General features: G+C 66.4%; 98 protein-coding genes, 1 tRNA gene and 1 other RNA gene (2 of these 100 cut by a window edge). 60 read left to right on the top strand and 40 right to left on the bottom strand.

What is annotated here, in order from left to right; genetic code table 11:
* The 4 genes from AC1PLA_RS19820 to zwf form a co-directional block, all read left to right on the top strand.
* On the top strand, positions 1 to 3,254 hold the 3' portion of the coding sequence (locus AC1PLA_RS19820) for an ankyrin repeat domain-containing protein (RefSeq protein ID WP_481105201.1). Its footprint begins 67 nt before the window's first position; only the last 3,254 of its 3,321 coding nucleotides appear in the window; its start codon lies off the left edge, out of view; its stop codon occupies positions 3,252 to 3,254.
* A gap of 26 nt (positions 3,255 to 3,280) precedes the next feature.
* Positions 3,281 to 3,610, top strand: coding sequence for a low molecular weight protein tyrosine phosphatase family protein (locus AC1PLA_RS19815; RefSeq protein ID WP_016902847.1), 330 nt, complete (start codon positions 3,281 to 3,283; stop codon positions 3,608 to 3,610).
* A gap of 63 nt (positions 3,611 to 3,673) precedes the next feature.
* Entirely contained in the window at positions 3,674 to 5,473 is a 1,800-nt protein-coding gene (locus AC1PLA_RS19810; RefSeq protein WP_481105200.1) for a glycoside hydrolase family 15 protein, read from the top strand.
* Positions 5,470 to 7,332, top strand: coding sequence for a glucose-6-phosphate dehydrogenase (gene zwf / locus AC1PLA_RS19805; RefSeq protein ID WP_481105199.1), 1,863 nt, complete (start codon positions 5,470 to 5,472; stop codon positions 7,330 to 7,332). Before AC1PLA_RS19810 ends, zwf begins: the two co-directional genes overlap by 4 nt.
* Positions 7,333 to 7,430: 98 nt before the next feature.
* Here zwf and AC1PLA_RS19800 read toward each other — a convergent pair whose 3' ends face one another.
* Entirely contained in the window at positions 7,431 to 9,242 is a 1,812-nt protein-coding gene (locus AC1PLA_RS19800; protein WP_054591201.1) for a monovalent cation:proton antiporter-2 (CPA2) family protein, read from the bottom strand.
* 548 nt (positions 9,243 to 9,790) lie between these two features.
* Here AC1PLA_RS19800 and mgtE point away from each other — a divergent pair.
* Positions 9,791 to 11,158 (top strand): magnesium transporter, encoded by a 1,368-nt coding sequence (gene mgtE, locus AC1PLA_RS19795; protein ID WP_046345028.1) that lies wholly within the window; start codon positions 9,791 to 9,793, stop codon positions 11,156 to 11,158.
* Between the two features lie 219 nt (positions 11,159 to 11,377).
* On the opposite strand, the gene AC1PLA_RS19790 is transcribed toward mgtE, so the two are convergent.
* The 3 genes from AC1PLA_RS19790 to AC1PLA_RS19780 form a co-directional block, all read right to left on the bottom strand.
* Positions 11,378 to 13,717 carry a TonB-dependent hemoglobin/transferrin/lactoferrin family receptor gene (locus AC1PLA_RS19790; RefSeq protein ID WP_481105198.1) on the bottom strand — a complete coding sequence of 780 codons (2,340 nt, stop codon included), beginning with the start codon at positions 13,715 to 13,717 and terminating at the stop codon, positions 11,378 to 11,380.
* Positions 13,718 to 13,856: 139 nt separating this feature from the next.
* Positions 13,857 to 14,756 carry an EF-hand domain-containing protein gene (locus AC1PLA_RS19785; protein WP_481105197.1) on the bottom strand — a complete coding sequence of 300 codons (900 nt, stop codon included), beginning with the start codon at positions 14,754 to 14,756 and terminating at the stop codon, positions 13,857 to 13,859.
* Positions 14,757 to 14,897: 141 nt separating this feature from the next.
* Positions 14,898 to 15,683: a DUF4198 domain-containing protein gene (locus AC1PLA_RS19780; RefSeq protein WP_104571097.1), complete on the bottom strand. Its 786-nt coding sequence runs from the start codon at positions 15,681 to 15,683 to the stop codon at positions 14,898 to 14,900.
* A 198-nt stretch (positions 15,684 to 15,881) separates the two neighbouring features.
* Here AC1PLA_RS19780 and AC1PLA_RS19775 point away from each other — a divergent pair, with 198 nt between their 5' ends.
* The 8 genes from AC1PLA_RS19775 to AC1PLA_RS19740 all read left to right on the top strand — a co-directional run bounded on the left by AC1PLA_RS19775 (position 15,882) and on the right by AC1PLA_RS19740 (position 27,750).
* Positions 15,882 to 18,590: a bifunctional acetate--CoA ligase family protein/GNAT family N-acetyltransferase gene (locus AC1PLA_RS19775; protein WP_039521122.1), complete on the top strand. Its 2,709-nt coding sequence runs from the start codon at positions 15,882 to 15,884 to the stop codon at positions 18,588 to 18,590.
* 106 nt (positions 18,591 to 18,696) lie between these two features.
* The gene (locus AC1PLA_RS19770; RefSeq protein WP_039814914.1) at positions 18,697 to 19,737 is read left to right on the top strand and encodes a DUF475 domain-containing protein; all 1,041 of its coding nucleotides are present in this window, start codon (positions 18,697 to 18,699) and stop codon (positions 19,735 to 19,737) included.
* Positions 19,738 to 21,031: 1,294 nt separating this feature from the next.
* The gene (locus AC1PLA_RS19765; RefSeq protein WP_024940692.1) at positions 21,032 to 23,530 is read left to right on the top strand and encodes a ribonucleoside-diphosphate reductase subunit alpha; all 2,499 of its coding nucleotides are present in this window, start codon (positions 21,032 to 21,034) and stop codon (positions 23,528 to 23,530) included.
* Positions 23,531 to 23,724: 194 nt separating this feature from the next.
* On the top strand, positions 23,725 to 24,768 hold the full coding sequence (locus AC1PLA_RS19760) for a ribonucleotide-diphosphate reductase subunit beta (protein WP_039521116.1): 1,044 nt from the start codon (positions 23,725 to 23,727) through the stop codon (positions 24,766 to 24,768).
* A gap of 81 nt (positions 24,769 to 24,849) precedes the next feature.
* A complete protein-coding gene (locus AC1PLA_RS19755; protein WP_181098571.1) occupies positions 24,850 to 26,088 on the top strand; it encodes a hypothetical protein in 1,239 nt (412 codons plus the stop codon).
* 94 nt (positions 26,089 to 26,182) lie between these two features.
* A complete protein-coding gene (locus tag AC1PLA_RS19750; protein WP_104575944.1) occupies positions 26,183 to 26,665 on the top strand; it encodes a flavodoxin in 483 nt (160 codons plus the stop codon).
* Complete coding sequence (locus tag AC1PLA_RS19745) at positions 26,637 to 26,963, top strand: thioredoxin family protein (RefSeq protein ID WP_104560576.1); 327 nt, start codon at positions 26,637 to 26,639, stop codon at positions 26,961 to 26,963. The genes AC1PLA_RS19750 and AC1PLA_RS19745 overlap by 29 nt, the downstream gene beginning before the upstream one ends.
* Before the next feature lie 379 nt (positions 26,964 to 27,342).
* Entirely contained in the window at positions 27,343 to 27,750 is a 408-nt protein-coding gene (locus tag AC1PLA_RS19740; RefSeq protein WP_104555676.1) for an acyl-CoA thioesterase, read from the top strand.
* Positions 27,751 to 27,756: 6 nt separating this feature from the next.
* Here AC1PLA_RS19740 and AC1PLA_RS19735 read toward each other — a convergent pair whose 3' ends face one another.
* From AC1PLA_RS19735 to AC1PLA_RS19720, 4 genes are all read right to left on the bottom strand, one after another.
* Positions 27,757 to 28,272, bottom strand: coding sequence for a hypothetical protein (locus tag AC1PLA_RS19735; protein ID WP_016903647.1), 516 nt, complete (start codon positions 28,270 to 28,272; stop codon positions 27,757 to 27,759).
* 380 nt (positions 28,273 to 28,652) lie between these two features.
* Positions 28,653 to 29,597, bottom strand: coding sequence for a 2-dehydropantoate 2-reductase (panE, locus tag AC1PLA_RS19730; RefSeq protein WP_181098573.1), 945 nt, complete (start codon positions 29,595 to 29,597; stop codon positions 28,653 to 28,655).
* A 5-nt stretch (positions 29,598 to 29,602) separates the two neighbouring features.
* Positions 29,603 to 30,406 (bottom strand): ABC transporter permease, encoded by an 804-nt coding sequence (locus tag AC1PLA_RS19725; protein WP_016903649.1) that lies wholly within the window; start codon positions 30,404 to 30,406, stop codon positions 29,603 to 29,605.
* Complete coding sequence (locus AC1PLA_RS19720; RefSeq protein ID WP_065048950.1) at positions 30,403 to 31,419, bottom strand: ABC transporter ATP-binding protein; 1,017 nt, start codon at positions 31,417 to 31,419, stop codon at positions 30,403 to 30,405. Before AC1PLA_RS19720 ends, AC1PLA_RS19725 begins: the two co-directional genes overlap by 4 nt.
* 35 nt (positions 31,420 to 31,454) lie before the next feature.
* On the opposite strand from AC1PLA_RS19720, the gene AC1PLA_RS19715 reads away from it, so the two are divergent.
* Positions 31,455 to 32,282: a ferredoxin--NADP reductase gene (locus AC1PLA_RS19715; RefSeq protein ID WP_481105196.1), complete on the top strand. Its 828-nt coding sequence runs from the start codon at positions 31,455 to 31,457 to the stop codon at positions 32,280 to 32,282.
* Positions 32,283 to 32,538: 256 nt separating this feature from the next.
* On the opposite strand, the gene dmeF is transcribed toward AC1PLA_RS19715, so the two are convergent.
* The gene (gene dmeF / locus AC1PLA_RS19710) at positions 32,539 to 33,534 is read right to left on the bottom strand and encodes a CDF family Co(II)/Ni(II) efflux transporter DmeF (protein ID WP_481105195.1); all 996 of its coding nucleotides are present in this window, start codon (positions 33,532 to 33,534) and stop codon (positions 32,539 to 32,541) included.
* Between the two features lie 65 nt (positions 33,535 to 33,599).
* On the opposite strand from dmeF, the gene AC1PLA_RS19705 reads away from it, so the two are divergent.
* Together AC1PLA_RS19705 and AC1PLA_RS19700 are read left to right on the top strand one after the other, a co-directional pair.
* Positions 33,600 to 33,872 carry a metal/formaldehyde-sensitive transcriptional repressor gene (locus tag AC1PLA_RS19705; protein ID WP_039514053.1) on the top strand — a complete coding sequence of 91 codons (273 nt, stop codon included), beginning with the start codon at positions 33,600 to 33,602 and terminating at the stop codon, positions 33,870 to 33,872.
* 62 nt (positions 33,873 to 33,934) lie between these two features.
* Positions 33,935 to 34,009: non-coding RNA, sX9 sRNA (locus AC1PLA_RS19700), on the top strand.
* A gap of 282 nt (positions 34,010 to 34,291) precedes the next feature.
* Here the strand turns inward: AC1PLA_RS19700 and AC1PLA_RS19695 are convergent.
* A complete protein-coding gene (locus AC1PLA_RS19695) occupies positions 34,292 to 35,857 on the bottom strand; it encodes a GH39 family glycosyl hydrolase (RefSeq protein ID WP_481105194.1) in 1,566 nt (521 codons plus the stop codon).
* Between the two features lie 330 nt (positions 35,858 to 36,187).
* Here AC1PLA_RS19695 and AC1PLA_RS19690 point away from each other — a divergent pair, with 330 nt between their 5' ends.
* From AC1PLA_RS19690 to AC1PLA_RS19670, 5 genes are read left to right on the top strand one after another with little or no spacing between them, the layout of a single operon-like run.
* Positions 36,188 to 36,775, top strand: coding sequence for a hypothetical protein (locus tag AC1PLA_RS19690; protein ID WP_047127769.1), 588 nt, complete (start codon positions 36,188 to 36,190; stop codon positions 36,773 to 36,775).
* Complete coding sequence (locus tag AC1PLA_RS19685) at positions 36,772 to 36,972, top strand: helix-turn-helix transcriptional regulator (RefSeq protein WP_016903655.1); 201 nt, start codon at positions 36,772 to 36,774, stop codon at positions 36,970 to 36,972. Before AC1PLA_RS19690 ends, AC1PLA_RS19685 begins: the two co-directional genes overlap by 4 nt.
* A 60-nt stretch (positions 36,973 to 37,032) precedes the next feature.
* Entirely contained in the window at positions 37,033 to 38,607 is a 1,575-nt protein-coding gene (locus AC1PLA_RS19680; RefSeq protein WP_481105193.1) for an alpha/beta hydrolase, read from the top strand.
* A gap of 31 nt (positions 38,608 to 38,638) precedes the next feature.
* Complete coding sequence (locus AC1PLA_RS19675) at positions 38,639 to 39,385, top strand: ABC transporter ATP-binding protein (protein WP_016903657.1); 747 nt, start codon at positions 38,639 to 38,641, stop codon at positions 39,383 to 39,385.
* Positions 39,382 to 40,575, top strand: a complete 1,194-nt coding sequence (locus tag AC1PLA_RS19670) for an ABC transporter permease (RefSeq protein WP_047127582.1) — start codon at positions 39,382 to 39,384, stop codon at positions 40,573 to 40,575. Before AC1PLA_RS19675 ends, AC1PLA_RS19670 begins: the two co-directional genes overlap by 4 nt.
* A 268-nt stretch (positions 40,576 to 40,843) precedes the next feature.
* Here AC1PLA_RS19670 and AC1PLA_RS19665 read toward each other — a convergent pair whose 3' ends face one another.
* The 5 genes from AC1PLA_RS19665 to AC1PLA_RS19645 form a co-directional block, all read right to left on the bottom strand.
* Complete coding sequence (locus AC1PLA_RS19665) at positions 40,844 to 41,863, bottom strand: energy transducer TonB (protein ID WP_481105192.1); 1,020 nt, start codon at positions 41,861 to 41,863, stop codon at positions 40,844 to 40,846.
* A 132-nt stretch (positions 41,864 to 41,995) separates the two neighbouring features.
* Complete coding sequence (locus AC1PLA_RS19660; protein WP_481105191.1) at positions 41,996 to 43,561, bottom strand: tryptophan halogenase family protein; 1,566 nt, start codon at positions 43,559 to 43,561, stop codon at positions 41,996 to 41,998.
* A 12-nt stretch (positions 43,562 to 43,573) separates the two neighbouring features.
* Positions 43,574 to 44,587 carry a cupin-like domain-containing protein gene (locus AC1PLA_RS19655; RefSeq protein ID WP_481105190.1) on the bottom strand — a complete coding sequence of 338 codons (1,014 nt, stop codon included), beginning with the start codon at positions 44,585 to 44,587 and terminating at the stop codon, positions 43,574 to 43,576.
* On the bottom strand, positions 44,577 to 45,278 hold the full coding sequence (locus tag AC1PLA_RS19650; RefSeq protein WP_181109061.1) for a SapC family protein: 702 nt from the start codon (positions 45,276 to 45,278) through the stop codon (positions 44,577 to 44,579). The genes AC1PLA_RS19655 and AC1PLA_RS19650 overlap by 11 nt, the downstream gene beginning before the upstream one ends.
* A gap of 176 nt (positions 45,279 to 45,454) precedes the next feature.
* Positions 45,455 to 48,469, bottom strand: coding sequence for a TonB-dependent receptor (locus tag AC1PLA_RS19645; protein WP_166773740.1), 3,015 nt, complete (start codon positions 48,467 to 48,469; stop codon positions 45,455 to 45,457).
* 252 nt (positions 48,470 to 48,721) lie between these two features.
* Between AC1PLA_RS19645 and AC1PLA_RS19640 the strand changes: the two genes are divergently transcribed.
* The 3 genes from AC1PLA_RS19640 to AC1PLA_RS19630 all read left to right on the top strand — a co-directional run bounded on the left by AC1PLA_RS19640 (position 48,722) and on the right by AC1PLA_RS19630 (position 53,985).
* Entirely contained in the window at positions 48,722 to 49,411 is a 690-nt protein-coding gene (locus AC1PLA_RS19640) for a glutathione binding-like protein (RefSeq protein WP_481106234.1), read from the top strand.
* 210 nt (positions 49,412 to 49,621) lie between these two features.
* A complete protein-coding gene (locus AC1PLA_RS19635) occupies positions 49,622 to 51,850 on the top strand; it encodes a S9 family peptidase (protein ID WP_481105189.1) in 2,229 nt (742 codons plus the stop codon).
* 344 nt (positions 51,851 to 52,194) lie between these two features.
* Positions 52,195 to 53,985: a DUF885 domain-containing protein gene (locus tag AC1PLA_RS19630; RefSeq protein WP_481105188.1), complete on the top strand. Its 1,791-nt coding sequence runs from the start codon at positions 52,195 to 52,197 to the stop codon at positions 53,983 to 53,985.
* Positions 53,986 to 54,097: 112 nt separating this feature from the next.
* Here the strand turns inward: AC1PLA_RS19630 and AC1PLA_RS19625 are convergent, their stop codons facing one another.
* Positions 54,098 to 54,568 (bottom strand): hypothetical protein, encoded by a 471-nt coding sequence (locus AC1PLA_RS19625; protein WP_481105187.1) that lies wholly within the window; start codon positions 54,566 to 54,568, stop codon positions 54,098 to 54,100.
* Between the two features lie 199 nt (positions 54,569 to 54,767).
* On the opposite strand from AC1PLA_RS19625, the gene AC1PLA_RS19620 reads away from it, so the two are divergent.
* The 3 genes from AC1PLA_RS19620 to AC1PLA_RS19610 all read left to right on the top strand — a co-directional run bounded on the left by AC1PLA_RS19620 (position 54,768) and on the right by AC1PLA_RS19610 (position 59,124).
* Entirely contained in the window at positions 54,768 to 55,010 is a 243-nt protein-coding gene (locus tag AC1PLA_RS19620) for a hypothetical protein (protein WP_172453327.1), read from the top strand.
* 259 nt (positions 55,011 to 55,269) lie between these two features.
* Positions 55,270 to 56,259: a porphobilinogen synthase gene (gene hemB, locus AC1PLA_RS19615; RefSeq protein ID WP_184353577.1), complete on the top strand. Its 990-nt coding sequence runs from the start codon at positions 55,270 to 55,272 to the stop codon at positions 56,257 to 56,259.
* Positions 56,260 to 56,604: 345 nt separating this feature from the next.
* Positions 56,605 to 59,124: a PepSY domain-containing protein gene (locus AC1PLA_RS19610; protein ID WP_481105186.1), complete on the top strand. Its 2,520-nt coding sequence runs from the start codon at positions 56,605 to 56,607 to the stop codon at positions 59,122 to 59,124.
* Positions 59,125 to 59,970: 846 nt separating this feature from the next.
* Here the strand turns inward: AC1PLA_RS19610 and AC1PLA_RS19605 are convergent.
* Positions 59,971 to 60,852, bottom strand: a complete 882-nt coding sequence (locus tag AC1PLA_RS19605) for a TolB family protein (RefSeq protein ID WP_481105185.1) — start codon at positions 60,850 to 60,852, stop codon at positions 59,971 to 59,973.
* A gap of 52 nt (positions 60,853 to 60,904) precedes the next feature.
* Between AC1PLA_RS19605 and aroE the strand changes: the two genes are divergently transcribed.
* The 14 genes from aroE to AC1PLA_RS19535 all read left to right on the top strand — a co-directional run bounded on the left by aroE (position 60,905) and on the right by AC1PLA_RS19535 (position 76,472).
* Positions 60,905 to 61,756 carry a shikimate dehydrogenase gene (gene aroE, locus AC1PLA_RS19600; RefSeq protein WP_481105184.1) on the top strand — a complete coding sequence of 284 codons (852 nt, stop codon included), beginning with the start codon at positions 60,905 to 60,907 and terminating at the stop codon, positions 61,754 to 61,756.
* Positions 61,746 to 62,120, top strand: coding sequence for a hypothetical protein (locus AC1PLA_RS19595; protein WP_016902791.1), 375 nt, complete (start codon positions 61,746 to 61,748; stop codon positions 62,118 to 62,120). The genes aroE and AC1PLA_RS19595 overlap by 11 nt, the downstream gene beginning before the upstream one ends.
* Positions 62,117 to 62,353: a hypothetical protein gene (locus AC1PLA_RS19590; RefSeq protein ID WP_104644674.1), complete on the top strand. Its 237-nt coding sequence runs from the start codon at positions 62,117 to 62,119 to the stop codon at positions 62,351 to 62,353. Before AC1PLA_RS19595 ends, AC1PLA_RS19590 begins: the two co-directional genes overlap by 4 nt.
* A 253-nt stretch (positions 62,354 to 62,606) precedes the next feature.
* Entirely contained in the window at positions 62,607 to 64,739 is a 2,133-nt protein-coding gene (gene dinG / locus AC1PLA_RS19585) for an ATP-dependent DNA helicase DinG (RefSeq protein ID WP_481105183.1), read from the top strand.
* 276 nt (positions 64,740 to 65,015) lie between these two features.
* The gene (locus AC1PLA_RS19580) at positions 65,016 to 65,525 is read left to right on the top strand and encodes a DUF6624 domain-containing protein (protein ID WP_481106233.1); all 510 of its coding nucleotides are present in this window, start codon (positions 65,016 to 65,018) and stop codon (positions 65,523 to 65,525) included.
* A 433-nt stretch (positions 65,526 to 65,958) separates the two neighbouring features.
* Positions 65,959 to 67,464: a catalase KatB gene (katB, locus tag AC1PLA_RS19575; protein ID WP_016902786.1), complete on the top strand. Its 1,506-nt coding sequence runs from the start codon at positions 65,959 to 65,961 to the stop codon at positions 67,462 to 67,464.
* Positions 67,465 to 67,521: 57 nt separating this feature from the next.
* Complete coding sequence (locus tag AC1PLA_RS19570) at positions 67,522 to 68,097, top strand: ankyrin repeat domain-containing protein (RefSeq protein WP_039512652.1); 576 nt, start codon at positions 67,522 to 67,524, stop codon at positions 68,095 to 68,097.
* Between the two features lie 867 nt (positions 68,098 to 68,964).
* Positions 68,965 to 69,189, top strand: a complete 225-nt coding sequence (locus AC1PLA_RS19565; RefSeq protein ID WP_016902784.1) for a hypothetical protein — start codon at positions 68,965 to 68,967, stop codon at positions 69,187 to 69,189.
* A gap of 452 nt (positions 69,190 to 69,641) precedes the next feature.
* Entirely contained in the window at positions 69,642 to 70,646 is a 1,005-nt protein-coding gene (dusA, locus tag AC1PLA_RS19560; protein WP_481105182.1) for a tRNA dihydrouridine(20/20a) synthase DusA, read from the top strand.
* 251 nt (positions 70,647 to 70,897) lie between these two features.
* Entirely contained in the window at positions 70,898 to 71,287 is a 390-nt protein-coding gene (locus AC1PLA_RS19555; protein WP_172641750.1) for a hypothetical protein, read from the top strand.
* A gap of 71 nt (positions 71,288 to 71,358) precedes the next feature.
* A complete protein-coding gene (locus tag AC1PLA_RS19550) occupies positions 71,359 to 72,042 on the top strand; it encodes a response regulator transcription factor (RefSeq protein ID WP_002808458.1) in 684 nt (227 codons plus the stop codon).
* Positions 72,043 to 72,116: 74 nt separating this feature from the next.
* A complete protein-coding gene (locus tag AC1PLA_RS19545; RefSeq protein ID WP_024939071.1) occupies positions 72,117 to 73,487 on the top strand; it encodes an ATP-binding protein in 1,371 nt (456 codons plus the stop codon).
* A 231-nt stretch (positions 73,488 to 73,718) separates the two neighbouring features.
* The gene (locus AC1PLA_RS19540) at positions 73,719 to 75,200 is read left to right on the top strand and encodes a DUF1800 domain-containing protein (RefSeq protein WP_481105181.1); all 1,482 of its coding nucleotides are present in this window, start codon (positions 73,719 to 73,721) and stop codon (positions 75,198 to 75,200) included.
* An 84-nt stretch (positions 75,201 to 75,284) separates the two neighbouring features.
* Positions 75,285 to 76,472, top strand: coding sequence for a DUF1501 domain-containing protein (locus tag AC1PLA_RS19535; protein WP_481105180.1), 1,188 nt, complete (start codon positions 75,285 to 75,287; stop codon positions 76,470 to 76,472).
* Between the two features lie 154 nt (positions 76,473 to 76,626).
* On the opposite strand, the gene AC1PLA_RS19530 is transcribed toward AC1PLA_RS19535, so the two are convergent.
* Positions 76,627 to 77,382, bottom strand: coding sequence for a M90 family metallopeptidase (locus AC1PLA_RS19530; protein WP_481105179.1), 756 nt, complete (start codon positions 77,380 to 77,382; stop codon positions 76,627 to 76,629).
* Positions 77,383 to 77,390: 8 nt separating this feature from the next.
* The gene (locus tag AC1PLA_RS19525; protein ID WP_016902777.1) at positions 77,391 to 77,705 is read right to left on the bottom strand and encodes a hypothetical protein; all 315 of its coding nucleotides are present in this window, start codon (positions 77,703 to 77,705) and stop codon (positions 77,391 to 77,393) included.
* Positions 77,706 to 77,745: 40 nt separating this feature from the next.
* On the opposite strand from AC1PLA_RS19525, the gene birA reads away from it, so the two are divergent.
* The 4 genes from birA (at position 77,746) to AC1PLA_RS19505 (ending at position 80,633) form a co-directional block, all read left to right on the top strand.
* On the top strand, positions 77,746 to 78,759 hold the full coding sequence (gene birA / locus AC1PLA_RS19520; RefSeq protein WP_481105178.1) for a bifunctional biotin--[acetyl-CoA-carboxylase] ligase/biotin operon repressor BirA: 1,014 nt from the start codon (positions 77,746 to 77,748) through the stop codon (positions 78,757 to 78,759).
* Positions 78,756 to 79,484 (top strand): type III pantothenate kinase, encoded by a 729-nt coding sequence (locus AC1PLA_RS19515; protein WP_039521061.1) that lies wholly within the window; start codon positions 78,756 to 78,758, stop codon positions 79,482 to 79,484. Before birA ends, AC1PLA_RS19515 begins: the two co-directional genes overlap by 4 nt.
* A gap of 153 nt (positions 79,485 to 79,637) precedes the next feature.
* Positions 79,638 to 80,525, top strand: coding sequence for an SPOR domain-containing protein (locus AC1PLA_RS19510; RefSeq protein ID WP_481105177.1), 888 nt, complete (start codon positions 79,638 to 79,640; stop codon positions 80,523 to 80,525).
* Between the two features lie 32 nt (positions 80,526 to 80,557).
* A tRNA-Thr gene (locus AC1PLA_RS19505) sits at positions 80,558 to 80,633 on the top strand.
* A 179-nt stretch (positions 80,634 to 80,812) separates the two neighbouring features.
* On the opposite strand, the gene tmk is transcribed toward AC1PLA_RS19505, so the two are convergent.
* From tmk to AC1PLA_RS19480, 5 genes are all read right to left on the bottom strand, one after another.
* On the bottom strand, positions 80,813 to 81,490 hold the full coding sequence (gene tmk / locus AC1PLA_RS19500; protein WP_016904521.1) for a dTMP kinase: 678 nt from the start codon (positions 81,488 to 81,490) through the stop codon (positions 80,813 to 80,815).
* A gap of 505 nt (positions 81,491 to 81,995) precedes the next feature.
* The gene (locus AC1PLA_RS19495) at positions 81,996 to 82,538 is read right to left on the bottom strand and encodes a GTP-binding protein (RefSeq protein WP_016904520.1); all 543 of its coding nucleotides are present in this window, start codon (positions 82,536 to 82,538) and stop codon (positions 81,996 to 81,998) included.
* The gene (locus AC1PLA_RS19490; RefSeq protein ID WP_481105176.1) at positions 82,535 to 83,452 is read right to left on the bottom strand and encodes a hypothetical protein; all 918 of its coding nucleotides are present in this window, start codon (positions 83,450 to 83,452) and stop codon (positions 82,535 to 82,537) included. The genes AC1PLA_RS19495 and AC1PLA_RS19490 overlap by 4 nt, the downstream gene beginning before the upstream one ends.
* A 94-nt stretch (positions 83,453 to 83,546) precedes the next feature.
* Entirely contained in the window at positions 83,547 to 83,906 is a 360-nt protein-coding gene (locus AC1PLA_RS19485) for a roadblock/LC7 domain-containing protein (protein ID WP_016904518.1), read from the bottom strand.
* A gap of 64 nt (positions 83,907 to 83,970) precedes the next feature.
* Complete coding sequence (locus tag AC1PLA_RS19480) at positions 83,971 to 84,423, bottom strand: roadblock/LC7 domain-containing protein (RefSeq protein WP_481105175.1); 453 nt, start codon at positions 84,421 to 84,423, stop codon at positions 83,971 to 83,973.
* A 475-nt stretch (positions 84,424 to 84,898) separates the two neighbouring features.
* On the opposite strand from AC1PLA_RS19480, the gene rocF reads away from it, so the two are divergent.
* The 7 genes from rocF (at position 84,899) to AC1PLA_RS19445 (ending at position 91,735) form a co-directional block, all read left to right on the top strand.
* Positions 84,899 to 85,822: an arginase gene (rocF, locus tag AC1PLA_RS19475; protein ID WP_026064823.1), complete on the top strand. Its 924-nt coding sequence runs from the start codon at positions 84,899 to 84,901 to the stop codon at positions 85,820 to 85,822.
* Between the two features lie 109 nt (positions 85,823 to 85,931).
* Positions 85,932 to 86,084: an entericidin A/B family lipoprotein gene (locus AC1PLA_RS19470; RefSeq protein ID WP_006451340.1), complete on the top strand. Its 153-nt coding sequence runs from the start codon at positions 85,932 to 85,934 to the stop codon at positions 86,082 to 86,084.
* Between the two features lie 82 nt (positions 86,085 to 86,166).
* Positions 86,167 to 86,301, top strand: a complete 135-nt coding sequence (locus tag AC1PLA_RS19465) for an entericidin A/B family lipoprotein (RefSeq protein WP_016904515.1) — start codon at positions 86,167 to 86,169, stop codon at positions 86,299 to 86,301.
* 252 nt (positions 86,302 to 86,553) lie between these two features.
* Entirely contained in the window at positions 86,554 to 86,763 is a 210-nt protein-coding gene (locus tag AC1PLA_RS19460) for a CsbD family protein (protein ID WP_016904514.1), read from the top strand.
* A gap of 182 nt (positions 86,764 to 86,945) precedes the next feature.
* A complete protein-coding gene (locus tag AC1PLA_RS19455; RefSeq protein ID WP_481105174.1) occupies positions 86,946 to 88,235 on the top strand; it encodes a tryptophan--tRNA ligase in 1,290 nt (429 codons plus the stop codon).
* Between the two features lie 57 nt (positions 88,236 to 88,292).
* Positions 88,293 to 89,237, top strand: a complete 945-nt coding sequence (locus tag AC1PLA_RS19450) for an MBL fold metallo-hydrolase (RefSeq protein WP_102255080.1) — start codon at positions 88,293 to 88,295, stop codon at positions 89,235 to 89,237.
* A gap of 845 nt (positions 89,238 to 90,082) precedes the next feature.
* Positions 90,083 to 91,735, top strand: a complete 1,653-nt coding sequence (locus AC1PLA_RS19445; RefSeq protein ID WP_481106232.1) for a M28 family metallopeptidase — start codon at positions 90,083 to 90,085, stop codon at positions 91,733 to 91,735.
* A gap of 125 nt (positions 91,736 to 91,860) precedes the next feature.
* Here AC1PLA_RS19445 and AC1PLA_RS19440 read toward each other — a convergent pair whose 3' ends face one another.
* The gene (locus tag AC1PLA_RS19440; RefSeq protein WP_102255078.1) at positions 91,861 to 92,277 is read right to left on the bottom strand and encodes a Rap1a/Tai family immunity protein; all 417 of its coding nucleotides are present in this window, start codon (positions 92,275 to 92,277) and stop codon (positions 91,861 to 91,863) included.
* A gap of 85 nt (positions 92,278 to 92,362) precedes the next feature.
* Between AC1PLA_RS19440 and yedA the strand changes: the two genes are divergently transcribed.
* A complete protein-coding gene (gene yedA / locus AC1PLA_RS19435) occupies positions 92,363 to 93,259 on the top strand; it encodes a drug/metabolite exporter YedA (RefSeq protein WP_481105173.1) in 897 nt (298 codons plus the stop codon).
* Positions 93,256 to 94,167, top strand: a complete 912-nt coding sequence (rarD, locus tag AC1PLA_RS19430) for an EamA family transporter RarD (RefSeq protein ID WP_039524771.1) — start codon at positions 93,256 to 93,258, stop codon at positions 94,165 to 94,167. The genes yedA and rarD overlap by 4 nt, the downstream gene beginning before the upstream one ends.
* A gap of 237 nt (positions 94,168 to 94,404) precedes the next feature.
* On the opposite strand, the gene AC1PLA_RS19425 is transcribed toward rarD, so the two are convergent.
* From AC1PLA_RS19425 to AC1PLA_RS19405, 5 genes are all read right to left on the bottom strand, one after another.
* Positions 94,405 to 95,526 carry an alpha/beta hydrolase family protein gene (locus tag AC1PLA_RS19425; RefSeq protein ID WP_481105172.1) on the bottom strand — a complete coding sequence of 374 codons (1,122 nt, stop codon included), beginning with the start codon at positions 95,524 to 95,526 and terminating at the stop codon, positions 94,405 to 94,407.
* A gap of 196 nt (positions 95,527 to 95,722) precedes the next feature.
* Positions 95,723 to 97,042 carry an ABC transporter permease gene (locus AC1PLA_RS19420; protein ID WP_039512617.1) on the bottom strand — a complete coding sequence of 440 codons (1,320 nt, stop codon included), beginning with the start codon at positions 97,040 to 97,042 and terminating at the stop codon, positions 95,723 to 95,725.
* A 13-nt stretch (positions 97,043 to 97,055) separates the two neighbouring features.
* Positions 97,056 to 98,216 carry an ABC transporter permease gene (locus AC1PLA_RS19415; protein WP_481105171.1) on the bottom strand — a complete coding sequence of 387 codons (1,161 nt, stop codon included), beginning with the start codon at positions 98,214 to 98,216 and terminating at the stop codon, positions 97,056 to 97,058.
* Between the two features lie 12 nt (positions 98,217 to 98,228).
* Positions 98,229 to 98,918 (bottom strand): ABC transporter ATP-binding protein, encoded by a 690-nt coding sequence (locus AC1PLA_RS19410; protein WP_024939051.1) that lies wholly within the window; start codon positions 98,916 to 98,918, stop codon positions 98,229 to 98,231.
* A 388-nt stretch (positions 98,919 to 99,306) separates the two neighbouring features.
* On the bottom strand, positions 99,307 to 100,551 hold the full coding sequence (locus AC1PLA_RS19405; protein WP_065048635.1) for an efflux RND transporter periplasmic adaptor subunit: 1,245 nt from the start codon (positions 100,549 to 100,551) through the stop codon (positions 99,307 to 99,309).
* Positions 100,552 to 100,842: 291 nt separating this feature from the next.
* On the opposite strand from AC1PLA_RS19405, the gene AC1PLA_RS19400 reads away from it, so the two are divergent.
* The 3 genes from AC1PLA_RS19400 to AC1PLA_RS19390 all read left to right on the top strand — a co-directional run bounded on the left by AC1PLA_RS19400 (position 100,843) and on the right by AC1PLA_RS19390 (position 103,682).
* A complete protein-coding gene (locus AC1PLA_RS19400) occupies positions 100,843 to 102,030 on the top strand; it encodes a sensor histidine kinase (RefSeq protein ID WP_102582085.1) in 1,188 nt (395 codons plus the stop codon).
* 91 nt (positions 102,031 to 102,121) lie between these two features.
* Positions 102,122 to 102,724 carry a response regulator transcription factor gene (locus AC1PLA_RS19395; RefSeq protein WP_126968646.1) on the top strand — a complete coding sequence of 201 codons (603 nt, stop codon included), beginning with the start codon at positions 102,122 to 102,124 and terminating at the stop codon, positions 102,722 to 102,724.
* A gap of 169 nt (positions 102,725 to 102,893) precedes the next feature.
* Positions 102,894 to 103,682: a ThuA domain-containing protein gene (locus tag AC1PLA_RS19390; RefSeq protein WP_047127546.1), complete on the top strand. Its 789-nt coding sequence runs from the start codon at positions 102,894 to 102,896 to the stop codon at positions 103,680 to 103,682.
* A 153-nt stretch (positions 103,683 to 103,835) separates the two neighbouring features.
* Here AC1PLA_RS19390 and AC1PLA_RS19385 read toward each other — a convergent pair whose 3' ends face one another.
* Positions 103,836 to 104,378, bottom strand: a complete 543-nt coding sequence (locus tag AC1PLA_RS19385; RefSeq protein WP_481105170.1) for a cytochrome b — start codon at positions 104,376 to 104,378, stop codon at positions 103,836 to 103,838.
* A complete protein-coding gene (locus AC1PLA_RS19380) occupies positions 104,375 to 105,472 on the bottom strand; it encodes a catalase family peroxidase (RefSeq protein ID WP_104560500.1) in 1,098 nt (365 codons plus the stop codon). Before AC1PLA_RS19380 ends, AC1PLA_RS19385 begins: the two co-directional genes overlap by 4 nt.
* A 162-nt stretch (positions 105,473 to 105,634) precedes the next feature.
* Between AC1PLA_RS19380 and AC1PLA_RS19375 the strand changes: the two genes are divergently transcribed.
* Together AC1PLA_RS19375 and AC1PLA_RS19370 are read left to right on the top strand one after the other, a co-directional pair.
* Positions 105,635 to 106,150 (top strand): RNA polymerase sigma factor, encoded by a 516-nt coding sequence (locus tag AC1PLA_RS19375; protein ID WP_016902644.1) that lies wholly within the window; start codon positions 105,635 to 105,637, stop codon positions 106,148 to 106,150.
* Positions 106,147 to 106,902 (top strand): anti-sigma factor family protein, encoded by a 756-nt coding sequence (locus AC1PLA_RS19370; protein ID WP_481105169.1) that lies wholly within the window; start codon positions 106,147 to 106,149, stop codon positions 106,900 to 106,902. The genes AC1PLA_RS19375 and AC1PLA_RS19370 overlap by 4 nt, the downstream gene beginning before the upstream one ends.
* Positions 106,903 to 106,958: 56 nt before the next feature.
* On the opposite strand, the gene AC1PLA_RS19365 is transcribed toward AC1PLA_RS19370, so the two are convergent.
* The 7 genes from AC1PLA_RS19365 to AC1PLA_RS19335 form a co-directional block, all read right to left on the bottom strand.
* A complete protein-coding gene (locus AC1PLA_RS19365) occupies positions 106,959 to 108,329 on the bottom strand; it encodes a leucyl aminopeptidase family protein (protein ID WP_481105168.1) in 1,371 nt (456 codons plus the stop codon).
* A 43-nt stretch (positions 108,330 to 108,372) separates the two neighbouring features.
* A complete protein-coding gene (locus tag AC1PLA_RS19360; protein ID WP_102255069.1) occupies positions 108,373 to 109,110 on the bottom strand; it encodes an HAD family hydrolase in 738 nt (245 codons plus the stop codon).
* A gap of 100 nt (positions 109,111 to 109,210) precedes the next feature.
* Complete coding sequence (locus AC1PLA_RS19355) at positions 109,211 to 110,317, bottom strand: AI-2E family transporter (RefSeq protein WP_481105167.1); 1,107 nt, start codon at positions 110,315 to 110,317, stop codon at positions 109,211 to 109,213.
* A 184-nt stretch (positions 110,318 to 110,501) separates the two neighbouring features.
* Positions 110,502 to 110,885: a hypothetical protein gene (locus AC1PLA_RS19350; RefSeq protein WP_016902649.1), complete on the bottom strand. Its 384-nt coding sequence runs from the start codon at positions 110,883 to 110,885 to the stop codon at positions 110,502 to 110,504.
* Positions 110,882 to 111,370 carry a hypothetical protein gene (locus AC1PLA_RS19345; RefSeq protein WP_024939695.1) on the bottom strand — a complete coding sequence of 163 codons (489 nt, stop codon included), beginning with the start codon at positions 111,368 to 111,370 and terminating at the stop codon, positions 110,882 to 110,884. The genes AC1PLA_RS19350 and AC1PLA_RS19345 overlap by 4 nt, the downstream gene beginning before the upstream one ends.
* A gap of 3 nt (positions 111,371 to 111,373) precedes the next feature.
* A complete protein-coding gene (locus AC1PLA_RS19340) occupies positions 111,374 to 111,736 on the bottom strand; it encodes a hypothetical protein (protein ID WP_006450942.1) in 363 nt (120 codons plus the stop codon).
* 115 nt (positions 111,737 to 111,851) lie between these two features.
* A complete protein-coding gene (locus tag AC1PLA_RS19335; RefSeq protein ID WP_039815026.1) occupies positions 111,852 to 113,291 on the bottom strand; it encodes a Do family serine endopeptidase in 1,440 nt (479 codons plus the stop codon).
* A 242-nt stretch (positions 113,292 to 113,533) separates the two neighbouring features.
* Between AC1PLA_RS19335 and AC1PLA_RS19330 the strand changes: the two genes are divergently transcribed.
* On the top strand, positions 113,534 to 114,352 hold the full coding sequence (locus tag AC1PLA_RS19330) for a histidine biosynthesis protein HisIE (RefSeq protein WP_481105166.1): 819 nt from the start codon (positions 113,534 to 113,536) through the stop codon (positions 114,350 to 114,352).
* A gap of 578 nt (positions 114,353 to 114,930) precedes the next feature.
* On the opposite strand, the gene AC1PLA_RS19325 is transcribed toward AC1PLA_RS19330, so the two are convergent.
* Positions 114,931 to 115,343 carry the 3' portion of a DUF3313 domain-containing protein gene (locus AC1PLA_RS19325; RefSeq protein WP_481105165.1) on the bottom strand. The gene runs 250 nt beyond the window's last position, so 413 of the gene's 663 nt are visible here — the last part of the coding sequence; its start codon lies off the right edge, out of view; it ends in the stop codon at positions 114,931 to 114,933.

Below are 115,343 nucleotides of genomic sequence, written 5' to 3'. Positions count from 1 at the left end.
TGTCGTTGCTGGGCGGCATCGGCGGCGGTGTCGCCGCGGTTACGTTGTGGCTGGCGCAGCCGGCGTTCGCGCTGGCGGTGTCGTGGGCGCGCGGTAGCCGCGCACTGCCCAGCCGGCCGCGTGCGGTTGCGCAGGCCTTGCCGCCGCTGCTGACGATCTGGGGTGTGGGCCTGCTGGCACTGGCCGCCCTGATCAGCTGGCCGCTGACCGCCCTGCGCGACAGCGGCAGCCTGGCCGCCGCATTGGCCTTGAGTGTGGCGGTCAGCGCCGCGCTGCTCGGGTTGTGGCGGACCTGGCCGCTGTGGGGCGAGGTCGAACGCGATGGCGGCCCCCTGGCCCCGCGCTGGCATGCGCTGGCGACGCAGGAGTTGCACGCCTGGCGCGGCCTGCTGGCCGCTGCTCTGGTGCTGGCGATGTGCACGCTGGTGGTGGCGCTGGCCTGGCCGGGCTGGTTGTCGAGCAGCCTGCGCTGGAGTCTGGCGATCGCGGCCAGCGTGCTGCTGCCCGCCGCCCACCTGCTGTTGCAACGCACCGCCGCCCCGGCGCGCAGCGATGCCCCGGCGGCCCTGCAGGCGGCCGATTTCTTTTCCGAAGCGGCGGCCGAGCCGCGTCCGCTGGAGCCGGTGGCCCAGCATCAACTGGTGCCGGAGCTGTTCGAGGCCGCGCGCAGCGGACGCGTGGACCGTGCGCTGCAGCTGCTCGACGCCGGCGCCGACCCGCAGGCGATGCCGCTGCCGGAATGGCGCGACCAACGCAGCCTGCCCGCGCTGGCCGCGGTGCTGCCGGATCTGCGCCTGCTGCGCGAGCTGATCGTGCGCCGCGTCGACGTCAACCAGCCGCATCGCGGCATGACCCCATTGCTGGCCGCCACCCGCGACAGCTGGCATGGCCGCCCGGATGCGGTGATGACGCTGCTGGCCAACGGGGCCGACCCGCGCGCCAGCGACAACGACGGCAATACGCCGCTGCACCACGCGGTGCGCAGTTCCGACCCAGGCGTGGCCGCGCTGCTGCGTGATGCCGCCGCCGAGCTCGATGCGCTCAACAACGAAGGCCACTCGCCGCTGGCGATGGCCTGCCAGGTCGGCAACTGGCGGCTGGCCAAGTTCCTGCTGGAACGCGGCGCGCACTCCGAACCGGAAGGCGGCGCGCCGGTGCTGCTGGCCGCGGCAGGCACCGAGGAAGACGACCCGGCCGGCGTGCAGCTGCTGCTCAAGCACAAGGCGCGCGTGGATGCGCGCGACCGCCAACGCCGCAGTGCCCTGCACGAAGCCGCGTTGGCCGGACATGGCGACATCGTCGAGGCGCTGCTGGCGGCCGGCGCCAATCTGGAAGCGCGCGACCTGCTCGGCCGTACGCCGTGGCTGGATGCGGCGCGGCAGGCGCGCAGCGGTGTGCTCGAACGCCTGGTCGCGCGCAAGGCCGATGTGCTGGCCATCGACGGCGAGGGCCGCAATGCGGTGATGCTGGCCTGCGCCGCCGACAGCGTGTCGCCGGCGCTGATCCGGCGCCTGCTCGAGCTGCAGGTGCCGGCCGACAGCGCCGACGCGCACGGCCGTCGCGCGGTGGATGTGGCCGCCGAAGCCGGGCGCTGGGCGATCGTGCAGTTGCTCGATCCCGGCTATCCCTTGCCGGCGGCGGTCAGCGACGCGCACGGCGAGAGCCCCGGCGTGGCGGTGCTGCCCGATCGCCCGCCACTGGTGCTGCTGCGCGAAGGCCTGCAGTTCGGCCAGCGCGACGGTCTGGTCGCACTGGCCCGCCTGTGCGGCCCGGAAGAACTCGGCGGCCTGCTGCACGACGCGCATCTGGCCTTGAACGCCGACGCGGTGGACTGGCTGCTGCGCCACGGGGCCGACGCCGAAGTGCGCGATGCCTGTGGCGATGTGCCGATGTTTGCGCTGCTGTCGCGGGGCGTGGAGGCGGTGCCGGCGCTGCAGGCGCTGCTGCGCCATGGCGTGTCGCCGGCCGGTGCCGGCGGCCTGACGCGGCTGCTCAGCGCCTGCGTGCAGCACGATGCGGCATCGCGCGGGCTGGAACAGTTCGCGCTGGAACTGCTCGAACGCGGCGCCGACCCGTTCGCCGCGTCGGCGGCCGGCGATCCGCCGTTGTCGCTGGCGGTGCGGCTGGGCTGGCTGCGCCTGCAGCAGTGGCTGCTGGAACACGGCGTGGACCGCGAGGCGCGCGACAGCCATGGCATGACCGCGCTGCACCTGGCCACCGCGCTGGGTCGCGAGGCGTCGCTGAAATTGCTGGTCAAGCAGGGCGCCTCGCCGGAAGCGCGCGCTGCCGACGGGCAGACCCCGCTGGGCGTGGCGCTGTCGATCGGCCGCCGCGATCTGGCCGACTGGCTGGACTGGCGCATCTGGTCGCTGCCGCAGCGCAGCCTGCGCGAGGCGGATGTGCCGGCCGCCGCAATGGTCGGCGACACCGATGCGGTGCGTCGCCTGATCGATCTCGGCCTGCCGGTCGATGCGATCGATGCCCAGGGCTGCACCGCGTTGCTGCGTGCTGCCGGTGGCGGCCATCTGGGCGTGGTGGCGCACCTGCTCGGTCGCGGCGCCGACCCGCAACGCGCGGCCAATAGCGGCGCCACGCCGTTGTCGGCGGCGGTGAGCATGCGTCAGACCGAGATCGTGGCCGCGTTGCTGCAGGCCGGCGCGCAGATCGAGCACCGCCTGCCCGGCGGCGTCACCGTGCTGATGCTGGCCTGCGCGCTGGGCCTGCCGGATATCGTGGCGCGCCTGCTCACCGCGGCGGCCGATGTGCACGCCAACGACGACCAAGGCCTGGCGCCGCTGCATTGCGCCGCGCTGTACGGCTTCACCGCGCGCGACAAGAGCCGCCTGCTGGCCTTGCTGGATACCTTGCTGCTGGCCGGTGCCGACCCGGACTACCTGGCCGGCGGCCGGGTCAGCCCCTTGCTGCTGGTGCTGGGCGCGCGCGCGGAACCGGGCACCGCCTGCGACGAGCAGGTGGTGCTGGCCGGCGTCGAACGCCTGCTCGACGAAGACGTCTCGCTGGACGTGGCCGATCAACGCGGTTTCGGCCCGCTGCACCTGGCCGCATTGCACGGCCTGCCGTTGCTGGTGCAGCGCCTGCTGCGTGCCGGCGCCGATGCCGACCGCCGCGACGCGCTCAACCGCACCCCGCGCGAAATCGCGATCATGCGCGGCTTCATCGATGTGGCCGGCCAGTTCGAACCCGCCTTGCCGGGGGTGTCCTCGATGGCGCGCTTCCTGCGCGAAGGCCGCTGAGCCAGCGCGCCGGCGCACCGCTGCGGGTGCTGTTCGTGTGCAGCCGCAACCGCCTGCGTAGCCCCACTGCCGAGCGCGTGTTCGCCGACTGGCCGGGCGTGCAGACGCAATCGGCCGGGCTGGCCGCCGATGCGGAGGTACAGCTCACCCCGGAGCTGTTGCACGAAGCGCAACTGGTGCTGGTGATGGAGCGTCGCCATCTGCAGTTGCTGCGCAAACGCTTCGCCGCCCATCTGCGCCATTGCCGGGTGATCTGCCTGCAGATTCCCGACGACTACGCGTATATGGATCCGGCACTGATCCGTCGCCTGGAACACACGGTGCCACCGTTGCTGCGTCTGCCGGCGCAGTCGTAACCTGATCCCGACACCGCGCATGCAAAACTTGGCGCTCCGTCGCACGAAGGAAGCGCCTCTACGATGAGCGTGCGTATCGAGGACCACGCCATGCTGGGCAATTGCCACAGCGCGGCCCTGGTCGACCACCGCGGCACCATCGACTGGCTGTGTCTGCCACGTTTCGATTCCGATGCATTTTTCGCATCCCTGCTGGGCGATGAGCAGCACGGGCAATGGGCGTTGTCGCCGGCCGGCGACTTTCGCAGCGAACGTGCCTATGAAGACGACAGCCTGGTGTTGTGCACGCGCATGCACACCGACACCGGCACGGTGGAACTGGTCGACTTCATGGTCGCCAGCGATGAAGGCGACGGCCACCAGCACCTGGTGCGGATCGTGCGTTGCGTGCAGGGCCAGGTGCCGATGCACATGCGCCTGACCTTCCGCTTCAACTATGGCCGCACCGTGCCATGGGTGACGCGCATCGACGGTGGCATCCGCGCCATTGCCGGCCCCGACCAGCTTGCGCTGCGCTCGCCGCAGGCGCTGCACGGCGAGGACATGGGCACCGAAACCGACTTCACGCTGCAGCAGGGCGAGAGCACCTGGTTTCTGCTCAGCCACGGCCTGTCGCATCAGCCCACGCCGACGGCGATCGATCCGGAACAGGCGCTGCAACGCACGACCGCGTTCTGGCATGGCTGGGCGCGGCGCTGCACCGATGTCGGCCCCTGGACCGAGCAGGTGCGCCGCTCGCTGGTGGTGCTGAAGGGGCTCAGCTATCTGCCCACCGGCGGCATCGTCGCCGCACCGACTGCCTCGCTGCCCGAGCATCTGGGCGGCAGCCGCAACTGGGATTACCGCTACTGCTGGCTGCGCGATTCGGTGTTCACCCTGATCGCCTTGCTGCAGGCCGGCTATCGCGACGAAGCAGAGGCCTTCCGCGACTGGGTGCAACGCGCCATCGCTGGTTCTCCGGATCAGTTGCAGGCGCTCTACGGCATCGCCGGCGAACGCCGCCTGCAGGAGTGGGAAGCGCACTGGCTGCCCGGCTATGAAAATTCCGGCCCGGTGCGGATCGGTAACGGCGCGGTGGACCAGTTCCAGCTCGACGTCTACGGCGAGTTGATCGGCGCGTTCCATTACGCGCGCGAAAAGGGCGTGGCGCCGCCGTCCGATGACGATGGCTCGTCGGCATCGTTGCTGGAAAAGGTGCTGGAGACGCTGGAAACGCTGTGGCGCCTGCCCGACGAAGGCATCTGGGAAATCCGCGACGAGCGCCGCCATTTCGTGCATTCCAAGGTGATGGCCTGGCTGGCATTCGATTGCGGCGCGCGCGATGGCATCACCAACGCCGATGCGGCCAAGCGCGCGCACTGGGGCCGCATCGCCGACGACATCCGCGCCGAAGTGCTGGAAAAAGGCGTGCACCCGGATGGGCACTTCGTGCAGAGCTACGGCTCCGATCGCCTGGATGCGGCGTTGTTGCTGATCCCGATCGTGGGGTTCCTGCCGGCCGATGATCCGCGTATCGCCGCGACCGCCGATGCGATCGCACGCGATCTGACCATCGATGGATTGGTCGAACGCTATCGCGCCGACGACAGCGCCGACGGCTTGCCGGCCGGCGAGGGCACCTTTCTTGCCTGCAGCTTCTGGCTGGTGGAAAACTACGCCCTGCTAGGGCGCACCGAGCAGGCACGCGTGCTGCTCGAACGTCTGCTCGGGCTGTGCAACGACGTGGGCCTGCTCGCCGAAGAGTACGACCCGCGCAGCAAACGCATGCTTGGCAACTTCCCGCAAGGGTATTCCCACGTGGCTCTGGTCAATGCGGCATTGCGCCTGCACGGACGCATGGGCAAAGAGGAAACACATCCATGAACGAACAAGCCACCACCCCGCCGTGCATCATCGTGGTGTTCGGTGCACGCGGCGATCTGACCAAGCGCCTGGTGATGCCGGCGCTGTACAACCTGCGCCGCTCCGGCGCACTGGGCGAGCAGTTCGCCATCGTCGGCATGGACCACGGCGATATCAGCGAGCGTTCGTGGCGCACCATGATGGGCCAGTCGATGGCCGAGCTGCTCAGCAGCCGCGATGCCGAATTCCAGACCGACGAATTCGACACCGATACCTGGGAGTGGCTGCGCGAGCGCATGCATTATCTGCGCGGCGATTTCACCGACCTGGGCGCCTATCAAACCCTGGGTGGCGCGCTGGAGAAACTGCACAAGCGCTACGGCACCCAGGGCAACGTGCTGTTTTACCTGGCCACCGCCGCGCGCTTCTTCGAGCCGGTCCTGCTCAACCTGGGCGAAGCCGGGCTGGTCAAACAACGCGAGGGCGAGGGCTGGCGTCGGGTGATCGTGGAAAAACCCTTCGGCCACGACCTGCCCAGCGCCGTCGCGCTCAACGCCACCGTCGCCAAGGTCTTGCACGAGGACCAGGTGTTCCGTATCGACCATTTCCTCGGCAAGGAAACCGTGCAGAACATCCTGGCATTCCGTTTCGCCAATGGCCTGTTCGAGCCGGTGTGGAACCGCGACCGCATCGATCATGTGCAGATCACCGCCGCCGAAACCATCGGGGTGGAAGGGCGCGGGCGCTTCTACGACCCCACCGGCTGTCTGCGCGACATGGTGCCCAACCACCTCTTCCAGTTGCTGGCGATGATTGCGATGGAGCCGCCGGCCGCGTTCACCACCGAAGCGATGCATCGCCGCCGCGCCGAGGTGATCGAAGCGGTGCGCCCGATCAAGCCCGAAGACGTGGTGCGCGGCCAGTACGCCTCCGGTGCGGTCAACCGCAGCGCCGTGCCCGGCTATCGCGAAGAAGACACGGTGCCGGACGATTCGGAAACCGAAACCTATGTGGCGATGAAGCTGCAGGTCGACACCTGGCGCTGGGCCGGGGTGCCGTTCTACCTGCGCACCGGCAAACGTCTGCGCGAGCGCACCACCGAGATCGCGATCCGCTTCAAGCCTGCGCCGCTGGCGCCGTTCCGCAGCACCGAAGTGGGCGGCTACGGCCCCGACTGGCTGGTGCTGCACATCCAGCCCGACGAAGGCATCTCGCTGCAGTTCGACGTCAAGCGCCCCGGCGCGCAGGTCAGCCTGGCACCGGTGCGCATGGACTTCCGCTACCGCGACTGGTTCCCCAAGGAATACACGGTGGGCTACGAGCGCCTGCTGCAGGACTGCATGAACGGCGAGGCCGGCCTGTTCCAGGATGCGGCGATGGTGGAAGGTGCCTGGCGCATCGTGCAACCGATCCTGGATGCCTGGAAGCAACCGCCCAGCGATTTCCCCAATTACGCCGCCGGCAGCGCCGGCCCCTCGGCCGCCGACGCCTTGCTGGCGATGAACGGTGGACACGCCTGGCGCGCGCTCACCCCCGGCCGCAAGCCACCGCCGCGCCGCGCACCGGAAGCGCGCAGCAGCGCCGCAACGCCGATCAAGAAAGCCGCCAAGAAGACGGTCAAGAAGGCTGCCAAGGCGCCGGCCAGGAGGATCACCAAGGCGGCAGCTGAAAAGGTCACCAAGGCGCAAGCCAAACGCGTATCTGCGGCTGCAGCAAGACCATCGCAGGATGCGGCTACGTCGCCGGGCAGTGCGGCAAAGAAAGTCGCGGGCAAACGCGCAACCGGCAAGGTCGCAAAGACCACCGGCAAAACCGCGGCTGGCAAGAGCACAGCGAAGAAGTCGGCCAGCAAGACCGCGGCGCGCACGCCACGCCGCTGACGGAGGTAGCCGCCGCAGCTCCACGTAAGAGCGTGCCTGCGCGCGACGGGCTTTATCGGTAATGCCCGGTCGCGCGCAGGCACGCTCCTACCAAGGGCTCAGCGATCCTGTGTGGTAGGCGCGGGCTCGCCGTCCACATCCGCCTTGATGTCGGCTTCGAACAGATTCATCAGGTCGGCGCGTGCGTCGCGCGAGGTCTGGATCACCTTGGCTTCGTCGTCGTAGACCAGGTGCTGGCGATGCAGCAACTCTTCGTCGTGCTGGCGGAAGCGTTTGACGTGATCCTTGGCAACCGCCTCGCCCAGGCCGAGCGAGGTCAGCACGCGTTCGCTCAGTTCCAGGCTGGAGGCGAACACCTCGCGGAACGGTTCGGCGCCCAGGTCCATCAGTTTCCAGGCGTGCTGGCGATTGCGTGCACGTGCCAGCACGGTGGCCTGCGGGTACAGGCGGCGGATCAGCCGCACCGTCTTGATGTTGGTGTCCGGGTCATCCACCGCGATCACGAACACCTTGATGCGGTCGGCGCCGGCGGCGCGCAGCAGTTCCGGTCGCGTGGGGTCGCCGTAGTACAGCTGGCTGCCGAAGCGGCGCAGATCTTCCACGGTGTCCGGATTGTGTTCCAGCGCCACGAACGGCACATGCCGCGCGGTGAGCAGGCGCGCGACCACCTGACCGAAGCGGCCCATGCCGGCGACCAGTACCTTGGGCGTCTGCGCATCGATGGTGTCGAAGGGGCGGTCGGACTTGGGCGCATGCAGCCGCAGCGGCCCGTTGAGGATGCGCTGCATGCCCAGCAGCAACAGCGGCGTCAGCGCCATCGACACGCCGACAACGGCCACCAGCCGGTCGTGGTTGGCGCGCTCGAGCAAGCCGACCCGATCGGCCTCGTTGAACACCACAAAGGCGAATTCGCCGCCCAGCCACAACACGCTGCCCAGCATCAGGCTGCTGCGCAGCGGCAACTTCGCCACGCTGCCGATGCCGACCAGCAGCGAGAACTTCACCACCAGCAGGATCGCCACGCCGCCGGCGATCAGGCCTGGCTCGGCGACCACCCGGTTCAGATCGATGCCCATGCCGACCGAGATGAAGAACAGCCCCAGCAGCAATCCTTCGAACGGCTCGATCTGCGATTCGAGCTCATGGCGGAATTCCGAATCGGCCAGCAGCACGCCGGCGATGAAGGCGCCCAGGCTGGCGCTCAACCCGGCTTCCTGCATGATCCAGGCGGTGCCCAGCACCACCAGCAAGGCGCTGGCGGTGAACACTTCCGGCATGCGCGTGCGCGCCACCACGTTGAACAGATGGCGCAGCACGAAGCGCCCGCACAAAATCACCAGCGCCAGTGCCGCGACCGCCTTGGCCACGTCCGGCCATGCCAGCGTGGCGTTCTTGCTGCCGCCGAGCAGCGGAATGGCCGCCAGCAACGGAATGGCGATCAGATCCTGGAACAGCAGGATGGCGAACGCCAGGCGCCCGTAGTCGCTATTGAGCGCCTTGCGCTCGGCCAGCAGCTGCAGGCCCACCGCGGTGGACGACAACGCCAGCGCCACGCCGACGATCAACGCGCTTTTCCAGCCCAGGTTGCCGAGCATCAGCAGCCCGCCCAGGATCAGCGTGGTCACCACCACCTGGGTGGCGCCGGCACCGAACACCGAATGACGCATCACCTTCAGGCGCGCCGGCGACAGCTCCAGGCCGATCACGAACAGCAGCATCACCACGCCGATCTCGGCCGCGCCGCTGATGCGCTCGGCATCCTGCACCACGCCCACGCCATCGGGCCCGAGCACCACACCGGCGACCAGATAGGCCAACACCGCGCCCAGGCCGAAGCGCTTGAACACCGGCACCGCCACGATGGCGGCCAGCATCAGCACCAGAGCCAGTTCCAGACCACCGCTATGCATGCACGTTCTCCGTTGAGGTTCGCATTATGCCGCCCGCGGTCGGCTGCTTGCCTGGATCGGCGTGCGCTGCGTGCAACTGTGTGGATTGGCGGTGTGCGCTGGTTCGGTGATGCAAGCCGGCAGCACCACATCGCGGGCAGCAATGCGCCACGTCGTCCGCATGACTGAGCTGCATGTCGCCACGTCGTTCCGCATTGCACGCGTGCACGCCGCCGCCGTTGCAGGCGATGACCCACGGTCCTGGTCGGTCGCGCACGGCCGGTCGTCGGGTGCGATGCAGTCGCTTGTCGACATGACAGGCTCGGCGTTATGGCGTCCGCCTGGACGCCCGCTGAGCATGGCCTGCGCAGGGCATTGACCAAGCGGGCGCAGGCGCGCAGACTGCGCCGCGCTGCCGCCCGGATCACCGGCCGGTACGCACCTTTCGGAGCCCTTACTCATGTCCAGCGACAGTCACCCTAGACCCGGGTCGATGACCCAGCTGGCGCACGCCTGAGGCTCAGGTTCGCTGGCTGTCATCGACGACGGTCGTCACCAGGCGAACCACCATGTACAACGAAACCCTGCGCCTTGCCCAAGGCGTCGATGCCTTGATCGCACCCATCGCCGACTTCAACACGGCCGATGCGGTGGAATACCTCAACACCCTCGACCGCGACGAGGCCGCACAGGTGCTGGCCGCGCTGCCGCAGCCGCGTGCGGTGAAATTGCTCGAACAGCCCGAGCTGCACGCCGCCAGCGCGCTGGTCGCGCTGCTGCCGGCCGAGCAGGCCGCCTCCCTGCTCGGGCAGATGGCCGACGACCGCGCCACCGACATCTTCCATGGCCTGGATGCCGAGCAGCGCCAGCCGCTGCTGTGGCTGCTCAGTGCCGAGGCGCGGCTGTCGATCCAGGCGTTGATGCGCTACCCGCCCAATACCGCCGGCGCGCTGATGACCACCGAGTTCGTGGCGGTGCCGGCCGACTGGACGGTGGGCCGCACGCTGCAGCACATCCGCGAGGTGGAGCGCAGCCGCGAGACGGTCTATGCGATCTATCTGCTCGACCCGCACAGCCGCGTGCTGACCCAGGTGGTCACCATGCGCCGGCTGATCACCGGCGCGCCGGAGGCGCCGATCCTGGAGGTGGCACAGGTCAACCCGCCGGTCACGGTAGACCCGGCGCTGGACCAGGAAGAAGTCGCCCGCCTGATCCGCCGCCACGACCTGCTGGCGATCCCTGTGGTGGATGCGCATGGCCATGTGCTCGGCATCGTCACCGTGGACGATGTGCTGGACGCGTTGATCGCCGAATCCACCGAGGACGTGCACAAGTTCGGCGGCATGGAAGCGCTGGACAAGCCCTACATGCAGATCGGCTTCGGCCAGATGATCAAGAAGCGCGCCGGTTGGCTGAGCGTGCTGTTCCTGGGCGAAATGCTCACCGCCAGCGCGATGCAGCACTTCGAGGACGAGCTGTCCAAGGCGGTGGTGCTGACCCTGTTCATTCCGCTGATCATGAGCTCGGGCGGCAACTCCGGCTCGCAGGCCACCTCGCTGCTGATCCGCTCGCTGGCACTGCGCGAACTGCGCCTGGGCGACTGGTGGAAGGTGGCGCTGCGCGAGCTGCCGACCGGGCTCACCCTGGGCACCATCCTGGGCCTCCTGGCGATCGTGCGCATCACCATCTGGCAGACCGCCGGCCTGTACGACTACGGCCCGCATTGGCAGATGGTCGCGCTGACCATCGGCGCAGCGCTGATCGGCATCGTCACCTTCGGCTCGCTGTCCGGCTCGATGCTGCCGTTCGTGCTGCAACGGCTCGGCTTCGACCCGGCCAGCGCCTCGGCGCCGTTCGTGGCCACGCTGGTGGATGTCACCGGGCTGGTGATCTATTTCAGCATTGCCGCCGCGATCCTCAGCGGCACCTTGTTGTAGCGCAGCGGGCGGGGCGCGCGGAAGTTGCGCCCCGCCGTGCCCTGGATGAGGACTGCGATGGTCGAGGTGCCGCAGGTGTTGCGGCACCTCTGACCGGATGGCTGACGCCGCGGACCGGCACCCGGCGTAGCGCGGCAGGTGCAGGCTCAGGCCGTAGTGCCTGGTCCACCGCGCATCGCTGCACGGCAGGCCATGCAGCGATGCGCAGCGGCGATCGCGTCAGAAGGTCACATACAGCGTGGCACGCAGGTTGCGTCCCGGTTCGCTGTAGCGGCCGATGCCGTCGTCGGTGGCATAGCCGTACAGATAGAAATCGCCGCGGGTGACATTGCGGATGCGCGCCCACTGGTAGTAGCGCTCGTCGAACAGGTTGTAGACGCCGAGATTGACGCGCACGTGCGCGTTAAAGCGGTAGCTGCCGAACAGGTCGACCACGCTGTAGGCGTCGCTGAGGAACGGCTCGGCCGCAGCGCCGAAGATGTCGTTCTCGACATTGACGTCCTTGGCTTTCTTGGCCAGCGCGTGGGTGATGTTGGCGGTGACGCGCAGGCGCTCGTCCAGGCCCTGCCAGCTCAGGCCGAGCACGCCGCGATCCGGATTGATGCTGTCCAGCGGGCGGCCATCTTCCAGCTCACCCTGGTCGTGGGTCCATGCCGCGCGCAGCAGCCAGGCGTCGCCGAGCTTGAACTGCGCATCCAGTTCCACACCCTTGACCTCGACCTGGCCGACGTTGAGCAGCGTGGTGTAGGCGTAGCCGTTGCGCGTGCTGCACACGCCGCGGGTGCAGGTCTGGTAGAGCGTGCCGGCATCGGTGGTGACGGTCTCGCTCTGGATGAAGTCGTCGTAGCGGTCGCGGAACACCGACAGGCCGACGCGCGCCCAGTCGCTCTCCCAGCGCCAGCCCAGTTCCAGGTTGAGGCTGCGCTCGGCGTCGAGTGCGGGATTGGCGGCCACCGTCGGCACGTTGACGGTGGCGCCGGTGTCCAGCCGGGTCAGTGCGGTGATGCTGGTCGGGGCGTACATCTCGGCGGTGGTCGGCGCACGGAAGCCGCGCCCGGCCTGGAACCACAGCGTCTGCTGCGGGGTGAAGGCGTAGCTGATGCCGGCCTGCCAGGTCGGTGCGGCGAAGGTCACCTCGCGCACCGTGCCGGTGACATCGACGAAGGTGGACGACAGCGTCGGCGCGTAGCGGTAGTGGTCGTAACGCGCGCCCAGGGTGAGCTGCAGGCGGTCGTCGAGCAGGCCGATGCGGTCGCGCAGGTACACGCTCCAGGTGTCGGCATCGGTCTTGGGCACCTGCGCCGGGTCGACGGTGGCGGTGTCCAGCGTACCGGCGTTGTTCCAGCGGTAGTCGATCGCGCTGAAGTCGATGCTGCGGCGCTGCCAGGCCGCCCCGTACAACAGTGCTTGCGACCAGCCGCTGCCGTGCAGCTGCTTGTCGAAGTCGACCGCGAGGCGGTCCAGGATCTGCTCGGTGTCGCGGTCCTCGGCACGGCGGCACGGCAGCGCCACCGTGCAGCGCGTGGTGGCGGCGGTGGCCGGCGTGCTCGAGCTGCCGCTCTGGGTGAGGATGCGGGTGGTGCCGCGGCTGTCGGTCTGCTGGCGGTCGAGCTGCGCCTCCAGGGTGTCGAACAGGGCGTTGTCGGCCTTCCAGAGGTAGCGCAGGCCGTAGCGGTCACGGTCGTTGCTGTCCTCGCCGATGCGCTCGGCGTAGCTGGGCGCACTGACGCGGCTGAGGTTGTCGACCCGGTTCTGCGAGCGGTTGCGTTCGTACACCACGCCGAAGCGGTGCTGTGCGTTCGGCACCACGTCGAGCTTGGCCAGGACGTTGTCGCTCTGGCTGTCGACCGGGTCGGGTGTGCGCCGCGCGCTGCCGGTGTCGATGTCGGTGCTGGAATACCAGCCCTCGGATTCGTGGCCCTCGCGGCGGGTGTAGCTCAGCATCGATTCGACGATGCCGCTGCGGTTGGCGACGGTGAGGTTGCCGAGCAATTGGTCGTTATGCCCGGTGTAGCCGGTCTTCAGGCCGATATAGCTGTCGTTGCCCTGGGCCTTGAGGTAGTCGTAGGGGTCCTTGGTGGTGAACACCACCGCGCCACCAAGCGCGCCGCTGCCGGCGCTGATGGAGTCGGCGCCCTTGACGATGTCCACCTGCTTGAGCGAATCGACGTCCACGCCGCCGCGGCCGGCGCGGAAGAACTCGTAGTCGCGCGCGGTCTCCACGCCTTCGGCCATCGACAGGCCATCGATGGTCATCGCCACCCGGTCGCCTTCCAGGCCACGGATGTTGAAGCCGTTCTCGCCGAAGCGGCCCATGTCGGCGATGCTCATGCCGGGGATGTAGCGCATCAGGTCTTCCATGCTCTCGGCCTGTTCCTGCTGCAGCTGCGCGGTGTCGAGGGTGGTGACGTTCTGGTTGCTGGAGGCGCGCTTGTCGCGCGCGGCCTTCACTTCGACCGGGTCGAAGGTGGTGGCGTCGGCGGGTGCCTGTTCGGCATGCAGCGGGAAGGCCAGGCCGGCGGCGATCGCCAGGGCCAGCAGGGTCGGTGTCGAGGTCATCGTGGAGTCCACAGTCAGGAAAGGGGAAGGGGCGCCGGAAGGCGCGGACCTGGCTGCGGGCGGCAAGAGCGGTCGCGTGGCTGGGTGGGCCCGCCGGTGGCGGGCCAGGGGCGCGGGCGGCAAGGCCCGCATCGGGAGGTCAGTTGGCCCGGGCCGGCGTGGTGGTTGGTGCGGTCGCAGGCGCCGGCGGCGGCAACGCGGCATCGTCGGCATCGACCACGCCGTCGTGGTTGCGGTCAACGCGGGCGAAGGTGCGCAGGCCCGAGGCCTGGTACTCGGCAAAGCTCATGCGCTGGTCCTTGTCGGTGTCGAGCACGGTGAAACGCACATGCACCTGGCGGTCGTCGGCCTGTTCGAGCGCGGTGAGGCGGCGGTTGAGGCGGTCTTCGAATTCCACCCGGTACTCGTCCAGCGACAGCGCCGCGTTGCGGTCGGTATCGGCACAGGCGAACTGTGCCGTGCGCAGGTCTGCGTATTCCTTGCGGCCCACCTTGCCGTCGCCGTTTTCGTCGTACAGCGCGAGAAAGCCCTCGGCCGAGCCGCTGTCGGGCATGCCCGGGCGGCCGCCGTCGCGGTCGAAGGCCTGCGTCCGATCGGCAGGCGCATCCTTGGCCGCTGCCGCCCGCGCCGCCTGACCGCGCGTCCAGTCCTGCGCGCCGGCCGCGTCGAATTCGGCGCGCGACACCTGCCCGTCGCCATCGGCGTCCAGGGCGGCAAAGCGGGTCCGGCCCTGTGCCGCCTGTACGCCGCGTTCCTGCTCCAGCGCACGCTGGCGGCGTTGGCGGAACTCGGCCACGTATTCGTTCTCGTCGACGTTGCCGTCGTGGTTGCGGTCGGTGGCGTCAAAGCGGGCGCGGCGGAACGCCGCGAAGTCGGCGGCGGTGATGCGGCCGTCGCCGTCGTCGTCATGCTGGGTGATGAAGGCCTGCACGTTGTTGCCGTGACCGCCGAGCAACGGGCGCAGGTCAGATTGGGCGAGAGCGGTGGCAGGAAGTAACAGCACGCACAGATACGCGCCGGCCGGGGAGCCAGTGTTCATGGATTGCCTCTTGAGGGGAGAAACGGTGCCGGGCCGTGGCGCTGGCTGGGCCTGCAGGTGGAGTGCGGTGCCGGGCGGATGGCCGCGCCGGTAGTGTCATGCTGCCAGGGCGATGCAACCGCAGTTAGCGGTTGCGCAACGCTATTGTTCGAGCACCTGGAAGGTGAGCGTGGTGCTGTTGCTGTACTCGCGCACCGGGGCATCGGCCGGGGCCGGGGTGCGGTGACGGGTCAGCGCCAACCAGGTGCCGGCGTGGTCCAGCTTCAAGGTCGCGCGGCCCGCGGCGTCGGTGGTCACGCTGACCTGCGTCGGCTTGCGGTCGGAGGTCCACACCGCCTCGCTGATGTCCACGCTCTGCCCAGCCAGCGGCACGCCGTCGTACTGCACCGTGAAGGCGAAGCTCTCGCCGACATACAGGTCGTTGGGGTGCGTCACCGGCACCAGTTCCAGCCCGCGGTTGCGCGGTGCCAGCGCGCGGCGATCGGGCTTGCCGACGCTCAGATAGGTTTCCGCCAAAGTGCGCGACTGGAAGCTGGAGATCAGCGTGGCGCCCTTGGGCATGGCCACGTTGGGGTCGCGCACGGTCTGCCGCTTGCCGTCCAGCTCCCAGGTGCGGAACTGCGCCCCCACGCGCAGGCCGCTGCTGACCCGGTAGGTGCCGGGCTGTTTGCTCAGGGTGTGTTCGAGCACGGTGCGGGTGTCGAGCGCCTGCACCCGGGCCGGTTCCACATCGCGGCCGTCGGGCCCGGTGATGCTGAAGTGGCTCTGGTCGAAGGCCGCTTCCGGGACGAAGAAGGTCTCGGCGAAGGCCGCGTCCAGGGTCACCGTCTGGCCAGGCTGGGGCGCGAAGGTATTGGGTGCCAGATAAGGGGTGTGCGCAGAGGCGGAGGCAGCGAGCAGCAGCGCCGACAAGGTCAGCAGTTTCATGGGGGGCCCTGTTCCGAGTAAGTCGCTGGCGGAGGGGCGCGGGGCGGCGCAGGAAGCTGGCTGACCACGGGATATTAACGAAAATGGGAATCGTTCACAACAATAGCAGGTGCTGTGTCGCGCTTCTTCGCTGCGGGATCGATGACGTGCGCTCGGGCCGACGTGTACCGTGTCCGTTTCCCGTCGTCTCTTCTAGCCATGAGTACCTACCACCTGCAGCAGGTCTTTCGTCCCACCACCGTGGCGGTGGTCGGCGGCAGTCCGCGCGATCGCTCGGCCGGGCGGGCGGTGGTGCGCAACCTGCGCGCGGCCGGGTTTCCCGGGCAGATCGGCTGGGTGAGCCCGCGCTACAGCGAGATCGATGGCGTGCGCACGGTGGCGCGGCTGACCGATCTGCCCTGGGTGCCGGACCTGGTGGTGATCACCGCGCCGGCGCGCATCGTGCCGCGCATCGTGTCGATCGCGGCGCGGCGCGGGGTGGCTGCGGCGATCATCCTCACCGCCGGGCTGGGCAGCGGCCCCGGCTCGCCGGCCGCGCGCATGGAGGCAGCCGCGCGCGCCAAGGGCATGCGCATCCTCGGCCCGCACTGCCTGGGCGTGATCGCCCCGCATGCGCGGCTCAATGCCAGCATCGCCGCGCATTGCCCGCAGGCCGGCGACCTGGCGCTGATCTCCGAGTCCAGCGCGATTGCCGCAGCCTTGGTGGAATGGGGCGTGGCGCGCTCGGTCGGGTTCTCGGCGGTGGTGTCGCTGGGCGATACGCTGGATGTGGATTTCGGCGATCTGCTCGACTACTTCGCCACCGACTACCGCACCCGCGCGATCCTGCTGTACGTCGAACGCATCGGCGATGCGCGCAAGTTCATGTCGGCCGCACGCGCCGCCGCGCGCGCCAAGCCGGTGGTGGTGGTCAAGTCCGGGCGTCAGTTCCGCATCAATCCCAATGCCGACACCCACGCGCAGGCGCTGGCCGGCTCGGACGCGGTGTATGGCGCGGCATTCGCACGTGCCGGCCTGCTGCGGGTGGGCGCGCTGGACGAATTGTTCGCCGCCGCCGAAACCCTGGGCCGGCTCGGCAGTTTTCCCGGCCGGCGGCTGGCCATCCTCAGCAACGGCGGCGGGGTGGGGCAGCTGGCGGTGGATCAGCTGGTGCTGCGCGGCGGCACCCTGGCCGAGTTGTCGGCCAAGACCCTGGAGCGGCTGGATCAGTCGCTGCCGCAGGGCTGGTCGCGCAGCAATCCGGTCGACATCATCGTCGATGCCGACGGGCCGCGTTATGCCGCCGCGATCGAAGCCCTGCTGGACGACCCGGAGAACGACGCGCTGCTGGTGGTCAACGTGCCCACCGCGTTCACCTCCTCGGCCGATGCGGCCAAGGCGCTGACCCGCGCGCTGGACCAACGCAACCGCTACCAGCGCGAAAAGCCGGTGTTTGCGGTATGGCTGGGCCAGGACGATGCGGCAATCGCCGCGCTCAATGCCGCGCGCGTGCCCACCTATGCCACCGAGTCGGACGCGGTGCGCGGCTTCACTCACCTGGTGCGCTACCGCGAGGCGCAGGCGGCGTTGATGGAGACCCCGCCCAGCCTGCCGGAAGATTTCGTGGTGGATGCCGGCATCGCCCGCGCGGTGGTCGACGACGCCCTGGCCGCCGGTCGGCGCTGGCTGGACCCGGTGGCCACCAACCGCCTGCTGGCCGCCTACGGCATCCCGATCGTGCCGCTGCAGGTGGCCGCCACCGCCAACGAGGCCGCATTGCTGGCCGACCCGTTACTGGCCGTCGGCCGCACGGTGACCTTGAAGGTGCTGTCCAGCGACATCGCGCACAAGTCCGATGTGGATGGCGTGCGCCTGAACCTGTCCAGCGTGGCGGCGGTGCGCGAAGCGGCGACCGGCATCCTGGCGCGTGCGCGCGCCGCGCACCCCAATGCGCTGATCGAAGGAGTGATCGTGCAGCCCACCGTGCTGCGGCCCAAGGCGCGCGAACTGATCGCCGGGATCGCCGACGACCCGGTGTTCGGCCCGGCGATCGTGTTCGGCCGCGGCGGCACCGCGGTGGAAGTGATCAACGACCGCGAGCTGGCGTTGCCGCCGCTGGATCTGCGCCTGGCCCACGAGCTGATCGGCCGCACGCGGGTGTCGCGCATCCTCAAGGCCTACCGCGACGTGCCGGCCGCCGACGAGCGCGCGGTGGCGCTGGTGCTGGTCAAGCTGGCGCAGCTGGCCGCCGACATCCCCGAAATCACCGAGCTGGACATCAACCCGCTGCTGGCCGACCGCGATGGCGTGATCGCGCTGGACGCGCGCGTGGCGGTGGCGCCGGCGCGCAAGCTGCACAAGGGCCGCGGCCATCCGCGCTTTGCGATCTTTCCGTATCCGAAGGAATGGGAGCGCCAGATCGGGCTGGGCGATGGCACGCATGCGCTGGTGCGCCCGGTGCGCCCGGAGGACGACGCGCTGTTCCGCGCGTTCTTCGCGCGGGTCACCGACGAGGACCTGCGGCTGCGCTTCTTCCAGTCGGTCAAGCATTTCAGCCACGAATTCATCGCGCGGCTGACCCAGCTCGATTACGCGCGCTCGATCGCGCTGGTGGCCATCGACCCCAAGACCGGCGACATGCTCGGCGCGGTGCGGCTGCATGCCGACGCCGACTACGAGCGCGGCGAATACGGCATCCTGATCCGCTCCGACCTCAAGGGCCACGGCATCGGCTGGCAGCTGATGCGCATCATGATCGAGTACGCGCGCTGGCTGGGCCTGAAGCAGATCGAAGGCCAGGTGCTGCGCGAGAACCGCACCATGCTGGCAATGTGCCAGAGCCTGGGCTTCGGGGTCCGCCCGGATCCGGACGATGCGACCCTGATGGCGGTGACACTCCCTATAATGGGCGAGCCACGCCCGGCCTGACCTCGCGTCACGCCGCGGTCCCCCATCCTCCACCGCATGCCGGATCTGCCGGGCCTCGCCCTGGCCGGTTGCTTCGGCTGTCGTCTCGGCCCGCCTGGGAGTGTCAATGTTCCGCGATTTCAGAATGTCGTTTTTGGTCACAGCGATCTGCCTGGGCCTGGCTGCCTGGTGGGGTCATACCTCCTCGATGGGTATCTGGCAGGCGCTGTGGCTGTGCCTGGTGCTGAGCGTGCTGGAGGTGTCGTTGTCGTTCGACAACGCGGTGGTCAACGCCGGTGTGCTCAAGCACATGAACGCGTTCTGGCAGAAGCTGTTCCTCACCGTCGGCATCCTGATCGCGGTGTTCGGCATGCGCCTGGTGTTTCCGATCGTGATCGTGTCGGTGGCCACCGGCATGGGCCTGGTGCCGGTGATGCAGATGGCGCTGAAGGAGCCGGACCGCTACAGCCAGGTGCTGACCGACAACTACCCGTCCATTGCCGCCTTCGGTGGCATGTTCCTGCTGCTGGTGTTCCTGAACTTCCTGTTCGACCAGGAGCGCAAGCTGCACTGGCTCGGCCCGGTGGAACGGCTGGTCGGCAAGCTGGGCAAGGCCGATGCGATGTCGGTGATCGTGGCGGTGACGGTGCTGCTGTGCACCAAGCTGTTCCTGCCCGAGGCCATCTTCCAGAGCGTGCTGTTCGCCGGCCTGGGCGGCATCCTGCTGTACCTGCTGGTCGGCAGCGTGGATGCCTTGTTCGAGTCCGAAGAGAGCGAAGACGGCATGGGCCCGGCCAAGCGCTCGGGCATTGCCGCCTTCCTGTACCTGGAAGTGCTGGACGCCTCGTTCTCGTTCGACGGGGTGATCGGCGCGTTCGCGATCACCCGCGATGTGGTCATCATCATGCTGGGCCTGGCGATCGGCGCAATGTTCGTGCGTTCGATGACGGTCTATCTGGTGCACAAGGGCACGCTGGACGAATTCGTGTTCCTGGAGCACGGCGCCCATTACGCCATCGGCGTACTGGCGATCATCATGCTGGTCGGCACCGTGTACCACGTGCCGGAAGTGCTGACCGGCCTGATCGGCGTGGCCTTCATCGCCGCCTCGGTGTGGTCGTCGATCCGCTACCGCAAGCGCCACCATATCGGCCCGACCGAGATCTGATCTCGCGCATGGCCGCGCTCAGGGCGTAATGCTGTTCACTTGAGAGCGGCTGACAGCGTCTTCACGGCCATCGGGCGGCGTCGCTAGTTCTGTGGCTTGGCTGCATTGCCTTTGCACGCCCAACCTCGACGCTGTGGGTTTGCTGCAGGGCCCTTGCCCGCCCACCATCGCGGGACACGCCGCAAGTACGTCCTTGTAGGCTCTTACGCGGCATCCATGCCGCGTAAGGTCCCGCGACGGTGAGCGGGCAAGGACCAGTCGAGCTGGTCGGTGTGCCTGGTTTTCAGCGAAGCAGCCGGCAACCGGTGCGGTGTCCTCGCCAGGCTCTCGACGCTGTGAGTTTGCTGCCGGGTCCTTGCCCGCCCACCCTCGCAGGACACGCCGCAAGTACGTCCTTGTAGGCTCTTACGCGGCATCCATGCCGCGTAAGGTCCCGCGACGGTGGGCGGACAAGGACCTGTCGAGATGGTCGGTGTGCACGGTTCTCAACAAAGCGGCCAGCCATCTTTCTGGTGCGGTGTCCTCGCCGATTGCGGGACCGTGTGGCGGCATGGATGCCGCTACCGAGCCCCCAGGGATGGGTTCACGGCGTGTCCCGCGAGCGGTGAGGGCACCGCACACTCGACCTGGATTCGGTAGCGGCGAGATCCTCCCACTGCCGGGCCGGGGAGGCGCCCCAGGCGTGCGGTGCCGCCTGAGGCAGGGATCGCACAACTGTGACCAGCTTCAGTCTCGATGGGTGTCGCAGCCAACCCAACCGGACCCAACTGATCGACAGAATTGCCGGTTTGGGCCTTGACTGCGCAGTCCAATTGGACGGGTTCGCAGCCTTGCGCCGACCGTTCGTCAGACAGTGCTTTGTGCTGTAAGGGTTTTCGGGATTTTCCTACATTTGGTGTTGACCCCTCCGGGTGACCCCACTATCTTGGGGGAGTCGGTGGTTGGTCGCCCCAAGGCGTCCGGACCAGTGAGAGCATGATTTGCAGCAGGTTGCCAATCAAACGCCTCTCCGCGGCGGCAGCAACGAACGATCACAGCCATCCGGGCGTCGCCTGGAGCGGGCGGCGTGGTCTCGTTGCGCCGCGGTTGTTTCGCCACCGACCACTGCGCGACAGCACACCGCGCGGTGGCGGCCGTGGAATCTCCGGTAAGGAGATGGCTGGTGAAGGCGATGCCGCCGCAGACCGTGGGTCTTGCGTGCTGGTCGTCGCGCACCGCCATCGCTGTCCAGGGAATCCGGATCCGGCCGCAACCCGTCCCCAGCCGGGTTCGTGTGCCTACGCATGGAGGACGCATGACCACCAACGACACCCTTGCCGCGATCGCCGCCGGTACCGCAACACCCACCAGCGTTCCCGCCAGTGTCAGCGCGCCCGGTTGCGGCGCGCCGGAATTGACCGACCCGTCGGACATCGTGCCGCCTCCCCGCCAAGCCATTGCAATGCACGCACAGACCATCGAAGAACAAGCCGTCGCCACCTGGATTACCAAGGAAGCCGGCAACCGCCGGATCCCGTTCGAGCCGGAGCGCCTGGAGCGCGCCATCGACCAGATCCATGCCGAATTCCCGCAGCTGGACGTGGCCGACTACAAGCGCTCGGTGTTCGGCTTCGTCGACCGCAAGGACAGCGTCAACGCTGACGACCTGGTCGACCACCTGATCCGCGAGGCCGAGGCCCGCGTCGATCTGACCACCCCGGAGTGGGAGCACTTTGCCGCGCGCCTGTACCTGCGCCGCCTGTACAAGCGCGCCAGCCGCAACCGTTTCTACGACGCCAGCCAGAAGTACGGCTCGTTCGTCGGCCTGCAGGAGAGCCTGGCCGACCGCAATGTCTATTCCAACGACATCCTGCGCCGCTATTCCAAGGACGAGCTGATCGAAGCCGGCAAGATGATCGAGCCTGAGCGCGACAAGCTGTTCGCCTACAACGGCCTGTATTTGCTTGCCACGCGTTACCTGGCCACCGACAACTCGCGCGGCGTGTTCGAGCTGCCGCAGGAGCGTTGGCTGACCATCGCGCTGTACCTGATGCAGGACGAGATCGGCAACGGCAAGGGCAGCCGCGAGCGCCGCATGCAGCTGGTCGGCGAGGCCTACTGGGCGCTGTCCAACCTGTACATGACCGTCGCCACCCCGACCCTGGCCAATGCCGGCAAGGTCGGCGGCCAGCTGTCGAGCTGCTTCATCGACACCGTCGACGACAGCCTGCAGGGCATCTACGACTCCAATACCGACGTGGCGCGCGTGTCCAAGCACGGCGGCGGCGTGGGCGCGTACCTGGGCTATGTGCGTTCGTCCGGTTCGGCGATCCGCGGCGTGTCCAATTCCTCCGGCGGCGTGGTGCCGTGGATCAAGCAGCTCAACAACACTGCGGTGTCGGTGGATCAGCTGGGCCAGCGCAAGGGCGCCATCGCGGTCTACCTGGACATCTTCCACCGCGACATCGAGTCGTTCCTGGATCTGCGCCTGAACAACGGCGACCAGCGTCTGCGCGCGCACGACGTGTTCACCTCGGTGTGCATCCCCGACCTGTTCATGGAAGCGGTCGAGCGTCGTGGCGACTGGTATCTGTTCGATCCGCACGAAGTGAAGCGGATCAAGGGCTGGTACCTGCAGGACTTCTACGACGAGAAGAAGGGCGACGCCAACAGCAGCTTCCGTCGCAAGTACGAGGAAGTGGTCGCCGACGAGCGCATCACCCGCAAGACGGTCAAGGCGATCGAGATCTTCAAGCGGATCATGGTCAGCCAGCTGGAAACCGGCAACCCGTTCATGTTCTATCGCGATGAAGTCAATCGCAAGAACCCGAACAAGCACGAGGGCATGGTCTATTCGTCCAACCTGTGCACCGAGATCCTGCAGAACATGAGCCCGACGCGGATGATGCAGGAGATCATCAGCGGCAATCAGATCGTCACCACCAAGAAGGCCGGCGACTTCGTCGTGTGCAACCTGTCCTCGATCAACCTGGGCCGCGCGATCACCGTGCAGGCAGACCAGGCCGATCTGCTGGGCGCCGACGTGCTGGAACGCTTGATCCCGATCCAGGTGCGCATGCTCGACAACGTGATCGATCTGAATCAGTTGCCGGTGCCGCAGGCCACCATCACCAACCAGAAGTACCGCGCCATCGGCCTGGGCACCTTCGGCTGGCACCATCTGCTGGCGCAGAAGTCCATCCACTGGAATGCCAAGGAAGCCGAGGACTACAGCGACGAGCTATACGAGCGCATCAACTATCTGACCGTGCAGGCGAGCATGGAGCTGGCCAAGGAAAAGGGCACCTACAGCGTGTTCCGCGGCAGCGACTGGCACACCGGCGAGTACTTCCGTGCGCGCGACTACAACAGCCCGCAGTGGCTGGAGCTGTCCGCACAGGTGGCCGTCAATGGCGTGCGCAATGCCTGGATGCTGGCGGTTGCGCCGAACATGAGCACCGCGCAGATCGCCGGTTCCACCGCCTCGATCGACCCGATCTACAGCGCGTTCTACTACGAAGAGAAGAAGGACTTCCGTCGTCCGGTCGCCGCACCTGGCCTGTCGCTGGAAACCTGGCCGTACTACGAAAAGGGTGCCTACAAGGTCGACCAGTTCGCCAGCGTGCGCCAGAACGCGCGTCGCCAGCGGCATATCGACCAGTCGATCAGCTTCAATTTCTACGTGCCCAGCACCATCCGTGCGAGCACCTTGCTGGACCTGCACATGACGGCCTGGCGCGAAGGCCTGAAGACCACGTACTACGTGCGCTCCAACGACATCGACATCAGCGAATGCGAGTGGTGTTCGAGCTAAAGCGCATGCAGTAGCTAAGCGCATTCGCGCTTCGCCTCCACGGTTCGCGTTGCGAACCGTGGACCCTGCTTCATCAGCTCCCACACCCCGCGCCTTCGGCGCGCCCCCTGACTCAGGGGGCTTTCCTCCAGAACGATTGCTGCCGCCGTCCCCGCTGCACGCGCGGGCGACGCCTGAAACACGAGTAGAGACCCATGTCCGCAACACCGCTTGAGCGCATCAAGATCCTGGAGCCGCGTCACCCCAACCGCTCCACCGCCATCATCAATGGCGAAACCTCCGGCATCCTCAACTGGAACGACATCCCGTACCCGTCCTTCTATCGGGCCTACAAGGAGCTGTCGACCAACTTCTGGATCCCCGACGAAGTGGACATGAAGGGCGACGCGCGCCAGTACAACGAGCTGTCGGCGCGCGAGAAGAATGCCTACGACTCGATCATCGGCCTGCTGGCCACGCTGGATTCGCCGCAGACGCGCTTCATCTACAACGTCGCCGAATACATCACCGACCCGGCCGCGCACGCCAATGCCGCGATCATCGGCCAGCAGGAAGTGATCCATAACGAGAGCTACAGCTACGTGCTGGCCTCGATCACCGGCCTGGCCGATCAGAACCGCGTGTTCGAGATCGCGCGCACGCATCCGACCATCATCAAGCGCAATGCGCCGATCATGGGCGCCTACGAAGACTTCATGCGCGACAAGACGGCCGAAACGCTGATCCGCGCGCTGATCCAGTCCTCGATCCTGGAAGGCATCAACTTCTATTCCGGCTTTGCGTATTTCTACAATCTGGTCCGCCAGAACCGCATGACCGGCACCGGCAAGATCATCAGCTTCATCAACCGCGACGAGCTGGCCCATTCCAAGTTCATCAGCGAGCTGATTCGCGCCATCATCGGCGAGAATCAGGCACTGCAGGGCGACCAGCTCACCGATTACGTGCACAAGGCCTTCGAGCACGCGATCGACCTGGAAACGGTGTGGACGGCCGAAGTGCTGGACGGCATAGACGGCATCGACGTGGACGAGATGATCCGCTACGTGAAGTACCGCGCCAACAAGATGGCCGGCATGCTCGGCATCGAGAAGCTGTACGAAGGCGCCAACGACAACGTGATGCCGTGGATCAAGGCCTACGCCGACAACTTCACCGAAACCAAGACCGACTTCTTCGAAATGCGCAATGCCTCGTACAAGAAGACCAACTCGGATAACGGCTTCGACGATCTGTGACTCAGCTGCGGTAGCGTTGATACAGTCGCCGCCATAACGTCCGGATGGGAAGTCCAGGGTTCGCTCTAGGGAGACACTCTTTTGGCTCGCGAAGATTACTTATTCACTGGCGCTGACTGGTTGTCGGTCGATCGTAATCAACGCCAGCAGATGACCGAGGAGATCGAAAGAATAGACTCGGATCGTCTACTGAATACGTCTGTCGACGATCTAACCATCTATTTTTCGGAGAAGTACGGCATCGAAGTGCCTGTTCTTGACGAAGGCGGTCTGGTTGTCGATGAGCGCGAGACGCAGATCGATATCAGCAGAGATCACAGCAGACATGTGCTGGATCGAAGCAGGCCGTGCTACATCACCGGCTCAGCGATTGAGGTGGAAGTGCCATTCACGGGAGAGGCTGAGGCGTTCAACATCAGGCCGAATCCTTACAGCCTGAGTCCACCAAGGGCGCGCGTACACGGCAATCTACTGACCTTCACGATCTCTGGAACGCAACTTGTTGCTGACCAAGTTCGCGGACATATTGATCGCACTCTCCAAGAGATTCAGTCTTACTTGGAAAACTTACGTGCGAATGTTCAGGGACTTAACCGGCAGCTACCAAAATCTGCCCGCGCAGCTATTGAAGCTCGTCGCGAAAAGTTGCTTGCCAATCGCAGCACGGTTGCAGCGCTCGGGTTCAAGATGAAGGAGCGACCGAACGCTCCGAAAACGTACGTCCCAGCAGAGGTGCGAAAAAAAATCTCTCCTACCATGCCACGTGCAAGCTCCGATCCTTACAAACCAGAGCCTGCGCTTAGAGAAACCGACTACGAGCACATTCTTGGAGTTATGCAAAGCATGACCCAAGTGATGGAACTGAGCCCTTCTGCTTTCCATGATGTTGATGAGGAAGCATTGCGGTCTCACTTCCTAGTTCAACTCAACGGACATTACCAAGGTCAGGCGACCGGCGAGACGTTCAACTACGAAGGGAAAACCGACATCCTGATCCGCTCCGAGGGACGGAATATCTTCATCGCGGAGTGCAAATTTTGGTCGGGCCCTAGGAAGCTTTTGACCACGATCGACCAATTGCTTGGCTACAGCTCTTGGAGGGATACAAAGACAGCAATCGTTGTATTTAATCGGAATCGGGATTTTTCCAAGGTGCTGGCGGCAATTCCTGAAGCTGTAAGTTCGCATCCGCAGTACAAGAAGACCCTGTCTAGATCAAGCGAGACAGTTTTTCGATATTTGTTCGCAAACCGAGACGACAGAAATCGAGAGCTGTATCTCACCGTCATGGCTTTCGACGTACCAACGCCGCGTGCCTGAGGCCTAGATAGGGAATTTGCGCGGTGGCTCCACGCGCAGTCTTTTCTAAGCTCTCGTGCCTTAACGTTCTAAGAAATCACAATCAGCCTGTCCCTTGCGCATCCTCCTTGCCCACACTTCGCTTAGCGGCAACACGCGCGATGTCGCGCGTGCGATCCGCGCGCGCTGCGAAAAGTTGGGCCATGCGGTAACCTGGATCGATGCCGACATCCAGACGCTTGCCCAGGCCTGCCCCGCCGGCGCCGTGCACGATCTCTACATCCTCGGTAGCTGGAGCATCAACGCCGGGCGTACGCCACCGGAGATGAAGCGCTTCATCGAAGAGCTCGTGAATGCGGTCGGCAAGCCGGAACGGCTAGCGGTGTTCGGCACCGGCGAGACGCAGTGGGGCGAGGAGAATTACTGCGGCGCGGCGCGGCGCATCGCCGCGTTCTTCGGTACGTGCTATCCGCGGCTGGAGATCGAACAGATGCCCCACGGCGAACGCGACGCCACCAAGATCCAACGCTGGACCGACCACATTCTTGCCTGTACAGAGACATCCCCCCATGCAAACTCTCCACGCCTCAACCCCTGATGACTACGTCGCCGCCCTGGCCGCGCATCCGCGCCTGCTGGTCGACTATTACAAGGACAATTGCCCGGGGTGCAAGATGCTCGACATGTCGCTGACCAAGTTCGCCGCGAGCGAGGACGCCGCGGGCGTCGCACTACTCAAGGTGAAGCTGGAAGTGGTTGGCGAGGAGTTTTTCCGCAGCCTGGGCCTGCGGCAGACGCCGACGTTGGCGTTGTTCAAGAACGGCAGCGAGGTGGCGCGCCTGCCCGGCTTCCAGTCGCCGGCGCAGGTGGAAACCGCGGTCAAGACCAGCCTCTGAGCCACCGTGGCGCGCAGCCGCATGCGCACCTGCGGTTGCCCGTCATCGCATCGAGGCGATGGCTGCCCGCCGCCTTACCCAGTGATGGCGACGCAATCTTGATGCTCCCGTAGGAGCGGCCCCGGCCGCGACCGCCGTCCCGACAAACCCCATCGCGCGCGCGGCGGTACACGACAGCCACGCCGAATACCGGCCGCCGGCCAACCCGCCCGCGGCAACCGTGCGCAAGCGCAACGTAGCGCCCGCGTTGGCAAGATGGCTGTCCATCACCACTGCGCTACGTTCCGGCGTACGCCGCTGCGGCTGACCGCCTATCCTGTGGGTGCCAGGCTGCTGCAATCGCCCTGGCGCGCAGCGACCCCTTTCCCTGGAAACCCCCATGTCAGACAGCCTGCAGACCCAGCCACCGATCGAAGTCCGCATGGCCGAGATCGTGTTCCCGAACCACACCAACCACATGGGCACGCTGTTCGGTGGGCAGGCGCTGGCATGGATGGACAAGGCCGCCTTCCTGGCCGCCTCGCGCTATGCGCGCCGTGCGGTGGTGACCGCGCGCTCGGACCAGGTGGATTTCAAGCTGCCGATCCGCCAGGGCCAGATGGTGGAAACCATCGCACGGGTGGTGTCGGTGGGGCGCAGTTCGATCAAGGTGGAAGTGGAACTGATCGCCGAAGACCTGCTCAGCGGCGCACGCGAGCTGTGCACCCGCGGCCACTTCGTGATGATCGCACTCGGCGACGACGGCAAGCCGACCACGGTGCCGCCGCTGCCAGCGGTCAGCAGCTGACGGCGCTTATTCCTCGACCTCGCGGTCCTCGCGCTTGGTTTCCGCCATCGCCTCGGGCTCCAGCTCTTCGGCGCTGCGATTGAGTTTGACGAATACGCCCCAGGCGATCAGCAACAGCGCCGCGCACAGGCCCACCGCCGCCGCATACGGCAGCTTGGCCGGGTCGTCGTGCATCAGCTCGAAGATCGACACCAGCGTTTCGATCGCCAGCGCAATCACGATCACCACGAAGAACCGCGACAGGTAGCGGCGTACGCGCGTCGGGCCGCTGACCTTGACGTCGCGCAGGATCTCTTCCTCGAAGATGGTCTGGCCCAGCTCCAGCGTCACCAGCGCCACGGTGAGCAGGCCGATCGCCTCCAGCACCACGTTGAAGCGGTCGCGCACCACCATGTCGCCGCCCGGGGTAAAGCCATGCCACAGCTCCAGCCCGGCCATCGCCACCAGACCCGCCGCGCACAGCACAAAAAATGCCAGGATCACGAAGTGACCGGCACGGAACAGGTGGCTGAGCAGTTTCATCGGCGGCGACACGGGCGAGGGGATGCAGAGCATCGTGCGCACCGCGTCGTGATGGCGCGAAGGCAATGGCAATGCCCATGTCGGCGGTGGCGCGTTGCGGCGATGTCGCCTTGCAGTGGTCATGCGTTGGCACTGCAACGCATGCGCCTGATCGAAGCAGGCATCAGGAGTCAGCTTCTTTCCGAAGACCGCTTCAACGATCAGCGCCGAAAGGGCGCCAATCAGCCGCGACAAGGGTGGAGGTGCCAGAGAGGCGGACGGCGCTACACAAAAAGCCGTCCGCTCCAGGTCGCAGCCCTTCCCCCGCCGGGGAAGGTGCCCGCAGGGCGGATGGGGGTACCGTCTACACGCACCCCTGCCGCACCCGCACCCCAACACCCTCAGCTATGCCGCAACACCTGATACGCCTGCAGATGCACATTGGCCGCCATCAGCAGCGGCGCATTGCGCCCTGTCTCGCGCACGCGCCTGAGCATGTCGCCGACGATCTGCGCCGCTTCCACGTCCTGGCCGGCTTCCAGATCGCGCAGCATCGAGGCCTTCAGCGGCGAATCCACCTGCAACAAGGTCTGCAGCGCCTTGGCCCGCGCAGCTTCCGGAATCGGCTGCCCGGCCGCATCGGCGGCCCACAGGCATTCGTTGTACAGGCCGTTGATCAACGCACGGCCGTCGTCGGTGGCGACGATCGCCCCGACCGGTGCACGCATCAGGCAGGTGGCAGCGGCCAGCGCGGTGAGGAAGCTGTACTTGATCCACTGCTCCTGAGCGATCTGCTCGCTGGCCACATGATCGATGCCGGCTTGCGCGCAGGCCGCCGCAAGCGCCTGCACGCATGCCGATGCGGCGCGGCCATCGCGTTCGCCGAAGGTCATTGCCGCCGGCTTGCCCAGGTGCAGGATCTCACCGTGCTCGCCCTTGGTCGCGCTGATGAAGCACAGCCCGCCCAGCACGCGTGCGGCACCGAAACGCTCGTCCAGCGCCGCGTAATGGCGCAGGCCGTTGAGGATCGGCAGCAACGTCGTGTGCTCGCCCACCGCCGGCGCAATCGCCTCGATCGCGCTATCCAGGTCGTAGGCCTTGCAGCTGAGGATCACCAGATCGAACGGCCGCTGCGCCACCAGGGCCGGCAAGTCCTGCGCGGTGACATGCGCCACCGGCAGATCCGCATCGCCCAAGGGACTGCGGATACGCAAGCCATCGGCCTGCAGCTGCGCGGCCCGTGCACCGCGCACCAGAAAGGTCACATCGACACCGGCCTGCGCCAGGCGTCCACCGAAATAACCGCCGGTGCCGCCGGCACCGAGGATGAGGATACGCATCGCCATCGTCATCAGCTCCGCAAACCCACGCCACGGCGCAGCAGCCACAGCGCCAGCGCGCTGAGGACCGCGACAAAGCCCAGCATCAGCGCGTAGGCGACCCAGATCGGCACGTCCGAGCTGCCGAGCAGGCCGTAGCGGAACGCGTTGACCATGTAGAAGATCGGGTTGGCGTGGGTGGCCGCTTCGGCCCATGGCGGCAGCAGCTTCACCGAGTAGAACACGCCGCCCAGGTAGGTCAGCGGGGTCAGGATGAAGGTCGGCACGATCGCCACGTCGTCGAACTTCTTGGCGTACACCGCGTTGACGAAGCCGGCCAGCGAGAAGATGGTCGCGCCCAGCAGCACCGTGGTCAGCGTGACCAGCGGATGCGGGATGCGCACCGGGGTGAAGAACATCGCGATGATCAGCACCAGCGCGCCGACCATCACCCCGCGCAGCACCGCGCCGGAGACGTAGCCCCACAGGATCACCCAGTTGGGCATCGGGCTGACCAGCAGCTCTTCCACATGCCGGCCGAACTTGGCGCCGAAGAAGCTGGAGGAGATGTTGCCGTAGCTGTTCTGGATCACGCTCATCATCACCAGGCCGGGCACGATGAACTGCATGTACGAGTAGCCACCCATGTCGCCGACGCGCGAGCCGATCAGCCCGCCGAAGATCAAGAAGTACAGCGTCATGGTGATGGCCGGCGGCACCAGGGTCTGACCCCAGATGCGCAGGATGCGCTGCACTTCGCGGCGCACGATGGTGCCCAGCGCAATCCAGTTGCGGCGCGCGTTGGTGGGTTCGGTCACGGTGCGGATCTCGTTCATGGCTGGCCTCCGCTGCGCGGCTGCGCGGGCGGTGTGCCGTTGGGGGCGACAGGCGTGGGGGCGGTGGCCGGTACCGGGGTGTCACCGGTCAGGCGCACGAACAGCTCTTCCAGCCGGTTGCTCTTGGTGCGCATCGAGCGCACCCGGATGCCGGCGCTGCCGAGCGTGGCGAACACGCGGTTGAGGTCCATCGCGCGCGGCATGTCCAGGTCCAGCGTGTGGCCATCGATGGCGGTGAGCGTGGTGCCTTCGATCACCGGCAATTCGGCCGGCAGGTCGCCGTCGATATCGAACAGGAAGCCTTCCACGTCAAGCTTGGCCAGCAGTTCGCGCATCGGCCCCTGGGTGACGATCTGGCCGTGGTTGATGATGGCCAGGTTGCGGCACAGGTGCTCGGCTTCTTCCAGGTAATGCGTGGTCAGGATGATGGTGGTGCCGGCGGCGTTGATCTCCTTGAGCACGCGCCACATGTCGCGGCGAATCTCGATGTCCACGCCGGCGGTGGGCTCGTCCAGGATCAGCAGCCGCGGCTGGGTCATCATGGCGCGGGCGATCATCAGCCGGCGCTTCATGCCGCCGGACAGCGTGCGGCTCATCACCTGGGCCTTTTCCCACAGGTGCGAGCGGCGCAGCTCCGCTTCGGCCAGGCGCTCGGCCTCGGCGCGCGGCATGCCGTAGAAACCGGCGTAGTTGACCAGGATGTCGAAGGGTTTTTCGAACAGGTTGAAGTTGACCTCCTGCGGGACCAGGCCGATCAGGCGCATTGCATCGCTGCGTTGGCCAACCAGGTCGGTGCCGAACACCTCCACCTGGCCGGCGGACAGGTTCACCAGCGAGCTGATGATGCCGATCAGGGTGGATTTGCCGGCGCCGTTGGGGCCGAGCAGGGCGAAGAAATCGCCTGGCGCCACGTCCAGCGAGACGCCCTTGAGCGCCTGGGTGCCGTTGTCGTAGGTCTTGCGCAGATCGCACACACGCAGCGCGGGTGCGGTGATCGGAGATGGAGAATTCAAGATGTTCCTTCGCGTCAGCGTGACGGCGCAGCGAGTTGCAGGCCGTTATTATAGAAGCCCGCGGGGGCAAGCCCCGATCACAGACTGTCCCAAATACGTTCGTGCCCGTTCAATTCCCCCTCAAGCTTGTCGACCGGCGCATGATTGCGCCCACCGTGGCCCACTGCCAGTTCCTGCGTGACGACGGGCAGCCGCTGGATTTCCAGCCCGGGCAGTTCATCCAGATCCATTTCGATGCCGCCGACGGCACGCCGACCAAGCGCAGCTATTCGCTAGCGACCATCCACGACCATGCGCTCGGACCGGGCGAGGCGGTGGATATCGCGGTGAGCTTCGTGCCCGGCGGCTCGGCCACCGCGCTGTTCGAAGGCCTGCAGATCGGTGACCAGTTGCAGGCCAGCGGGCCCTACGGGCGCTTCTGCCTGCCGCCGGGCGACCACAACCGGCGTTATGTGCTGATCGCCACCGGTACCGGCGTCACCCCGTACCGGTCGATGCTGCCGTTGCTGGCCGAGGCGATCGCCACCCGCGGTGTGCAGGTGCTGCTGCTGCAGGGCGCACGCACGCCGGCCGAGCTGTTGTACGGCGATGACTTCCGCGCATTTGCCGATGCACATCCGTCGTTCCGCTACGTGCCGTGCTTCTCGCGCGAGCTGCCCGAGCAGCCGCATGCCGATGTGCGGCACGGTTACGTGCAGCAGCAGCTAGCCGAATGCGCGCCCGATGCGCAAGGCGATATTGCCTACCTGTGCGGCAACCCGGATATGGTGGACAGCTGCATCGAGGCCCTGAAGGCAGCCGGCCTGCCAAACGCGCAGATCCGCCGCGAGAAATACGTCAGCCCGGCTCCGGCAAAAACCTGAGCCAGTCGCACGGTGCCGGGCTGGCTTGCTTGGCACCCGCCGATCGCGGTGCGCGGGTCCCGATGTGTTCAAGGCCCCTCGACAGCATCGCGATGCTGTCCCGGTCATCCCTCCCGCCCACTGTGCGCTGCTGCAGCCGCATCCTGTGCTCCGGCGCGTGGTGCAACTGGAGCCACTGTTGCTCGGGCTGGCATTCTTGCTGACCGCTTCCGCGCTCACTACTGCAGGGCGCCGAATGCAGCGCGCCGCCGAATCGTCAGGCCGCAGCCCGCGCCGCTGGCGGCCGCTGCAACTCGACGGTGATGTGCACCAGTTCTTCGTGGATCTGCAAGGCGGCGCGGACCAGGTCCGCATCGATGTCGGCCGCAGTGACCAGACTGACGATGCAGGCATAACGATCGCTACCCACGCGCCAGACATGCAGGTCGCCGATGTCGATGGCATGCGGCAGCTCGGCGATGACCTGCTTCACTTCTTCCACCACCGGTGCATCCATCTCCGCATCCAGCAGCACGCGGCCGGTACTGCGCAGCAGTCCCCATGCCCACACGGTGACCAGCACCGCGCCGACGATGCCCATGATCGGATCCAGCCAGGTCACGCCCCAGTACATGCCGGCAAGCAGCGCGACGATCGCCAGGACCGAGGTCGCCGCATCGGCCACCACGTGCAGATACGCGGCACGCAGATTGAGATCGGCATGAGCATCATGATGACCATGACCATGACCATGACCATGACCATGACCATGACCGTCATGCGCGTGGTCGTGGTGATGGCCATGCGCATGGCCATGCGAGTCGCGCAACCACCAGGCGCAGATCAGGTTGACCAGCAGGCCGATGACGGCAATGACGGTGGCTTCCTGGTACTGGATGGGCTTGGGCGAGAACAGCCGTTCCAGCGACTGGAACGCCATCAGGCCGGCCACGCCCAACAGCAGGATCGCGCTTGTGTAGCCCCCGAGCACTTCGACCTTCCAGGTGCCGAAGCTGAAACGCAGGTCGTTGGCATTGCGCCGCGCGAAGCGGTAGGCGAACAGCGCCAGCCCCAGCGCCAGCGCGTGCGAGCTCATATGCCAGCCATCGGCGAGCAGGGCCATGGAATTGAGCGTCCAGCCGCCGACGATCTCCACCACCATCATGACCACGGTCAGGATGACGGCCTTGCGGGTGCTGCGCTCGGCAAGCGGGTTGGCGCTGGCGAATGTGTGCGACTGCGCGCAGTGCGGCGCGGCGTGCGTGATCGACATCGGAAGGGGCTCTGGCTACGATACCCCCCTATGGTATCTCAGATACCCCCAGGGGGTATACGGTAATGGCACATCTGAATCAGGACAAATCCAAACTGCTCGCCCGCGTGCGCAGGATCCGTGGGCAAGTAGAGGGGCTGGAGAAAGCCCTGGCGCAGGACGTGGACTGCACCGCGTTGCTGACGCAGGTGGCGGCGTTTCGTGGCGCGGCGCAGGGCTTGATGGTCGAGCTGCTCAGCGAGCACTTGAAGCATCACGTCGCGGCACCGGAGGCGCTGGGCGAGCGCGAACTGGCGGTCGACGACATCACTGCCATTCTCAAGACCTATCTCAAGTAAGAGCGGCCATCAAAACGACTGCTCTCACCGTCAGGTGGGCGCGGCCGGTGCTTGGAATGGTCATGTACCACCCGTGCACTGCGGTTGCTCCGCGATGTCTGCACCCGCTGGTCACTGCGCGTTACGTTTTGTTTGCCGCTTCAAGTCCTGCACATCGGGTCGATGCGATCACGCCGATTCGCTTTTCACCTTGTGCGCTGCGCGGACTGAGCGATGGCCCAGCGCGCTGGACCTTGATGATGTCGTGCCTTTAGTGTCCTGCGGCGATGCGCGCGACAGGCCGCAACGCATGCATGACGCACCCGACGTCGCGAACGATGCACGGTCGGGACGTCGCGCCGAACTGCGCGCATCGCTGCGCGCACGCAATCCACACCCAACGCCTCGCCTGATTGCAGGCGCAATGGCATGCCGGGCGCTCAGCGCGCCGACGGCTCCAGCGTCATCAGCACCACATCGTTGCTGCGCATCGGCACGCGGATCTCCACCACGCCATCGGCGCCGACGCGCACGCGCCGGTCCTGCTCGGGCGTGTCGCGCGTGGCCTGCTGCAACTGCGCCAGCTGCCGCGGCGCCAGGTCCTTGGGCATGCCCATGTCGATGTACAGCGACAGCGGATCGTTGCGCCGGTAGCCGGTCTTGCGCACCTGCAGCCGGTAGTTGCCGGCCGGCACGTGCGCCAGGCGGAATACCAGCGCTGCGCTGTCGGTGCTCGGCACCTGTTTGGTATAGAACGGGGTATTGCTCACCGCCTGCACCGGCTGCTGCCAATCCCAGGCCAGCGCGGCGATGCGCTGGCCATCCACCGCCGCAAATGCGTGCGCATCGCGCAGCGGAATATCGCGGCCCTTGAGCGCGTTCAAGTATTTGTAGGCAAACCACGCCGGCTTACGGATGCCCTCGCGATTCATCAGCCCGAAGCCGCCGTGGAAGGGCGTGGGCGGCGGGCCGGGTTCTTCGAACAGATCGGTGTAGGTCCAGTAACTCATGCCCTGCACCAGGCCTTGCACCTGCTTGAGCTTGGTCAGGATGTAGGGCGCGTTGATGTAGCTGTCGTGGACGAAATCGCGCGGCGTGTAGCTGCTGCTCCACTCGGTGAAATACAGCGGCAGATCCGGAAACGGCGAGGCCTGGATCTGTGCACGCACGCGGCGCACATCGCCGACGATGGCATTCGGCGATGCCGACAGCTTGACGTCCTGCTTGCCGTCCTCATCGAGAAAGCCGCCGTCCACGCCATAGGTATGCGTGGTGACGAAATCGATCGGCAGTTTGTGCTTGGCAGCGAAGGCCAGCAGCTCCGGCACCCAGTCCGCCCCGGCGGTGGAGGGGCCACCGACGCGCAGCTGCGGATCGATCGCCTTGATCGTGCGCGCGGTATTCGCATACAGGTCGAAGTAGGCCTGCTGGTCGGCGTTTTCCCAGAAGTCCTTGAGGTTGGGCTCGTTCCACACCTCGAAGTACCACTGCCGCACCTCGTCGGCACCGTAACGCGCACGGATGTGGCGCACGTACGCATCGATCAGCTGCGTCCACTTGGCCGGGTCCGGATGCGAGGTGTTGCCCTTCCAGTAGAAGAGCGTCTGCTCGGATGTCTTCATCGCGCCGGGTGTAAAGCCCAACTCCACGAATGGACGGATGCGCTTGGCCAGCAGCGCATCGTAGAGCTGGTCCAGTTTGGTCCAGTCGTAGACGAGCGTGCCGTCGACGTCTTTCACCGTGCCGAGCACGTCATGGAACACGTCGTGGAAGCGGATATAGCGAAACCCCAGCTCCTGCACCGCCGGAACCAGTTGCGCCTGGCTGTCGCTGCGGATCAAGGTGCCGGGAAAGTCCGAGCCGATCGACAGGTCGTAGAACCGGTCGACCGGCCCGGCGGCGCTGGCCAGATCCAGCTCGATCGTGCGAGGTGCGGCGGCCTGCGCCATGGCAGAGCTCGCCATGCAGCCGCTCAGTGCAATTGCCAACCAGATCTTCAGACGCATCACCGCTCCCGCCAATGTTCGATCGCGGAGCGTAACCCAGCTCCGGCCCGGTGCTGCGGAGCCGGAGTGCTTGCGTCTTCCTGCTGCCAGCGTTGCGTGGCGATGGGCAGGGATTACACGCGGTCGAGTGTGTAAAGGGTGCTTGACAGCCGGCCGTGCCAGGCGCATCGTGCCTGTCAAGTTGACTTGACAGGCGAAGGGAATGCGTCAGCAGCATCGGCAATGGGAGTGCACACCGGCATGGTTGGCGCAGCGGCCGCTGCGCGGCGATGCCGGGATGGGGAACACTGGCCTGCCAGTGCGCCCATCGGCGCGCGCGAGGCCACGCATATGAGCCGCTGCAAACGCAATGCGCTGCTGGCGCTCGGTCTGGGAGCCGGCCTGCTCGCCGTCAGCGCGCTCGGTCGCTGGCAGCTGCTGCCGATGAGTGCCCACCTTGCCGGGCTCTGTGCCGGCATGGGCGTGTCCTGCCTGGTGCTGTCGCTGCTGCTCTTGCTGTCGCGCGGCAGCCTGCGCGACAGCACACGGCCGGCATTGGCGCGGCGCTATCACCGCGAATTCGGTGTGCCGATGGGCTTGTATGTGGTGGTGATGCTGTTCTGGAGATACTTGCTTGCGCATGTGGATCCGAGCTGGGCGCGCGTGCTGATCGCCTTGTTGCCGGCCGTGCTGGTCGCTCTGGTGATCCGTGCGGTGGCGCGCTACGTGCGCGATTCGGACGAGATGCAGCGGCGCATCGAACTGGAGTCGATCGCCATTGCCGCCGGCCTGGTCAGCGGCGCGTATATGACCGGCGGGTTCCTGCAGGCTGCCGAGCTGATCGACATCCCCGCGACGGTGGCGATGCTGTGGGTATTTCCGATGTTGTGCGCCATCTACGGCGTCACCAAAAGCATCAATGCCCGACGGTTCGAATGAATAGCCGGGTGCGCGAATTGCGCGAGGCCAGCGGCTGGTCGCAAGGCGAGTTGGGCGAACGCCTGGGGGTATCGCGGCAGACCATCAATGCGCTGGAGACCGGCAAGTACGATCCCAGTCTGCCGTTGGCATTTCGCATCGCGCGTCTGTTCGGGGAATCGATCGAGCACGTTTTTCTTTACGAAGACGGGCAGTAGCCGCACCGGTCACGCCCGACCGGATGCGGCGTCAGGGGACAGGAACTATCAGGAGAGATGGTGAACATGGTGAAGCAACCCACACTGGTGGCGGCGCTGCTGATCGCATTGCTGGCAACCGGATGCCAGCCTGCGGACCAGCCGGCTAAAAACACGGCTGCCACGACCAAGACGGGCGCAGCCACGCCCGGCCTCGCGCAGCCGCAGGCCAAGCCGCAGACCGGCACCGCCGCAGGCAATCGTTACGGCACGCTGCAATTTGCACCGTGCACGCTGAGTTCCGGCAGCGCGGCCGGCAATATCGAGGCGCAATGCGCCAGCCTGCGCGTGCCGGAAAACCCGGCCGCGCCGACCGGGCGCAGCATCGACCTGAAGATCGCCTGGCTGGAAAGCGATGCCGGCGCCGGCAGCACGCCGGATCCGGTGTTCTTCATTGCCGGCGGGCCGGGGCAATCGGCGACCGAGGTTGCCGCCATCGCCGCGGCTGCATTGCGCGAAGTGCGTAAAAAGCGCGACATCTTTCTGGTCGATCAGCGCGGCACCGGGGGATCGCACCCACTGCGGTGCGAGACTGCCGATGGCAAGCCGTTGCAGACCGGCATGGCGTCCAGTCCGGAAGAATTGATGGCCCATGCCAGGCAGTGTGCCGAAGGCCTGCGAGGCCGTGCCGACCCGCGGTACTACACCACCGCCGAAGCCATCGGCGATCTGGATGCAGTCAGAGCCGCCCTGGGCGTGCCACGTATCGACCTGGTCGGTGTGTCGTACGGTACGCGCGTGGCGCAGCACTATGCCAAACGCTATCCCGCACAGACGCGGGCCATCGTGCTTGATGGCGTTGCGCCCAGCGATCTGGTGATCAGTGGTGAGTTTGCACGCACCTTCGAGGATGCACTGATCCTGCAGTCCGAGCAGTGCCGTGCCATCGCCGCGTGTCGCGCGCGCTTTCCCACCGATGTGCGCACGCAACTGCGCACCGTCATGGAGCGGTTGAAGACCGAATCACCGGAGGTGGAGTATCGCGATCTGCGCACCAACGCCATCAAGCGCGATCGGGTGACCGCCGATGCGGTGATAGGCCTGGCGTTTACGTTCTCCTACGCACCGCAGAGCGCTGCCCTGCTGCCGCTGGTGCTGGATGAAGCCGCCGCGGGTCGCTACGCGTCGCTGATGGCGTTGTCGCACATGGACATGCAGATCAACCAGCCCATGCAATGGTCGGTGGTGTGCGCTGAAGATGCGGATCGCTATCGCCCGGCGCCCGAACACCAGGCGCTGCTGCTGGGCGAGGATGTCCCACGCAGCGTCTTTGCCGCATGCCCTGTGTGGCCCACCGGCAAACGTGCCGCCGACTTCACCGCGCCACTGCGCTCGCAGGTTCCGGCCTTGCTGTTGTCCGGTCAGCTGGACCCGGTCACGCCGCCACGCTATGCCGACACCGTGCTCAAGGGACTGCCCAATGGGCGGCATCTGGTTGCGCCCGGCCAGGGACACAGCGTCATGGCGCTGGGCTGCATCCCCAAACTGATGGCGCAGTTCATGGAAACCACCAACGCCGGTGGGCTGGACGCGCAGTGCGTTGCCGATCTCAACAACGTGCCCGCGTTTACCTCGTTCAACGGATGGGAACCATGAGCCGCACCGACCACGCCACGGAGGCGCATGCATGATCGTCGTCGACAACCTGCACAAATCGTTCAAGACCAAGACCGGCCTGGTGAAGGCGGTGGATGGGGTCAGTTTCAGTGCTGCCGACGGCCAGATCACCGGCCTGCTCGGCCCCAACGGTGCCGGCAAGACCACCACCTTGCGCATGCTCTACACGCTGATGTCGCCCGACCAGGGCAGCGTCATGGTGGACGGTGTGGATGCCGCCCGCGACCCGGTGACGGTGCGCCGCGCGCTGGGCGTGTTACCGGATGCGCGCGGCGTCTACAAGCGGCTGACCGCGCGCGAGAACATCGCCTACTTCGGTGAGCTGCATGGCCTGTCGCGTGCTCAGATCGCCGAGCGCACGCGCCTGCTGTCGGCCGCGCTGGACATGGACGACATTCTCGACCGTCAGACCGAAGGCTTCAGCCAGGGCCAGCGCACCAAGACCGCAATTGCACGCGCGCTGGTGCACGACCCGCGCAACGTCATCCTCGACGAGCCCACCAACGGGCTGGATGTGATGACCACGCGCGCCATGCGTGGCTTCCTGCAGCAACTGCGGGCCGAGGGGCGTTGCGTGATCTTTTCCAGCCACATCATGCAGGAGGTGGCGGCGCTGTGCGATCGCATCGTCATCGTCGCCAAGGGCACGGTGGTGGCCTGCGGCAGCGCCGACGAACTGCGCGCCAGCACCGGCGAAGACAATCTGGAAGACGCCTTCGTCAAGGCGATCGGCTCGGACGAGGGACTGCACGCATGAGCACCACATCGTTGTTGTCCACGCTATGGACGGTGCTGCGCAAGGAATTGCGCGACATCGGCCGCGATCGCCGCACGCTCGCACTGGCCTTGCTGCTGTCGCCATTACTGTATCCGGTGCTGATCCTGGGCATGGGCGCATTGAGCGAAAGCCGCGTGCGTACGCAGATCGACAAGCCGTTGGAGATCCCCATGCTCGGCCGCGAGAACGCGCCCAATCTGGTGCGGTTCCTGGCCGCGCAGGGACTCAATGCGGTCGATGCGCCGGCCGATCTGACTGCCGCAATCCGCAATCAGGATGTGGATGTGGCACTGCGCATCAGCGACAGCTACGCCGACGATTGGCGCGCCGGGCGCCCGGCCCTGGTGGAGGTCATCAAGGACAGCACGCGGCGCGAGGCCGACGTGCCCAGCCTGCGCCTGCAGGCCGCACTCGGCAGCTATAGCCAGCAGGTGGGTGCACTGCGCCTGCTGGCGCGCGGCATCGATGCGCAAGTGGGCAGGCCGCTGGAAATCGCCGCGCAGGATCTGGCCACCGCCGACGCCAAGCGCGGGCAGATGATGGCGATGCTGCTGCCGGTGCTGCTGGTGATCACCTCGTTCCTGGGTGGCGCCTCGCTGATCCTGGATGCCACCGCCGGCGAGCGCGAACGCCAGTCGCTGGAACCCTTGCTGGCCACCCCGGCGCCGCGCAGTGCGATCGTCAGCGGCAAGATCGCCGCTGCCTGCGTGATCGGCATGGTGTCGCTGTTGCTGACCCTGCTGGCCTTCAAGTTGAGTGCGCAGCTGTCCACCTCGAACCTGGGCCGCCAGCTCAACGTCGGCTTCGTGCCGATGCTGCAGATGCTGTTCATCCTGGTGCCGATGCTGTTCATCGGCACCTCGCTGCTGACCTATCTGGCCGCTGCCGCCAAGAGCATGAAGGAAGCGCAGGCGCATATGACCTGGCTGTTGCTGCTGCCGATGCTGCCGGGCTATGCGCTGATGGCGTATCCGTTGAAGACGCAGCTATGGCATTTCGCGGTGCCGTTTCTGGCGCAGAACCAGATGCTGCTCAAGGTGATCCGCCACGAGCAGATCAACGCGCAGACCTGGGCGGTGTATCTGCTGGCGGGCTTCGGTGTGGCCGCGGTGCTGTGGTACGCGGCGGTGCGGCGCTATCACCAGGAGCGGCTGGCGATTTCCGGCTGATGTTCCTTCTCCCCTCGGGAGAAGGTGCCCACGGCGGATGAGGGTACGGATCACCAGTAAAACAAAAAGCCCGCATCGCTGCGGGCTTTTTGTTTGGTACCCGACATTCGCCGGGAGTGCAGTGTATCGATCATCGGCAGCCATTAGCCATTAGCCATTAGCCGGCAATCAACAAACGATCGACCAATCAAGCGATCAAGCGATCAACCAACCAACGGACTCACTCACTCAACCGCATGCAGCGCGACTCGATCGCCCAACGCACCACTCAACCGCCCGGGTTGAACGACAGCGTGCGCCGCGTGGTCACCGGTGCGGCCACCGGTTCGAAGCGCCAGCGCTTGACCGCATTGAGCGCTTCGCGGTCGAACACGCGCGGCGGGGTGGCACGCAGCACGCGCGAGGCGGTGATCGAGCCGTCGGTGCCGACGGTGATCTCCACCAGCACTTCGCCGGAGGTGCCGGCGCGCAGCGCCTCGGGGGGATAACGCGGTGCCGGGGTGCTGATCGGGCGCAGCGACTGCGCGGCCGGTGCAGCTGCGGCAGTCGCCGGGGCCGGGCGCGGGGCGGCCGGAGTTGGAGCCGGCGTCGGGGTCTCGGCCTGACGGCGCGCGGCGGCCTGGCGTTCGGCCTCTGCGCTCTGCTGGCGGGCGGCTTCCTGTTGCGCGGCGATCTGCTGCGCAGCGGCCGCCTCGCGGGTCTGCTGCTCGGCCAGACGCTTCTGCTCGGCGGCCTGCTTGGCCTTGTCTTCGACCAGCTTCTTGGCCTGCTCGGCATCCTGCTCGGAGCGGCTGGCGGCGGTCTTCATGCCGGCTTCCAGGCCACTCTTCAGCCGCGGCAGTGCCGGTGCCTTGGGGTCGACCTTTTCGATCAACGCGATCAGGCGCTGCGCTTCGGGGAATTCTTCGCGGCTGATGCCCTGTTCGGCGGCGATCAGCGTGTACGGCAGCAGGTCGGTCAGCGCGCTGTTGACGGTCGCGTCCTGCGGCTGCTTTTCACGCAAGGCCAGGTAGTACTCCACCGCGTTGTCGCCGGCCGGGGCGTACATGCGATTGTCCTGCAAGGCCTTGGTGGCCGATGCGCGCAACTGGTCGGCGGCCATCGATTGCACCTGCGGCGACACTGCCGTGGCCGGCGTCGGCGCGGCGGCCGGTGCCGCAGGCGTGGCGCCGGTGGCAGGCGCGGTGGCGGCGGCCTTGTCGTCCTGCTTGGAGCAGGCGGCCAGGCCGACCAACAAAATGACCGGCGCGATCCGGCGTGCCATACGGCCCTGTGTCAGATCCAACATGCGTCCCCCTTACCCCGATTGCGAAAGATGCTGCGGCGAGGCCGGCCATTGTTCCCGCAATGGACGGCAAAGCGGCAATCTAGCATTGCTGGGGCGGTCTAAGCCAAGGGGGGCGCCTGCCGGGCGCGAAATTCATCGCGCTCCGGTGGCCAGTGCGGCGTCGGCCGGCAGCTGCGTGGCCGGCTCGGGTAGCGGCGGCGCAGGGCAGTAGCGGCGCAGGAAGTCCGCATGCGCAGGTAGCCGGACCAACGCGGCATCGACCCGCGTGCGGATGGTTTCCAGGAAATGACGAAGCTCGGCATCGCCCATCAGATCGGCCACCGGGTGGTGCTGCTTTGGCGTGATGCCCTGGCCCAGCATCACCTGCACCCAGGAATTTTCTGCAAACAGCTCGTTGGCCTGGTGGAACACCCGCCCGCTCTGGCGGAACAACTCCACCCGGTGCCGCAGCGTGTCGGGGATGTCCATCGCCGCGCAATCGCGCCAGAACGGCGTGTCACGGCGGTCGGTGGCATGGTAGTGCAGGATCACGAAATCGCGGATATGGGTGATTTCGGCGGCGGCCTGGCGGTTGTACTCGGCAATGTCGACATCGTTGATGACCTGCGGAAAGGTCTGCATCAGCCGGATGATGCCGCGCTGGATCAGATGGATGTTGGTCGATTCCAACGGCTCCAGGAAGCCGCTGGCCAGGCCCAGCGCCACGCAGTTCTTTTCCCACACCCGATGCCGCTGATTGGGCGTGAAGCGCAGTGCGCGCGGCTGGGTCAGTGCGCGGCCGCTGAGATTGCGCTGCAGTACCTGCGCGGCGCTGTCCTGATCCATGTAGCGGCTGGAGTACACGATGCCGTTACCGACCCGGTGCTGCAGAGGTATGCGCCACATCCAGCCCGCCTGATCGGCACGCGAGCGGGTGTAGGGCACCGGCGCGCCGACCGATTCGGTCTGCACCGCCAGCGCGCTGTCGGCGAACAGCCACTGCGACCAGTCGTCGGTGCCCACGCCCAGCGTCTTGCCGATCAGCAGGCCGGCAAAGCCAGTGCAGTCGAGGAACAGATCGCCTTCCACCCGCGTGCCGTTGTCCAGCGTCAGCGCGGTGAGATAGCCGCTATGCGCGTGGGTCTCCACGTTGCCGATGCGGCCTTCGATGCGCTGCACGCCGAAGCCTTCGCTGAAGCGGCGCAGGAAGCGCGCGTACAGGCCGGCATCCAGGTGATAGGCGTAATTCATGCCGCCATTGGGCAGGTGTGCAAAGCGGCCTTCCTGCGCGGCACGCAGTTCCAGGCAGTAGTCGCCGAAGTCGCGCGCCAGGCCACGCTGCCGGCCCTTCAACCAGAAATGCTGGAAGCCCGCGCTCCAGTGATCGGTGCCGGTGTGGCCGAAGGAGTGGATGTAATGCCGGTCCACATCGCGCCAGTGTTCGAAGCCGATGCCCAGCTTGATGGTGGCCTGCGTGGCGGCCATGAACGCGGCTTCGTCGATCTCCAGCAGGCGGTGGAAGGTGACCAGGCTGGGGATGGTGGCTTCGCCCACGCCGACCGTGCCGATCTCGTCCGATTCCACCAGTACGATCTGCAGGTGCTTGCCCAGCACTTTGGATAACGCAGCGGCGGCCATCCAGCCGGCGGTGCCGCCACCGGCGATGACGACGCGGCGCACCGGGCGCTGTTGTGGGTCGGAAGGGGCGGTGTCGGTCATGGCGTCAGATCCTCAGCGATTCAGGCGTTGCAGCAACTGCGCGCGCAGGCTGCGGGCACGGGCCTCGTCCATCGGCGCCAGGACGCCGCGCGCAGACTCCGGCATGTGTGCGGCGGTGTCCGCATCGGCATCGAACACGTAATGGTCGAACACGTCCTGCCAGATCGCGCGTTGTTCGGCTGGCAGGTCGCGGAGGGTGAGCAGCGCCAGCATCAGCGCGTTCATCGGCGAATCCATGTAGGCCGGGCTCTGCCGCCACCAGAAATTCATCAGCACGTTGAACGGCATCAGCGCTTCGACGTGATGCCACCACATGCTGGGAATGAACAATGCATCGCCCGGTTCCAGCTCGGCCACCAGCGCGTGTTCCAGCGCCTGCGCATAGCGTGGAAAGCGCTGCAGGTCCGGCGCGGCGATATCCACCAGGCTGACCGGCTGCCCGGCCGGGGTGAGATCGAGCGGGCCGATATACAGATTGGCCAGTTGCTGTGGCGGAAACAGGGTGAAGCGGCGGCGCCCGGCGACCACGCAGGCCAGGTTGTCGGGCAGGTCCTGGTGGGCGGCGATGCGGGTGCGGTTGCCGATCCAGATGCTGGCCAGCGGCTCGCGCTGCGGCAGCGCGATCGGGTTATGCGCGCGCAGGCCGGGCAGGTAGGTGTCCAGCGTGGTGGAGCCGACGTAGATCGCCGGTGGCTGCGGGTTGTGCAGATCGCGCAGCAAGGTCTCCAGCACCACGCCCAGCGGCACGCGCTCGGGGCGGAAATTGAAGCCGCTCATGTCCGCGTTGTAGAAGAAGCGCCCGCCGATGTCCGGCGGGCCGACCTGCGCCACCACCGCCTCGCCGCGATCGAAACCGCGCAGGTAGGCGGCCGCCGCCTGCGCAGAGGTCGCGCCGGCCTGCGCCAGTGGCCAGTCGCGCACCAGCTCGCGCAACACCAACGGCGTGGTGGAGCGCAGCAGGGCCGGGTCCAGCTGCTGCGGGTCCAGCCCGTGCAGTTCTTCGATGGCGCGCGGCTCAGCCAGCATGACGGCGCTGCATGCGGTCGAGCAGATGGCGAAACTGCGCGATTGAGGCCACCGCCATGTACAGCGGCTCCAGATCGCCATGCCGGTGCAGGTCGAGCAAGGCCGCATCGTCGAGTGCGCGCAGGCGTTCCTCGTGCACCGCGTAGAGCCCGGTCAGACGGCATTCCAGGCCGTTCTGCAGCGTGGCCTCGAACACGAACGGTTCCAGCAAGTCGTAGCCAAGCAAGCGGTCGACGAACGCCTGGCTCGCGGCCAGGCCATCGTGCAAGGTGCGCAACACCTGGCTGATGTGGTCGAGGAATTCAGTGGTACCGCCGTGTTCGCGAAACAGCACCTCGCCTTCGCTGCGGCTGATGCGCGGGCTGTCCAGGTCCACGTGCACCATCGGCCCGTCCGGCTGTTCGCCGATCAAAAACGGTTGGCGCTGGATCGCCAGCGGCACATACGGCGCATCCCAGCGCGCACCGTCCAGGAACAGGTTCTCGCCCAGGCGTAATCCCAGCAATGCCAGCGGCTGAAAACTGCGCTCGCCGCTGCGATGGAACACGATCGGGTATTGCGCCTGCAGTTGGCGGAACTCCTGTGGAAAGGTCGCAGCCGACATCACGTCGTCGCCGTAGGCGGCGCCGTGCGTGGTGATCACGCGCAGGTCGCGGTGATCGAGGTTGTTCAACAACACGGCATTGGTCATGGGGGGGAAGACACATCACGCGGGGCGCGTGGCCCATGCTTGGACAGTTGCTTCGGCATGGCAAGTCCCGGATGCGACACATCGGGAAACGCCACGAGAGCGCCGTGCGAAACGCCCCGGCAGACTCGCTGCCGGGAGCGCTTAAAAGAACATCACTGCATGACCAACGCGCTGCATCACCAGAACTTGTAACGCACGCCCAGCATGTAGCGCGGGCCGGTCTGGGTGGCGTAGATGATCTGGTTCGGGTGACGGCCGTGCTGGCGCTGCACCTCGTCGGTGAGGTTGATCGCCTCCAGGCTCAGCGACAGGTTCTCGGTCCACTGGTAACCGATGCTCAGGTCCAGCTGACCATAGGCTTCGGTGTAGACCGGGTTGGGCTGGCCGCTGCCGTCGAAACGTGCGGCCAGGAACTCGTCGCGCCAGTTGTAGGCCGCACGCACCTGCCACTTGTCCCGATCGTAGAAGCCGACCACGTTGGCCGAATCGCTCAGCCCTTCCAGCGCGAACTGCTCGCCGATCACGTAGTTGTTGTAGGTCAGACCGGAGTCGACCATGGTGTAGTTGGCCGACACGCCGAAGCCGCTGTCGCCGAACATGTGCTGCAGGTTGAATTCCCAACCGTCCAGCGAGGCCGAACGCTGGTTGGCCGGCGCGGTGATGGCGAAATTGGCCACCGGATCGCCCGGCTGCCCGCTGATCACACCGGTGGCGTTGCCGTTGGAATCATCCTGCCCGCGCACCACACCGGGCGCACCGCCGCGGTTGCGGAAGATGTAGTTGCGGATGCAGGTCAGGTCGGCCGAGGCACAGCCGTTGCCCAGCGCTTCGTTCCAGTACGCACCACCCACCGGCGTGTTCAATCCCAGCGAGGAGTCGTTGCGCGTGGTCACGCCGATGTAGTTGTCGATGTTCTTGCGGAAGAAGCCCACCGAGGCGTAGCTGGCATCGCTGTAGTACCACTCCAGCGAGAAATCGATGTTGTGCGAGAGCAGCGGCTTGAGGCCGGGATTGCCTTCCTGGCCGGTGCCGCCTTCCAGGCGCGCGATCTGGTTGAGCGTCTGCCCGCCCTGGATGTCGCCCCAGCCGGGCCGGCCGATGGTTTCGCCGTAGCTGCCGCGCAGCACCAGATCCTCGGTGAGCTTGAAGCTCAGGTCCAGGCTGGGCAGCCAGTATTCGTATTTGCCGCTGCCGCTGGCGAACGCCGAGTCGGCCAGGCGGATCGGCAACTCGTTGTTGGCGACCCAGTCGATGCCCACCGCCACCGGCACCAGTGCCTGCGCGTCCACCTTGGTTTCTTCGTAACGCACACCGGCGGCCAGGCTGATCGGCACGCGCAGATCGTCCCAGCTGTTGTTCCACTGCAGGTAGGCGTTCTTAGATTTTTCGGTGACGCGGCGGTCGGTGGTGAACACCGGCGAGGTGCGGTACAGCGCATCGTCGCCGGCCACCTGCGCGGCCGCCTGGCGGGCACGTTCGAAGTCGAACAGGAACAGCTGGTTGAACTGCGCCGGATTGCCGCTGCCGTCGATCGCATCGAAGTACTGCGCAAACGAACTGGGGATCCACAGATCGTCCGGATAATCGGCCGCGGTGCCGGCACCGCCCCAGGTGTCGCGCTGCACGTTGGAGAATGCCGAGCGGTTCTTGACCTCGGTGCTGCCGATGCCGAACTTCAACTGCGAATAATTTTCGAAGGTGAAGTCGCCGTTGACCTGGGCCTGGTCGATCTCCGACTTCATGTAGCTATTGCGGAACGCCGAGCCGGTGACCAAGGTGCGCGACGGATCCAGCCCGGTCAGGCCGAAGCCCAGCTGCTGCTGCAGCACCGGGAAATCCTTGCTGAAATCCACAACCGAGGTGCCGCGGTAAAAGCCGGACACGCCCAGCGAGTTGCTGGAACCGAACGGGCTGTCCGCACCGGCTTCGGCGGTGGAGCGGTGGATGTCGAAGTTGAGCTTGAACTGGTCGTTCACCGCCCAATCCACGTTGAAACCCAGCGACTTGTTCTGGTTGCGGGTGGCCGCATTGGAGCCGGCGGTGGCCAGATCGCTGGTGGCCGGATTGACGATTTCCGAATAGCTCACCGGCCCGGCGACCGGGCCATTGGTCCAGGCGCTGGCCGACGGCCCATAGTTGAACCACACCGACATCTCGTTGCGCTGCTGCTGGATCTTGTTTTCCGAATAGGTGTAATCCAGCGTCGTGGTGACGTTGTCCAGCGGCTTGTACTGCAGCGTCAACTGGCCGTTGGTGCGCTGGCGCTCGACGCCGACCACGCGGTAGTTGAGGTTCTGCGGCACCGAATAGATGTCATTCGGGCCGGGGCGGTTGACGATGTTCTCTGAGCCCGGCGCGCCCGGTTGCGGAATGGTGCCGTAGGCGGTGGAATCGCCGCGGAACGAACGCCAGCCGTTGGGCACGCCGACCTGGCTGTAGCCGAAGTCACGTTCCTGGTAGCTGCCGCTCAGCGATACACCGAAGCGTCCATCGGCCGAGGTGTTGCTGAAAATGCCGGAGATTTCCGGGGTCAGCGAATCGCCCTGCAGGCGTCCGGGCAGATTCTCGTTGGAGCTGTCGTGTACGCCCTTGAGGCCGACGTTGGCGTGCAGGCCCGGGTTGTCCAGCGGCCGGCTGGTCTTGATGTTGATGGTCGCACCGATGCCGCCAGTGGGCGTGCTGGCGCGGCTGGTCTTGAACACCTCGATGCCGGAGATCGACTCCGACGCCAGGTTGGCGAAGTCGAACGCGCGTGAGTTGGAGGCGTTGGATTCCTCGATGCTGGCGCCCGGCATCTGCCGGCCGTTCAACAGCACCAGGTTGAAGTCCGGGCCGACGCCGCGCACGGTGACGCGCGAGCCTTCGCCCAGCGAACGGTCGATCGACACGCCGCTGATACGTTGCAGCGATTCGGCCAGATTGGTATCGGGGAACTTGCCGATGTCTTCGGCCACGATGCCGTCGACGATGCCTTGCGCATCGCGCTTGACGTTCATCGACGAGGTCAGGCTGCCGCGGATGCCGGTGACCTGCACCGCATCGAGCGTGGCGGGGTCGGCTTGGCTCGCGCCGGGGACGGTGGATGCGGACTGCGGTGCCGGCGCGGTCTGCGCGGCCAGCGGCGTCGACAGGGCAAACAGCAGGGCAGACGTCAGACGCCGCGTGCGCGGCAGGGTGCGTGGCTCTCTCACGATGATTTCTTCCCCAAGTGAAGATAAGCCGGCCCCAGGCGGGACAGGCGAAGGTCGATGAAACAATCGTGCATTTGTGAGCGCAGGCTTAACCAAGTCAACTTGCACTGCAGCATCGGCCGCGAGCCAATCGCGTCACACATCGTTCCAGCCAGCACTACGGCACGCGCACGCGCCGGTCGCGGGCTTGGTCGTACCATCGATCGCCAAGGCGCGCGCTGCGTGCCATCCCCTGCCGAACTGGAGCGCACGATGATCGACCTGTACTACTGGCCCACCCCCAACGGCCACAAGGTCACCTTGTTCCTGGAAGAGGCCGGGCTGAACTACACGCTCAAGCCGGTCAACATCGGCAAGGGCGAGCAGTTCGAGCCGGCCTTCCTGCAGATTTCGCCCAACAACAAGATGCCGGCGATCGTCGACCACGCACCGGCCGACGGCGGCCCGGCGCAGAGCGTGTTCGAATCCGGCGCCATCCTGCTGTACCTAGCCGAGAAGACCAGCCGCTTCCTGCCGCGCGATGCGCGTGGCCGCATCGCCGCGCTGGAATGGCTGTTCTGGCAGATGGGTGGGCTGGGGCCGATGAGCGGCCAGATGGGCCACTTCAACGTCTACGCGCCGGACAAGATTCCCTACGCGATCGAACGCTACAACGCCGAGGTGCGTCGCCTGCATGGCGTGCTCGACAAGCGCCTGGCCGAGCAGGCATTCCTGGCCGGCCCCGAGTACGGCATCGCCGACATGGCCAGCTATCCGTGGATCGAGGTCTACGCCGACATCCGCCCCGATTACGCCGAGTTCCCGCATCTGAAGCGCTGGCACGACGCCATCGCCGCGCGCCCGGCCACGCAACGTGCGTACGCGCTCAAGGAGCAGGTCAACCCCAACGCCGGCAAGCCGCTGAGCGAGGAAGAGCGCAAGCATCTGTTCGGCAAGCGCTGAGGGCGCAGTAACAACAGCGCGGCACGCAAGGCAGTTCCACACGGCGGCTGAGCCCCCTCCCCCCGGGAAGGGGTTGGGGTGACGGTACGGTCCGCGCGCCTTTACCGCGCGCACAAAGTGGCAGGACGTCCACGCGCGCCATCACCCGCCGCGCTTCTCAAACACCCCACGTGCCCGCATCCTGTGTGCTATCTCAAGACAGGATCTTCGATGCGCGCCCTGTTCGCCGCCCTTGCCCTCATGCTCAGCACGCTCACTACCGCCCACGCCGAAAAGCTAACCCTCGATGCCATCACCGGCCCGTTGCCGTTGTCCGGCCCGACGCTGATGAAACCCAAGGTCGCACCCGACGGCTCGCGCGTGAGCTTCCTGCGCGGCAAGGACAGCGACCGCAATCAACTGGATTTGTGGGAGTACGACATCGCCAGCGGTCAGACCCGGCTGCTGGTGGATTCCAAGCTCGTGCTGCCCGGCACCGAAACGCTCAGCGATGTTGAAAAGGCCCGCCGCGAGCGCCAACGCATCGCTGCCTTCGCCGGCATCGTCGATTACCAATGGGCGCCGGACGCACATGCACTGTTGTTCCCGCTCGGTGGCGAGCTGTATCTGTACGACCTGCGCAAGACCGGCGCGGCGGCAGTGCGCAAGCTCACCCACGGCGAAGGCTTCGCCACCGACGCCAAGCTCTCGCCCAGGGGCGGCTTCGTCAGCTTCGTGCGCGAGCGCAACCTGTGGGTGATCGACCTGGTCAGCGGCAAGCAGCTGCAGCTCACCAGCGACGGCAGCGACACCATCGGCAACGGTGTGGCCGAGTTCGTCGCCGACGAGGAAATGGATCGCCACACCGGCTATTGGTGGGCGCCGGACGACTCGGCGATCGCCTTCGCGCGTATCGACGAATCCGGCGTGCCGGTACAAAAGCGCCCCGAAGTCTATGCCGACCACACCGAGGTCATCAGCCAGCGCTATCCGCAGGCCGGCCAGCCCAATGTGGCCGTGCGACTGGGTGTGATCGCGCCACGTTCCAACGCCGCGCCGCGCTGGATCGAGTTGGGCAACAACCCCGATATCTATCTCGCACGGGTGGATTGGCGCGATGCGCAGCGGCTGACCTTCCAGCGCCAGTCGCGCGACCAGAAAACCCTCGAGTTGATCGAAGCCACGCTGGCCAGCGGCAAGCAACGCGTGCTGATCACCGAGACCTCGCCGACCTGGGTACCGCTCCACAACGATCTGCGTTTTCTCAAGGATGGCCGCTTTATCTGGAACTCCGAGCGCAGCGGCTACGAGCATCTGTACGTGGCATCGGAAGACGGCCGCACGCTCACGCCGTTGACCTCCGGCGCCTGGGTGGTCGATGCACTGCTCGCCGTCGATGAGCAAGCCGGCACGGTGTATTTTTCCGCCAGCAAGGAATCGCCGACCCAGGCCCACATCTACGCCGTGCCGCTGGCCGGCGGTGCGATCGAACAACGTTCGACAACCCACGGCACGCACGCCGCCAGTTTCGCCGGCAATGCCAGCGTGTATGTCGACAGCTGGTCCAACACCACCACGCCGCCGCAGATCGAGCTGTTTCGCGCCAATGGCGAAAAAATCGCCACACTGTTGAAGAACGATCTGGCCGATCCGCAGCACCCGTATGCCAGATACCGTGACGCGCAGCGCCCGGTGGAATTCGGCACGCTCACCGCTGCCGACGGCACCACGCCGCTGCAGTATCGCCTGATCAAACCGGACGACTTCGACCCGGCCAAGCGCTATCCGGTGATGGTGTACGTGTATGGCGGCCCCGCCGCGCAGACCGTGCTCGACGCCTGGCCAAGCCGTGGCGATGCGCTGTTCGATCAATATCTTGCGCAACGTGGTTACGTGGTGTTCTCGCTGGACAACCGCGGCACCCCGCGGCGTGGCCGTGCCTTCGGTGGCGCGCTGTACGGCAAGCAGGGCACGGTGGAAGTGGACGACCAGCTGCAAGGCGTGGCCTGGCTCAAGGCGCAGCGCTGGGTCGATCCCGCCCGCATCGGCGTGCAGGGCTGGTCCAATGGCGGCTACATGACGCTCATGCTGCTGGCCAAACACAGCGACGCCTACGCCTGCGGCGTGGCCGGTGCACCGGTCACCGACTGGGGCCTGTACGACACCCATTACACCGAGCGGTACATGGACCTGCCGGCCGGCAACGCCGACGGCTACCGCGACGCACGCATCGCCACCCATCTGGACGGCCTGCGCGCCAAGTTGCTGCTGATCCACGGCATGGCCGACGACAATGTGCTGTTCACCAACTCCACCGCACTGATGAGCGCGTTGCAGGCGCGCGGCACTGCCTTCGAATTGATGACCTATCCCGGCGCCAAGCACGGCTTGTCCGGCAGCACCGCCCTGCATCGCTACAAGACCGCGGAGGCATTTATCCAGCGCTGCCTGATGCCCTGAGCGGCCGGCAATCGGGTGCCGGGGGAGTCGGAACTGCAGTGGTAAACGGTCGCCGATGCCTGGCATCGGCGACATTCACAAGACCGGCCGGGCAGGAGATGCCCGTCGCAGCGTGGATCTGCACGGGCCGCGCGGCGAGGGAAGCCGGCGCCAGGTGGACGCCAGCCGCAAGCACTGGCGATGGCGCTAGCAAATGCTGACATTCGCCAGCAGACCGCCGATCCAATCAACCTGGTAGCCGACCCGCAAGCGACGCCGCACTCCTGCCGACCATGACCTAAGACGCATTGCCGCAGCCGCTGCGGATGGGTAGGGTCGCGCTACTCAACTTGCGGATCCGCCCGATGAAACCACTCGTTCTCGCCATTGCGCTGGCGCTCGGTGCTTCGCTGCCATTGCAGGCACAGACCGGTAAGGCCGCGCAGGCCCAACCTGCCACGCCGGCCTGGGTGCAGACCAGCAATGGCTATGCACAGATCCTGCTGAAAGCGCAGGCGCCATTCCAGCCCGAATACGCCAGCTTCTTCGGCGTGCCCGGCTACGACGACCAGGTCATCGACCTGGGGCCAAACAACGCCGCGCGCTACCGCGATGCGATGAACAAGGCACGCGCCGCGTTGCAGGCCAAGCTGGCCACCGAGCGCGACGTCAATGTGCGCCAGGACCTGCAGATCATGATCGCTGCGGCCGAGCAGAACATCGAAGGCAGCGAACTCAACGAGCGCTATCTGTTGCCATGGAACGATGCCCCGCAGCTGGTCTTCAGCGGCCTCAATGGATTGTTGTCCGACCAGACCGTGCCCGAGCGCCGCGCCAAGGCGTTGGACCGCCTCAAGCGTTACGTCGGCCTGGTGCCGGGCAGCACGCCGACCACCACGCTGGCCCGCCAGCGCTACGAAGAGCAGCTTGGCAACACCACCTTGCTGCAGCCCACCCAGCGCGAAGTGGAGCAGGCGCTTGCGAACGTGGACACCTACGTCGCCGGCATCGGCGAGTTGTTCGCCAAGTACAAGATCGCCGGCGGTGACGAAGCGCTCAAGGCGATGTCCACCCAGTTGAAGGATTACGCCAACTGGACCCGCACCACGGTATTGCCGAAGGCACGCAAGGACACCCGCCTGCCCGAACCGCTGTATGCCTTCCAGCTCAAGCAGGTCGGCATCGATATCGCCCCGCAGCAGCTGATCCAGCGCGCGCAGCTGGAATTCATGGAAACCCGCTCGGCGATGCGTCAGCTCGCGCCGCTGGTGGCTAAGGCCAAGGGCGTGCAGGGCAGCGATTATGTACAGGTGATCCGTGCGCTCAAGGGCAACAAGATCGACGACGACCAGCTGGAAACCCACTACCGCGGCGTGATCGACCAGATCGACCCGATCATCCGCCAGCAGCGCATCGTCGATGTGCCCAATCGCCCCATGCAGATGCGCCTGGGCAGTGCCGCCGAAAGTGCCGCGCAACCTGCGCCGCACTTCCTGCCGGCACCGCTGATCGGCAATACCGGCCAGCAGGGCCAGTTCGTGCTGCCGCTGGGCAATCCGACCGCCGACGGCGCCAAGAAGGAACAGTACGACGACTTCAACTTCGGCTCGGCCGCCTGGACGCTCAGTGCGCACGAAGGCCGCCCCGGCCACGAGCTGCAGTTCACCGCCATGGTCGAACGCGGCGTGTCGCTGGCGCGCAGCCTGTTCGCGTTCAACTCGGTCAACGTCGAAGGCTGGGCGCTGTATGCCGAAGCCGAAATGGTCCCGTATGAACCGCTCGACGGTCAGCTGATCGCCCTGCAGTTCCGCCTGCTACGCGCCGCCCGCGCCATGCTCGACCCGATGCTCAACCTCGGCCTGATCGACCGCGAACGCGCACGCCAGGTGCTCGAAGACGACGTCGGCCTCTCGCCAGCGATGACCCGCCAGGAACTGGACCGCTACACCGTCCGCGCGCCCGGCCAGGCCGGCAGCTACTTCTACGGCTACACCCGCATCCTCGAATTGCGCATGCGCACCGAGCTGGTCCTGGGCAAGAAGTTCGACCGTCTTGCCTTCAACAACTTCCTGCTCGACCAGGGCCTGCTGCCGCCGGACCAACTGGCCAAGGCGGTGGAAACGCAGTTCATTCCGGCGCAGCAGGGCAAGCGCTAAGCGATTCGAGGCTGTGTAATGAATCAGGGCGCGATGGAGCTTGAAGGAGCCCACCATCGCGCCCTGCTGCAGTGCTGCCTTCGCAAATGCTTTCAAATCCTTGTGGTTCGCCTCAGCGCGTTGGAGGCGGCATATCCGGCGCCGCGCGCTGCTGCGCCCTCGCCGGCACCCAGATCGCCATGCCGGCCGCACGCTTCTGTGTGGTCGGGATGCCGATGCCCAGGCCACCGCCGACCCGACCGCCGTAGCTGCCGCCGCCGACCGACAGGCCGCCGCCGGAGCGTTCCGAGCCCACGCCGACGATGACCACGCCGTTGGCGCCAAGCTTGGCGGCTTCGCGCTTGAGCCGTTGCACGGCCGCATCGGTCTGGCCCTGGGTGCCGAAACCGGCAGCGCTGGTGGATTCGAGCTGGGCGATTTCCACCGAGCCGACCGGTGCATTGGAGTACACCTGCACCAGTGACGGGTCGATCGGCGCGCGCGCCTGGCCCAGCATCACCTTGGAACTGCTGGCGCAACCGGCCAGCAAGGCAACGGTGGCAGCCGCGATGGCGGCATTCCTGATCAGCGATTGCATGTACATGGTGGAACCCCCTGTGGGTAATGGCAACGATGATCCGGCGCCCGGACTGAATCGCTCCGGACTTTGCCGCACCCTAGCCATGCCCACGTGAGGCTACCGCCAAGCCGCCATTGGTCAGGGTGACCATCTGCCCACTGCGCCTTGGCGGGCGCGGCGCTAAGCTCATGCCATTCTTTAGATGGCGAGGTGGCACGTGGGATTGATCAGCCTGCTGTGGGGCATTGTGGCGTTGCTGTGGATGGTGCTGGCCTTCATCCCGTTGCTGGGCTGGGGCAACTGGTTCCTGATCCCGTTTGCGGCGGTGGGCGCGCTGATCGCGGCGATCGCGCTGCTGTTCACCTCGGCCGGCAATCGTGGGCGTGCCAAGACCGGTCTGCTGCTCAACGGCCTGGTGATCGTGGTCGGGGTGGTCCGTCTGAGCCTGGGCGGCGGCGTGATCTAGCACGCGGCGTCGCCTTCCAGGCAGGTCGCGCGAGCTCGAGGGGGCTGTGCACCGACTGGCGATGGAGAAGATCGACGCGTGGCACCGCCGCCAGCCGGGCGCGTTCCCTGTGGGGTGAGCTGACCGCGTGGTCCAAGCGGATCACGCTTGCATTGATCACAGCGTGATCCGGCCCGTTGCACCGCTGCGACACAGCGTCGCAGCGCGTTCGGCGGCGGGTCGCGGGCGTAAACTTGCCGGCTGCTGACAGGAGCCCACGATGGCCCATCCCCATTACCGTCCCCGCCGCATGCGCCACGATGCGTTTTCGCGCCGTTTGATGCGCGAAAACACGCTAACCACCGATGACCTGATCTGGCCGGTGTTCGTGCATGAGTTGTCCGGCCGCGCGCCGATCACGTCCATGCCCGGCGTCGAGCGCCTGTCGCTGGACGAATTGCTGCGCGAAGCCGAAGCGGCCCTGGAGCTGGGCATTCCGGTGATCGACCTGTTCCCGGTGATCGACCCGGCCGGCAAGAGCCTGGACGCGGCCGAGGCCTGGAATCCGGACGGCCTGGCGCAGCGCGCGGTGCGCGCACTGAAAGCGCGGTTTCCCGAACTCGGCATCATGACCGACGTGGCGCTGGACCCGTACACCACGCACGGCCAGGACGGCATCATCGATGCCAAGGGCTATGTGCTCAACGAGATCACCGTCGAGGCGCTGGTCAGGCAGTCGCTGTCGCATGCCGAAGCCGGTGTGGACATCATCTCGCCGTCGGACATGATGGATGGCCGCATCGGTGCGATCCGCCGCGCGCTGGATGCGCAGGACCATCTCAATGTGCGCATCATGGCCTATTCGGCCAAGTACGCGTCGGCGTTCTACGGCCCGTTCCGCGATGCGGTCGGCAGCGCCGGCAATCTGGGCAAGGCCGACAAGACCACCTATCAGATGGACCCGGCCAACAGCGACGAGGCCATGCGCGAGATCGCGCTGGACCTGGAAGAGGGCGCGGACATGGTGATGGTCAAGCCGGGCATGCCGTATCTGGACGTGGTGCGTCGTGTGAAACAGGAATTCCGCGTGCCGACCTTCGCGTATCAGGTCAGCGGCGAGTACGCGATGCTCAAGGCCGCTGCCGCCAATGGCTGGCTGGACGAGCGCAAGTGCGTGCTGGAAGCACTGATGGCGTTCAAGCGCGCCGGCGCTGACGGCGTGCTGACTTATTTCGCACCGCAGGTGGCGCGTTGGTTGCGGGAAGGCTGAGTACGCTGAGGCGGTACTGTCACGCCTTCCAGGCCGCAATCGGCGCTTGCAGGCTTGGCGCGATTCGAAAAAAGCAATGATCCCGCAGGCCGCGTTCTCTCGCGGCCTGCGCTTCTTGCGGCTCGCGCCATCTTCCCGGATGAGCATGGAAGGTGTGGCGCGGGCAGCTTAGCTAATCTGCTTCCCGCGGATCAGTGGGTACCGGCGTTGCTGCAATGATCGAGTGACACAGCAGTCGCTGTCTGACGGCGTTGCGTCAACGGCGCGAGCCTCCAAAACCCCACGCAAACTGCGATAACGATTCTCATCTACAATGGCGAGCCCACTGTTTGAGGCTGCGCGCGCGTGCTCAAGACCGTCCTGTTCCAATTGCACTGGCTGCTCGGCATCACGGCCGGGCTGGTGCTGTCGGTGATGGGGCTGACCGGCGCGTTGATGTCCTTCGAAAACGAGATCGTGCGGCTGGCCAACCCAGCCATCGCACAGCTGGCCCAGCGGCATGCGGCAGGCGAGCGGCCATTGCCGGTGGATGTGCTGCTGCGCCGGCTGGACCTGGATCAGCAACAGGCGGTCACCCGCATGCTGATCGATCCGACCGGCAAGCGTCCGTCAACCGCACGCCTGGCCGGCAAGGGCGGCGGCCGGGTGTATTTCGATCCGTATACCGGCGACAAGGTCGCCGCTCCGCGGCTGAGCGGCGCGTTTGCCTTTATCGAGGACCTGCATCGCCATCTGACCGCCGGCAAGCGCGGCCAGGCGGTGACCGGGGCGAGCACTCTGATCCTGCTGTTTTTCTGCGCTTCCGGCCTGTATCTGCGTTGGCCGCGACGCTGGTGGAGTCTGCGCACTTGGTGGGCAGTGGAATGGCGGCGGCAGGGGCGCAGTTTTCTGTGGAGCCTGCACGCGGTGTTCGGCACCTGGTGTCTGCTGGTGTACCTGCTGGTGGCGCTGACCGGGCTGACCTGGTCCTACAACTGGTACCGCGACGGCATGGTGGCCTTGCTCGGCACCGAGCCGGCGATGCGTGGCGACGGGCGCGATCACCGCCCGGCCACGGTGGATTTTGCAGCCGTGCAACGCACCCTGGATGCCATCCCGGCCACGCATAGCGCGGCACTGGACCTGCGTATCCCGCCGCGTGCGGGGCAACCGCTGAGCGTGCGGTTCCTGCCCGACCATCCCGATCACGACCGCGCCTACGACAATCTGGAGATCGAGCCGGGCAGCGGTGCGTTGCTGCGTCACCAGGACTATGCACTGCTGCCGCGCGGGCAGCAGTTGCTGGTGAGCATGTTTCCGCTGCATTCGGGCAGCTTCTTCGGGCTGCCGGGCCGCATCGTGGTGATGCTGGCCAGTGTCGGCATGTCGGTGTTCTTCGTGACCGGCTGGATGTTGTACCTGGATCGCCGCCGCAAGAAGCGCGCGCTGCGTGCCGCGCGCGATGTCCTGCACGGTGCACCGGCGGCCTCGCAAGCCGAGCCGTGGTTGATCGGGTTCGCCAGCCAGAGCGGGTTTGCCGAACGGCTGGCCTGGCAGGCGGCCGGGCATCTGCAGGCGGCCGGTCTGCCGGTGCAGGTGCGCTCGCTAGCACAACTCACCGCGCAGCATCTGCAGGGCACCCGGCATGCCTTGTTCGTGGTCAGCACCTTTGGCGATGGCGAGCCGCCCGATACCGCCCGCAGCTTCGAGCGCGAACTGTTGCGTCAGCGCATGACGCTTTCACAGCTGACCTATGCCGTGCTCGCCCTGGGCGACCGCCAGTACGCACAGTTCTGCGGGTTTTCGCGACGCATCGAGCAGTGGCTGCAGGCGCAGGGCGCGCAGCCGTTGTTTCCGGCAGTGGAAATGGACAACACCGATCCGCAGGCCCTGGCGCAATGGCATGCGCAATTGGCGCAGATTGCCGGTACGCCGGTGGCCGCCGTGCCGCTGGTACGCCCGACGCTGCTGCACTGGACGTTGTCGGCGCGCACGCATCTCAACCCGGGCAGCGAGGGAGCACCGATCTGGCAGATCGATCTGCTGCCACCGCCCGGTACGCAATGGCAGGCCGGCGACATTCTCGAAGTGCAGCCGGCGCACGCCTACATGCACGTCCGCGCGTGCCTGGCTGCGTGGGGACTGCCACCCGACGCGCTGGTGCATGTCGATGCGCAATTGCTGCCGCTGCAGCAGGCCGTCGCCGAGCGCGTGCTGCCGGAGCCGCCCACGCGCCCGCCCACGCCGCATCCGGATCCGCAGACCTGGCTGGACGCCTGCGCCTGGCTGCCGACCCGCGACTACTCGCTGGCCAGCGTGCCGGCCGATGGCGTTGCGACCGCGGTGGTGCGCCTGACCACAGGCGCCGACGGCAGCCCCGGCCTGGGCTCGGGCTGGCTGATCTGCCACGCACCCGTCGGTGGGCAGATACGCGCACGGTTGCGCACCAATCCCGGATTCCATCGCATCGAACAGGCGCCGATGGTGTTGATCGGCAACGGCACCGGTATCGCCGGTTTGCGCAGTCTGCTGCGCGAGGCCGAGCTGGCCGGCGTGCACGGGCATTGGCTGCTGTTCGGCGAACGGCAGGCCGCGCACGATGGTCTGTTTGCCGACGAACTACAGGCCTGGCATGCACGTGGCCATCTGCAGCAGCTGGACCGGGTGTTCTCGCGCGACCAGGCGCACAAGCGCTACGTGCAGCATCACTTGCGCGAGACCGGCGACACCTTGCGCCACTGGATCGATCGCGGTGCGGTGATCCATGTCTGCGGCAGCCTGGACAGCATGGCGCGTGAGGTCGATGCCACGCTGCGCGAATTGCTGGGGGAGACGCGGCTGGAGTCGCTGACCGCAGCGGGACGTTATCGGCGCGATGTGTATTGAGCGCGGTCATGGCCGCTGCATCGCTGCGTTAGAGCGCTAACAAAAAATCTAGCGCACAGTCGTCAGGCGGGATTTGGAAGTTTTGGAAGAACCTAGTAAACGCCTTGGACACGCTGTTTCCGAGCATCGACCGCGCCTGCCTTGCGGTGAGCACACTGGTATTTGTTGGCTGCATTTTGCTGGATGCAGTCGAGAGCCTAGTTGATCGAGGGCGCGATGCCCTCACCACTTCCGGGACACGCCGTGAATCCGTCCATGGAGGCTCCTTGGCGGCATCCATGCCGCCAAGGGTCCCGGAACCGGTAAGGACATCACGCCTGCCAAGTTGGTCGTGCGCTGATGGAACCGCACAAGCGGGATGACTTAAGCGAGGTGACTCGACGCAGCTGCCTGGTGGCTTGTATGCACTGGTGCATGGCGATGTAGAGACAGGGGAAAACCCATTGCCTCACTTCCTGCATCCTACGGAAAGCGCTGTCGGAAATCAGACCAGGTCGGCTAGATTAAAAAGGAGCACGGAACCACCGCTGCGTCTGACCCACCGGTCGCCGCTCCCGCTGCTGACCATGCACACCGACCATCCCGACTGGTCCTTGCCCGCTCACCGTCGCGGGACCTTACGCGGCATGGATGCCGCGTAAGAGCCTACAAGGACGTACTTGCGGCGTGTCCCGCGATGGTGGGCGGGCAAGGGCCCTGCGACCAAGCCTCAGATCAGCAGCTCTGCAATCAAACCGCAGATCAGCAGTCCTGCAGCGAGGACCCAGATCATCCGCTCTGCAACAGCTTGGCGTGAAGTCGTATTCCCAGCAGCCCCTTGGCAAGGGTCTGCGCACCCACCCATCCTCAACGGCAGCTCGTATCCCCCTCCACCACCGGCGCCTTCATCCGGTAGATGTCCAGCTGCCCCGCACGCGGTGCGCGCGCGCTGCCGGTCACCAGCAACTCGCCTGGCTTGGCCGCATCCACCACCGCACCGAAGGTGCGTTCCTGCGGCCCGTTGAACGACAGCGGCACTGCCTGGCCCACGGTGTAATGGCCGTTGCTGCAGGTCGCCAGCAATAACTGGCTGGGACCATTTTGCTGGCCGCGTGCCCATACCAGCCCCCGTCCATCGCCAAGCCAGGCCGCATCCAGCTCGTCGGCAGCGCTGTTGATATCGCTCAATGGCACCGGCGCGATGAAGGCCTGCCCATCCCAGCGCGCCACGAACATGTCCATGCCGCCTGCGCCACCGTGGCCATTGCTGGCGAACAGCAGGCGGGTGCCGTCCAGCGACAGTGTCGGGGAGCGCTCGTCGCCGCGGCTGTTGATCGCCGCGCCCAGGGATTGCACCGCACCGATCCGGCCCTGCGCATCCACCGGCGCGCGATACAGGTCGGCGCCGCCGGCACCGCCGGGCCGGGTGGAGGCGAACAGCAGCCAGCGGCCATCGGCACTGAACAGCGGGGAGGTCTCGTCCTGCGCCGTGTTGATCGGCAGCACTTCTGCGTTCTGCCAGCGCCCGCCGTTCAACCGGGCCTGCCACAGATCCCAGCCCCCGGTGCCGCCGGCGCGGTCGCTGGCCCAGACGATGCGTTGCCCGTCCGGACTCAGCGTGGCGCGCGCTTCGTTGGCCGGCGTGGAAACCACGCCCATGCCTTCGATGCCGAATTCGGCAAGCCCCGACGCGGCCGGGACGCAGAGTAAACTTGCCGCCAGCGCGAGCAGTGTCCATCGAAGTTGCATGCGGGGTTCCTGCCTCAAGTCGCGCACAGTCTAGTCAACCAGAGAGCGTTTCATGCCCGTATCCCGTTATGCCGTGTTCGGTCACCCCGTCGCCCATTCGCTGTCGCCGGCCATCCATGCCGACTTCGGGAAGCAGACCGGCATCGCGCTGGACTACACCGCCATCGACGCACCGCCGGAGGCGTTCACTGCCGCGCTGGAGCGCTTCGCCGACGAAGGCGGCAAGGGCGCAAACGTCACCCTGCCGCTGAAGGAAGCCGCCTGTGCATTGTCGGCCAGCCTGAGCGATCGCGCGCGTCTGGCCGGTGCGGTCAACATGCTGGTGCGCAACGACGGCCAGTGGCAGGGCGATAACACCGATGGCGCCGGTCTGGTGCGCGACCTCACCGACCGCCACGGGCTGGATCTGCGCGGTCGCCGCGTGCTGCTGCTCGGCGCCGGTGGTGCCGCGCGCGGCGTGGCACCGGCGCTGCTGGAAGCGGGCATCACCGAGATGGTGGTGGTGAACCGCTCGCCTGAGCGCGCCGATGCCTTGTGCGATGCGCTCGGCGAGCCGGGGCGGGTGGTCTCGCGCTACATCGAAGACCTGCGCGATCTGGGCGACTTCGAACTGATCGTCAATGCCACTGCGGCTGGGCGCGATCGCGACGCCGGTGCGTTCGCCATGCCGCTGGGCCTGGTCAACAGCCTCACCGCGGCGGTCGATCTCAATTACGGCGCCACCGCCATCGCCTTCCTGGCCTGGGCACGCGCGGCACAATGTCGCTACGCCGTCGATGGCCTGGGCATGCTGGTGGAGCAGGCCGCCGAGAGCTTCGCGCTGTGGCACGGCGTGCGCCCGGACACCGACCCGGTCTACGCCGCGCTGCGCGCGCGCGAGGCCCTCCTGGTCAGTGCCGACTGAGGTGGGCAGCGTCACCGCCACCGATATCCTGCTGACCCTGGTCACCAGCCTGCTGTCGCGCGTGCCGATGCTGATCGCGTTGCTGCTCGGGCTGGTTCTGCTGTGGCGTGCCTCGCAAAGCCCGTTGCGGCGTGCCGGGCTGGCTGCGCTCTGGCTGCTGCTGGGCTGCTTGTTTGCCGAGGTTGCCTTCCAGGCGATTCCGATGCTGTTGCTGCAGCAAGGCAATGTGCGTCAGATCAGCATGGTGACCAGCATCGCCCACTTCGTGCTGATGGCGATGCAAGGCGTGGGCATCGGCGTGCTGGTGTGGACGCTGGCAGGCAGCCTGCAACGCGTGCCGCCCGCCGCCGGCCCGCGCCCATGATTCCGCTCAAAGCCATCGCGCTGGTGGTGGTCGGGCTGGTCAGTGCCGGGCAGGGCGGGTGGACGCTGCTGCATCCGCAGGCGCTGGCTGCGGTCAATCGCGGCGGCCTGCTGTATGAACGCTTCGGGCCCACTGGCGTGGGCGCCGGCATGTTGCTGATGGGCGTCGCAATGGTGGTCATCGGACTGGTCTGGGCGCGCCATGCATGGCCGCCGCGGACGCAACGCCGCTGACAACGTGGAGCGACGCTGCCTGCTCGTTGCAGGCAGCGCAGGGTGATTTGGGCGGCATCCATTGCGCGACCCTTCGGGTCAGAACTTGCGGCCAGTGCCCGCCGGCGATGAGCGGATCCGACGCATGCAGTGGCCTTGCAGCGTGCGCATCCGGGACCAGGCTGGCGGTGGCGCCGCCCCGCGCCAGCAAACACGTTCAGCCGAGTGCCACGCCGGTCGCAGGCGCTGCGCCGGTCCGTGCGAAAATAGCGCGATGAATGAAGTCGCCCCACCGGCCGCGCCGTCGGCGCCGGTTCCCACCCAGCGTGTTCTGACCGACCCGATCAAGGCCGGCATCCGCGAGGCCTACGCCAAGCTGCAGGCCAACACGCCCGGCTTTGCCACACGGCGGGCGCAGAGCCAGATGATCGGCCTGGTCTCGCGCGCGCTGGCCACCTCCGGCGGCATCGGCATTGCCGAGGCGCCCACCGGCGTCGGCAAGAGCCTGGGCTATCTCACTGCCGGCGTGCCGATCGCCCTGGCCACCAAGAAGAAGCTGGTGATCAGCACCGGCACCGTGGCGCTGCAGTCGCAGTTGGTGGAGCGCGACATCCCGGCCTTCCTCAAGGCCACCGGGCTGGAAGCCACGGTCGCGCTGGCCAAGGGCCGCACCCGCTACCTGTGCACGCGCAATGCCGCTGAGCTGCAGGGCGAGACCAGCCAGGAAGGCATGTTCGACGACGAGCAGGTGCTCTACGACCGCCCGCTCAGCCCGGCCGACGCGGACCTGGCCAAGCGCCTGGCCACGGCCTACGCCGAGCGCAGCTGGAACGGCGATCTGGACGATGCGCCCGAGCAGGTCTCGGTGCCGCTGCGGCTGCGCATCACCACGCCGGCCTCCGGCTGTGCCGGCCGCCGCTGCAGCTACGCCGCGCAATGCCCGGTGCTGAAGGCGCGCACCGACGTGCGCGAAGCGCAGATCGTGGTCACCAACCATGCATTGCTGCTGTCGTCGCTGTCGCTGGGCGATGCCGAGAATGGCCAGCCCTTGATCGCCCCGCCCGCCGACATGCTGCTGGTGCTCGACGAAGGCCATCACATCGCCGGCGTGGCGATCGACCAGGGCGCGGCCAACCTGCCATTGGACGAGATGGCCAAGCGCACCGGCCGGTTGCAGATCCTCATCGCTGCCGCCTACCGCGCGGTGGACAAGGACAAGATCGGCAACCTGCTGCCCAACGAGGCCATCGAGGTGGCCGCGCGCGTGTCCAAGCTGCTCAAGGCCTTCCACGCCGAGGTCGAACGCGTGTGGAAGCCCGAGCCCGGCGAGCGCGATCCCTTGTGGCGTGCGCCCAACGGCAAGCTGCCGCCGCAATGGGCCCCGGCGATCGAAGAGCTCGGCGAAGAAACCCGCGCGTTGTTCAACTGGGTACATGCCGCGCACAGCGCGATTGCCAAGGGCAAGCAGGACGATTCGGCGCGCGAACGCCTGCAGCGCAGCCTCGGCCTGGCCCTGGAGATGGCCGAGCAGCAACACAATTTGTGGAGTGGCTGGCGGCGCGAAGACAAGGAAGGCCAGCCGCCGATGGCGCGCTGGATCACCCTCTCGCGCGACGGCGATCTGATCTGCCATTGCTCGCCGGTGTCGGCCGCGCAGGTGCTGCGCACGATGATCTGGAACGAGGTGGATTCGGTGGTGATGACCTCGGCCACCTTGACCGGCGGCGGCGATTTCCAATCGTTCGCCATCGACAACGGCCTGCCCGATCACGCCGAGATGGCCTCGCTGGCCTCACCGTTCGACCTGCCCAATCAGGCCGAATTGATCGTGCCCAATTTCCCGGTCACTCCCGACGATCGCGAAGGCCACCCGAAGGAAGTTGCGCGTTACCTGGTGCGCGAACTCGACTGGACCGCCAAGGGCAGCATCGTGCTGTTCACCTCGCGCTGGAAGATGGAAAAGGTCGCCGACCTGATGCCGCTGGCGCAGCGCAACCGCGTATTGGTGCAGGGCGAGGGCAACAAGTCGCAGCTGATCACCGAACACCTGCGCCGTATCGCCGCCGGCGAAGGCTCGGTGCTGTTTGGCCTGAATTCCTTCGGCGAAGGCCTGGATCTGCCAGGCGATGCCTGCACCACGGTGGTCATCACCCAGGTGCCGTTCGCGGTGCCGACCGACCCGCAGACCTCGACCCTGAGCGAATGGCTGGAAAGTCGCGGCCACAACGCCTTCAACCTGATCGCCATCCCGCACGCGCTGCGCACGCTCACACAGTTCGCAGGCCGCTTGATCCGCAGTTCCAGCGACCACGGCCGCGTGATCATCCTCGACTCGCGCCTGCTGACACGTCGCTACGGCAAACGCATCATCGACGCGTTGCCGCCATTCAAGCGGGTGATTGGATAGCGGCGCCAGTCCCGTCGAGAGGATGAAATGCCCGTCTCGCAGAGTGCCGGTGTCACGCGTTTGCGGTGCATGACCGCGCCCGTCAATGCGCGTGGCATGTCGATGGCAGCTGTATCTTTCCCTGCCGTGCTTTATCGACGCGATGTCGTGACCTTCCCAGATTCGGGAGGATTGCGGATGAAGACAGTGATGCTCGGTGTACTGCTATGGCAGCTGACGACTGCGGGATGGGCGATTGCAGGAGCCGATCGCACTCTGCAGCAAGGTCTTCCAGGCATGAACGCCTCTTGCCGCGAACAGCTGCTGGCACTGGCCGATGCAGATCAGAAGATCCGCGAGCAGATTCGTGGTGCCTTCACGGCGCAACAGCTACAGGCCAACCAAGGCGCAGCGAAAGACATGGCAATGCGTCTGGTTGCGTCGCAACGGGAAAACCAGGCTGCGCTGTCTGCATTGATCGAGAAATTCGGCTTCCCCGATGTCGTGTCGGTTGGCGAAGACGGGGCGCACGCTGGTTTCCTGGTCGCGCAGCACTCCACTGACCGCACGTTTCGCGATGGCTTCCTGAAGAGCATCGAGGTTGCAGTGGCGCGCGGGTCTTACAGCACCGCGGACATGGCATTGTTCGTGGATCGTAATCTGATCATGTCGGGCAAGCCGCAGCGCTACGGTACCCAGCGTAAGGCGGACGGCAGCCTGTTCGAGCTGGAGGATCCTGCGCGGCTGGCACGCAGACGGGCAGACGTCGGTTTGCCTGTCGAACAGGGCGGTTCTGGTGGTCTTTGAACCGTGAGCGATCCAGGTGTGAGGCGATGACTACTGTTTAACGCATGGGTCGCGCGTGCATGCCTGCATAAAGAAGACGTTGCAAGGTGTGGTGCCTTGGTTTCCACCAGGCGATGACACCCGGCCCTGTGCGTATTTTTCACCGCATGCTGTCGCTGGTTCCTGAGTGTGCCGATCTTCTGCACTGCAGTATTCCTGCAGTCGCCAACGCGCTGCATGCCTCGCTGTGAATCAGCTTGGTCACCGCATCCGCGGCATAAGCGGCATGATCTTCAACGTGTCGCCGCTTTGTAACGCGATGCATATCACGCTCTGTAGTCATCATCATGTTCGCCTATCGCAGCGATCATAACTAACGACTTCTCACGCTTCGGTCCGCTGGCCATGATTCAGCTCCCTCAAACGAGCTGACGCCATGCGCCCTGGATCCCTCATGGTGCTAGCCCTGCTAGCCCCGACGCTGATCGCCCCGCCGGTCTTCGCCCAATCCGTCCTGACCCGCGACAACGGCGCCAAGGTCGGTGACAACCAGAATTCGCAGACCGCCGGAGCCAATGGCCCGACCCTGCTGCAGGATGTGCAGCTGATCCAGAAGCTGCAGCGTTTCGATCGCGAGCGCATCCCCGAGCGCGTGGTGCATGCACGCGGCACCGGCGTCAAAGGCGAGTTCACCGCCACCGCCGATCTGTCCAGCCTGACCAAGGCCAAGGTGTTCAGCGCCGGCGAAAAGACCCCGGTGTTCGTGCGCTTTTCCTCGGTGGTGCACGGCAACCACTCGCCGGAAACCTTGCGCGACCCGCACGGCTTCGCCACCAAGTTCTACACCAGCGAAGGCAACTGGGATCTGGTCGGCAATAACTTCCCGACCTTCTTCATCCGCGATGCGATCAAGTTCCCCGACATGGTCCACGCGTTCAAGCCGGACCCGCGCACCAACCTGGACGACGATTCGCGCCGCTTCGATTTCTTCTCGCACGTGCCCGAAGGCACCCGCACGCTGACCCTGCTGTACTCCAACGAAGGCACCCCGGCCGGCTATCGCTTCATGGATGGCAACGGCGTGCATGCCTACAAGCTGGTCAATGCGCAGGGCGAAGTGCATTACGTCAAGTTCCACTGGAAGACGCTGCAGGGCATCAAGAACCTCGATCCCAAGCAGGTTGCCGCCGTCCAGGCCAAGGACTATAGCCACCTGACCAACGATCTGGTCGGTGCGATCAAGAAGGGCGACTTCCCGAAGTGGGACCTGTACGTACAGGTGCTCAAGCCGGAAGATCTGGCCAAGTTCGATTTCGATCCGCTGGATGCCACCAAGATCTGGCCGGACGTGCCGGAGCAGAAGGTAGGCCAGATGGTATTGAACAAGAACGTCGACAACTTCTTCCAGGAAACCGAGCAGGTCGCGATGGCGCCGGCCAACCTGGTGCCGGGCATCGAGCCGTCGGAAGACCGTCTGCTGCAGGGGCGCATCTTTTCCTACGCCGACACCCAGCTGTATCGCATCGGTGCCAATGGCCTGAACCTGCCGGTCAACCGTCCGCGTGTGGCCGTCAACAACGGCAACCAGGATGGCGAAGGCAATAACGGCCACACCACCAGCGGCGTGAACTACGAGCCAAGCCGGCTGGAGCCGCGTCCGCAGGACACCGCTGCGCGTTACAGCGCGTTGCCGCTGTCGGGCACTACCCAGCAGGCCAAGATCACCCGCGAGCAGAACTTCAAGCAGGCCGGTGAGCTCTATCGGTCCTACAGCAAGAAGGATCGCGCCGATCTGGTGCAGAGTTTCGGTGAGTCGCTGGCCACCACCGACACCGAGAGCAAGCATCTCCTGCTGTCGTTCCTGTACAAGGCCGACCCCGAGTACGGCACTGGCGTGACGCGTGTCGCCAAGGGCGACCTGGCCCGGGTCAAGCAGCTGGCCTCCAGCCTGCAGGACTGATCCACCCACGGCATCGCGGCCTGTGCCGCGGTGCCGTTTCGCTATCGGGAGAGCCATATGCGCACCCTGTTGTTTCTGATGCTTGGCACCCTGTCTGCGGCTGCCAATGCAGCCTCGCCCGCGCCGATGTCCACCAACGCCACCACTGCCGCCGCCGACCCGGCGCAGATCAAGCTGCAGTTGCGCGAGTACTTCTTCGACGCGGCACGCGAAGGGCGGCAGGACATGCTGGCCGAGTTCATCCGCTCGCACTACGACCTCAATACCCGTGACGAGAAGGGCTACACCGCCCTGATCCTGGCGGCCTATCACGGCCAGCGCCCGGCAGTGGAGCAACTGCTCAGCGCCGGTGCCGACCCCTGCGCGCAGGACAAGCGCGGCAACACTGCGCTGATGGGCGCGATCTTCAAGGGCGAGCTGGGCATCGCCAAGCGGCTGATGCAGGCCGACTGCGCGCCGGACCAGCGCAACAACGCTGGCCAGACCGCAGCGATGTACGCAGCGCTGTTCCAGCGCACCGACGTGCTCAAGGATCTGGCCGCCAAGGGCGCGGACCTCAGCCTCAAGGACGGGCAGGGCAACGATGTGACCAAGCTGCAACGCGGCGAGTTTGCGACGTCCCCGGCGCGCTGAGAGCGGCACTCATGCATGGCGAGCCTGGCATGCGTGACGCCTGGCGTCAGCAAGCTCGCATAGGCGCCATGCGGCCGATACCGGTGCTAGTCCGGCTACCGATGCCGGCGAGAGCCATCGGTGATGCTTGCTGCAGCGTGCTGCACTGTTATCCACCGGCCAGCCGTCTGTAGGCCCCATCCGGGCGGGTTGCACGCCTCGCGCTCTGCCATCTTCGACGCGCTGTACGTGGTTGCGACGCCAGCTCCGTCACAGTGACCGTTGGTGGTGAGTCGCTGATCGCCATCGCCTGAGTCCTGCAGCTCGATACCCGGAGCCTCGGCGGCCTCGCTCGCAGCATCCCATCGCGTGCGCTGACGCCACTGGTGCGTACTGGCGAAGCCCGCTCAGCTATGCCCACCGACGTGGTTCGGGGGTCAGCCGTTGCGCACCGAGCGCACCTCTTAGATCGGCCGGTCGCGCGTCGACTTACTCAATCTGCCTTCAGCACATCCCGAGAAGCGCAGCCATCGCCCCGCCAGGTTCGGAGGTCAACCATCGTGCACCGAGCGCAGTGAATCGTCGCTCCCGGATCGGCTAGTGGCTCGCCGACCTGCTCAATTTGCCTCCACGACCCGCAGAAAAGTGCAGCCATCGCCCCGCCGGTTTTCTGCCGCAGGCGCGTTGGATCTCTGGCGGTGGTGGTGATTTTTCCACCACTACGTCAGGAGTCTCCTGACGTTGAAACCTTTGTGCGCCAAGGGTTTGACATAAGTCTGAGCGCGCGCTGACTTGCTTAAAATTTGTTTGGAAAAACTGCAAAAAACAGTTCAAGAAAGCGCTGCGAACGCCGATGCTTCCGCTATCGCACACTGGAACCCTCGGACCATGAAGCTCGATCCCTCCATCCCTTTCCTGATGTCCCTGCTGGCGATGGTGCTGTGCACCGCCACCGCCGTGGTCGCGCTGGTGTTCGGTCAGGTACACGTGCTGGCCACGTCGTGGAGCTTCTACACCGTGCTGGGCACCGCCCTGATCACCCTGGTCGCCTCGTACCATGCCCTCGGCAAGCCGCTGAGCGCCGAAGAGCGTGTGGGCTTCCGCAACCCGTAACTGCAGATCCTGTCCAGGCGCAGTGCACGACGCCAGCACTGGACGACACAAGCTCCGCTCGTCATTGGCGATGCACCGCGTTCGCTCGACATGGGCGAACGCCCAGGCACTGCGCATCCCGCAGCGATGCCGCCCGATAACGCGCGCACCTGGCGAGCGAAGGCAACGACCGCAGCGCCACCGCGATTTCTCGTCTCTTCCGATGGCAGAGATAGCCGCGATGCTGGACGCCGAGGCGCGCCACCAGCGGGTTCCGTCAACGCGCGGTATGCCGAAATTCGCCAGCCCGTACGGGTCGATCACATGGCGCAGTAAACCGGCGATCAATCAGAGGGCTCTGGCAGGTCAGTCTTGCAGAAGGCCATGCCACGCTGCGGCAGATTCATCGACACCCGTGTAAGCTTTTGATCCTGCTCCGCATTCCGATGGCTGCCCGCTGCGGCCACATGTCGATGACCGCTTCCGCCGATCGCTACGCCGCCTCCCTGCGCCTATCCGTCGCCCCGATGATGGATTGGACCGACCGCCATTGCCGGGTCTTCCATCGCCTGCTGGCACCCTCGGCACGTCTGTACACCGAGATGGTGCACGCCAATGCGGTGATCCATGGCGATCGCACGCGGCTGATCGGCTTCGATCCGGTCGAACACCCGCTGGCGCTGCAACTGGGCGGTAGCGAGCCAGCACTGCTTGCGCAGGCCGCGGCGATCGCGCAGGAGTGGGGTTACGACGAGATCAACCTCAATTGCGGCTGCCCGTCCGATCGCGTGCAGGCCGGGCGCTTCGGTGCCTGCCTGATGCGCGAGCCGGGCCTGGTGGCCGACTGTGTTGCTGCCATGTGTGCGGCGACCACGCTGCCGATCACGGTCAAATGCCGCCTCGGCGTGGACGACGATGACGACTATGCCGTGTTCGCCAGCTTCGTCGATCAGGTGGTCGCAGCCGGTGCCGCCATGGTGGTGGTGCATGCCCGCAACGCGTGGCTCAAGGGCCTGTCGCCCAAGGAAAACCGCGAAGTGCCGCCGCTGCGTTACGACTGGGCGTATCGCCTCAAGCAGGAGCGCCCCGCGCTGCCGGTGGTGCTCAATGGCGGCATTGCGGCGGTGGAGACCGCAATGGAGCATCTGCACCAGACCGACGGCGTCATGCTCGGCCGCGCCGCCTACCACGACCCCTACGTACTGCATCGCCTGGATGCGGCCCTGACGCATCGTGCGGAACAGCCGCGCGAGCACTTGCTGCGCGCCTTGCGGCCCTACGTCGAGTCCCAACTGGAGCAAGGCCTGGCCTTGAAACACATGACCCGGCACGTGTTGGGGCTGTTCCATGGCCAGCCGGGCGGACGCGCGTTCCGTCAGGTCCTGAGCGAGGGCGCACACCGGCCCGGTGCCGGCTGGGAGCTGGTCGAGCAGGCCTTGCAGCGCACCGACACCCAGGGCTGGCGCGTGGTGGCCTGAACTGGCCTGCGGCTTGCATTACCTGAACCGGCATCTCCGGCGTCTGCATCGGACGAGGTATTTAACTGTCGAGCGCGACTGCGGGATCCCTGAATCAGTGGCCTTCCAGGTGCCTCATGGATTCATTTCACTGAACAGCGTTAACACAAAGCTAAAAAGTTCAGATGGGATTCACCCCGAAAAATCAAGAATTTGGCTCTATTCTCGGGCTCGACCATGCTGTCACCGGTGGCCGGTTTCACGAATTTTGAATGTTCCTGAACAACCCGCTAGGATTCATTGTGACCCAGCCGTCCTGCCGCGCTCGCTATATCGTCCTGGTCGCCCTCGGGCTAGCCATGGCAGCGCCGTCGGCGTGGGGTCAGGGATATCCGATGTCACATGCGGGACGCGATCCATTACCGCCCTCCGCGCGCGGCAACGGTCGCACGCTCTCGGACACCATCCGGCAGGTGCAGCGGTCCACCGGTGGACAGATCCTCAGCGCCGAACGCGTGCCGTTCGACGGGGGCAATCTCAACCGCGTCAAGTACATGAAGGACGGCCGCGTGCACACCGTGTACGAGTCGGAGCAGATGCAGGCCGCGCCGCCGCGCAGCCAGGCGCCGCCGGATGCGCCACCACGCGACGATAACCACTAAACGTAGATAGTTCTGCGTTCAGTCTTATAAATTCCCCGGCCATTGGCCGACAACGTAACTAGGGAGAGTGCATGCGTATCCTTTTGGTCGAAGACGAAGCTCCGCTGCGCGAGACCCTTGCCGCGCGCCTGAAGCGTGAGGGCTTTGCTGTCGACGCTGCACAAGACGGCGAAGAAGGCCTGTACATGGGCCGCGAAGTCCCGTTCGACGTCGGCATCATCGACCTCGGCCTGCCCAAGATGTCGGGCATGGAGCTGATCAAGGCGCTGCGCGACGAAGGCAAGAAATTCCCGGTGCTGATCCTGACCGCGCGTTCGAGCTGGCAGGACAAGGTCGAAGGCCTCAAGCAGGGCGCTGACGATTACCTGGTCAAGCCGTTCCATGTCGAAGAGCTGCTGGCGCGCGTCAATGCGCTGCTGCGGCGCGCGGCGGGCTGGAGCAAGCCGACGCTGGAATGCGGCCCGGTTGCCCTGGATCTGGCAGCGCAGACGGTCAGCGTCAATGGCGCCAACGTGGACCTGACCAGTTACGAGTACAAGGTGCTGGAGTACTTGATGATGCATGCCGGCGAACTGGTCTCCAAGGCCGATCTGACCGAGCACATCTACCAGCAGGATTTCGATCGCGATTCGAACGTGCTGGAAGTGTTCATCGGCCGCCTGCGCAAGAAGCTCGATCCCGATGGTGAGCTCAAGCCGATCGAGACCGTACGCGGTCGCGGCTATCGTTTCGCCATTCCGCGTACCGAAGGCTGAGTCCGCGCATCGGCAAACAGGAAGATCAGGTGCCGGGCCGCTCCAAGTGGTATAGACGCTGGCGGCCGCGCTCCCTGCAGGCCCGCCAGCTGCTGGCCGCCAGCCTCAGTCTGGTGGCCTTCCTGGCGCTGGCGGGTTACGCGCTGGATGTGGCGTTCGCCGATACCGCCGAAAAGAACCTGCGCGAGCGGCTGAAGAACTACGCCTCTGCGTACGCCGCCAATATCGATTTCGTCCGCGACGGCTCGTTGTACATCGGCGGCCAGCCGCCGGATCCGCGTTTCGATGTGCCCGGCGGCGGGCTCTATGTGGAAGTCGTGCGTCCGGACGAAAGCTGGACCTCGATGTCGGCCGAAGGCCCGAACATTCCGCACGGGCGCATGCTCGAGCCGCGCCAGGAAGAATTCATCGGCCCGCTGGAGATGACCCAAATCGACGGCAGCGTGGGCCAGTTGTACCGCTACGGCCTGGGCGTGAGTTACGTCGAGCGCGAACACGGCGGCGAGATCCCCTACACCATCTACGTGATGGAAGATGCGCGCTCGATGGGCGCGCAGCTGCGCGTGTTCCGTGGCGCGGTGTGGTTCTACCTCGGCAGTGCCGGTGTGGTGCTGCTGGTGCTGCAGGCCTTCATCCTGCAGTGGAGCCTGCGGCCGCTGCGGCGGGTCATCAACGAGTTGACCAAGGTGCAGCGCGGCGAGATCCAGCGCATGAGCGAGCAGCATCCGCGCGAACTGGAGCCGCTGACCGAAAGCATCAACGCCTTCATCGAGAGCGAGCGCGACAATCTGGACCGCCAGCGCAACACGCTGGCCGATCTTGCACACAGCCTCAAGACGCCGATCGCGGTGTTGCGCACCCAGCTCGATAGCGGCCAGTCCGAGCGCGACCTGCACGAGGAAATGGATGTGCAGTTGCGCCGCATGAACGATCTGGTGTCCTACCAGCTCGCACGCGCGGCCTCCAGCGGGCACAAGCTGTTTGCCGCACCGCTGCCGATCGAGTCGACCGCCGAGGAGATCGTGCGCGGGCTGGAGAAGGTCTATTCGGTCAAGGGTGTGTTGTGCGAGTTCGATATTTCGCCCGACGCGCGCTTTCATGGCGAGCCGGGCGATCTGCAGGAACTGCTGGGCAACCTGTTGGAAAACGGCTTCAAGTGGGCGCGCAGCCGCGTGCTGCTGACCGCGCAGCCCGGCCCCACCACCGGCAGCCGTCGTGCCGGATTGATCCTGTCGGTGGAAGACGACGGCCCCGGCATCGCGCCGGAAGACGTGGCCAAGATCCTGCAGCGTGGCGTACGTGGCGACGAGCGCGTGCAAGGCCACGGCATCGGCATGTCGATCGTGCAGGACCTGATCAAGGCCTACCGCGGCGAGCTGCAGGTGGTGCGCTCGCAGGAACTGGGCGGCGCCCGCTTCGACGTGACCCTGCCACCGGGACTGTGACCGGCATGGGGTGCGGAATGAACCCGTGGTCAACGCTGCAGCGCACTCCGACAACCGTTTAACGCCCCGCGCGTTGGCTTGACCATACTGGGCCCGTTTCAGGCCGTTGCGATGGAGAGCTGCATGTTCGAGCGCAATGCACAAACGCGCTGGCTGAGCGCACGTCCAGCAGGCGCGCCCCGCCATCACCGATGGCAGCTGGCATGGCTGTTGGCGGGCTGCGCTTTGGCGATGTCGTGCAGTGCTGCCAATTCAGCACTGACGCCGGCGCAGACGCGCTGGCTGCAGCGTGCGACCTACGGCGTGGATGCCGACAGCGCAGCGCAACTGCAGCGGCTCGGCCCCAAGCGCTACGGCAGGTCGCTGTTGCAGGCCAGCGACGATGCGGCGTTGCCAGCGCCGATCCGTGCACAGCTGCAGCACTTCGATGCGCTGCACACGCCGTTGCTGACCTTGCTCACGCAGTACGAGGCCGACAAGATCCACCTGCAAGACATGCCCGATGGCGAGGAAAAGACCGCCTTGCGCAAGGCATGGCAAGCGCGTGGTGGACAGATGCTGACCCAGGCGCGTCAGGCGCAGCTGTTGCGTGCGGTATATGCGCCGGAGCAGACGCGCGAGCAGCTGGTGTGGTTCTGGCTCAATCATTTCAGCGTGTACGCCGATAAGGGGCGGGTGAAATGGATGGCGGCCGATTACATGGAAAACGCGATCCGCCCGCATGCCACCGGCAAGTTCGCCGACCTGGTGATGGCGACGCTGGAAAGTCCGGCGATGCTGGAATATCTGGACAACGCCAAGAACGCCAAGGGCAAGGTCAACGAAAATTACGCGCGCGAACTGATGGAACTGCACACGCTGGGCGTGCATGGCGGTTACAGCCAGCAGGATGTGCAGCAACTGGCGCTGATACTCACCGGTGCCGGCCTGGTGCCGGTCAAGGCGGAGGGCGCTGCGCCCTTGCCGACTGCCGTGCCGGGGCAGCCGCAGGTGGTGCGCAAGGGACTGTTCGAATTCAATCCTGCGCGCCATCAACCCGGTGACAAGACCTTGCTGGGCCAGCGCATCGCCGCGGGCGGCCTGGATGAGATCGAGCGCGCGGTGCAGCTGTTGGTGCGGCAGCCGGCATGCGCACATTTCATTTCGCAGCGTTTGGCCGAGTACTTTGTCAGCGACAAGCCGCCGGCCGCGCTGGTCGAGCGCATGGCGAACACGTTTCAACGCAGCGATGGCGATATTGCCAAGGTGATGCAGGCCATGCTGGACGCGCCGGAATTTGCGCAGGCGCAACCGCGCAAGTTCAAGGATCCGAATCGGTTCGTGGTTTCGGCCATGCGGCTGGCGTACGAGGGCCAGCCGGTGGTCAATGCCGCGCCGATGGCGAGCTGGCTGCAGCAACTCGGCGAGCCGCTGTTCGGGCGCATCACCCCCGATGGCTGGTCGCTGCAATCGCAGGCGTGGACCAGCTCCGGGCAACTGGCGCGACGCTTCGAGGTGGCACGTTCGCTGGGCAGCGGGCCCAAGCAATTGTTCCGCTTGGATGGCGATAACGACACGCCACTGCCGGCGCTGACGCAGATCGACACGCGTCCATCGTATCGCTGGGTGGCACCGTCACTTTCCAGCGGCGCGCGCGATGCCCTGGGGCAGGCGCGTTCGCCTGCGGAATGGAATGGATTCCTGCTGTCATCGCCGGACTTCAACTATCGCTGATTCGAGGCTCGCCGATTCGACGGTTGCCGATTCAAACCTGCTGTTTCAACGTTCGACCAGCGATCACCGCCACAGGAGCGCGCCATGCAACGACGTCAATTTCTGCTTGCCTCTGCAGCGGCGGCAAGTCTGCCCTGGAGCGGTCGCCTGTTTGCTGCGCCACGCGACAGCGCGCGCATGCTGGTGGTGTTTCTGCGCGGCGGCTACGACAGCAATAATCTGCTGGTACCGCATGCCAGCGATTTTTATTATCAGGCGCGTCCCACCCTGGCGATCGCGCGGCCGGATGCGGCCAACCCGAACAGTGCCGTTGCGCTGGATACGCAATGGGGTCTCAACCCGGTGATGCGCGATGCGCTGCTGCCGCTGTGGCAACGCCGGCAACTGGCGTTCGTGCCGTTTGCCGGTACCGACGATCTGTCGCGCAGTCACTTCGAAACCCAGGACGATATCGAATCCGGGCAGGCCGGCCGGCAGCGCCGCGATTATCGTTCCGGCTTCATGGCGCGCCTGTCGGGTGTGCTCAGCGGAGTGCCGGCGATTGCCTTCACCGATTCCTTGCCGCTGACCTTCCAGGGCGGCGGGGATTTGCCCAATGTGTCGTTGCGGGGCATCGGCAAGGGCGGTCTGGATGCGCGTCAGGCACAGATCCTGTCGCAAATGTACGACGCAACCCCGCTGGCGGCGGCTGCGCGCGAGGGACTGGCACTGCGTCAGCAGGTCACCGCGCAGCTGCGCGAAGAGATGGAGCTGGCCGGTCGCGGCGCCGCCAGTGCGCGCACCTTCGCCGACGAAACCCGGCGCATGGCAAGCCTGATGCGCGAGCGTTATCGGCTGGGCTTTGTCGATGTCGGTGGTTGGGACACGCACGCCAATCAGGGCAGTGTCGAAGGTGGCCTGGCGAACAATCTGCGCAATCTGGGCGAAGGGCTGGCGGCGTACGCCGACGCCCTGGGACCGGCATGGAAGGACACCGTGGTGGTGGTGCTGTCCGAGTTCGGCCGCACCTTCCGCGAGAACGGCAGCAAGGGCACCGATCACGGGCACGGCACCACCTATTGGGTGCTGGGTGGCAGCGTGCGCGGCGGCCGGATCGCCGGCGAGCAGGTAGAAGTTGCGCAGGCGCAGCTGCTGCAGAACCGCGATTATCCGGTGCTCACCAATTACCGCAGCCTGTTCGGCGGTGTATTGAGCCGGTTGTGGGGATTGTCGCCTGCGCAGCTGGAACGGGTGTTTCCCGGAGCCAGGCCGCGCGATCTTGGGTTGGTGTGAATGCCTGGCAATGCGCGAGCGATGTCGATCCGTCCCGCGTGTGGCCGCGTGCGGCATCGCGCATTGGTGTGCTCAGTCGGTTGAACGCCTGCGATTGATGCGCGACAGCATTGCACGACGACAGCCCAACGCATGCAGGCATGTCACCGCACCATCAGCGCTGCGTTGACGACGCAAACGGCGAAGGCCCATAGAAACGCGTCAGCTGTGCAGCGACATCCGGCATGACGCGCGCCAGCAGCTGTGGCGCGGAGAAGTGGTATTCGCTTACGACCGCGAAGAATTCTTCCGGCGCCTCGGCGGCATACGGGTCGATCTCGGTGTCTTCGCCCGCATCGACGCGTTGGCAAAACGTATCGAAGGCGCGCTGGAAATCGCGTGCCCAGGCACGCTGCGCAGCGCGCGGCAGCGGCGGGGTGCCGTCGAGCGCGCCATCGAGTGCATCGAGCTTGTGCGCCATCTCATGCACGATCACGTTGAAGCCGGCCTGCGGGTCGTCCAGGTCGGCCTGTACGTCGGCCCAGCTGACGATCAGCGGGCCTTGTTCCCAGGCCTCGCCAATCAGGGTGTCGTCCCAGGCATGCATCACCCCGGCCGCATCCACATGCGTGCGTTGCACGCGGAATGCGTCCGGGTAGACGATCAGCTGCGACCAGCCACGCCAGCCGGCCGCGCCGATGTTCAGCAGCGGCAGGCAACACATGGCAGCCAGCAGAACGTGATCGTGCGGTTGCAGCTGCAGCCCGTTGAGCGGGGAAATGGTTTTTTGCCGCAGGAACTGCGCGGTCAGGGCACGCAGACGGTGCTGGCGGGGCAGATCGAGCGCAGCGACCCAGGCGCAGCGGCGGCTGACCGGCAGCCATAAGGCATCGGGAATATCGGCCGGCGGCTGGCGCAGCCGGCGCAACAACCACTGGATCAGCGGAACATGCCCGGCAGGAAGCTATGCCAGCGCGGCATCGTGCGCATGCGGGGAAACAGTCCGTCGCCGTCACTGCCACCACCGCCGGTGGCCGGCGCGGGCTTGTGCGCGGGAGCACGTGCCGGGGTTGCCGGCTCGCCGTTGGGGGTTCTGCCGCGTGCCGCCGAGTTGCTGCTGACGCAGCTCTCATGATCGCCATCGGCCAGCTGGTCCGATGCCAGCGCGGCAAGCGGAGCCAACAACAGGAGCAGGCAAACCGTGATTCGGCGCATCGTCCACATCCAGGGCAAGCGGCGTGAGTCGCCGATCATAACGTGCTTTTCACTCCCTCACGCAAGCCAGGCTGGGCGGGTGCGGACGCTTGGCGCATACTTTCGCGGATCGATTTGGGGACTTGCCGTGGATGACCGCGCCTTGCTGGCCAAACTTGCGAGCGGCCGGCTATCCGGCGATGCGTTGGCGCGCGATGCCGGGTTGACCCGTGCGGCGGTGTGGAAGCGGATCCAGAATCTGCGCGCGGCCGGGGTCGAGATCGAAGGGCGGGCCGGGGACGGCTACCGCCTGGCGGCGCCGCTGGACCTGCTGGACGACGCGCGCATTCGTGCGGCGATGGCGGCCGATGCGCTGGCAGGCCTGGCGGCGCTGGAGATCGCCTGGACGCTGGAATCCACCAACACCAGCTTGCTGGCGCGCCCGGCGCCGGATCAGGGCGTGGCGGTGCTGCTGGCCGAGCGGCAGACCGGCGGGCGCGGCCGGCGTGGGCGTCAATGGACCTCGCCACTGGGTGCGCACATTTATCTGTCGGCTTCGCGCCGTTTCAGCGGCGGATTGGGCCAGCTGGCCGGGCTCAGCCTGGCCGTGGGCGTGGCGGTGGCCGAGGCCCTGCGTGCTTGCGGCTTTGCCGATGTCGGGTTGAAGTGGCCCAACGATTTGCTGGCGCGCGAGCGCAAGCTGGGCGGCTTGCTGATCGAAGGCGGCGGCGAAATGGCCGGCAACGCGCGCGCGGTGATCGGGCTGGGTTTGAACGTGCACATGCCGGCGGCGGCGGCCGCTGCGATCGACCAACCGTGGGTGGATCTGGATACGCTGGCCGGCCACGCGGTGTCGCGCGATACCGTGGTGGCCGCAGTGTTGTCGGCGCTGCTGCCGGCGCTGGAGCTGTTCGAGGCGCAGGGGCTGGCCCCGTTCCTGGGCCGCTATGCGGACCTGGACGTCCTGAGCGGCCGCGCGGTGCAGGTTGAGGAAGCCGGCACCCGGCATCACGGCATTGCGCTTGGCCTGGCAGCCGACGGCGCGTTGCGGGTGCAACTGGGCGAGACGGTGCGGCTGTTCCACTCCGGAGAAGTGAGCGTGAGACCTGCATGAGCGAGTGGTTGTTCGACCTGGGAAATTCGCGGTTCAAGTACGCACCGCTGCAGGGCGACCGCGCCGGCGACGTGCAGGCCTGGCCGCACGGTGCCGAGGCGATGGATGCGGCCGCGTTGTCGGCCTTGCCCACCGGGCGCATCGCGCATGTGGCCAGCGTGGCTGCGCCGGCGTTGACGCAGCGCATGCTCGGCTGCCTGCGCGAGCGTTTCGAACAGGTGCGCATCGTGCGGACCGCGGCCGAATGTGCCGGCATCCGCATCGCCTACGCAGACCCGGGCCGCTTTGGGGTCGATCGCTTCCTGGCGCTGCTGGGCGCACGCGGCGACGCACCGGTGCTGGTGGCTGGCGTGGGCACCGCGTTGACCATCGATGTACTCGGCGCCGATGGGCGGCACCACGGCGGCCGCATCGCCGCCTCGCCGACCACCATGCGCGAGGCGCTGCATGCGCGCGCGGTGCAGTTGCCGGCCAGTGGCGGGACCTATGTCGAGCTGGCCGACGACACCGACGACGCGCTGACCTCCGGCTGCGATGGCGCGGCGGTGGCGCTGATCGAGCGCAGCCTGCAGCACGCGCAACGCAGTCTGGGCGTGCCGGTGCGGCTGCTGGTGCACGGGGGCGGCGCGCCGCCGCTGCTGCCGTTGTTGCCCGATGCCAGCTTCCGCGCCGCGCTGGTGCTGGACGGGCTGGCGACCTGGGCGAGGTCTGCGTCGGCGCCTTGAACGGCGAGCCATGCAATTGCGAGGACACGTGGCGGGCGCGGCCGGCAGACGGAATCGGTCGGCAGCGCTCGTACACTGCGCCTACCGCCTGGCGTGGGCAGCAAGCCAACCAGCGCTCGCCGGTTGTGACTGCCCGCGCTTAGAATCCATCGCATGTATGTCCGCGCACTCATCGTCGTCCTGATCGTCCTCAATGCCGGTGTGGCCTTGTGGTGGGCATTGCAGCCGGCACCGGCAGCGGTGACGGCACCGCCGCAGCCGGCCGGTGTGGCGCGCCTGGAAGTGCTGCCGAGCACTGCGGCAGCAGCGCCAGGCGAGGCGAGCGAGGCAGGCATGGTCCCGGCAGCTGCGGGCACCGCACCATCGGATGCACCTGCACCTGCACCTGCACCGACACCGACATCGACATCGACATCGACGGCAGCAGCGGCAGCGTCTTCTTCGACTGCTGCGGCCGCCGCAAAGGTGGTCGCAACGTCGCAGACGTCGGCACAGGTTCCACCACCAACCAAGGTCGCTCCAACACCGAACGAGGTTGCGGCAGCGGCGATCAAACCATCGCCAGCGGTACCTGCTCCCGCCGCTGCGCCGGAGCGCTGCGCCAGCCTGGGGCCGTATGCGGCGCGCGCTGATGCCGATGCCGCGCTGGCACGCCTGCGTGGCCAGGCCACGCGCACCCGCGTGCGCGAGGACAAGGACGCCGGAGTCAGTACGTTCCGGGTGATGCTGCCCAATGTCGGCGATCGTGCGGCGGCGCAGGCCTTGGTCAAGCGCATCGCCGCCGCCGGCATGGGCGACTATTACGTGATTGCCCAGGGTGAGGACAACAGCATCGCGCTGGGGCAGTACCAGAGTCGCGAGCGTGCCGAGCGCCGTCAGGCCAGCCTGGTCGGTGCGGGGTTTCCGGCACAGTTGCTGCCCAGCGGCACCGGGCAATCGCGCTGGTGGATCGATGTGCGCAGCACGGCGGCGATCGGCACATTGCAGGGCACCGCCGGTGCGGCGCGTCAGCGGTCGCTAGATTGCGCCGCGCTGCGCTAGAATGCGCACCGGCGCGCAATGCGCCTGCCTTTGCCGGCATAGCTCAGTTGGTAGAGCAACCGCCTTGTAAGCGGTAGGTCCCCAGTTCGAATCCGGGTGCCGGCACCATGAAGGTTCTCTCGTCCTATCCCGAAATGTCGATGTAGCTCTGGGCTGACTGCGTTGTTGGGTCAGCGTCTCCGGGACGCGTCTTGCTCGGTTTGATCTGCCGAAAACAGCTATCTGCCCGCAGCCGGTGAATCACAGCGCGCCAGTCGCTGTTGCCTGCGCGCAGTACACGCAGCGACTCAGGCCGGGCGACCGGCCGACAGCAGTTCCAGCGTGGCCTGGTCGGCATCGGTGGCGTCGACGCGCAGGCGTTCGGCTAGTGCGGCAACGACGATGGCGTGGGCCTGGCGGAGCACGCTGTCCGCGTCGGCGCTGGCGTCCACGACGTGCTTCCCCGGCAACTGCAGCTGGGCAAAGATGCTGCGGCAGCGTTCCAGGTTGTCCTGGGTTTCAAAGTGATTGGGTGCATCGCCGCGGGCGCGGATACGCGCCAGGCCGGTGGGCGGGGGCAGGTCGAGCAGCAGCAACACGTCCGGGCGCGGCGCGAAGGCGTTGCGCTCCAGCAGATCGTCCAGCGGCAGGCCGGCGGCGCCCTGGTAGGCGACCATCGAGGGGAAATAGCGGTCCAGGATCACGATGTCGCCGCGTGCCAGCGCCGGTGCGATCAGGGTGTCCACGTGCTCGTGGCGGTCGCGGATCAGCAGCTCGGCTTCTTCGTCGGCGCTGAGGCGGCCGGTGGCGGCGGACTGGCGCAGCTGGGTGCCCCAGGGGCCATTGGTCGGCTCCTTGCTCAGCACGACGCGTGCGCCGGCGGCTTCCAGCGTGGTGGCCAGGCTGCGGGCGAGGGTGGTCTTGCCGGCGCCGTCGATGCCTTCGATCGCGATCAGCAGACCGCCGGGCTTCAGTTCGATTGTCATCGCGCTACTTTATCCGATCGTGGTGCTGGATCAGCACCACGATCGGCGTGGAAGCCGCCCTGCAGTTGCCGATCCTGGCGCATCGGGTCTCCGCTGTGCGTCACCGATGGCACCGCCGCTGCCGCGCGTCGATGCCTGTGCGAGATGGCTTGACGAGAGTCCGTGCAACGCAGTGCCGGGCGCGCACAACAACCGCATCACGACCGCTGCTTGCAGGCGTGACTGGCTGCGCTATTGCTTATGCCGTATGACCGGTATGTCCTGCGCGATGTCGGGAACGTCCCGATGCCCTGGCTTTTGATCGCGCGCCATACTGAACAAGTCAGGCAAAGCGCTCGAATGTATGACGTTCGCGTCGCGTGTCTGGCATCAAGGAAGATGGACGCGTCGCCGCCACCCTAGAGGCGGCATCCCCCGCGTGACGCCCGATCAGGCACCGTCGTGACCGGATTCCTTGTTTTGCTCGTTCGCCGACCATGTCGGCATGCGCCACGCGCACGGCCGCTCAGCTGGTCGCCGAGGTGTAACGATAGGACAGCAGCGACTTCACCAGGAACGTGATCTGGGTGGCCGAGCGCGCGTCCACGCGCATGACCGGGATGCGGAAGCCTTCGGCCACCAGCGCGTCGCGGAACGGCGGCAGCAAAAAGTCCTGCATTTCGTCGGTCATGGTGATGCCCACCGCCAGGCTTGCCGCAGGTGCGATCTGCGAAAACTCGCGCAGCAGGGCCACGGTGGCATCGCGCATCTGCGGATCGCGTGCGCTGACCAACACGATCACGCCCAACGCGCCGTCGCACACCAGGGGCCACATGAAATCCAGGTACTTCTGCCCGGGCACGCCGTAGACGTGCAGCAACTCGCCGTCTTCCAGTTCGATCGAGCTGTAGTCCAGCGCGACCGTGGTGTAGGTCTTGTCGCCGTAGGCATCCTGGCTGAGCGGCATCTCGGTGCTGACCGGCTCCACGTCGGAGATGGCGCGCACGGCGGTGGTCTTGCCGGCGCCCATGCCGCCAACGAACACCAGTTTGTTGGCCGGAAGACTCATGACTGCGCCTGAAAGAGAGAGAGGCCAAAGCGACGTGCGACCCAGGAGAAAAACCGGGAGTTGCTGCTGTCCGGACGGGGCTGCGTTGCAGGCACGGGAATCTCCGCAGTCTGGGCAAGGCCACTGGCGAGTGCAGCGGCGAACAGGCATTCCACCGTTTGCAGCGGCAGCTTGCAAGCATTGGCCAGCGCCTGCGGGCGCCACGGGCGCGCATGCAGGTGGGCAATGGCAAGCAGCTGCGCCGGCGAACTGGTCTCCGCACCCAGCTCCGGCCATTGCCGCAACCGCAGCGCATGGCTGGGTTCGACCGCCGGCAGCGCGGGGCGCAGGTGCTCGGGCAGGGCGAAGTACAGCGCTTCGAAGGAAATACGTTGGCTCAGTGCGCTATCGGCGGTGTCCGGTGCAACCTGCCAGCCGGGGCGATCCAGGGCCGCCAGCAGCTCGGTCAAGGCGATGCCGGCGGGCAGCTGCACGCAGCTGTCGGCCGGGTCCACGCGCACCTGCAAATGCCCGTTGCGCAGCAGCACCGTAGCGGTGCCGAATTCGCCGCGGCAATGGCGGACCAGCAAGGCCGGCTCGGCGACCTGCGCGTGCGCGGAGGACGACAGCAGCAGGCGCATCTGCTCGTTGAGTTCGCGCACGGTGGCGCCGTGCTTGAGCCATGCGCCGCCGACCGGTGTCCGCGACACCACCAGCACGCGCATGGGTTGCCCCTGCAAGGCCTGCCAGGCGGCCAGGCCGTCGGGGCTTTCCAGCCCCAGCACCACCACCTCGGCGGCGTGTTGCGGCCATTGCCCCAACTGCACGTCGATGCGCTCGGCCAGCAGCAACGAACACGCCAGTTTCAGGCGCGTGGTGTGCAGCAGGTCCAGGCCGGCCGTGGCGACCCGCATGGTGTGAATGGGTGAGGTCATGACAGGGCGCCGCGTCGGCGCGTAGCAAGTGCGGTGCCTGCCGGTGCGCACCGGCAGGCCGGGCAGGCGACGCGTGCGCGCCGCCTGGTGGGCATCAACCGAAGTCCAGGGTCTTCTCGAACGCCTTGAGCTCGTGACGGGCCATGGCCAGATTGGCCTTGGCGCGATCCAGCACGACGTACAGGAACAAGGTGCCGTTGCTCTCCAGCGGGCGCAGCAGGTGGTATTGACGCGCCAGGGTGATCAGGATGTCTTCGATGGTGTCGTTGAGGCCGAGCTGCTCGGCGATACGGCGCTTGGCACGCACCACTTCGGTATTGCCGGCCGCGGCAAGTTCCAGGTTGAGATCGGTGCCGCCGGTCATGCCCAGCGCCATGCCGCTGTCGCTATCGACCAGGGCAGCGCCGACGAAGCCGGCGATCGAATGCAGGTGTTCCAGGTTGAGTTTTGACACGGGTCGTCCTTACGAGCGGTGAGAAATTCGGTGCACTGGCACAAGCACGAACAGTGCCAAACGCTCAGTTCGCCAGCTGCGCCAGTGCAGTTGCCAGGCGGCCGGCGCAGTCGCGTGCGTTGAACAGCAGCGCCGCGGCATTGAGATCGCTGCTGCCCACCGCGGTGAGCGTCAGCGGTTTGTCGGCGCGAATGCGGATCAGCACCAACTGCCCGCCACGCGTACTGATGGTGGCGTAGTCGGCTTCGCTCAGACTGGATTCGCGCGCCAGGGTCTCGCCCAGGGTCAGGAACGAATTGGCCATCGCTGCCAGCCGGCGGCCGTCCACATCCAGGCTGGATTGTTCGGCGATGGCACGCCCGTCGGCAGTGGACAGCATCAGCAGACGGATGCCCGGCTCGCGCTCGATGGTCTGCGCGAACTCGCGCCCGATGCGCTGCAGATCGTATTGGTGCGACGCCCGCGCGACCTCGCCCACGGCAGCCTTGACGACCTGGTTGACGGCGTTATGCGGCATGAAATCCTCCCCTGTACGAAACGCACTGCGCGATGAAAGACCTTGCCGATGACACCGGGTCCCGCGCTGGCGGGCGAACAGTAGCATCGGCACCGTCTGTCATCGTCATAGCACCCTCAATGTCTTAACTGTGCGGTCAGACAAGCGCATTCCGCAAAACGCAGATACGCCACAAACTGCCCAACCACGTCACTTCAAGCAGCCATCAAACCGTGTTTGTCGCCAAGCGGACGCGGCCGATGCACTGCCACTGCTCCGGCCGAACTGCAGCGCGCCTGTACCGCGGCGTTGCGCCTGCCGTCCGTACCGGTCCGACGATTGCCCGCTACGCAGTATCGGCCGCACTTTCGATTGCTGCAGTGGCAGATGCGATTGCGTGATCGGTGACGCAGGCCGGGTGCCGTGCTGCGCTGCCGCGCGTCAGTGCGCGAGCCGGCGACTAGACTGCAGCGCTTTCTCGATGCTGGAGCAATGCATGGCGACGCAGTACCTGCCGGTTTCCCTGATTGGCGTTCCCACCGACATCGGTGCCGGCCACCGTGGTGCGCGGATGGGGCCGGAGGCGTTGCGCATCGCCGGGCTGCAAGAGGCCTTGATCGGCCGCGGCGTGGAGGTGCATGACCTGGGCAACCTGGATGGCCCGCGCAATCCCTGGCAAGCCCCGCAGGCCGGCTACCGGCATCTGGACGAGGTGGTGGCCTGGAACCAGGCGCTGATGGAAGCCAGCTATGCGCAGCTGCGCGCCGGCCGCATGCCGATCATGCTCGGCGGCGACCACTGCCTGGGCATCGGCTCGATCACCGCGGTTGCTAAGTACTGCCGCGAGCAGCAACGCCCGCTGCGGGTGCTGTGGCTGGATGCGCACTCGGACTTCAATACCAGCGAGGTGACGCCGTCGGGCAACGTCCACGGCATGCCGGTGGCCTGCCTGTGCGGGCTGGGCCCGCAGGCGTTGACACATCTGGGCGGCAGCGCACCGGCGTTGCTGCCCGAGCAGGTGCGGCAGATCGGCATCCGCTCGGTGGACCCGGAGGAGAAGCGCCTGATCAAGCAGCACCGCATCGATGTCTACGACATGCGCTACATCGACGAGGCCGGCATGAAGCGCACCATGGAGACCGCCCTGCAGGGCATGAGCGAGGACACCCATCTGCATGTGAGCTTCGACGTGGATTTCCTGGACCCGAGCATCGCGCCGGGCGTGGGCACCACCGTGCCGGGTGGGCCCAACTACCGCGAGGCGCAGCTGGTGATGGAGATGATCGCCGACACCGGGCGCATGGGGTCGCTGGACATCGTCGAGCTCAATCCGGTCCTGGACAACCGCAACGCCACCGCCGAGCTGGCGGTGGATCTGGTCGAGAGCCTGTTTGGCAAGTCGACACTGATGCGAGATTGATCGATCGCTGAACGCAGCACGCCGCGTTCACATCAAATCCACGGCCGCGCAGTCAGATTTGTCGCCAGACACGGTGCGTCTGCACCGAACGCAGAACTGAGGAAGACCGATGAAGCGACTGCTGACACTGATGGTACTGGGCCTGTTTTCGGCCGGCGTGATGACTGGCTGCAACACCATGGCCGGCGCTGGCAAGGACATGCAGGGTGCAGGTGAGAAGGTCGAAAAGAAGGCCGACAATTGCAGCGACGGTAAGTGCTGATCCTTGCGTTTTGTTTGAACCCTAGTTGTTTGATTTGATTGATCTGCGGCAAGCCGCCGCTTTACCCACGAAGGAGTCTGTTATGAAGCGTGCAATTGTGCTGCTGGTGCTGTCGGTGTTGTCGGTCGGTATGCTGTCGGGTTGCAACACCGTCGCAGGTGCCGGCAAGGACGTGCAGGGCGCTGGCGAGAAGGTGGAAGACGCTGCGCGCAAGTAATCTAGCGCTGCATGCAGAAAAAACGGGCCGCAAGGCCCGTTTTTTTTTGCCTGATGCCTTGCGCAGGCAGGGCAGTGCGGCGACGCATCTGGGCATGCGACGGCGCAGCCATGCGAAAAAAACTGCGCCGCAAGCGTAGGCAACCGTTCAGTGCGGTGAGTGCCGATTTGACGGCTTTTGATCTGCGGCGAACGGCGCCGTGGGCAACCTGCGCAGACGGTCAATCGCGGCCGCATTAGCGGAGTTGACGCAATGAACACTGACATCATTTCCGGCAAGTGGACCCAACTCAAGGGCAAGGCGCAGGCCAAGTGGGGCGACCTCACCGACGACGATTTCAAGGTCGCCGAGGGCAATGCCGAATATCTGCAGGGCAAGCTGCAGGAGCGCTACGGCTGGGACCGCGACCGCGCCCAGACCGAGGTGCGCGCCTTCGAAAAGTCGTTGCGCGACGACACCTGAGGGTGCCGCGCAACCGCGCCCACCCGCCGTGGTGAGCGCCAACTGCACAGGACGGGCCGCTCGATGCGGCCCGTTCTGCGTCTGCCGCAGAAACCGGTAGCGGCAGCTACGAGACACCGTCGCGGTCATGCCAGGGGCACGGAACCGCTAAACTTGCGTGCTGACTCCCTGGCCTTACGCAGATGACCACTCGCGTCCTTACCGGCATCACCACTTCCGGCACCCCGCATCTGGGCAATTACGTCGGCGCGATCCGCCCGGCCATCCAGGCCAGTGCGGCTGCCGATGCGGAAAGCTTCTACTTCCTGGCCGACCTGCACAGCCTGATCAAGGCGCAGGACCCGGCGCGGACGCAGCGCTCCACATTGGAGATCGCCGCCAGCTGGCTGGCCTGCGGCCTGGACCCGGAAACGGTGTGGTTCTATCGCCAGTCCGATGTGCCGGAGACCACCGAGTTGCTGTGGCTGCTGACCTGCGTGGCCGGCAAGGGCATCCTCAACCGTGCGCATGCCTACAAGGCAGCGGTGGACAAGAATCGCGCCGACGGCGAAGACGACGATGCGGGCGTGACCGCCGGCTTGTTCATGTACCCGGTGCTGATGGCTGCAGACATCCTGATCTTCAACGCGCACAAGGTGCCGGTGGGGCGCGACCAGATCCAGCATATCGAGATGGCGCGCGATTTCGCCCAGCGCTTCAACCACGTGTATGGCCGTGACTTCTTCACCCTGCCCGAGGCGGTGATCGACGAGCAGGTCTCGACCTTGCCGGGTCTGGACGGCCGCAAGATGAGCAAGAGCTACGGCAACACGATTCCGCTGTTCTCACCGCGCGAGGAACTGCGCAAGCTGGTGTTCTCCATCCTCACCGATTCGCGCGCGCCGGGCGAGGCCAAGGACACCCAGGGGTCGGCATTGTTCCAGCTGTACCAGGCCTTCGCCACGCCGCAGGAAACGGCGGCCTTTGCGCAGGCCTTTGCCGATGGCATCGGCTGGGGCGACGCCAAGCAACAGCTGTTCGAGCGTATCGACCAGGAGATCGCACCGCTGCGCACGCGTTACGAGGCGCTGATGGCCGAGCCGGCCAAGATCGAGGCGATTCTGCGCGCCGGTGGCGCACGTCTGCGCGCGCGCTACGCCACGCCGTTTTTGGCCGAGCTGCGTGCTGCGGTGGGGCTGCGCGATCTGTCCAGCCAGGGCGATGCGGCTGCGACGCCGGTGGGCGACAAGAGCGCGCCGCCGGTGTTCAAGCAATACCGCGAGAGCGACGGGCAGTTCTATTTCAAGTTGACCGATGGCGCCGGTGCGTTGTTGCTGCAGAGCGACGGCTTTGCCTCGCCACGCGATGCGGGCCAGCTGATTGCGCGGCTGAAGCAAGCCGAGCAGGGCAGCGACCTGCAATTGCTGGGCGTGCATGCGCAGGTGGAGGCGGAGTTGATCCTGGCGGCGCTGCGCGTGTTGCGCGAGGCGTAACGACACCCGTGGAGCCGGTAGCTAGACTGTGGCCTCTCGCATAGCCGTGGGGGAGCAATGACAGCGACCGCCGATTCCAGCATCCACACCATCGACACCGGTTTTGGCGGTGTGCAGTTCGATGCGGCGTACCTGATCGTCGAGGCGCAACGTGGCGCCTTCGTCGATTGCGGCACTTCCCTGTCGGTGCCGCAGATGCTGGCCGCATTGCAGTCGGCCGGGCTGACGCCGGCGCAGGTGGACTGGCTGATCCTGACCCACGTGCATCTGGATCACGCCGGCGGAGCGGGTGCGTTGCTGCAGCATTTGCCCAATGCGCGGGTGCTGGTGCACCCGCGTGGCGCGCCGCACATGATCGATCCCACCCGGCTGATCGCCGGTGCCACGGCGGTATACGGCGCGGCGGAAATGGCGCGCAGTTACGGCGCGATCGTGCCGGTGCCGGCCGAGCGCGTGGTGGAAGCGGCGGACGGACAGACCGTGATGCTGGGCGAGCGCGCGCTGCGCACCATCGAGACGCCGGGCCACGCACGCCATCATCTGTGCGTGTGGGATGCGCGCAGCCGCAGCTGGTTCACTGGCGACACCTTCGGCTTGTCGTATCGCCAGCTCGATAGCGCGCAAGGCGCCTTCATCCTGCCGACCTCCTCGCCGGTGCAGTTTGAGCCGGAGGCGATGCTGCACTCGATCGCGCGGCTGATGGAGACCGCGCCGCAGGCGATGTATCTCACCCATTACGGCCGGGTCGAATCGCCGGCGCCACTGGCGCAGGCGCTGGTCGAGCAGATCCATGCGATGACCGCCATCGCGCTGGACTGCGCGCAGGATGCGGACCGCCATCGCTGCATGGTGGTGGCGCTGACTGACCTGTATCTGCAGCGCGCCCGCCTGCACGGCTGCCGGCTGGACGATGCGCGCGTGGCGCAGTTGCTGGGCACCGATATCGAACTCAACGCGCAGGGCCTGGCGTGCTGGCTGGATCGCGCGACGCGCACCAATTAGCGCCACTGCAGTGGGCAACATCCCAATAGAACGCTGTAGCGAGTCGTCGCGTGGTTCGGCGACAGTCAAATGCCGCGTCAGTCGGGCGCGCGGTGCCCTCACCGCTTGCGGGACACGCCGGGAATCCGTCCGTGGAGGCGCGTGGCGGCATCCATGCCGCCACACGGTCCCGCAATCGGCAAGGACATCGCACCAGAGAGTTGGTCGGCTGCTTTTGAAAGCTTGTTGCTCGGCTAGCGGTAGTAGCTGAGATGTTTTAAGTTGCGTGTTGAAGCCTGTCTGCCGCTCGGCTTGCGATCGGAAGATCGTGAGGCGCTAATCGAACGAACAAGTGATCCGACCAGCGCAGGTCATGCACCGCTTGCAACCATGCACACCGACCATCCCGACGGGTCCTTGTCCGCTCACCGTCGAGGGACCTTACGCGGCATGGATGCCGCGTAAGAGCCTACAAGGATGTACTTGCGGCGTGTCCCGCGATGGTGGGCGGGCAAGGGCCTTGCAGCCAAGCCGCAGATCCGCCGCCCTGCAACTGATCTGTCCGCACTGCACAGGCTCCGGAAAACCATGCCAAAACAATCGAGACCTTGAACCGTAACCGGGTTTGCGCGCGATCAGAGGCTCGATTCAAAAGCTCGGTGAGTCGAATGCGCGATGCCATCACCAAGCACGGGACAGACCGTACACCCGCCAATTGAACTCCGTGACAGCATCCATGCAGCCCAAGGGGCCTGCTAGAAAGGAAGACATCGCGTTTGCCAACGCGGGTCGAAGCACTCCCGTGGCGGCCGCGCGCTTGTAAACTGTGTGTCATCTATCTGTTGCAAGGCCATGCCGTGAATCCGATGCGCATCCTGTTGTTGTCCGCCTGCCTGTTCGTGGGGGGCGTGGCGCAGGCCGCCAACGATCTGCCCGGTGGCGGCATTGATGCCGAAGCGTTGTCGCGGCATGTGCGCCTGCTGGCCTCGGACGAGTTCGAGGGCCGTGCGCCGGCCAGTGCCGGCGAACAGCGCACGGTCGATTACCTGGTCGAGCAGTTCAAGGCTGGCGGCCTGCAGCCGGGTGGCGAGCAGGGCGGTTGGACCCAGGCAGTGCCGTTGGTACGCGCCCAGGTCGATGGCCCGGTGCGCGCCAGCCTGCGTGTCGGCGGCAAGACCCAGACGCTTGTCAATGGCAGCGATGTGACCCTGCAGAGCCTGCGTCCGCAGGACGCGGTGAGTTTGAAGCATGCGCCGCTGGTGTTCGTGGGCTACGGCATCAGCGCACCGGAGCGGCAGTGGGACGACTACAAGGGTGTGGACCTGCGCGGCAAGATCGCGGTGGTGCTGATCAACGATGCCGACTTCGAATCCAGCCAGCCTGGCGCCTTCGATGGCAAGGCGGTGACCTACTACGGCCGCTGGACCTACAAGTACGAAGAGGCCGCGCGTCGTGGTGCCGCCGGCGTGTTGATCGTGCACGAGACCGCGCCGGCCGCGTACGGCTGGGCGACGGTGCAGAGTTCGGGCCTGTCGCCGTTGTTCGATATCGAACGCAGCGATGCCGATGCGAAGGCGCAGCATGTGCCGGTGCGTGGCTGGATGCAGCAGGCGTTGGCGGTGTCGCTGTTCCAGCGCGCCGGGCTGGATTTTGCGCAGGCCAAGCAGCGCGCGCAGCAGCGCGACTTCGCCCCGATGGCGTTGGGCGATGCGACGCTGTCGGTGGACTTCAAGCTCAAGCGCGAGCGCGTGGTCACGCACAACGTGGTGGCCAAGCTCACCGGCAGCCAGCATCCGGACGAGACGGTGATCTTCTCCGCGCACTGGGATGCGTTCGGCGTGGGCAAGGCCGATGCCGGCGGCGACACGGTGCGGCGTGGCGCGGTGGACAACGCCACCGGCGTGGCCAGCGTGCTGGAACTGGCGCGCGTGTTCGCGGCCGGCCCCAAGCCGCAACGCACGCTGTATTTCATCGCGTTGACGGCGGAAGAGAAGGGCCTGCTCGGCGCCAACTATTACGCCGCGCATCCGCTGGCGCCTCTGGACAAGACCGTGGCGGTACTCAACATGGAGATGTTCAGCCCCGATGGCCCCACCCGCGATATCGCCTCGTGGGGACGCGGACGGGTGTCGCTGGAAGGTGATTTGGAAACTGCGGCCAAGGCGCGCGGCCGCAGCTATTCGCCGGACCCGAATCTGGAAGCGGGCTTCTTCTACCGCGCCGACCATTTCGCCTTTGCGCGCATGGGCGTGCCGGCGATCACCGCCGGTCCCGGGCTGGACATGCTCGACGGCGGCGTGGCGGCCGGCAAGGCGCTGCGCGACAAGTATTTTGCCGAGTGCTATCACCAGCCCTGCGATCGCTGGACCCCGCAATGGGACGCCAGCGGCCACGCGGCCGACACCACCCTGGTCTACGACGTCGGCGTGGCGCTGGCCAACGGCCGGCAGTGGCCGAGCTGGCAGGACGGTTCGGAGTTCAAGGCGATCCGCGCCAGCAGCGACGCCGCACGCAAGTAGGGCCAGCGGTGTGCAAACGCCTGGTGCTTTCGAGCGCGGGCGTCTAGCTCCCGGCGATGCGGGCGGTCATTGCATTGGGCCATTGCGTGGCGGTTGGTCGAGCCGGCTTGCGGCGACCGCGCCGCCTATTTGCGGCACGGGTAGCGCTTGGCCAGCGCCTGCACGATCAATGCGGGTGCGGCCTCGTCCAGGCGTGCATCGGGTAGCGCGCCGATATCGCTGATGATCGCCTGCATATCCGGCGGGCCGCTCTTGCCGGCCGGCATGCACCATTGTGTGCGGTAACTGCTGCTGGCGACGCCGAGCAGATAGGCGCCGGCGCGGTTTGCCGAGAGCATGACCTTGAGCTCGGTTTGTTCGGGCGCGATCTCTGGCGCCAACGAACCGTCCAGCCCGGCCTCAAGGAGTTTGCGCCCGCTGGGTTCCCAGGGTTCGGGCACGCGTGCCAATGCGCTGGCCGATAGCACGGTCAGGGCGGCCAACATCAACCAGGGGACGCGACGCTGCATATGCACTCCGGGCCGGGGATCAGTGCGCACCATACCGCGGCAGGCGCTTGAAGGCGTACGACGTTGATGTGGGCAGGTGATCTAGAATTGAAGCTTCCGCTGCATTTGGCAATCTCCGATGTCCTCTTCACACGATGCTGTGGCGCCTGCGCGCAATGGCCTGGTCGTTGTCGCGTTGTTGCTGGTCTATGTGGTCTGGGGCTCGACCTATCTGGCGATCCGCTTTGCGTTGGAAGGTGGTGCGCTGCCGCTGACCATGGTGTCCGGGGCGCGCTTCATCGTGGCCGGCACGGTGCTGTATGCGGTGCTGCGCTGGCGCGGTGTGGCTGCGCCGACGCACGCGCAATGGAAGAACGTGGCGATGATGGGCGCGGCCCTGTTGCTGCTGGGCAACGGCATGGTGGTGCTGGCCGAGCGCAGCGTGTCGTCCGGCCTGGCCGCCACCTCGGTGGCATCGGTGCCGCTGTGGATGGCCTTGTTCGGCGCCTTGCGCGGGCAGCACGCCAGCCGTGGCGAATGGCTGGGTATCGTGATCGGCTTTCTGGGCGTGGTCTGGCTCAACGCCGGCAGCAGCCTGACCGCCACGCCGGGCGGGCTGGTGTTGTTGCTGATCGCGCCGATCGGCTGGGCCTTCGGCTCGGTGTGGTCGCGCGGACGCGACCTGCCGTCGCCGTTCATGACTGCCGCCGGGCAGATGCTGTGCGGCGGCGTGTTGCTGGTCAGCACCGGCCTGTTGATCGGCGAGCGCCCACAGAGCCTGCCGACCTCGCAAGGGCTGCTGGCCGTGGCCTACCTGTGCGTGTTCGGTTCGATCGTGGCGTTTACCGCCTACGTGTGGCTGCTGCATCACGTGCGCCCGGCGTTGGCCGGCAGCTACGCCTACGTCAACCCGGTGATCGCGGTGGCGTTGGGTGCGTGGCTGGGGCATGAGCGTTTCAGCGCGCACGACATCGGCGCGATGGCGGTGATCCTGTCCGGCGTGCTGGTGGTGACCCTGGCCAAGGCGCGGCGATGACGGCGGTCTCGCCGACCGAGGCGCGTCGCGGGCTGTTGATCACCGCATCGACCTTCGTGATCTGGGGCCTGGTGCCGCTGTACTGGCACCTGCTCAAGGCGGTGCCGTCGCTGCAGATCATCGCGCACCGCATCGTCTGGAGCGCGCTACTGGTGGTGGCGTGGTTGCTGGCCACCTCGGGCCTGCGCTGGTGGCGCGCCATCGCCGCGCAGCCACGCGCGCTATGGATGCTGGCCGGCAGCAGCGTGGCGATTGCGTTCAACTGGGGCCTGTATATCTGGGCGATCAACGCCGGGCATGTGATCGAGGCCAGCCTGGGGTATTTCATCAATCCGCTGCTGAGCGTGTTGCTGGGCGTGCTGGTGTTGAAGGAACGCCTGCAGCGCATCCAGTGGGTGGCGGTGGTGTGTGCGGCGGCGGGCGTGCTGTGGCTGACCCTGGATGCCGGTGCGCCGCCGTGGATCGCGCTGGGGCTGGCGTTCTCGTTCGGTGCCTACGGCCTGCTGCGCAAGCTGGTGGCGGTGGATCCGGTAGCCGGGCTGGGCGTGGAAAGCGTGTACCTGTTCGTGCCGGCGCTGCTGCTGGCGGTCTGGGGCGAGCAGGGCCATGGCGGCGCCTTTCTGAGCGGTTGGGACCTGCGTACCGATCTGCTGCTCATCGTCGGCGGCGTACTGACCGCGGTGCCGCTGATCGGGTTTGCGTATGGCGTGCGGCGGATTCCGCTGTCGTTGGTGGGCATCCTGCAATACATCGCGCCGAGCCTGCAGTTGCTGCTGGGCGTGTGGTTCTTCCACGAGCCGTTCGATCAGGGGCGCGCGATCGGATTTGCCGCGATCTGGGTGGGGCTGCTGCTGTTCGTCGGCGATAGCCTGTGGCGGCAGCGGCGGCCGGTGGTGGTGACGCCTTAAGCATCGGCCGCTGCGCGATCCGGGCGATCGCGCAGCGGCTGCGTTGCGCGGTGGGCGGCAGCGCCGTGCGCTTCAACAGCCCGCGGTTGCGTAGCTCCTGCCTGGAGGTGGCGAGCAACAGACCACTGCGCTCACCGCGGTGCAGGTGCAGTCATCGGCATGTCATTCAGACCCACCGTTTCGTAGCGCGCGGTCCGCTCCCACCTGACGACCGTTGGCGACGTCTGACAGCCGCTCTCAGCCGCGCGGCGCCAACGCCGGTGTCGCCACCGCCAGCGTGGAGGTCGGCAGTGCCTGCGGCGCGGGGCAGTGGCCTGGATCCTGTTGCGTCTGCGCCAGCCACTGGTCGATCGGCCCACCCAGCAGATCCAGCCGCAGCGGCAGGCTCAGATGGGTTTCGCCAGGCAGCTCGACGTAGTGCGCGCGCGGGCTGGCCAGCGCCAGCGCCAGCGCACGCCCATGCGCGACCGGAATGTGCTGATCGGCATCGCCATGCACCAGCAGCACGCAGCTGCGGGTGTCGGCCAAGGCCTGCGTCACATCGACGTGGTCCAGGTCCAGCTGCAGCTGGCGGTCGGCGGCGGCGATCACCGCATCGATATTCTGGTCGGCATAGCGCCAGCGCGCATACGCGGCCACCGCCTGCCCACGCCAGCCATTCGGTTGGCTGGCGAGCAGGTGCGGGACCATGTCGCGAATGCCGCGCCCGGCGTTGGCGAAGGATTCCATCGCCACCACGCCGGTCACGCGCGGCCCGAGCTTGTCGGCGGTGAACAGCGCGGTGGCGGCGCCGTAGGAAATGCCGAACAGGTACAGCGGGCCACGGATCTCGCCACGCGGTTGCAGCGCATCGAGCACGTCGATCACATCGTCGGATTCGCGCGTGCCGTAACCGGACGGGCCACCGCCGGAATGGCCATGGTTGCGCAGGTCGATGGTGATCACCCGGTAGCCGGCCTGCGCCAGCTCCAGCGACCATGGCAGCAGCGAATCGCCATCCATCATCCAGCCATGCAGCAGCACCACGGTGCCGCGCGGCGTCGGCGGGGTCGCGGTGGGCACCTTGAAACTGAAATCGACATCCAGCGCATGCGCCGGATCGTGGCGCTGGCCGAGATACCGGTAGTGCATGGCGTACTGGCCGGGGTCGATCGCGCGCCAGAAGATCGGCACCTGATCGCGCGTGACCACATGCCCGCTGCGGTTGGGCACCGTGGCGATGGTGGCGGCAATGCGCTCCTCGTCCAGCAACGGCGAGGTACCGCCGGGCGCAACCAGGCGCTCGCTGAGCGAGGTGGAGGACGAGGAACAGCCGGCCAGCCACAGGCAGGCGCAGGCCAGCAGAATCAGGCGCGTCATGGGCGAAGATCGATGGATGCAACGGCCGGGCAGCCTACGACCTGCCCGCCCCGCGCATCTACCGCAGTGCAGTGACAGAACGATGACAGCCCGCAATACGTTCAGCCGCAGCACCCGCATTCCCTCTGCCTTGGCTGTCACCATTCCCCACTCCCGATTCCCGATTCCCGATTCCCGGGCGGGCCAGCGGCCCGCCCTAGACCTCACGCAACGCCGTCGTGATCGGCAACCGCGCCGCGCGCAAGGCCGGGAACAGCCCGCCGACCAGGCCAATGCCCAGTGCCCATTTGAGCCCGCTCCACAACAGCTCCGGCGAGACCTTGAACTGGAACACGATCTGGCTGAAGTTGCTGCCCAGCGTGGACACGCTGTAGCCATTGAAGATGGCCCAGGCGATCAGGCCACCGAGCAAGCCGCCCAGCAGCGCCAGCAGCATGGTCTCCAGCATCAGCGCCATGATCACCGGCGTGCCGCGGAAGCCGATCGCGCGCATCGTGGCGATCTCGCGCGCGCGCGTGGCCACCGCCGCATACATGGTGTTGAGCGCGCCGAATACCGCACCCACTGCCATGATCGCGCCGATCACCGTGCCCAGGATGCTGATCAACCTGTTCAAGCCACCGCCCTGTTTGCCGTAGTAGGCACGGGTGGTTTCCACATCCAGTTTGAGCCGCGGATCGGCGGCCATGGCGGTCTTGAACTGGCTGAAACCGGCCTTGCCGGCGGTGCGCACGCTGATCGACTGGTAGGCGCTGCGGTTGTAGGTGGTGGCCAGCGTCTGCGCATCGGTCCACAGCTCCGAATCGTGCGCATCGCCGGAGGCGAACACGCCGACCACGGTCCATTGCTGGCTGCCGAGAGTGAGCGTCTTGCCCAGCTGCAGTCCGCGGAACTGAGTCAACGCGCCCTTGCCGACCACGATCTCGCGCAGGCCGGGGGTGAAGCGCCGGCCCTGCACCAGCCTGACCTTGTCGTGCACCGCCCAGGCCTGTTCGCCCACGCCACGCAGTTGCGCGTTGACGTCGGTGCCATCGGATCTGGAGGCGATGTTGACCACCTGCGAGAGCTCCGGCGACAGCAGCGGGCGGCCCCTGGCATCGGCGGCGATACCGGGCAGGCTGCCGATCAGCGGCACCAGGTCGCGGGTGATCACCGAGTTGGTTTCGGCCTGCGAGCCGCCGCGCAGAACAATCGCGGTAGTGTCGTCGCCGGTGCTGTTGAGCGTGGCCTGAAACCCCTGGCCCATCGCCAGCATCGCCACCAGCACGCCGACCACACCGGCGATGCCGACCACGATCACCGAGCTGGCACCCCAGCGTTGCGGCAGCGTGGCGATGCCGATACGTGCAGCGGCCAGTGACAGCCGGCCGCTGCGCGTGACAACCAGCCACACCGCCAGCAAGGCGGCGAGGACCAGCACGCCGATCCACGGCAGCGCGATCCACACAGCCAACCCGACGGCCAGCGACACGACCGACAGCAGATTGACCAGACGGTTCTTCCATTGGGTTTGCATTTGCCTGCTCCTGTCAGCGGCCGGCGAGGGCATCGACGATCTTCAAGCGCTGCGCGCGTCGCGCCGGCAGCACACCCACCACGATGCCGATGCCGGCCATCAGGCCCAGCCCGACCAACCAGGTCTGCAGCGGCACGCCCTGCACCGGCATCACCCCGCCGCTGCGTGCGGCCACCAGCGGGATCACCAGCGATGCCAGACCCATGCCGATCAACCCGCCCAGGCCGATCAACAGCACCGACTCCACCATCACCAGACTCAACACGGTGCGGTCCTGAAAGCCCAGCGTCTTGAGCGTGGCCAGCTCCGGTATGCGCTCGCGCACCGCCTGCGCCATGGTGTTGCCGGTCAGCAGCAGCAAGGTGAAGAACACCGCGGCCATGATCGAGGTGACGATCAGGCCGATATCGGCGAACTGCTTGATGAAGGCCTGCTGGAACGCCGATTCGGTCTGCGACTTGGTTTCATGATCGGAGTTGGCCGACAACGCGTCGATCGCCTGCGCCACGCGCGAGGCCTGGTCGGCACTGCGCAACGTCACCGTGTACCAGCTGACCCTGCTCTTGATGTAGTCGTTGGACTCGTCGAAGTATTTCCAGTTCATCATCAACTGGCGTTCCTGGTTGGCCGCCACTGCGCGGTCCTTCATGCGGAAGATGCCGACCAGTTGCAGCGGCCAGTCGTTGCTGCCGCCACGCGGGAAGATGGTGGCCTGCAGCGGAATGGTGTCGCCGATCTTCCAGCCATTGGCCTTGGCCAGGGTCTCGCCGACGACGGCGCCGGTGCGCGTGGTCTGGAACGCCTTGAGCTGCTCCTTGGGCAGCTCGTACTCGCTGTAGACGTCGAAGAAATTGGGCGCCACCGAAAAGTTCGGGAAGAAGTTCTTCGGGTCGCGGTAGATGCCGCCGAACCACATCGCCGAGGTCACATCGCGCACGCCCGGCACGCTGCGGATCTGCGGCTCCAGGCTGATCGGCAGCGATTGGGTGATCGACAGGCGCGAGGCCACCACCAAGCGGTTCACGCCGCTGACGCTACCGCCAGAGGTGAAGGCCACGCGCACCGAATCGAGCATGCCGAACAGCAGGAACGCCGCCACCACCGACAGCAAGGTCAACAAGGTGCGGGTCTTGCTGCGGAACAACTGCGCCCACACCAGCCAGAGATACTTCATGGCAGCACTCCCTTAGAGCACGAGCGGCGCATCGGCCAGCTCGCCCTTGTCCAGATGGATGGTATGGGTGGCGTACTCGGCGGCCTTGGGGTCGTGGGTCACCATCACGATGGTCTTGCCGTGTTCGCGATTGAGTTCCTGCAGCAGGCGCAGGATCTCCTCGGCGTTATGGCGGTCCAGATCGCCTGTGGGTTCGTCGCAGATCAGGAAGGTGGGGTCGGACACGATCGCGCGTGCAATCGCCACGCGCTGCTGCTGGCCGCCGGACAGTTCGCTGGGCTTGTGGTTGCGGCGTTCCTGCAGGCCGACCAGGGTCAGGGCGATTTCCGCATTGCGCTTGCGTTGCGCGGCGTTGAGCGCGGTGAGCAGCAACGGCAGCTCCACGTTCTTTTGCGCGGTGAGCATCGGCATCAGGTTGTAGAACTGGAACACGAAGCCGACGTGATGACTGCGCCAGGTCGCGAGCTGGCCGCCGCTCATGCGGTCGATGCGCTCGCCCTGGATCTCGATCTCGCCACCGCTGGGGTTGTCCAGCCCGCCGATCAGATTGAGCAAGGTGGTCTTGCCCGAGCCGGACGGCCCCATCAACGCGACGAAGTCGCCGCTGGCGATCTCCAGGTCGATGCCGTGCAGCACCTGCACCTGCTCGGGGCCGCGTTGGTAGGTCTTGGTGATGTTGCGCAAGCTGACGAGAGCGGTCATGGCGACTCCTGACGGTGCAATGGAAAGAGGCAAGCGCGATGCGGCATGGCGACCGCGATTGCATGAGGCGGCAACACGGCAACACGGCGATGCGGTGACGGTGAGGCGGCAAGACGGTACGAGGCTGGATGACGACAGACGCAACTGCTGGGACATGCGCGCCGACGCATGGCGGCGACAAGCAGGCGGCTAGGTCTGTACTGACCGATGACGCCGCTGGCTGTGGATCACCAACGCCGCTGTGATCGTTACTAAGTGCTTGCATTACCTTGCGCGATCGCAGCGCCATCCAGGTGCCACGACCGCATCAACCACTGCTGCCACCGTGGGCGCCGCGCTCCCCGGAGCGGCGTCGCTGCCCAGCTGGTGATTGCAGTTACCGGCGCAGTTACTCGGCAGCGTCCGCCTCGGCTTCGGCCACCGTGTCGCCGTCTTTCAGGCCTTGCGGCGGATCCAGTACCACGCTGTCGCCCGCACTCAAACCCGACACCACCTGGCGGTCCTCGCCCATCACCATCCCGGGAGTGACCGTCTTCATGCCGACGGTGTTGCGCTCGCCGACCACGAACGCGACCGTGCGCGTGTCGCGTTCGACCAGTGCCGCAGCCGGCACGCGCACGCCCTGCGGCTTGCTGGCCTCCTGCGTATTGGCCCGCTCCAGAAAGCTCACCCGCACGCCCATCTCCGGCACGATGCGCGGGTCCTTGAGCTTGAGCGCCACGCGCACCTTCACCGTGGCCTTGCCGCGGTCGGCGGTGGGAATGATGGCGATCACCTCGCCGGGAATCTTCCATTCCGGATACGCGTTGAGCACCGCTTCCACCGGCATCTTCGGCTGCACGCGGCCGATGTAGGACTCGCCCACTTCCACTTCGATTTCCAGCGATTCCATGTCCACGATGGTGCCGATGCCGGTGCGGGTGAAGCCGCCGCCGGCCGACAGCGGCGAAACGATTTCGCCGGGCTGCGCGGCCTTGGCGGTGACCACGCCGGCAAACGGCGCACGCACCACGTTGAAGTCCGAGCGGATTGCCGAGATCGCCAACTGGTCCGCTGCCACGCGCACGTTGCGTTGCGCATTCTGCAGCTGTGCGCGCAAGGCATCGCGCTGTGCGGTGGCCTGCTCGTACTGCGAGCGCGACACCAGCTGCGCACCGACCAGCGATTGCAGGCGCGCCGCATCGGCATTGGCCACTGCCAGTTGCGCCTGCATGTTGTCGACCTGGCTGCGTGCAGCCGACAGCTGCGATGCCGACAGCGTGCGCTGCGCATCGGCATCCAGCGGGTCCAGCGTGGCCATCACCTGGCCTTGTTCGACGCGCATGCCTTCTTCGATCATCACCTCGCGCACCTTGCCGGTGACCTGCGCCGACACCGTGGCCATGCGCCGCGCCACCACGTAGCCCGATGCGTCCAGCACCGAGGCACTGCTGCTGCCGGCGCTGATCGCCACCACCGCTGCGGTCTGCACCTTCGCCACCGGGCGGCGGGTGAACCACCACGCCGCGGCCGCCAGCAGCACGATGACGATCACGGCGGCGATGATCCAGCCGCCGCGCCGTGCAGGTTCGGGGGCGGCAGGACGCTGGCGGTCGATGCGGAGTTGCTTGAGCAGATCGGCAGAAGTATTCATCGAGGACCAGGACGGGATGCTGCGCGAAAATGTGACCGGCCGCGGGCGGCGCCGCAAGCTGCCGGAAGTCACCAAGGCAATTGCGGCGACGAACGGTAGCGCGACCAACGCTGCTGCCAGGTGCTGCGCAGCATGCGACCGCAGCGGCGGCATTCACCAGTGACAGCTGTCACCTGCCGTGCATGACAGCGGCAACTGGCCGCGCCCTTCAGGATGGGCGAGGCTGCAGCATCGGGCGCCCGGTCGGGCCCGGCAGTGGCAGAATCCGATCATTCACATGGACCCATCCCGATGCGCGTGTCGCTTCCCGCCTGGCTTCGCCCCGCCGCCAATTCGCAGGTTGCCGCGCGGCTGGCGCAGGGCCAGTCGCCCTGGATGGATGGTGTGCATCTGCTGTGGTCGAGCTGGGTGTTCGTGGTGCCGGTGTTTTCCCCGCGCGGGTACGACAGCACCTGGCTGCTGTGCACCCTGCTGTCGTATCCGGTCTTCCTGCTGTTGTACGCGCGCATGTTGCTGGCGCCGCGCGGCACCCTGTATCGCTATGCCTGGGCGATGGGTGTGCTCAGTGCCGCGTTGCTGCCGGTGTATCCCTCGGGAATCAGCTATTTCGTCTTCGCCTGCCTGAGCCTGCCCCCGTCCACACGGCAGGCCCTGTGGCGGCACTTCGCGATGCTGGTGGTGATGAACGTGCTCTACCTGGGCTGGGCGCACTGGCTGGGAATGCGCCTGCAATCGCTGGTGTGGTTGCCGGTGTCGGTGCTGGGCATGGCCGGTGTCGGTGCGGTGTACAGCATCAACGAACGCAAGGACGCGTTGCTGCGCCTGTCGCAGGACGAAGTGCGCCGGCTGGCTGCCACCGCCGAGCGCGAGCGTATCGGCCGCGACCTGCACGATCTGCTCGGCCACACCTTGTCGCTGGTGGCGCTCAAATCCGATCTGGCCGCGCGCCTGATCGCGCGCGATCCGCAGGCCGCGCGCAGCGAGATCGATGCGGTGGCGCAGATTTCGCGCGATGCCCTGGCGCAGGTGCGGCGCGCGGTCACCGGCATTCGCGCCGCCGGGCTGGTGGCCGAGCTGGCGTCGGCGCGGGTACTGCTGGAGATGGACGGCATCGTGCTGGAACACGCACTGGAAACGCTGGCATTGCCGCCCGAACACGAAACCGCACTGGCACTGGTGGTGCGCGAAGCGGCCACCAATGTGCAACGGCATGCGCAGGCCAGGCGGATGCGCGTGAGCCTACGCGCGCAGGGCGAGCAGGCGGTGCTGGACATCAGCGACGACGGGCGTGGCGGGGTGATCGTGCCCGGCAATGGCCTGGACGGCATGCGCACACGCCTGCACGGCCTGGGCGGCGCGCTGGAGGTGGAAGCGCTGCCGCGCGGCATGCGCCTGCGCGCCAGCGTGCCGTTGCCGCAGCCCACGCTGGCGACGGCGCAGCCGCCCTTGCCGGTGCCGCTGCTGCCACCATCGCGCTGATCGCGCACACGTCCACCGCATTGCACGCAATGCACGGCGGGCCCAAGCGCTGCTATCGTGCGCCACCGTTGTCTGCATATGAGCGCGCGCGATGATCCGGGTGTTGTTGGTCGAAGACCAGGCGCTGCTGCGTGGCGCGTTGGTCGCCTTGCTTGGGCTGGAAGACGATATCGAGGTGGTCGGCAGCGCAGGCGATGGCGAAACTGCCTGGCGCGAGCTGCAACACCTGCAGCCGGACGTGCTGATCACCGATATCGAAATGCCCGGCCTGACCGGTTTAGAGCTGGCCCAGCGCATCCAGCGCCAGGCGCTGCCGCTGCGGGTGATGATCGTCACCACCTTCGCCCGCCCAGGATTCCTACGCCGCGCGCTGGATGCCGGTGTGGCGGCGTATCTGCTCAAGGACGCGCCGGCCGAACAACTGGTCGGCGCCCTGCGTCAGGTGCAGCGTGGCGGGCGGGTGATCGACCCGCAACTGGCGCTGGATGCCTGGGTCGAAGCCGATCCCTTGAGCGAACGCGAGCGCACGGTGTTGCGGCTGGCCGGCGAAGGCCGTTCGGCCAGCGAGATCGCGCAGCAATTGCAGTTGTCGCATGGCACGGTGCGCAATTACCTGTCCGAATGCATCGGCAAGCTGGGCGTGGCCAATCGCATCGAAGCGTATCGGCTGGCGCGGCAGAAAGGCTGGCTGTGACGCGGTGACGCAGACGCGTTGCGCTGTCAGCGAGCGCAGCACTGGATGGCATGCTGCGCCGCGTACCCGTTGTGCATTGCTGCCTGCCGCTATTCCAAATAACGCGGAAAGCATGCCGCGCAGGCGCGGGTACACTGCCGGGCCAGAACGATCCCTGCGAGCGAACGGCATGAAATCCCTGTGGCTGTTGGGCCTGCTGATGGTGTGCGCATTCAACGCGTCTGCCGAGCAGTTCAAGATCCTGGTGGCGGCGATTCCCAACCAGTATCACCACGACTATATCCCGGTCGCCAAGCCGCAATTCGAAGCGATGGCGCGCAAGCATTATGTCGAGTTGGTGTGGGCGTGGAATGCCAAGGCCTTCGATGGCGATCTATCGCAATACGCGGCGATCGTGCTGCTCAATACGCCGGCCACCGATCTGGATCCCACGCAGCGTGCAAACTTTCAGACCTACGTGCGCAACGGCGGCGGCGTGGTGGCGGTGCACAAGGCGTTTGCGATCAAGCGCGGCGACTGGGAGTGGTACGACCACCTGATCGGCCGCTCGTTCCGCACCCATCCATACATGCAGACCGCGATGGTCGACGTGGTGGACGCCAACTTCCCGGCCACTGCCGGCCTGCCCGCGCGTTGGGTGTGGACCGATGAATGGTACGAATACGATCCGCCGTACAGCGACGACCTGGTCACGCTGATGACGGTGGACGAAACCAGCTACGACCCCACGCTGATCTGGCCGGGCCAGGTGGCCAAGGGCATGGGCAAGCAGCATCCGGTGGCCTGGTACCACCATTTCGAAGGCGGCCGCGTGTTTGCCACCGCGCTCGGCCATCTGGCCGAGGCCTACAACGACCCACGTTATCTGGAGCATCTGTACGGGGGGATTTACTGGGCCGCCACCGGCAAGGGCATCGAAGCGTCCGCGCCAGCGGCCAAGACAAAACGCCAGCGTTAAATCCTAGCCCCTCTCCCGCCGGGAGAGGGGTTGGGGTAAGGGTGCGCGGCAAAGCCACTCCAGATGGCGGTCAACCCGATGCTTCGCCCGCACCCGCATCCGTCCTTGCGGGGCACCTTCTCCCGGCGGGAGAAGGGAGCCGACACCCATCCATCAACGCGCAGACCGCTCGCCACGCGCCATGCTGGAAAACACGCTATCGCGGCGGACCCAGGCATGGAACAGCGCCGCGCTCAGATGCCCCAGCACGGTGGCGAACAACAGGTACGCCAACCAGCCATGCGCGCTCCGCAACCAGGCGTATAGCGCAGGATCGTGCGGCGCGATCGCCGGCAGGTTCGCGCCCGGCCACAGCACGATCGGATAAGCGCCGGCCGACAGCATCGCCCAGCCGATCAACGGCATGCCCAGCATCAGCGCATACAACAACCAGTGCGAAGCGGTCGCCGCGGCCTTCTGCCAGGCCGGCAGGTCGGCCGGCAGCGGCGGCGGGCGGTTGCGCAGGCGATTGATCAGGCGCAGCACCGCAAGGATCAGGATCGCGATGCCCAAGGGGCGATGCAGATCGATCAACCACGGCCGCTGCGTCACCGAAGCCACCATGCCCACGCCAACGAACAGCATGGTCAGGATCATCGCGGCCATCAACCAATGCAGCACGCGTGCGGGCAAGTTGAAGTGGGTGTGGCTGCTCATTGGCGTGCTCCCTGGCCGGTGGCGGCGCTGCCTGTGCCATTGGCGATCTCATGCTCGCGCCGGTTGAACGATTGCGAATACACCGACGAGCGCGCCGCCAGGATCGGGTCGTTGGATCCGGCAATGCCCTTGGGCAGGATCAGCGGGTCGTAATTCAGGTCGCGGCACGGGCCGGTGGCCTGCGGCTCGGCATGATCGATCGATACCGTGCCGGCGACGATCTGCTTGCGGCTTTCCGGCCATGGCTGCGAGGGATCGTCTACCGCATCGCCCGGCTCGGCCACGGTCAGCACCAGGTCCCAACGCAGCGGCCCCTGCGCCAGGCGCGTGTCCAGATCGGTGGCGAGAAAATCGCCATCGGCTTGCGCGCGCTGCTCGGCGCTGAGTTCCTGGAACGGGGTATGCGGACGCATCGACCAGCGGATGTAGCGCTCGCGTCCATCGGCGGCAATCGCGCGGAACGCATTGACCCCGTTGTATTGCGTGTTGGCCCAGCTGTTGGACCACGGTGCGGTCTTGGCCCACTGCTGGAACTTGGCTGATTCCGGATACTGCTTGCCGAACGCGGCCAGCTTGGCCGGGTCGGGCTTGCCGGTGGCCGGGTCCGGCCGGGATGCCACATTCAATGCCTGGAAACCGGCCGGCGTGGCCACCACGAAGAACGGAAAACTGTTCATCGCGGTGCGCCATTCCTGCCCGTCGTCGCTGCGCAACAGCAATGCCATGCTGCGTACGCGTGCCGCACCATCGGCGCCATGCGGGTCGCCGCCGCCGATCGACAGGCGCCCGAGCACCGGCGTACTGGCCTGGCTGAAGATGCGTGCCGATGACAGCCAGGTGGCCTTGCCGCTGGCCTTGAAGTCCCCGCTCACACACACGCCCTTGGTATGTGCGCGGCGAAAGCCCGGATGCGGCGGCCCGCTGGCTTCGATGGTGTCGGTCATGCGCGCGGCGGTGAGCCGGTCGCCACCGATCCAGCCGGCGGTCCAGGCGAACGCAACCGCCAGGCCGCCGGCAATCGCGGCGATCCCCAGCAAGGGCGCCACGCGGACGCGTCCATGTTGTGGCGGTGGGGAAGGAGGTGGCAAGGTCATGGCTGGCTCCAGGGGTCGGTGCGGTGAGTGGTCGATGCAGTGAGACGACGTGCAGGCCGACTTATTCCCGTGGTCGCCCAGGCGTTGTGGCACGCGCATCGAACGTGGGAATAGTCCACGCTCCAGCGCGTCTACTGTGTGATGCCACCACCAAACCTGCCGATGGATGCTCTGGACGATGACCAACTGCGTGCCGTGCTGCCGGCGCTGCGTCGCTTCGCGCGCTCGCTGAGCGGCGAGCCCGCCAGCGCCGACGACCTGGTGCAGGCCACGCTGGAACGTGCGCTGCGGCGTTGGCGCACCCGCCATACCGCCGAGGCCCTGCAGCCGTGGCTGTTCGCCATCCTGTACCGGCAGTTTCTGGACGGGCAGCGCCGCGCCGCGCGCTGGCAGCGCGTGGTGGGCCTGTTCGCACCGCAGCAGCCCAGCCAGTCCGCATCGGCCGAGCAGGTGCACGACGGCCGCGCCATGCTGGCCAGCCTGGCGTTGCTGCCGCCGGAACAGCGCGCCTTGCTGCTCCTGGTCAGCGTGGAGGGTTTCAGCTACCGCGAGGTGGCCGACACCCTCGGCATCCCGATCGGCACGGTGATGTCGCGGCTGTCGCGTGCGCGCGAACGCCTGCGTGCATTGAACGAAGGCCACGTGCGCCATGCACCCGCATTGAGGATCCTGAAATGACCAGCACCCCGCCGCCTGACGAACACGCACTGCACGCCTATGTCGATGGCCGGCTGGAGCCGGCGCAACGCGCAGCGGTGGCCGCCTGGTTGCAGGCGCACCCGGCGCAGGCCGCGCGCGTGGCCGGCTGGAAACGCGATGCCGAAGCGCTGCGCGCCGCGCACGCCGGCCTGGAGCCGGAGATGGCCACGCTGGCGCCGACGCCTGCAGCGATTCGCCGTGGCCTGCAGCAACGCCGCCGGACCCTGGCGGCGATTGCCGCCAGTTGCGTGCTGGCGCTGGGCCTGGGCACCGGGCTGGGTTGGCAGTTGCGCGAGAGCCGGCTCGCGATTCAGCGCGTGCCGATGGCTGATGCAGTGGCCGCATACCGCCTGTTTGCCGATGTCGACGCGCATCCGGGCGTTGCGTTGGAGGTGCAGCGCCGTACGGAATTGGAGCCGTGGTTGCGCACGCATTTCGGAAATGCCGGTGTGGTGCCGGATCTGCGCGCGCAGGGCTATGTGCTGCGCGGCGGGCAGTTGCTTTCCACACCGGAAGGCGCGGCAGCGATGCTGGTCTACAGCGATGCCGACGGCGCGCGTATCGGCCTGTATCTGCGTCCACGCAGCGGGCCGATGCCTACCGGCGAACGGCGCGATGGCCGTCTACTGGCGCAGTACTGGGCCGAAGGCGAGACCGCGTTTGCGCTGGTCGGCCCGGCGACGCAGACACGCATGCGCACGATCGCGCCGTTGCTGCGCAGCCAGGGATGACCGGCGCGACTCAAGCTGCGTGCTGATGGCCCGCGCGCGCTGCGTGCGCGGCGAGCTCAGCCGCCGTAGCGTTGCTGGAGCATCGCAAAGGCCGAGCGCAGCGCCAGTGCCTCGCCGCCCGCCGGGCGGCCGGGGCGGTCGCTGTCGTTCCAGGCGTACACGTCCAGATGCGCCCACAGCTGGCCCGGCGCGACAAAGCGCTCCAGGTACAGCGCGGCGGTGACCGCACCGGCCATGCGCGAGCCGGCGTTGGCCATGTCGGCGACGTGGCTGTTGAGGTAACGCAGATACGGGCGCCATAGCGGCATGCGCCAGACCGGGTCGCGGGTCTGCTCGCCGGCATGCAGCCAGGCCTGCGCCAGCGCATCGTCGTTGGCAAACAGCGCGGGCAGGTCCGGCCCCAAGGCGATGCGTGCGGCACCGGTCAGCGTTGCGAAATCCAGAATCAGATCGGGGCGCTGCTCGGTGGCGTAGCTCAGCGCATCGCACAGCACCAGGCGGCCTTCGGCATCGGTGTTGTCCACTTCCACCGTGACGCCGGCGCGGGTGGTGATGACTTCGCCCGGGCGGAACGCATCCGGGCCGACGGCGTTTTCCACCGCGGCAATCAACAGGGTCAGTCGCACCGGCAGCTGCTGCGCCATCACCAGGCCGGCCAGCGCCAAGGCATGCGCCGCGCCGCCCATATCCTTCTTCATGTTGCGCATGCCATCGGCCGGCTTCAGATCCAGCCCGCCGGTGTCAAAGCACACGCCCTTGCCGACCAGCACCAGATGCGGATGCGCCGCATCGCCCCATTGCAGCTGGATCAGCCGCGGTGCCCGGTGCGAGGCGCGCCCGACCGCGTGGATGGTGGGGAAGTTCTGCGCCAGCAATTGCTCGCCGACGATGGCGTCGACCTGGGCGCCATGCGTTTGCGCCAGTGCGCGCGTGGCCTCTTCCAGATGCTGCGGGCCCATGTCCTCGGTCGGCGTATTGACCCAGTCGCGCACGCGGATGCAGGCCTCGATCAACGCGCGCGTCTGCGGTGTCGGCGTGGCGGCCAGTTCGGCCGGTGCGCGCGGTACCTTGCGGTAGCGCGAGAAGCGGTACGCCCCCAGGCCCCAGCCCAGGTGCAGCAGCGCCTGCTCGCTCTCGCTCAGTGGGTTGGCCAGCGTCCAGCGGCTGGCCGGCGGCAGCGCCATCGGTGCATGCGCGTAGGCGTAGGCATCGGCGCGGTCGCCGATGCCCAGCACCGCGCCGGCCAGCCCCTGTTCGCCCGGCAACAACAGCACGCTGCCGGGCGCGGCATCGAACCGTTGCGCCTGTGCCCACGACAGCACGCGCGTGGGCTGCTCGGCGCACCAACGTGCAAAGCCTTCGCGGTCGAGCACATGCAGCGGCAAGGCTGCGGCGTTGGGATCGATGAAACCGGTGAGCTGCGACATGGAAATCCTCGGAGGCGGCGCCATGCGCCGAGCAAAAAGTGGCTCAGGCGGGAAGGCGGATGCCGGCGTGTGCGGGGTCGGGGTGCGGTTGCTGCGCGTCCAGCCAGTCCGCCAGCCCGGTCATGGAGTCGAACTCCAGATCCGGTTGCTGGGTCGGGTGCGACCACTGCGCTCCATCACGGTTGATCCAGCAGGCGCGCAGCCCGGCATCCAGCGCGCCCAGCACGTCCATGCGCACGTGGTCGCCCACATGCAGCACCTGCGCTGGCGGCACCTCCAGCCGCGCGCATGCGGCCAGGAAGATGCTCGGATCCGGCTTGGCGCTGCCGTGCTCGCGCGAGCCCAGCTGAAACGCGAAGTGATGCATCAGCCCGATGCGTTGCAGATCGGCATTGCCGTTGCTGAGCGCCGCCACCGGCACATGCGCGGCGATACGCGCCAGCGCGTCCAGCGCATCCGGGTAGCACTCCACCTGGTTGCGTGCGGCGTAGAAGACTTCGTACGCAGGCTCCAGCAAGGCCAGGTCGCCGCCGCTCTCGCGCAGCGCCATTTCCAGCGTCAATCGCCGCAGCGCGCTGAGGTCATGATGCAGGTGCGGGTTGTCGGCAAAGCTGCGCTCGCGCAGTTCGCGCATCGCCTCCACCGGAAACCGCTCGGCGGTGACCGGGCTGTGCTCGCGCATCCAGTCGTACAACACCTGGTCGATCCGCGCCCCGATCGGCGCAAAGGGCCACAACGTATCGTCGAGGTCGAGGGTGATGGCGCTGATGTGGAAGCTCATCGTCAGATTGTAATGCCGGGAATGGGGAGTCGGGAATCGAGAATGGGTAGAGCGCAGCCACTGCTCTTGCGATTCCCGATTCCCAACTCCCGATTCCCGGCTACTCCAACAACCGCGCCCAACGCTGCATTCCCTCCACCCTGCTCAGCACCATCTTCATGCAGACCAGCAGCGGTACCGCCAGCAGCAAACCGACCATGCCCCATAGCCAGCCGAACAGCATCAGCGCCAGGATCAGCATCAGCGGCGAGATCGCCATACGGCGGCCGAGCACGATCGGGGTGACCACCTGGCCTTCGATGGTGTGCAGCGCCAGGTACAGGATCGCTGGCAGCATCGCCGACAAGGTGGTGCGGAATTCCACAAAGCCCATCAGCAGCATCAGCATCACGCCGATCAACGGGCCCACATACGGCGCGAAGTTGAGCAGCGCCACCACTGTGCCCCACAGCAGCGCTTCGGGCAGCGGAATCTTGAGCACATAGAGAATGCCGGCGAAGACCAGCCCGACCAGCGTATTGATCACGCTGATGGTGAGCACGTAGCGCGAGACCTCGCGCTCGATGTCCAGCATGATTTCGGTGGTGAAGCGTTGCTGCTGTCGGTTGGGCAGCAAGGCGATCGCATGCCGCTGCAGGCTTTCGCCATAGACCATGAAGAAGAACGTCAGCAGCACCACCGCAAGCACCGAGGCGGCCAGCTTCGGCGTGCGCACCAGCGCCTTGTAGGGGTCATCCATCTGTGTGCGCACGATCTGCACGCTACGCTGGCCGTCGCCGCCGGCCGCGCGTGCAAAGTTTTCCGCGGCCTGGTTGGCCTGCATCACCGGCTTGGTGAAATCGCGCACATCGCGCGCGATCTGGCGCATCTGCCGAGGCGCCTGCTGTACCCATTCGGCGGCCGGCCCGGCCAGCTGCGCGGCCAGTGTCACGGTACCGGCCAGGCCCAGGCACAACACCATCAAGGCGCCAAGGAAGCGGGGGATATACAGCTTGCGCAGACCGCGCAGGATGGGGTTGCCGATCAAGGCAAAGAAGGCGGCCAACATCACCGGCAGGATGATCGTCTGTGCAGCCCACAGCGTATAACCAACCGCAAGCGTGGCCAGCACCACCAGCGAGACCGGCGCACGTGGGCGCGGCGCCGGTGGCGGCGGGAGCGAATCTGCCGCAATGGCAGCATCCATAGAATCGACGGGAAGAGTCATGCGCGCCCTGGCAGCAGACTGGCGTGCTGCCAGCGGTGGGCCATTATCAGCCGAACGCGTCAACGCAGCGCACAGAGGGTGTGCGCGTAACGTCAGGCCTTAGCAGCACCAGTAGCGGGCTCTGCCGCGCATCGGGCGGCAAACACCCGCAGCGCGATCCCGAGCGACGCTCGGGAACGCTTCATTACGCGGCGCGGTCGATCGGCGCCTGCACCACCGTCACCGGTGGATCGGCAGCGACTTCTTCGGCACTGTCTGCGGCACGTTCGGCCTGCTCGGAGGCTTCCTGCGCACGGTGTGCGGTGAACAGCGCAGAGATCGTACTGATCATCTGCAGAATCTTCGGGATACCGCCGAGCTTGCTGGCGATGCTGCCCAATGCCGCCTGCGGTTCGTTGCGGCCGGTGACAAACCCCAGGCCGAAACCAACCACCATGATTCGCAGCGGAGACCACCCGGCACGCCAGGTGTCACGCAATTCTCCCCAATGCAAGCGTGTTTCCTGGGCGCGCCCTTCCACCAGGAATTCGGCGCGTTCCACGCGCTGACGCAAGGTGCCGAACTTCATGTGCGTGCTCCATTGGCAGCCGATGCGTTGGCATCGTCGTCGTCGCTGCTGTCATCGAAGATGCCCAGCTTGACCAGCTGACGACGTGTTGCATTCAGGCCGGTGTGGTCGAAGTAGAAGAACACCCGCCACGCCGCAATGCCGGTGACCAACAAGCTGGCCAACGCGGTGAAAAACATCGCCTGGAACCACGACAGGCCGGCGCGTTGCAGCAGCGCGATGATCGCACCTGCCAGCAACAACCACGACGACGCACCGAAGACCACGGCAACGCATGCCCAGGCCAGTCCGCGCCCGAAGGCACTGCGTGCAAGTTGCAAGTCGGCCGACACCAGCCGGCGCAACGCGCGGCTGGTGTCCTTGGCCGAGCCCAGCGTTGCGCGGCCGGCTGCGCCGACCGCACGTACGCTTTCGTCCAGTCCTGGCGTTTCCGGACGCGCGTTGGGCGCGTCGGAGGCGGCAGCTGTAGAGGCCTGGTCGCTCACGACTTAGTTGTCGTTGCTGCGTGCCAGCTTGGCAATGATCCAGCCGGTCGCAAACGCAACGCCAAACGCAGCCAGCGGGCGCTCACGAATCAGATCGGTTGCGCTTTCCAGCAGGTCGTTGCCCTTGCTGACCAGCACGTCGAGCTGTTCCTTGGCAGCGGCGCCGCCGAACTCGGCAGCAGCCATGCCAGCCAGTGCGGTATCGGAGAGCTCAGCCTTGACGTTGGCGCGACCGAGCTTGAGCTCATCGCCTGCAGCACTGGTGGCGCCTTTGACAGCCTCGCCTGCAGCGCTGGCGGCAGACTTCAGGTGGGTGCTGGCTTCGCTCAGATTTTCTTTCAGCTGGTCGGTATTGGTGGGGCTCATGCGATATCTCCTTCGGTCATTGATGGCAGCCGCGATAGCATGCGGGCGTGGTGCAGCAATAGCATCGCTGCGGTGTAGGAGGTGTTAGTGCACGCCGATGGCAGTGCACGCCACGTCAACGCATCAACGCGTCGTACTGCGCATTGCCACGCAGAATGCGCACGACCAGTTGCTGCGGCTTGCGTTGGAAATTGGCGCGCCAGCTGGCCAGATCGGCAAACTCGCCCACGCTGCTGGCCACGATCACATCGCCGCTGACCAGCCCATTGGCTGCGGCACGACCGCCGCGTTTGACCTCGCTGACCATGACGCCGGTAATGCCGGATTGGCGCAGCGATTCGGGCAGATCCACGAAGGTGGCGCCGCCCAGGCGCGGGTCGAGCATGTCGCCGGTGACTGCGCGGTCCTGCTCTTTCAATTTGGCGGTGAGAGTGAGCGGTTTGCCATCGCGGCGAATCTCCAGCCTGACCGCGCTACCGACCGCCTGCAGGCCTTCGTAGTTGTGCAGCGCCTCTGCGCTGTCCACGCGCTGGTCGTTGGCGGCCACCACCACATCGCCTGGTTGCACGCCTGCGGCGGCCGCAGCCGACCCTGGCAACACGCGCGTCACCAGCGCACCCCGCAACGAATCCACACCCAGGCCCTGCAGCATCTGCTGGGTGAGGTTCTGGGTTTCCAGCCCGAGCGTGCCACGCACCACCACGCCCTTGGTCACCAGTTGCTCCACCACATTGCGCGCCAGGTTGGACGGGATCGCCAGGCCCAGGCCGATATTGCCGGCCATGCTGCCCTGGGGATTGAAGCTGGCGGTATTGATGCCCACCAACTGGCCCTGCAGGTTGACCAGCGCACCACCGGAGTTGCCCGGATTGATCGAGGCATCGGTCTGGATGAAGTTCTGGTAGCCCAGCCCGCGAATACCGCTGCGGCCCACCGCCGAGACGATGCCGGAGGTCACCGTCTGGGTGAAGCCGAACGGGTTGCCGATCGCCACCACGAAGTCGCCCACGCGCAGCGCATTGCTGTCGGCCAGCTTGATGTCGGTGAGGTTGTCGGCCTTGATGCGGATCAGCGCGATATCGGTATCGGCATCGGAGCCGATGAAATCGGCCTTGACCGTGCGCCCGTCGCCGAGCGTCACCTGCACATCGTCGGCATTTTCGATGACGTGGTGATTGGTCAGCACATAGCCTTTTTGTGCATCGATGATCACGCCCGAACCCAGCGACTCGTTGATGCGGTCCTGCGGCACCTGCGGAAACAGCCGGCGCAGGATCGGGTCGTTGAAGAACGGGTTGCGCACGCGCACCACCTGCTTGGTATTGACGCTCACCACCGCCGGCATCGCCTGTTGCAGCATCGGCGCCAGCGACGGCACCGGTTGTCCGGCGACGGCGGCCGGCAACGCGGCGGCCGCGGGCAAGCTAAAGGTAGTTGAGGCACCGGCCGGTGCGGCCTCGGCGCGGTTGTCCATCCAGGCATTGATGCCGGTGGCGGCAAATCCGCCGAAGGCAGCGGCCAGGGAAAGGGTCAGCAAGGTGGGCAGCGGGCGCATGCAACGAGTCCGGGTTACGCGGTGGAAGAGGAATAGGGCGTCTGACTGCGTAAATCAAGCTGAACGAGAGTGCCAGCGGGCAATTTAACGCCTGGTGAAAGCGCCGCCGAGCCCTTGCCGGCATTGCGTTGACAGTCGCTTGAGCCCGGCGTAGCGTCCGCTTGATCCGATGCCTGTTCAGCATACGCATGCCGCTGCGCATCGCCCGCGTTTTCAGCACTGATGCCCTTAAGGAGGGTCCTATGAGCAACGGCAATGGTGTGACGGCAACCCTGTCCGAGGCTGTCGATAGCGTCAAGAGCACTGCCACCGAACTGGGCGAAACCATCGCCAGCACCACCAGCGACGCGCTGGCCAGCGTGCAGGACGCGGCCGGCACGGCGGCGGCAGAGGTCAAGATCCGCGTCGCCAAGGCACGCAAGGCCGTGGTCAAGGTCGAACAGCGCGTCGTCGAAAAGGCCGGCGATGCAGCCACCGCGGTCAAGCGCAGCGTGGCCAAGACCAAGCGCTCGCTGGTGTCGGGCAAGGAGGCCGCCAAGGACAAGTTGACCGCTACCAAGGACGCTGCCAAGCAGAAGCTTGCTTCTACCAAGGATGCCGCCAAGCAGAAGCTGAGCAGCACCACCGATGCTGCCAAGAAGAAACTGGCCAACACCAAGGCCAGCGCCAAGCAGAAGCTGGAAACCGCCAAGGCCAATGCCAAAGCCGAAGCCGCAGCACTGAGTGCCAAGACCGCTGCCAAGAGCGCAGCGCGCAAGAGCGCAGTGGCCACGGTGGGCGCGCGTACGGCAGCGAAGAAGGCTGCCGCCAAGGCGGCCCCGGTCAAGAAGCCGGTCGCCAAGACCATCGTCAAGCCCGCAGCCAAGAAGGCACCGGTGGCCAAGCAGACCGCCACCAAACAGGCCGCAGTGAAAAAGGCCCCGCTCAAGAAGGCGGTGACCAAGACCACTTTGAAGAAGGCTGCCAAGGTCACCAAGACCCCGGCCACGCGCGCAGTGGCCAAGACCACCGCCGCCCGCAAGGCGGTGGGCAAGAAAGTGGCCAAGCGCGTGACGCGTTGATGCTGCAGCACCAAGATGGCATTGCACGCTGACGATGCGTTGGCCGTGCAGACTGACAAAGGCCGGCGCTGTTCGTACAGCGCCGGCCTTTTTTTTGGTGTGATCGTTAACGAGGCGGTCCCTTGCTTGCTGCGCTCATGTGATCGGGCAAGTGACTGGATCTGACATTTGAACCGGATGGGCATCTGTCCGCACCGCTCGCCAGATGCGGGACATCAAGCCACTCTCCTCACGGAGCGAGAAGGTGCGGCTTGCACACCATGGGCGCGCGTGTCCTTGAGCGCACGCGCTGCAAGAGTGGGTTAGGCGTGCAGCGGCGCTGGGATGAAACCGACGAAGCCCGCGTGTCGTTCCGAGTTCGCGAGGCTTCGCCCGTACCCTCATCCGCCTCTGCGGGGCACCTTCTCCCGGTGGGAGAAGGAAACTGGAAGCCATCGCTTCCGCTAATCCGATTCCCGATTCCCGATTCCCGATTCCCAAATCCCGAATCCCGAATCCCGAATCCCGAATCCCGAATCCCGAATCCCAAATCCCAAATCCCAAATCCCAAATCCCAAATCCCAAATCCCAAATCCCAGCTACTCCATTCCCTTGACCAATTGCTCGGCGCCCTTGCGAATACCGGCCCTGGCCGCGTCGTAGGCGCCCAGGCTGGCCTTGATGTTCATTGCGCTCGGATACTGTTTTTCGACATAGGCGGCGAGCAGGCGGTTGCTCTGCGCGTCGAAGATTTCCACCGCGTAGCTGACCGAGCCGGAGAATGCGCCTTCCTTGCCGCGTGCGGCCTGCATCGCGTTATAGGAGCCGCCGCCCAGATCCACCTTCATGAAGGTGCCCAGCACCCGCTTGCTGGGCTTGGCACCGGTCAGGCTGATGCGCACGCGCAAGGTGTCGCGATCGGCCACCGTCGCGCGCTGCCAACGCTGTCCGATCGCATTACCGAACTCCTGTTGCATGTAATCGGCGAGCATGCGTTTGTCCTGCTCGGGCA

It is taken from the genome of Xanthomonas sp. NCPPB 1826 (assembly GCF_056725285.1).
Note: the sequence above shows the minus strand (reverse complement) of the source record. Positions and strands in the feature narration are given on the sequence as shown.

Coding starts and splice junctions, on each gene's coding strand:
- AC1PLA_RS19810 (WP_481105200.1), top strand. CDS start 3,674: ATGAGCGTGCGTATCGAGGACCACGCCATGCTGGGCAATTGCCACAGC.
- zwf (WP_481105199.1), top strand. CDS start 5,470: ATGAACGAACAAGCCACCACCCCGCCGTGCATCATCGTGGTGTTCGGT.
- AC1PLA_RS19800 (WP_054591201.1), bottom strand. CDS start 9,242: ATGCATAGCGGTGGTCTGGAACTGGCTCTGGTGCTGATGCTGGCCGCC.
- mgtE (WP_046345028.1), top strand. CDS start 9,791: ATGTACAACGAAACCCTGCGCCTTGCCCAAGGCGTCGATGCCTTGATC.
- AC1PLA_RS19790 (WP_481105198.1), bottom strand. CDS start 13,717: ATGACCTCGACACCGACCCTGCTGGCCCTGGCGATCGCCGCCGGCCTG.
- AC1PLA_RS19785 (WP_481105197.1), bottom strand. CDS start 14,756: ATGAACACTGGCTCCCCGGCCGGCGCGTATCTGTGCGTGCTGTTACTT.
- AC1PLA_RS19780 (WP_104571097.1), bottom strand. CDS start 15,683: ATGAAACTGCTGACCTTGTCGGCGCTGCTGCTCGCTGCCTCCGCCTCT.
- AC1PLA_RS19775 (WP_039521122.1), top strand. CDS start 15,882: ATGAGTACCTACCACCTGCAGCAGGTCTTTCGTCCCACCACCGTGGCG.
- AC1PLA_RS19770 (WP_039814914.1), top strand. CDS start 18,697: ATGTTCCGCGATTTCAGAATGTCGTTTTTGGTCACAGCGATCTGCCTG.
- AC1PLA_RS19765 (WP_024940692.1), top strand. CDS start 21,032: ATGACCACCAACGACACCCTTGCCGCGATCGCCGCCGGTACCGCAACA.
- AC1PLA_RS19760 (WP_039521116.1), top strand. CDS start 23,725: ATGTCCGCAACACCGCTTGAGCGCATCAAGATCCTGGAGCCGCGTCAC.
- AC1PLA_RS19745 (WP_104560576.1), top strand. CDS start 26,637: ATGCAAACTCTCCACGCCTCAACCCCTGATGACTACGTCGCCGCCCTG.
- AC1PLA_RS19740 (WP_104555676.1), top strand. CDS start 27,343: ATGTCAGACAGCCTGCAGACCCAGCCACCGATCGAAGTCCGCATGGCC.
- AC1PLA_RS19735 (WP_016903647.1), bottom strand. CDS start 28,272: ATGAAACTGCTCAGCCACCTGTTCCGTGCCGGTCACTTCGTGATCCTG.
- panE (WP_181098573.1), bottom strand. CDS start 29,597: ATGGCGATGCGTATCCTCATCCTCGGTGCCGGCGGCACCGGCGGTTAT.
- AC1PLA_RS19725 (WP_016903649.1), bottom strand. CDS start 30,406: ATGAACGAGATCCGCACCGTGACCGAACCCACCAACGCGCGCCGCAAC.
- dmeF (WP_481105195.1), bottom strand. CDS start 33,534: ATGTCGATCACGCACGCCGCGCCGCACTGCGCGCAGTCGCACACATTC.
- AC1PLA_RS19705 (WP_039514053.1), top strand. CDS start 33,600: ATGGCACATCTGAATCAGGACAAATCCAAACTGCTCGCCCGCGTGCGC.
- AC1PLA_RS19695 (WP_481105194.1), bottom strand. CDS start 35,857: ATGCGTCTGAAGATCTGGTTGGCAATTGCACTGAGCGGCTGCATGGCG.
- AC1PLA_RS19690 (WP_047127769.1), top strand. CDS start 36,188: ATGAGCCGCTGCAAACGCAATGCGCTGCTGGCGCTCGGTCTGGGAGCC.
- AC1PLA_RS19685 (WP_016903655.1), top strand. CDS start 36,772: ATGAATAGCCGGGTGCGCGAATTGCGCGAGGCCAGCGGCTGGTCGCAA.
- AC1PLA_RS19675 (WP_016903657.1), top strand. CDS start 38,639: ATGATCGTCGTCGACAACCTGCACAAATCGTTCAAGACCAAGACCGGC.
- AC1PLA_RS19670 (WP_047127582.1), top strand. CDS start 39,382: ATGAGCACCACATCGTTGTTGTCCACGCTATGGACGGTGCTGCGCAAG.
- AC1PLA_RS19665 (WP_481105192.1), bottom strand. CDS start 41,863: ATGTTGGATCTGACACAGGGCCGTATGGCACGCCGGATCGCGCCGGTC.
- AC1PLA_RS19660 (WP_481105191.1), bottom strand. CDS start 43,561: ATGACCGACACCGCCCCTTCCGACCCACAACAGCGCCCGGTGCGCCGC.
- AC1PLA_RS19655 (WP_481105190.1), bottom strand. CDS start 44,587: ATGCTGGCTGAGCCGCGCGCCATCGAAGAACTGCACGGGCTGGACCCG.
- AC1PLA_RS19650 (WP_181109061.1), bottom strand. CDS start 45,278: ATGACCAATGCCGTGTTGTTGAACAACCTCGATCACCGCGACCTGCGC.
- AC1PLA_RS19640 (WP_481106234.1), top strand. CDS start 48,722: ATGATCGACCTGTACTACTGGCCCACCCCCAACGGCCACAAGGTCACC.
- AC1PLA_RS19635 (WP_481105189.1), top strand. CDS start 49,622: ATGCGCGCCCTGTTCGCCGCCCTTGCCCTCATGCTCAGCACGCTCACT.
- AC1PLA_RS19630 (WP_481105188.1), top strand. CDS start 52,195: ATGAAACCACTCGTTCTCGCCATTGCGCTGGCGCTCGGTGCTTCGCTG.
- AC1PLA_RS19625 (WP_481105187.1), bottom strand. CDS start 54,568: ATGTACATGCAATCGCTGATCAGGAATGCCGCCATCGCGGCTGCCACC.
- hemB (WP_184353577.1), top strand. CDS start 55,270: ATGGCCCATCCCCATTACCGTCCCCGCCGCATGCGCCACGATGCGTTT.
- AC1PLA_RS19605 (WP_481105185.1), bottom strand. CDS start 60,852: ATGCAACTTCGATGGACACTGCTCGCGCTGGCGGCAAGTTTACTCTGC.
- aroE (WP_481105184.1), top strand. CDS start 60,905: ATGCCCGTATCCCGTTATGCCGTGTTCGGTCACCCCGTCGCCCATTCG.
- AC1PLA_RS19590 (WP_104644674.1), top strand. CDS start 62,117: ATGATTCCGCTCAAAGCCATCGCGCTGGTGGTGGTCGGGCTGGTCAGT.
- dinG (WP_481105183.1), top strand. CDS start 62,607: ATGAATGAAGTCGCCCCACCGGCCGCGCCGTCGGCGCCGGTTCCCACC.
- AC1PLA_RS19580 (WP_481106233.1), top strand. CDS start 65,016: ATGAACGCCTCTTGCCGCGAACAGCTGCTGGCACTGGCCGATGCAGAT.
- katB (WP_016902786.1), top strand. CDS start 65,959: ATGGTGCTAGCCCTGCTAGCCCCGACGCTGATCGCCCCGCCGGTCTTC.
- AC1PLA_RS19570 (WP_039512652.1), top strand. CDS start 67,522: ATGCGCACCCTGTTGTTTCTGATGCTTGGCACCCTGTCTGCGGCTGCC.
- AC1PLA_RS19565 (WP_016902784.1), top strand. CDS start 68,965: ATGAAGCTCGATCCCTCCATCCCTTTCCTGATGTCCCTGCTGGCGATG.
- dusA (WP_481105182.1), top strand. CDS start 69,642: ATGACCGCTTCCGCCGATCGCTACGCCGCCTCCCTGCGCCTATCCGTC.
- AC1PLA_RS19555 (WP_172641750.1), top strand. CDS start 70,898: ATGTTCCTGAACAACCCGCTAGGATTCATTGTGACCCAGCCGTCCTGC.
- AC1PLA_RS19550 (WP_002808458.1), top strand. CDS start 71,359: ATGCGTATCCTTTTGGTCGAAGACGAAGCTCCGCTGCGCGAGACCCTT.
- AC1PLA_RS19540 (WP_481105181.1), top strand. CDS start 73,719: ATGTCGTGCAGTGCTGCCAATTCAGCACTGACGCCGGCGCAGACGCGC.
- AC1PLA_RS19535 (WP_481105180.1), top strand. CDS start 75,285: ATGCAACGACGTCAATTTCTGCTTGCCTCTGCAGCGGCGGCAAGTCTG.
- AC1PLA_RS19525 (WP_016902777.1), bottom strand. CDS start 77,705: ATGATCGGCGACTCACGCCGCTTGCCCTGGATGTGGACGATGCGCCGA.
- AC1PLA_RS19515 (WP_039521061.1), top strand. CDS start 78,756: ATGAGCGAGTGGTTGTTCGACCTGGGAAATTCGCGGTTCAAGTACGCA.
- AC1PLA_RS19510 (WP_481105177.1), top strand. CDS start 79,638: ATGTATGTCCGCGCACTCATCGTCGTCCTGATCGTCCTCAATGCCGGT.
- tmk (WP_016904521.1), bottom strand. CDS start 81,490: ATGACAATCGAACTGAAGCCCGGCGGTCTGCTGATCGCGATCGAAGGC.
- AC1PLA_RS19495 (WP_016904520.1), bottom strand. CDS start 82,538: ATGAGTCTTCCGGCCAACAAACTGGTGTTCGTTGGCGGCATGGGCGCC.
- AC1PLA_RS19490 (WP_481105176.1), bottom strand. CDS start 83,452: ATGACCTCACCCATTCACACCATGCGGGTCGCCACGGCCGGCCTGGAC.
- AC1PLA_RS19480 (WP_481105175.1), bottom strand. CDS start 84,423: ATGCCGCATAACGCCGTCAACCAGGTCGTCAAGGCTGCCGTGGGCGAG.
- rocF (WP_026064823.1), top strand. CDS start 84,899: ATGGCGACGCAGTACCTGCCGGTTTCCCTGATTGGCGTTCCCACCGAC.
- AC1PLA_RS19470 (WP_006451340.1), top strand. CDS start 85,932: ATGAAGCGACTGCTGACACTGATGGTACTGGGCCTGTTTTCGGCCGGC.
- AC1PLA_RS19465 (WP_016904515.1), top strand. CDS start 86,167: ATGAAGCGTGCAATTGTGCTGCTGGTGCTGTCGGTGTTGTCGGTCGGT.
- AC1PLA_RS19460 (WP_016904514.1), top strand. CDS start 86,554: ATGAACACTGACATCATTTCCGGCAAGTGGACCCAACTCAAGGGCAAG.
- AC1PLA_RS19455 (WP_481105174.1), top strand. CDS start 86,946: ATGACCACTCGCGTCCTTACCGGCATCACCACTTCCGGCACCCCGCAT.
- AC1PLA_RS19450 (WP_102255080.1), top strand. CDS start 88,293: ATGACAGCGACCGCCGATTCCAGCATCCACACCATCGACACCGGTTTT.
- AC1PLA_RS19445 (WP_481106232.1), top strand. CDS start 90,083: ATGCGCATCCTGTTGTTGTCCGCCTGCCTGTTCGTGGGGGGCGTGGCG.
- AC1PLA_RS19440 (WP_102255078.1), bottom strand. CDS start 92,277: ATGGTGCGCACTGATCCCCGGCCCGGAGTGCATATGCAGCGTCGCGTC.
- yedA (WP_481105173.1), top strand. CDS start 92,363: ATGTCCTCTTCACACGATGCTGTGGCGCCTGCGCGCAATGGCCTGGTC.
- rarD (WP_039524771.1), top strand. CDS start 93,256: ATGACGGCGGTCTCGCCGACCGAGGCGCGTCGCGGGCTGTTGATCACC.
- AC1PLA_RS19425 (WP_481105172.1), bottom strand. CDS start 95,526: ATGACGCGCCTGATTCTGCTGGCCTGCGCCTGCCTGTGGCTGGCCGGC.
- AC1PLA_RS19420 (WP_039512617.1), bottom strand. CDS start 97,042: ATGCAAACCCAATGGAAGAACCGTCTGGTCAATCTGCTGTCGGTCGTG.
- AC1PLA_RS19415 (WP_481105171.1), bottom strand. CDS start 98,216: ATGAAGTATCTCTGGCTGGTGTGGGCGCAGTTGTTCCGCAGCAAGACC.
- AC1PLA_RS19410 (WP_024939051.1), bottom strand. CDS start 98,918: ATGACCGCTCTCGTCAGCTTGCGCAACATCACCAAGACCTACCAACGC.
- AC1PLA_RS19405 (WP_065048635.1), bottom strand. CDS start 100,551: ATGAATACTTCTGCCGATCTGCTCAAGCAACTCCGCATCGACCGCCAG.
- AC1PLA_RS19400 (WP_102582085.1), top strand. CDS start 100,843: ATGCGCGTGTCGCTTCCCGCCTGGCTTCGCCCCGCCGCCAATTCGCAG.
- AC1PLA_RS19395 (WP_126968646.1), top strand. CDS start 102,122: ATGATCCGGGTGTTGTTGGTCGAAGACCAGGCGCTGCTGCGTGGCGCG.
- AC1PLA_RS19390 (WP_047127546.1), top strand. CDS start 102,894: ATGAAATCCCTGTGGCTGTTGGGCCTGCTGATGGTGTGCGCATTCAAC.
- AC1PLA_RS19385 (WP_481105170.1), bottom strand. CDS start 104,378: ATGAGCAGCCACACCCACTTCAACTTGCCCGCACGCGTGCTGCATTGG.
- AC1PLA_RS19380 (WP_104560500.1), bottom strand. CDS start 105,472: ATGACCTTGCCACCTCCTTCCCCACCGCCACAACATGGACGCGTCCGC.
- AC1PLA_RS19375 (WP_016902644.1), top strand. CDS start 105,635: ATGGATGCTCTGGACGATGACCAACTGCGTGCCGTGCTGCCGGCGCTG.
- AC1PLA_RS19370 (WP_481105169.1), top strand. CDS start 106,147: ATGACCAGCACCCCGCCGCCTGACGAACACGCACTGCACGCCTATGTC.
- AC1PLA_RS19365 (WP_481105168.1), bottom strand. CDS start 108,329: ATGTCGCAGCTCACCGGTTTCATCGATCCCAACGCCGCAGCCTTGCCG.
- AC1PLA_RS19360 (WP_102255069.1), bottom strand. CDS start 109,110: ATGAGCTTCCACATCAGCGCCATCACCCTCGACCTCGACGATACGTTG.
- AC1PLA_RS19355 (WP_481105167.1), bottom strand. CDS start 110,317: ATGACTCTTCCCGTCGATTCTATGGATGCTGCCATTGCGGCAGATTCG.
- AC1PLA_RS19350 (WP_016902649.1), bottom strand. CDS start 110,885: ATGAAGTTCGGCACCTTGCGTCAGCGCGTGGAACGCGCCGAATTCCTG.
- AC1PLA_RS19340 (WP_006450942.1), bottom strand. CDS start 111,736: ATGAGCCCCACCAATACCGACCAGCTGAAAGAAAATCTGAGCGAAGCC.
- AC1PLA_RS19335 (WP_039815026.1), bottom strand. CDS start 113,291: ATGCGCCCGCTGCCCACCTTGCTGACCCTTTCCCTGGCCGCTGCCTTC.
- AC1PLA_RS19330 (WP_481105166.1), top strand. CDS start 113,534: ATGAGCAACGGCAATGGTGTGACGGCAACCCTGTCCGAGGCTGTCGAT.